The 115,343-nt window shown below is 63.9% G+C and carries 84 protein-coding genes, 4 tRNA genes and 1 pseudogene (1 of these 89 running past the window's edge); 41 read left to right on the top strand and 48 right to left on the bottom strand.

Annotation, left to right across the window (positions count from 1 at the left end):
- Positions 1 to 58: 58 nt before the first annotated feature.
- The 4 genes from QD172_RS15390 to QD172_RS15405 form a co-directional block, all read right to left on the bottom strand.
- Positions 59 to 133: transfer RNA gene (locus tag QD172_RS15390), tRNA-Gly, on the bottom strand.
- Between the two features lie 37 nt (positions 134 to 170).
- Positions 171 to 246: transfer RNA gene (locus QD172_RS15395), tRNA-Glu, on the bottom strand.
- 73 nt (positions 247 to 319) lie between these two features.
- Positions 320 to 394 (bottom strand) — tRNA-Gly (locus QD172_RS15400).
- A 25-nt stretch (positions 395 to 419) separates the two neighbouring features.
- Positions 420 to 495: transfer RNA gene (locus QD172_RS15405), tRNA-Glu, on the bottom strand.
- 264 nt (positions 496 to 759) lie between these two features.
- Here QD172_RS15405 and msrB point away from each other — a divergent pair.
- The 5 genes from msrB (at position 760) to argE (ending at position 6,410) form a co-directional block, all read left to right on the top strand.
- A complete protein-coding gene (gene msrB / locus QD172_RS15410) occupies positions 760 to 1,182 on the top strand; it encodes a peptide-methionine (R)-S-oxide reductase MsrB (protein WP_176493532.1) in 423 nt (140 codons plus the stop codon).
- A 205-nt stretch (positions 1,183 to 1,387) separates the two neighbouring features.
- Positions 1,388 to 2,374 (top strand): ribosome biogenesis GTPase YlqF, encoded by a 987-nt coding sequence (ylqF, locus tag QD172_RS15415; protein WP_077378465.1) that lies wholly within the window; start codon positions 1,388 to 1,390, stop codon positions 2,372 to 2,374.
- 238 nt (positions 2,375 to 2,612) lie between these two features.
- On the top strand, positions 2,613 to 3,851 hold the full coding sequence (locus QD172_RS15420) for a pyridoxal phosphate-dependent aminotransferase (RefSeq protein WP_279856216.1): 1,239 nt from the start codon (positions 2,613 to 2,615) through the stop codon (positions 3,849 to 3,851).
- A 225-nt stretch (positions 3,852 to 4,076) separates the two neighbouring features.
- Positions 4,077 to 4,976, top strand: a complete 900-nt coding sequence (gene htpX, locus QD172_RS15425; protein WP_077378460.1) for a protease HtpX — start codon at positions 4,077 to 4,079, stop codon at positions 4,974 to 4,976.
- A 279-nt stretch (positions 4,977 to 5,255) separates the two neighbouring features.
- A complete protein-coding gene (argE, locus tag QD172_RS15430; protein ID WP_218015060.1) occupies positions 5,256 to 6,410 on the top strand; it encodes an acetylornithine deacetylase in 1,155 nt (384 codons plus the stop codon).
- A gap of 90 nt (positions 6,411 to 6,500) precedes the next feature.
- Here argE and nhaC read toward each other — a convergent pair whose 3' ends face one another.
- A complete protein-coding gene (gene nhaC, locus QD172_RS15435) occupies positions 6,501 to 8,057 on the bottom strand; it encodes a Na+/H+ antiporter NhaC (RefSeq protein ID WP_077378455.1) in 1,557 nt (518 codons plus the stop codon).
- Between the two features lie 372 nt (positions 8,058 to 8,429).
- Positions 8,430 to 9,608, bottom strand: a complete 1,179-nt coding sequence (pdxB, locus tag QD172_RS15440; protein WP_279856217.1) for a 4-phosphoerythronate dehydrogenase PdxB — start codon at positions 9,606 to 9,608, stop codon at positions 8,430 to 8,432.
- Between the two features lie 224 nt (positions 9,609 to 9,832).
- Between pdxB and QD172_RS15445 the strand changes: the two genes are divergently transcribed.
- Positions 9,833 to 10,111, top strand: coding sequence for a WGR domain-containing protein (locus tag QD172_RS15445; protein WP_279856218.1), 279 nt, complete (start codon positions 9,833 to 9,835; stop codon positions 10,109 to 10,111).
- Positions 10,112 to 10,196: 85 nt separating this feature from the next.
- On the opposite strand, the gene QD172_RS15450 is transcribed toward QD172_RS15445, so the two are convergent.
- Positions 10,197 to 10,535: a glutaredoxin family protein gene (locus QD172_RS15450; RefSeq protein WP_176503211.1), complete on the bottom strand. Its 339-nt coding sequence runs from the start codon at positions 10,533 to 10,535 to the stop codon at positions 10,197 to 10,199.
- Positions 10,536 to 10,538: 3 nt separating this feature from the next.
- A complete protein-coding gene (gene rlmKL / locus QD172_RS15455) occupies positions 10,539 to 12,755 on the bottom strand; it encodes a bifunctional 23S rRNA (guanine(2069)-N(7))-methyltransferase RlmK/23S rRNA (guanine(2445)-N(2))-methyltransferase RlmL (RefSeq protein WP_279856219.1) in 2,217 nt (738 codons plus the stop codon).
- Between the two features lie 529 nt (positions 12,756 to 13,284).
- On the opposite strand from rlmKL, the gene rmf reads away from it, so the two are divergent.
- On the top strand, positions 13,285 to 13,494 hold the full coding sequence (rmf, locus tag QD172_RS15460; protein ID WP_043334308.1) for a ribosome modulation factor: 210 nt from the start codon (positions 13,285 to 13,287) through the stop codon (positions 13,492 to 13,494).
- 781 nt (positions 13,495 to 14,275) lie between these two features.
- Here the strand turns inward: rmf and QD172_RS15465 are convergent.
- The 8 genes from QD172_RS15465 to doeA form a co-directional block, all read right to left on the bottom strand.
- Positions 14,276 to 15,319: a quinone-dependent dihydroorotate dehydrogenase gene (locus QD172_RS15465; protein WP_176503213.1), complete on the bottom strand. Its 1,044-nt coding sequence runs from the start codon at positions 15,317 to 15,319 to the stop codon at positions 14,276 to 14,278.
- Positions 15,320 to 15,574: 255 nt separating this feature from the next.
- Positions 15,575 to 16,723 carry a hypothetical protein gene (locus tag QD172_RS15470; RefSeq protein ID WP_176493540.1) on the bottom strand — a complete coding sequence of 383 codons (1,149 nt, stop codon included), beginning with the start codon at positions 16,721 to 16,723 and terminating at the stop codon, positions 15,575 to 15,577.
- A 260-nt stretch (positions 16,724 to 16,983) separates the two neighbouring features.
- Positions 16,984 to 21,822, bottom strand: a complete 4,839-nt coding sequence (locus QD172_RS15475) for an NAD-glutamate dehydrogenase (RefSeq protein WP_176503215.1) — start codon at positions 21,820 to 21,822, stop codon at positions 16,984 to 16,986.
- A gap of 385 nt (positions 21,823 to 22,207) precedes the next feature.
- Positions 22,208 to 23,338, bottom strand: coding sequence for a tRNA (uridine(54)-C5)-methyltransferase TrmA (gene trmA / locus QD172_RS15480; RefSeq protein ID WP_077378432.1), 1,131 nt, complete (start codon positions 23,336 to 23,338; stop codon positions 22,208 to 22,210).
- A 173-nt stretch (positions 23,339 to 23,511) separates the two neighbouring features.
- Positions 23,512 to 24,366: a glutamate racemase gene (gene murI / locus QD172_RS15485; RefSeq protein WP_279856220.1), complete on the bottom strand. Its 855-nt coding sequence runs from the start codon at positions 24,364 to 24,366 to the stop codon at positions 23,512 to 23,514.
- Positions 24,367 to 24,485: 119 nt separating this feature from the next.
- Positions 24,486 to 24,986 carry an Lrp/AsnC family transcriptional regulator gene (locus QD172_RS15490; protein WP_240499656.1) on the bottom strand — a complete coding sequence of 167 codons (501 nt, stop codon included), beginning with the start codon at positions 24,984 to 24,986 and terminating at the stop codon, positions 24,486 to 24,488.
- Complete coding sequence (gene doeB, locus QD172_RS15495; protein ID WP_279856221.1) at positions 24,983 to 26,068, bottom strand: N(2)-acetyl-L-2,4-diaminobutanoate deacetylase DoeB; 1,086 nt, start codon at positions 26,066 to 26,068, stop codon at positions 24,983 to 24,985. The genes QD172_RS15490 and doeB overlap by 4 nt, the downstream gene beginning before the upstream one ends.
- A gap of 76 nt (positions 26,069 to 26,144) precedes the next feature.
- Complete coding sequence (gene doeA, locus QD172_RS15500) at positions 26,145 to 27,371, bottom strand: ectoine hydrolase DoeA (RefSeq protein ID WP_077378504.1); 1,227 nt, start codon at positions 27,369 to 27,371, stop codon at positions 26,145 to 26,147.
- 341 nt (positions 27,372 to 27,712) lie between these two features.
- Here doeA and QD172_RS15505 point away from each other — a divergent pair, with 341 nt between their 5' ends.
- A complete protein-coding gene (locus QD172_RS15505) occupies positions 27,713 to 28,669 on the top strand; it encodes a glyoxylate/hydroxypyruvate reductase A (RefSeq protein ID WP_333781922.1) in 957 nt (318 codons plus the stop codon).
- Positions 28,670 to 28,679: 10 nt separating this feature from the next.
- Here QD172_RS15505 and QD172_RS15510 read toward each other — a convergent pair whose 3' ends face one another.
- Positions 28,680 to 29,147 carry an Lrp/AsnC family transcriptional regulator gene (locus tag QD172_RS15510; RefSeq protein ID WP_077378421.1) on the bottom strand — a complete coding sequence of 156 codons (468 nt, stop codon included), beginning with the start codon at positions 29,145 to 29,147 and terminating at the stop codon, positions 28,680 to 28,682.
- 119 nt (positions 29,148 to 29,266) lie between these two features.
- On the opposite strand from QD172_RS15510, the gene QD172_RS15515 reads away from it, so the two are divergent.
- Entirely contained in the window at positions 29,267 to 30,460 is a 1,194-nt protein-coding gene (locus QD172_RS15515) for a pyridoxal-phosphate dependent enzyme (RefSeq protein WP_279856222.1), read from the top strand.
- Positions 30,461 to 30,581: 121 nt separating this feature from the next.
- Here QD172_RS15515 and QD172_RS15520 read toward each other — a convergent pair whose 3' ends face one another.
- A complete protein-coding gene (locus QD172_RS15520) occupies positions 30,582 to 31,142 on the bottom strand; it encodes a DJ-1/PfpI family protein (RefSeq protein ID WP_077378415.1) in 561 nt (186 codons plus the stop codon).
- 351 nt (positions 31,143 to 31,493) lie between these two features.
- Between QD172_RS15520 and QD172_RS15525 the strand changes: the two genes are divergently transcribed.
- The 3 genes from QD172_RS15525 to QD172_RS15535 all read left to right on the top strand — a co-directional run bounded on the left by QD172_RS15525 (position 31,494) and on the right by QD172_RS15535 (position 34,599).
- On the top strand, positions 31,494 to 32,291 hold the full coding sequence (locus QD172_RS15525; protein ID WP_279856223.1) for a hypothetical protein: 798 nt from the start codon (positions 31,494 to 31,496) through the stop codon (positions 32,289 to 32,291).
- 267 nt (positions 32,292 to 32,558) lie between these two features.
- Positions 32,559 to 33,485, top strand: a complete 927-nt coding sequence (locus QD172_RS15530; RefSeq protein WP_077378410.1) for a lysine exporter LysO family protein — start codon at positions 32,559 to 32,561, stop codon at positions 33,483 to 33,485.
- 73 nt (positions 33,486 to 33,558) lie between these two features.
- Positions 33,559 to 34,599, top strand: coding sequence for a LacI family DNA-binding transcriptional regulator (locus tag QD172_RS15535; RefSeq protein ID WP_176493545.1), 1,041 nt, complete (start codon positions 33,559 to 33,561; stop codon positions 34,597 to 34,599).
- Here the strand turns inward: QD172_RS15535 and QD172_RS15540 are convergent.
- A complete protein-coding gene (locus tag QD172_RS15540) occupies positions 34,562 to 35,212 on the bottom strand; it encodes a gluconokinase (RefSeq protein WP_347882036.1) in 651 nt (216 codons plus the stop codon). The two genes, QD172_RS15535 and QD172_RS15540, sit on opposite strands and share 38 nt — an antisense overlap.
- 400 nt (positions 35,213 to 35,612) lie before the next feature.
- Between QD172_RS15540 and QD172_RS15545 the strand changes: the two genes are divergently transcribed.
- The 8 genes from QD172_RS15545 to betT all read left to right on the top strand — a co-directional run bounded on the left by QD172_RS15545 (position 35,613) and on the right by betT (position 48,822).
- Positions 35,613 to 36,971 carry a gluconate:H+ symporter gene (locus tag QD172_RS15545; RefSeq protein ID WP_279856224.1) on the top strand — a complete coding sequence of 453 codons (1,359 nt, stop codon included), beginning with the start codon at positions 35,613 to 35,615 and terminating at the stop codon, positions 36,969 to 36,971.
- A gap of 260 nt (positions 36,972 to 37,231) precedes the next feature.
- Positions 37,232 to 38,632, top strand: coding sequence for an efflux RND transporter periplasmic adaptor subunit (locus QD172_RS15550; RefSeq protein WP_279856226.1), 1,401 nt, complete (start codon positions 37,232 to 37,234; stop codon positions 38,630 to 38,632).
- The gene (locus QD172_RS15555; RefSeq protein WP_279856227.1) at positions 38,629 to 41,754 is read left to right on the top strand and encodes an efflux RND transporter permease subunit; all 3,126 of its coding nucleotides are present in this window, start codon (positions 38,629 to 38,631) and stop codon (positions 41,752 to 41,754) included. The genes QD172_RS15550 and QD172_RS15555 overlap by 4 nt, the downstream gene beginning before the upstream one ends.
- Positions 41,751 to 43,265, top strand: coding sequence for an ATP-binding protein (locus QD172_RS15560; protein ID WP_279856229.1), 1,515 nt, complete (start codon positions 41,751 to 41,753; stop codon positions 43,263 to 43,265). Before QD172_RS15555 ends, QD172_RS15560 begins: the two co-directional genes overlap by 4 nt.
- 35 nt (positions 43,266 to 43,300) lie before the next feature.
- Positions 43,301 to 44,044 carry a response regulator gene (locus QD172_RS15565; protein WP_084207931.1) on the top strand — a complete coding sequence of 248 codons (744 nt, stop codon included), beginning with the start codon at positions 43,301 to 43,303 and terminating at the stop codon, positions 44,042 to 44,044.
- A gap of 200 nt (positions 44,045 to 44,244) precedes the next feature.
- Positions 44,245 to 44,622 carry a hypothetical protein gene (locus QD172_RS15570; RefSeq protein WP_077378389.1) on the top strand — a complete coding sequence of 126 codons (378 nt, stop codon included), beginning with the start codon at positions 44,245 to 44,247 and terminating at the stop codon, positions 44,620 to 44,622.
- 155 nt (positions 44,623 to 44,777) lie between these two features.
- A complete protein-coding gene (locus QD172_RS15575; protein WP_191237627.1) occupies positions 44,778 to 45,908 on the top strand; it encodes a Spy/CpxP family protein refolding chaperone in 1,131 nt (376 codons plus the stop codon).
- 871 nt (positions 45,909 to 46,779) lie between these two features.
- Positions 46,780 to 48,822 carry a choline BCCT transporter BetT gene (gene betT / locus QD172_RS15580; RefSeq protein ID WP_077378383.1) on the top strand — a complete coding sequence of 681 codons (2,043 nt, stop codon included), beginning with the start codon at positions 46,780 to 46,782 and terminating at the stop codon, positions 48,820 to 48,822.
- A 120-nt stretch (positions 48,823 to 48,942) separates the two neighbouring features.
- Here the strand turns inward: betT and QD172_RS15585 are convergent, their stop codons facing one another.
- From QD172_RS15585 to ptsP, 3 genes are read right to left on the bottom strand one after another with little or no spacing between them, the layout of a single operon-like run.
- The gene (locus QD172_RS15585; RefSeq protein ID WP_279856231.1) at positions 48,943 to 50,724 is read right to left on the bottom strand and encodes a PTS fructose-like transporter subunit IIB; all 1,782 of its coding nucleotides are present in this window, start codon (positions 50,722 to 50,724) and stop codon (positions 48,943 to 48,945) included.
- On the bottom strand, positions 50,721 to 51,773 hold the full coding sequence (locus QD172_RS15590; RefSeq protein WP_077378377.1) for a 1-phosphofructokinase family hexose kinase: 1,053 nt from the start codon (positions 51,771 to 51,773) through the stop codon (positions 50,721 to 50,723). Before QD172_RS15590 ends, QD172_RS15585 begins: the two co-directional genes overlap by 4 nt.
- Positions 51,773 to 54,742 carry a phosphoenolpyruvate--protein phosphotransferase gene (gene ptsP / locus QD172_RS15595; protein ID WP_077378373.1) on the bottom strand — a complete coding sequence of 990 codons (2,970 nt, stop codon included), beginning with the start codon at positions 54,740 to 54,742 and terminating at the stop codon, positions 51,773 to 51,775. The genes QD172_RS15590 and ptsP overlap by 1 nt, the downstream gene beginning before the upstream one ends.
- Positions 54,743 to 55,129: 387 nt before the next feature.
- On the opposite strand from ptsP, the gene cra reads away from it, so the two are divergent.
- Positions 55,130 to 56,122: a catabolite repressor/activator gene (gene cra / locus QD172_RS15600; RefSeq protein WP_077378370.1), complete on the top strand. Its 993-nt coding sequence runs from the start codon at positions 55,130 to 55,132 to the stop codon at positions 56,120 to 56,122.
- Between the two features lie 38 nt (positions 56,123 to 56,160).
- On the opposite strand, the gene QD172_RS15605 is transcribed toward cra, so the two are convergent.
- Both QD172_RS15605 and QD172_RS15610 read right to left on the bottom strand, forming a co-directional pair.
- Positions 56,161 to 58,674 carry an ATP-binding protein gene (locus tag QD172_RS15605; protein ID WP_279856232.1) on the bottom strand — a complete coding sequence of 838 codons (2,514 nt, stop codon included), beginning with the start codon at positions 58,672 to 58,674 and terminating at the stop codon, positions 56,161 to 56,163.
- Positions 58,675 to 58,762: 88 nt separating this feature from the next.
- On the bottom strand, positions 58,763 to 59,434 hold the full coding sequence (locus tag QD172_RS15610; RefSeq protein ID WP_279856234.1) for a molybdopterin-dependent oxidoreductase: 672 nt from the start codon (positions 59,432 to 59,434) through the stop codon (positions 58,763 to 58,765).
- Between the two features lie 321 nt (positions 59,435 to 59,755).
- On the opposite strand from QD172_RS15610, the gene QD172_RS15615 reads away from it, so the two are divergent.
- The gene (locus tag QD172_RS15615; RefSeq protein WP_279856235.1) at positions 59,756 to 61,783 is read left to right on the top strand and encodes an alkaline phosphatase family protein; all 2,028 of its coding nucleotides are present in this window, start codon (positions 59,756 to 59,758) and stop codon (positions 61,781 to 61,783) included.
- A complete protein-coding gene (locus QD172_RS15620; protein ID WP_279856236.1) occupies positions 61,767 to 62,741 on the top strand; it encodes a histone deacetylase in 975 nt (324 codons plus the stop codon). Before QD172_RS15615 ends, QD172_RS15620 begins: the two co-directional genes overlap by 17 nt.
- Before the next feature lie 74 nt (positions 62,742 to 62,815).
- Here QD172_RS15620 and QD172_RS15625 read toward each other — a convergent pair whose 3' ends face one another.
- The 4 genes from QD172_RS15625 to modA all read right to left on the bottom strand — a co-directional run bounded on the left by QD172_RS15625 (position 62,816) and on the right by modA (position 66,684).
- Positions 62,816 to 63,631, bottom strand: coding sequence for an MOSC N-terminal beta barrel domain-containing protein (locus tag QD172_RS15625; RefSeq protein ID WP_240499653.1), 816 nt, complete (start codon positions 63,629 to 63,631; stop codon positions 62,816 to 62,818).
- A 90-nt stretch (positions 63,632 to 63,721) separates the two neighbouring features.
- The gene (gene modC / locus QD172_RS15630; protein ID WP_279856237.1) at positions 63,722 to 64,894 is read right to left on the bottom strand and encodes a molybdenum ABC transporter ATP-binding protein; all 1,173 of its coding nucleotides are present in this window, start codon (positions 64,892 to 64,894) and stop codon (positions 63,722 to 63,724) included.
- Positions 64,887 to 65,579: a molybdate ABC transporter permease subunit gene (modB, locus tag QD172_RS15635; RefSeq protein WP_077378349.1), complete on the bottom strand. Its 693-nt coding sequence runs from the start codon at positions 65,577 to 65,579 to the stop codon at positions 64,887 to 64,889. The genes modC and modB overlap by 8 nt, the downstream gene beginning before the upstream one ends.
- Positions 65,580 to 65,781: 202 nt before the next feature.
- Positions 65,782 to 66,684, bottom strand: a complete 903-nt coding sequence (modA, locus tag QD172_RS15640; protein ID WP_279856239.1) for a molybdate ABC transporter substrate-binding protein — start codon at positions 66,682 to 66,684, stop codon at positions 65,782 to 65,784.
- Positions 66,685 to 67,038: 354 nt separating this feature from the next.
- Here modA and QD172_RS15645 point away from each other — a divergent pair, with 354 nt between their 5' ends.
- Complete coding sequence (locus QD172_RS15645; RefSeq protein ID WP_077378346.1) at positions 67,039 to 67,956, top strand: LysR family transcriptional regulator; 918 nt, start codon at positions 67,039 to 67,041, stop codon at positions 67,954 to 67,956.
- A 28-nt stretch (positions 67,957 to 67,984) separates the two neighbouring features.
- On the opposite strand, the gene QD172_RS15650 is transcribed toward QD172_RS15645, so the two are convergent.
- Entirely contained in the window at positions 67,985 to 68,674 is a 690-nt protein-coding gene (locus QD172_RS15650) for a glutathione S-transferase C-terminal domain-containing protein (protein ID WP_084207923.1), read from the bottom strand.
- 92 nt (positions 68,675 to 68,766) lie between these two features.
- A complete protein-coding gene (locus tag QD172_RS15655; RefSeq protein ID WP_077378486.1) occupies positions 68,767 to 69,486 on the bottom strand; it encodes a glutathione S-transferase N-terminal domain-containing protein in 720 nt (239 codons plus the stop codon).
- Between the two features lie 338 nt (positions 69,487 to 69,824).
- Between QD172_RS15655 and QD172_RS15660 the strand changes: the two genes are divergently transcribed.
- Together QD172_RS15660 and QD172_RS15665 are read left to right on the top strand one after the other, a co-directional pair.
- Positions 69,825 to 71,384 (top strand): bifunctional GNAT family N-acetyltransferase/carbon-nitrogen hydrolase family protein, encoded by a 1,560-nt coding sequence (locus tag QD172_RS15660; RefSeq protein ID WP_077378340.1) that lies wholly within the window; start codon positions 69,825 to 69,827, stop codon positions 71,382 to 71,384.
- Between the two features lie 4 nt (positions 71,385 to 71,388).
- Complete coding sequence (locus QD172_RS15665; protein WP_279856242.1) at positions 71,389 to 72,216, top strand: M90 family metallopeptidase; 828 nt, start codon at positions 71,389 to 71,391, stop codon at positions 72,214 to 72,216.
- A gap of 99 nt (positions 72,217 to 72,315) precedes the next feature.
- Here the strand turns inward: QD172_RS15665 and QD172_RS15670 are convergent, their stop codons facing one another.
- Positions 72,316 to 73,323 carry a LysR family transcriptional regulator gene (locus QD172_RS15670; protein WP_176503230.1) on the bottom strand — a complete coding sequence of 336 codons (1,008 nt, stop codon included), beginning with the start codon at positions 73,321 to 73,323 and terminating at the stop codon, positions 72,316 to 72,318.
- 160 nt (positions 73,324 to 73,483) lie between these two features.
- On the opposite strand from QD172_RS15670, the gene QD172_RS15675 reads away from it, so the two are divergent.
- The 13 genes from QD172_RS15675 (at position 73,484) to QD172_RS15735 (ending at position 89,022) form a co-directional block, all read left to right on the top strand.
- Positions 73,484 to 74,782: a TauD/TfdA family dioxygenase gene (locus tag QD172_RS15675; protein WP_279856243.1), complete on the top strand. Its 1,299-nt coding sequence runs from the start codon at positions 73,484 to 73,486 to the stop codon at positions 74,780 to 74,782.
- Between the two features lie 106 nt (positions 74,783 to 74,888).
- Positions 74,889 to 76,064: a GGDEF domain-containing protein gene (locus tag QD172_RS15680; RefSeq protein ID WP_176493558.1), complete on the top strand. Its 1,176-nt coding sequence runs from the start codon at positions 74,889 to 74,891 to the stop codon at positions 76,062 to 76,064.
- Between the two features lie 139 nt (positions 76,065 to 76,203).
- Positions 76,204 to 76,758, top strand: a complete 555-nt coding sequence (locus tag QD172_RS15685) for a lipocalin family protein (RefSeq protein ID WP_279856244.1) — start codon at positions 76,204 to 76,206, stop codon at positions 76,756 to 76,758.
- A gap of 261 nt (positions 76,759 to 77,019) precedes the next feature.
- Positions 77,020 to 77,868: a DUF1338 domain-containing protein gene (locus QD172_RS15690; RefSeq protein WP_176503231.1), complete on the top strand. Its 849-nt coding sequence runs from the start codon at positions 77,020 to 77,022 to the stop codon at positions 77,866 to 77,868.
- Positions 77,865 to 78,926, top strand: coding sequence for a succinylglutamate desuccinylase (locus tag QD172_RS15695; protein WP_279856245.1), 1,062 nt, complete (start codon positions 77,865 to 77,867; stop codon positions 78,924 to 78,926). Before QD172_RS15690 ends, QD172_RS15695 begins: the two co-directional genes overlap by 4 nt.
- A gap of 454 nt (positions 78,927 to 79,380) precedes the next feature.
- Positions 79,381 to 80,181 (top strand): ATP-binding cassette domain-containing protein, encoded by an 801-nt coding sequence (locus QD172_RS15700; RefSeq protein ID WP_077378316.1) that lies wholly within the window; start codon positions 79,381 to 79,383, stop codon positions 80,179 to 80,181.
- A 164-nt stretch (positions 80,182 to 80,345) separates the two neighbouring features.
- The gene (locus tag QD172_RS15705) at positions 80,346 to 81,164 is read left to right on the top strand and encodes a transporter substrate-binding domain-containing protein (protein WP_136938898.1); all 819 of its coding nucleotides are present in this window, start codon (positions 80,346 to 80,348) and stop codon (positions 81,162 to 81,164) included.
- A 41-nt stretch (positions 81,165 to 81,205) separates the two neighbouring features.
- On the top strand, positions 81,206 to 81,922 hold the full coding sequence (locus QD172_RS15710; RefSeq protein ID WP_084207919.1) for an ABC transporter permease: 717 nt from the start codon (positions 81,206 to 81,208) through the stop codon (positions 81,920 to 81,922).
- A gap of 41 nt (positions 81,923 to 81,963) precedes the next feature.
- Entirely contained in the window at positions 81,964 to 82,716 is a 753-nt protein-coding gene (locus QD172_RS15715) for an ABC transporter permease (protein ID WP_077378483.1), read from the top strand.
- A 251-nt stretch (positions 82,717 to 82,967) separates the two neighbouring features.
- On the top strand, positions 82,968 to 83,732 hold the full coding sequence (locus QD172_RS15720) for a transporter substrate-binding domain-containing protein (RefSeq protein WP_077378307.1): 765 nt from the start codon (positions 82,968 to 82,970) through the stop codon (positions 83,730 to 83,732).
- Between the two features lie 310 nt (positions 83,733 to 84,042).
- The gene (locus tag QD172_RS15725; RefSeq protein WP_271303187.1) at positions 84,043 to 85,329 is read left to right on the top strand and encodes an efflux RND transporter periplasmic adaptor subunit; all 1,287 of its coding nucleotides are present in this window, start codon (positions 84,043 to 84,045) and stop codon (positions 85,327 to 85,329) included.
- Positions 85,326 to 88,463, top strand: coding sequence for a multidrug efflux RND transporter permease subunit (locus QD172_RS15730; RefSeq protein WP_077378301.1), 3,138 nt, complete (start codon positions 85,326 to 85,328; stop codon positions 88,461 to 88,463). Before QD172_RS15725 ends, QD172_RS15730 begins: the two co-directional genes overlap by 4 nt.
- A gap of 148 nt (positions 88,464 to 88,611) precedes the next feature.
- Entirely contained in the window at positions 88,612 to 89,022 is a 411-nt protein-coding gene (locus QD172_RS15735) for a hypothetical protein (protein WP_279856248.1), read from the top strand.
- Between the two features lie 92 nt (positions 89,023 to 89,114).
- On the opposite strand, the gene QD172_RS15740 is transcribed toward QD172_RS15735, so the two are convergent.
- The 4 genes and pseudogenes from QD172_RS15740 to QD172_RS15755 all read right to left on the bottom strand — a co-directional run.
- Positions 89,115 to 89,750, bottom strand: coding sequence for a nucleotidyltransferase family protein (locus QD172_RS15740; RefSeq protein ID WP_279856249.1), 636 nt, complete (start codon positions 89,748 to 89,750; stop codon positions 89,115 to 89,117).
- An 8-nt stretch (positions 89,751 to 89,758) separates the two neighbouring features.
- Positions 89,759 to 90,784 carry an XdhC family protein gene (locus tag QD172_RS15745; RefSeq protein WP_279856250.1) on the bottom strand — a complete coding sequence of 342 codons (1,026 nt, stop codon included), beginning with the start codon at positions 90,782 to 90,784 and terminating at the stop codon, positions 89,759 to 89,761.
- Between the two features lie 103 nt (positions 90,785 to 90,887).
- Positions 90,888 to 93,269 carry a molybdopterin cofactor-binding domain-containing protein gene (locus QD172_RS15750; protein ID WP_279856251.1) on the bottom strand — a complete coding sequence of 794 codons (2,382 nt, stop codon included), beginning with the start codon at positions 93,267 to 93,269 and terminating at the stop codon, positions 90,888 to 90,890.
- Between the two features lie 133 nt (positions 93,270 to 93,402).
- A pseudogene (locus tag QD172_RS15755) lies at positions 93,403 to 93,870 on the bottom strand ((2Fe-2S)-binding protein); the annotation flags it as partial.
- 557 nt (positions 93,871 to 94,427) lie between these two features.
- Between QD172_RS15755 and QD172_RS15760 the strand changes: the two are divergent.
- The gene (locus QD172_RS15760) at positions 94,428 to 95,618 is read left to right on the top strand and encodes an MFS transporter (protein ID WP_279856252.1); all 1,191 of its coding nucleotides are present in this window, start codon (positions 94,428 to 94,430) and stop codon (positions 95,616 to 95,618) included.
- A 124-nt stretch (positions 95,619 to 95,742) separates the two neighbouring features.
- Here QD172_RS15760 and astB read toward each other — a convergent pair whose 3' ends face one another.
- The 7 genes from astB to fabV form a co-directional block, all read right to left on the bottom strand.
- The gene (gene astB / locus QD172_RS15765; protein ID WP_279856253.1) at positions 95,743 to 97,089 is read right to left on the bottom strand and encodes an N-succinylarginine dihydrolase; all 1,347 of its coding nucleotides are present in this window, start codon (positions 97,087 to 97,089) and stop codon (positions 95,743 to 95,745) included.
- A 100-nt stretch (positions 97,090 to 97,189) separates the two neighbouring features.
- Positions 97,190 to 98,689 (bottom strand): succinylglutamate-semialdehyde dehydrogenase, encoded by a 1,500-nt coding sequence (gene astD / locus QD172_RS15770; RefSeq protein ID WP_279856254.1) that lies wholly within the window; start codon positions 98,687 to 98,689, stop codon positions 97,190 to 97,192.
- 151 nt (positions 98,690 to 98,840) lie between these two features.
- Positions 98,841 to 99,872: an arginine N-succinyltransferase gene (astA, locus tag QD172_RS15775; RefSeq protein WP_279856255.1), complete on the bottom strand. Its 1,032-nt coding sequence runs from the start codon at positions 99,870 to 99,872 to the stop codon at positions 98,841 to 98,843.
- A complete protein-coding gene (locus QD172_RS15780) occupies positions 99,872 to 100,933 on the bottom strand; it encodes an arginine N-succinyltransferase (protein WP_141392325.1) in 1,062 nt (353 codons plus the stop codon). The genes astA and QD172_RS15780 overlap by 1 nt, the downstream gene beginning before the upstream one ends.
- 23 nt (positions 100,934 to 100,956) lie before the next feature.
- A complete protein-coding gene (locus tag QD172_RS15785) occupies positions 100,957 to 102,177 on the bottom strand; it encodes an aspartate aminotransferase family protein (protein ID WP_176493570.1) in 1,221 nt (406 codons plus the stop codon).
- A 156-nt stretch (positions 102,178 to 102,333) separates the two neighbouring features.
- Complete coding sequence (locus QD172_RS15790) at positions 102,334 to 103,335, bottom strand: GlxA family transcriptional regulator (protein ID WP_169477227.1); 1,002 nt, start codon at positions 103,333 to 103,335, stop codon at positions 102,334 to 102,336.
- 219 nt (positions 103,336 to 103,554) lie between these two features.
- Positions 103,555 to 104,757 carry an enoyl-ACP reductase FabV gene (gene fabV, locus QD172_RS15795; protein WP_279856256.1) on the bottom strand — a complete coding sequence of 401 codons (1,203 nt, stop codon included), beginning with the start codon at positions 104,755 to 104,757 and terminating at the stop codon, positions 103,555 to 103,557.
- Positions 104,758 to 105,120: 363 nt separating this feature from the next.
- Here fabV and QD172_RS15800 point away from each other — a divergent pair, with 363 nt between their 5' ends.
- Entirely contained in the window at positions 105,121 to 105,534 is a 414-nt protein-coding gene (locus QD172_RS15800) for a hypothetical protein (RefSeq protein ID WP_077378265.1), read from the top strand.
- A 101-nt stretch (positions 105,535 to 105,635) separates the two neighbouring features.
- Here QD172_RS15800 and QD172_RS15805 read toward each other — a convergent pair whose 3' ends face one another.
- From QD172_RS15805 to QD172_RS15830, 6 genes are all read right to left on the bottom strand, one after another.
- The gene (locus tag QD172_RS15805; protein WP_279856257.1) at positions 105,636 to 106,304 is read right to left on the bottom strand and encodes a transglutaminase-like cysteine peptidase; all 669 of its coding nucleotides are present in this window, start codon (positions 106,302 to 106,304) and stop codon (positions 105,636 to 105,638) included.
- A 23-nt stretch (positions 106,305 to 106,327) separates the two neighbouring features.
- On the bottom strand, positions 106,328 to 108,253 hold the full coding sequence (locus QD172_RS15810; RefSeq protein WP_141392320.1) for an EAL domain-containing protein: 1,926 nt from the start codon (positions 108,251 to 108,253) through the stop codon (positions 106,328 to 106,330).
- Between the two features lie 63 nt (positions 108,254 to 108,316).
- A complete protein-coding gene (locus QD172_RS15815; protein WP_176493571.1) occupies positions 108,317 to 109,621 on the bottom strand; it encodes a TolC family outer membrane protein in 1,305 nt (434 codons plus the stop codon).
- Positions 109,622 to 109,654: 33 nt separating this feature from the next.
- Entirely contained in the window at positions 109,655 to 111,037 is a 1,383-nt protein-coding gene (locus tag QD172_RS15820) for an HlyD family type I secretion periplasmic adaptor subunit (protein WP_084207911.1), read from the bottom strand.
- Positions 111,030 to 113,204: a type I secretion system permease/ATPase gene (locus QD172_RS15825; protein ID WP_279856259.1), complete on the bottom strand. Its 2,175-nt coding sequence runs from the start codon at positions 113,202 to 113,204 to the stop codon at positions 111,030 to 111,032. The genes QD172_RS15820 and QD172_RS15825 overlap by 8 nt, the downstream gene beginning before the upstream one ends.
- A gap of 97 nt (positions 113,205 to 113,301) precedes the next feature.
- Positions 113,302 to 115,343, bottom strand: partial view of a VCBS domain-containing protein gene (locus QD172_RS15830; protein WP_279856260.1) — the 3' portion only. 3,235 nt of this gene lie beyond the right edge of the window; the window shows 2,042 of its 5,277 coding nt (coding positions 3,236-5,277); its start codon lies off the right edge, out of view — the gene reads right to left on this strand; it ends in the stop codon at positions 113,302 to 113,304.

A 115,343-nucleotide genomic window follows, 5' to 3' on the forward strand; every position in this document is an offset into this window, starting at 1 on the left:
ACCCCTGTTACCGCCGTGAAAGGGCGGTGTCCTGGACCACTAGACGAATGGGACGTACTGGAGCGGGAAACGAGATTCGAACTCGCGACCCCAACCTTGGCAAGGTTGTGCTCTACCACTGAGCTATTCCCGCAACACAAGCAGATCATGCGACCACACAAGACCGAAGATGGCGTCCCATAGGGGGTTCGAACCCCTGTTACCGCCGTGAAAGGGCGGTGTCCTGGACCACTAGACGAATGGGACACACTGGAGCGGGAAACGAGATTCGATCGGACTGGCGAACCAGCTCGCGACCTTGTCGCATTGCCTTTTCCTTTGGAGCGGGAAACGAGATTCGAACTCGCGACCCCAACCTTGGCAAGGTTGTGCTCTACCACTGAGCTATTCCCGCACTCCGGTCTCTACGCTGCAAGAAGTGGCGTCCCATAGGGGGTTCGAACCCCTGTTACCGCCGTGAAAGGGCGGTGTCCTGGACCACTAGACGAATGGGACGTAACGTTCTTGCCTCGTCGAGGTGGCGCGTATATTACAAAGCCCCCTCCCCTTCGTCAACCCCCTGCTTCAACAGGATTTTTCCGGCGTTGGCCAAGTGCATCCACCACGTGCTTGTGGTCACGCCCTGACGCCCGCATTCTTGGGGTATGTACCGGGTGTCGAGTGAAGACCGGTAGCCATTGTTTCGGATTGCCGCTCACGGGAACTTGCTTGCAGGTTCGCGCGGGCGTCGATTCGAGAAACGCATAGAGAGAAGAGACCATGAGCGAGCTAGACAAGCCGGCCCAGGACAAGTTGATCCGCAGTGAAGAGGAATGGCGCAAGCGCCTGACGCCGGAGCAGTATCGCGTCGCACGTGAAGCCGGTACCGAACGCCCCTTCAGTGGCGATCACGAGGTCAGCCCGACACCGGGCACCTATCACTGCATCGCCTGCGACGCGAAGCTGTTCGACAACGACACCAAGTTCGACGCCGGCTGTGGCTGGCCGAGCTTTGATCGGCCCTATGCGGATGCCGCCGTCGAAGAGCATTTCGACACCAGCCATGGCATGCGACGTGTCGAAGTGCGCTGTCGTCGTTGCGAATCCCATCTGGGACACGTCTTTCCCGACGGCCCTACCGAGACAGGGCAGCGCTATTGCATCAACTCGGTGTCGCTGCGCTTCAAGCCGGTGCGCAGCTGAGACGCCAGAGCGCGAGAAGACGATGCCAGCGTTTCTCCATGGCCGAGCGGCCTCTGGTAGAATGCGCCGCCATACGCGTCCCCTCTTCTTGCTGCCTGTCATCTATCGCCACCTCCATTGGTGAGCGACTCCTGACAGGCGGGCGAGGAGGCAGGACAAGAGGTGACAGGACAACCGTCATACCCCTGACGGCAGGAGAAGCAACATGCTGGGCTGGTACCCGGGACACATGCACAAAGCGCGTCGTCAGATAAAGGACGCGCTGCCCGAGATCGACGTGGTCATCGAAGTCCTCGATGCCCGCCTCCCCTACTCCAGCACCAATCCGGTGCTGTCCGAGCTGACCCGCCACAAGCCGGTCCTCAAGCTGCTGTCACGTGCAGACCTGGCGGACCCGGCACGCACGCGTGAATGGGTCGAGTATTTCGATGCCCTGCCCGATACCCGTGCATTGGCGATCACCACGCTTGAGGCGCGTGACCTCAAGCAGATCCCGCGGCTGTGTCGCGAGATGGCCGGTCACATCCGTGTCGATCGTGATGCGCGCGTGATGGTGATGGGCATCCCCAACGTCGGAAAGTCGACGCTGATCAATGGTCTGGCGGGTCGCAAGATCGCCAAGACCGGCAACGAGCCCGCCGTCACCAAGCGTCAGCAGAAGATTCGCATCGATGGCGGCATCGCCCTGATCGACACCCCCGGGGTGATGTGGCCAAAGATCGAGGATCAGGCCAGCGCCTACCGTCTGGCCGGCAGCGGCGCGATTCGGGATACCGCCATCGACTACACCGATGTGGCGGTGGTCGTGGCGGCGGAGCTGGCCAGGCGCTATCCCGATGAGCTGATCGCTCGCTACAAGCTCAAGTCACTGCCGGCCTACAGTGCCAACCCTGACGCCGAGCGAGTCGAGAGTGATGGCCCGCGCAAGGTCGACCTGATGGCGCTCTCGGGCTTCAACGGGGTCGCGATTCTGGAAGAGATCGCCAGCAAGCGTGGCGGCCTGCGCGCCGGTGGCATCATCGATCTACATCGCGGTGCAGAGGTGCTGCTGCACGAACTGCGCGATGGCAAGCTCGGGCGCCTGACGCTGGAAACGCCGGCGGACATTCCCGCCGAGCCGGTGCCGGAAGCCAGTGGCGAGACGCAAGATGGCGCACGGATAAGCGAACCGCCTGAGTCCGCGAGCGAATAACGCTACCAGAACAGTGAGATAACGACGGTCGAATTCAGATCTCATTCGCGGACCATGCCTGCAGGCCAGTTGAAAATCCTGCCAGATAACCTCTGGCGGGATTTTTTTCTGCCTGAACATTTCAAACCGCAAATTTAACCACGCTATTGGCCCTTGGCCGTGGCGCGGCAGGCAGGCGGCGCGATATGCTGGACACTCGCCCCTACACCTTACGTGACGGAGATCTACGGAAAGCACCATGGATACCGAGCAAAGAAAGCCCCGCGAAATTCGCAAGTCACACAAGCTGGACAACGTCTGCTACGACATTCGCGGGCCGGTTCTCGAACACGCCAAGCGTCTCGAGGACGAAGGTCATCGCATTCTCAAGCTCAATATCGGCAACCCGGCGCCCTTCGGCTTCGAGGCACCGGAAGAGATCCTGCAGGACGTGATGCGCAATCTGCCGACCGCGCAGGGCTACTGTGACTCCAAGGGGCTTTACTCGGCGCGCAAGGCGATCATGCAGGAGTGTCAGCGCAAGGACATCCAGGGTGTCGGCATCGAGGACATCTACATCGGCAACGGTGTCTCGGAGCTGATCGTGCTGGCCATGCAGGCCCTGCTCGACGATGGTGACGAGCTGCTGGTACCGGCACCGGATTATCCCCTGTGGACCGCTGCCGCCAATCTGGCCGGCGGTCGTGCCGTGCACTATCTGTGTGACGAGGCGCAGGACTGGGCCCCCTCCATCGAGGACATCCGCGCCAAGGTGACCAGCCACACCAAGGGCATCGTGCTGATCAACCCGAACAACCCGACCGGCGCGGTCTATCCGCCAGCCATCGTGAAGGACATCCTGCAGGTCGCACGGGAATACGGTCTGGTGGTGTTCTCGGATGAGATCTACGACAAGATCCTCTATGACGATACCGAGCACGTCTCCACCGGTGCGCTGGCCAATGATCTGCTGGTTGTGACCATGAACGGCCTGTCAAAGAGCTATCGCTGCGCGGGCTTCCGCTCCGGCTGGATGATTCTCTCCGGCGACAAGCGCCCGGCGGCCGACTTCATCTCCGGTCTCGACATGCTGGCCAGCATGCGCCTGTGCGCCAACGTCCCGGCGCAGCACGCCATCCAGACGGCGCTCGGCGGCTATCAGTCGATCAATGATCTGGTACTGCCGGGCGGACGCCTGCTGGCCCAGCGTGACGCGGCCTGGAAGAAGCTCAACGAGATTCCCGGCGTCAGCTGCGTGAAGCCCAAGGGCGCGCTCTACATGTTCCCGCGTCTCGACCCGGAGATGTATCCCTTCGAGGACGACCAGCAGATGGTGCTGGAGCTGTTGCTGGAAGAGAAGATGCTGCTGGTGCAGGGCACCGCCTTCAACTGGCCGAATCCGGATCACCTGCGCATCGTCACCCTGCCCTACGCCGACCAGCTGGAAGAGGCCATCGAGCGTCTCGGCCGTTTCCTGGCGCGCCGCCGCAAGGGCTGAGACACCTCTTTCCTGCGGCAGGCTCCCGCAGCACTGAGCCTCGAGACGGCCTGACGCCACGGTGTCGATACCTGCCTCACGAAAGGTCTACGCACACCGGCACGGTGGTGATACCTTCCTGTTACGCGCCGCCTGTCCGCCATGTCGCAGTGATTCATCTCACTGTCAGCATGGCGGGCAGATAATTGCGCCTTACCGATAGATTGGCATTGGAGACCTGACCCCATGATGCGGATAGCCCTCTTTCTGATCACCAACCTGGCGGTGGTGCTGCTGGCCAGTGTCACGCTGCGCCTGCTGGGCTTCGATGGCTACATGGAAGCCAACGGCATCAATTACACCGCCCTGTTGATCTTCTGCTTCATCATCGGCATGGCCGGCTCGGTGATTTCCCTGTTCCTGTCCAAGATGATGGCCAAGTCCTCGACGGGCACCGTGATCATCGAACAGCCACAGAACGATACCGAACGCTGGCTGCTGACGACCGTCGAGGAACTGTCTCGCGACGCCGGCATCAAGATGCCGGAAGTCGGCATCTTCCCGGCGCAGCAATCCAATGCCTTCGCCACCGGCTGGAACCGCAACGATGCGCTGGTCGCCGTCTCGGCCGGCCTGCTCAATCGCATGCGTCCCGAGGAAGTGCGTGCGGTACTGGCGCACGAGATCGGTCACGTGGCCAACGGCGACATGGTGACGCTGACGCTGATCCAGGGCGTGGTGAACACCTTCGTGATGTTCTTCGCGCGCATTGCCGCACATGCCATCGACGCCTTCCTGAAGCGAGATGACAACAGCGGCGGCCTGGGCTTCTTCGGCTACATGGCCGTGGTCTTCGTCCTTGAACTGGTGCTGGGCCTGGTGGCCTCGATGATCGTCGCCTGGTTCTCGCGCTGGCGCGAATATCGTGCGGATGCCGCAGGCGCGAGTCTCGCGGGCAGCGGTTCGATGATCAACGCGCTGGCACGCCTCAAGCAGGAACATGAGCTGCCGGACCAGATGCCCGACACCATGACCGCCTTCGCCATCACCACCGGCAAGAGCCGCAAGCTGATGGAGCAGCTGTTCGCCAGCCACCCGCCGCTGGATGACCGTATCGCCGCGCTCAAGGCCGCTGCCTACAAGTAAGCCTCGAGCAGCACCGCACTCTTGAGCGATGCAGAAGCCCGCCACGTGAGTCACGTGGCGGGCTTCTTGCGTCAGGGCTGACCCCGCAGACTCCCAAGCATGCCTCGCGGCACATCGTGATCAGCCACGAAGTGCCACAGGGGGTTGCGGCCACGATTGACTTGGCATGCAGGCAACTGCATAAAGCAGACTCCTGCGTCCGTTCAGCGCCAATGTGATCCCCTCGGGCTTTCACATCCGGCCCCTCCCCGAACGGCGCCATGCCTGATGAGGCTCGACATGCAACGCACCCTCGACATCATCACTCGCCTGATCGCCTTCGATACCACCTCGGATCGCTCCAATCTGGCATTGATCCACTTCGTTCGCGATCTGCTGGCCGAACATGGCATCCAGGCGAGCGTGCTTTCGAATGCCGAAGGCGACAAGGCCTCGCTGCTCGCCACGATAGGGCCCGCGGTGGCCGGTGGTGTCGTGCTCTCCGGCCATACCGATACCGTGCCCGTAAGCGGCCAGAACTGGTCCCATGACCCTTATCAGGCCACGCTGAAGGAGGGTCGTCTTTACGGTCGTGGCTCGGTGGACATGAAAGGCTTCATCGGCCTGTGCCTGGCGATGGTGCCGGATTTTCTTGATGCTCCCCTCAAGCGACCACTCCACCTTGCCTTCTCCTACGATGAGGAAAGCACCTGTCTGGGCTGTCTGCCACTGATCGACCACATGCGCGACACGCTGCCCGACGTCGCCGCCGTCATCATCGGCGAACCGACGGAGGGACGCGTAGTCTCGGCGCACAAGGGGGTGCATGCCTGGCGCACGGAAGTGACTGGCGTGCCGGCGCATTCGAGCCGACCGGACCTGGGTGTCTCGGCCACGTTCTACGCCGCGCGCATCATCTCGGAGCTGGAACGCACGGCAAACGACCTGCGCACCCAGGCCTCACGGGGCGAACTGTTCGAGCCCCCGTACTCCACGCTGCACGTCAGCACCATCCAGGGCGGCAATGCGACCAACATCATTGCCAAGGATGCTCGCCTGCATTGGGAGCTGCGCAACCTGCCCGGTGATACCCCTGACGCGGTACGCGCGCGAGTCGATGACTTCACCGCCCGACTGGCCCTCGAGATGCAGGAGCACTCACCGGAGTGCGCCATCCAGACACTGGAGGACTACGCCTCGGTACCGGCGCTCACGCCGGAGCCCGACGGCAAGGCAGAGACGCTGGCCTTTGCGCTGACGGGTCAGCGTGAACGCTGCGGTGTCGGCTTCTGCTCGGAAGCGGGCTGGTTCCAGGATCGCGGTTTCTCGACTGTCGTCTGCGGGCCAGGCTCCATCACGCAGGCCCACAAGGCGGATGAGTACATCGACATCGCCGAACTGGAGCGCTATCGCGAGTTCCTGATACGCCTCACACGTCATCAGTGCACTGACTGAACGCTGGACGCCCCCCTCGAGTGCCCATGAAAAAGCCCGCCGCGTTCCCCACGCGGCGGGCTTGCCTGTCTCTGTCACCCAGTACGTCAATCAGCGAGACTCTGCCGTCTCATGAGGGGTATCCAGCACCAGAGATTCGGCCAGCGGAGTCGGCTCTCCGCCATCCGCCTCGTCACCTTCGGCCAGACGCTCCAGCTTGAAACCGACCATGGCATAGGCCACCGCCAGCACCAGATTGACCAGATTGAACAGCGCAAACGGCAGATAACTGAGAGTCGCGACCCCCAGCGTTGCCGCCATGTAGGCGCCGCAGCTGTTCCAGGGAATCAGTGGCGAGGTGATGGTGCCGGAATCTTCCAGTGCCCGCGACAGATTGACCGGCGCCAGGCGACGGCGGCGGAATTCAGCGCGATACATGCGCCCCGGCAGGATGACCGAGATGTATTGATCCCCGGTCACCACATTGGAGGCCAGGCAGGTACCCAGCGTGGTGATGACCAGCGAACCGGCATTGCGCGTCGCGCCCAGCAGGCTCTGCACCAGACGCTCCAGCAGGCCGAGTCGTTCGATCACGCCGCCGAAGGTCATCGCCGAGAGGATCAACCACACGGTGTTGAGCATGCTGCTCATGCCGCCCTTGGAGAGCAGCGAGTCGATCACCTCATCGCCGCTGTGGGAGACATAGCCATCGAACATCGACATCCATACGCCCTTGAGCAGTGCCATGGCGGTGGACATGTCAGGGACATTCGCCAGTCCCGCCACGGCCTGTGGCTGGAAGATGACCGCGAAGACACCCCCGAGCACCGCACCGATGAAGATCGCCGGAAAGGCGGGCATCTGACGCACGGCCATCACCAGCAGCACCAGCAGTGGAATCAGCAGGTGCAGGCCGATGTTGAACTGCTCACCCAGCTGGGCACGCAGGTTGGCGACCTGCTCCGGCGTCTGCAGGCTGGAGACGGAGTCGTGGCCCAGCCACAGAAAGCCTGCCAGCGCGAGCAGGATGCTGGGAACCGTCGTCCACAGCATGTGACGAATGTGCGCGAACAGCGTGGTCCCCGCCGCCGCCGGCGCCAGATTGGTGGTATCCGACAGTGGCGAGAGCTTGTCACCGAAGTAGGCCCCGGAAATCACCGCACCTGCCGTGATCGCCTCGGAAAGTCCCAGTCCATCGGCAATGCCGATCAGGCCAATACCGATGGTGCCGGCCACCGTCCAGGAGCTCCCCACCGACAGCGCCACCAGCGCGCACAGCAGACATGCCGAGGCATAGAAATACTGAGGCGCGATCACATCCAGCCCGTAGTAGATCATCGCCGGCACGGTGCCACCGAGAATCCAGGTACCGATCATCGCGCCTACCGCCAGCAGGATCAGGATCGCGCCCAGCGAGATCTGGATCCCCTTGTTGATCCCCTCTTCGATATCGCTCCAGCGATAACCGTTCTTGAGGCCGATGACCCCCGCGATCATCGCGCCAGACAGCAATGCCACCTGATTCGGCCCCCAGGAAGCATCGGCGCCGAACAGCACGACCGCCAGCACCAGCATGGCGATGACCAGCACGATGGGGATCAGGGCATCCAGCAGGGAGGGAGGGCGAAAGCCACCGCCCTCGGCTGGTCTATCAGGAGATTGTTGCATTCAGGACACCATCTTCAGGAAATGAGGACGCCGACACGCGCCGTCGTGACGGGCATGGCAGAAGGCACGAGAAACGGGGAGTACGCGGGGAGCCAGCGGGCCACACCACCCTCGGACAGGTCGCCCGGGGCGCGCCCTGACATCTGTCGTCAGCGTAATTTTGGGCGACATTATATCGACCAAGGTCGCAGTCCGAAACGTCCGAGAACCGGTTTCATCTACCGGGTCACCCGCCCCACATCCGTACCTGAGACGAGAACGCCCCTGCCAGCGAAGCTGACAGGGGCGTTCTGACTGCCTGACGATCGAGATCCGTCACTCGGCCTCGACACCTCCTGCAGGTGGATATCGCAGGAGAGATGACATGTCACATCATTTGCTGGCCAGCTTCACACGCGAGAAGCCGAAGCCTTCCAGCACTTCACGCAGCTCACGGGCGTTCTTCTTGAGTTCGACGCGCAGCGTGGAGAACTCGCGACGCAACGGATATTCACGCCGATAACGCAGGAAGCCCTCGGCGTTGCCGAAGCGGCGCTGATAGCGACGCAGACCCAAGGCATCGCGGCGCACGTCGTAACAGGCCCGAACGCAGAGACCGAGGGCCTCTTCCGGCGGCGCCCACCCCGTCAGCACCAGCTTGCGAAGCCACGGGTCCGGCTTCAACTGGCCCAGCTTGCGCCGTGCCGGCAGGCCGAAATGCCGGCAGGCCTGCTGATAGATGATCTCGGTTCCCTGCATCTTGCCATCCAGACTGTGTCCGGCGATGTGCGGCGTGGCGATATCCACCAGCGAGGCCAGCTCCGCATCGATGTCCGGCTCGTTCTCCCAGACATCCAGCACGGTCAGCAGATCAGCCTGTTCCAGCAGACGCTGCTTGAGCGCGGCAGTATCCACGCAACCACCGCGTCCTGCGCTCAGCAATACGCTGCCGGGCTTCATGGCACGGATGCGCTCGGCATTGATCAGGTGATGGGTCGGGTACTCACCGCCTGTCACCATCGGGGTATGCACGCAGATGACATCACACTCGGCCACGAGATGATCGATATCGACGAAATTCAGCGCTTCTTCCGCCTCCTCTCCCGACTCCTGCGCCAGCGCGCGCGGAGGATCACAGACCAGCACCTCGGCGCCCAGCGACTCGAGACGCTTGATCAGCCTCGAGCCGACCTGACCTGCACCGACCACGCCGAAACGACGATTGAGCTGCAGATCGAAGCCTTCCTGCTCCGCCAGATGCCACAGCGAGGACAGCACGTAATCCACCACCGAATCGGCATTGCAGCCCGGCGCATTGGTGAAGTGAATCCCTGCCGACTCGAGCCAGTCGAGATCGACATGATCCGTACCGATGATCGGCGAGCCGACGAAGCGCACCCGAGTGCCCTTCAGCAATGCCTCATCCACCCTGAGCGTGGAGCGGCAGATCAGCATGTCGGCTTCCTTGAGGACGGCATTGGTGATCTCGCTGGTCGGCAGACAGATCACTTCCCCGAATTCAGAGAAGAACTCTTCTGCCAGAAGGACGTTATCATCCACGATGATGTGCATCTGTTGCCTTGTTCCTTGCTGTGCCGGTGGGTAGCGTTGCGGTCGTTGCCGCGTGCATGGCGTCTTGCAAAGCTTCTGACTTGCCGCAAGGCATGCGAAGATTACAATGGTATGATTCAGCGTTCGCCGCCGTGCCATCTTAGGCGTACGCAGCATGCGCCACAAGCCTGCAGCGCCTTGCGAGCCATCCACATGCCACCTCTGTTTCACCTCGGGAGTCACGCGTGATCATCCGCTGGGAAAGCCATCATGATTACGTCCTGGTCCATGTACATCAGGACATGTTCGGCGACTGGATCGTCAGTCGCTCCTGGGGCCAGATCGGCACCCAGTTCGGCGGACTGAAGCACGATCTGGCCGAAAGCTACGAGCAGGCCATGACCTGGGTCAGTGACCTCGCTCACATCCAGGCCTCACGTGGCTTCACCAAGGTGCTGGAGGCCACGGCTGACAGCCCCGAGGCCGAAGATGCCATGCGCCAGATGTCACTGCTGGAAAGCTAGGCCGCCGCAGGGACCCGCAGACAAGAAGACCGCCGCTACCTTGAGGTAGCGGCGGTCTTTCGTTCAGGCCCGGACATGATGCGAATCAGCGCAGAAAGCGACGCCCATGGCGCATGACATGCCCCTGCGGCTCGACGCCTGAGTCACGCCTGGCAGGGGGCGTTTGATCGACGCCCTGCTCGACGCCCTGCGCGCGCAACCAGCCCGGCAAGGCCTCTTCGCCATCTGCCAGCGAGTACTCTGCACCCGATGCGCTTGCCAGCACGGGAATGCGTGTCGCGTAACGCTCGCTCAGTTGCGCGTCGAAGGCGATCTCGACCCGCGTGAGCGTGACATCTGCCCCCAGCGCCTGCAGCGTGGCTTCCAGCCGAGCACACAGATGACAGCCCGCCGTGGTGTAGAGCCACAGCGGGACGCTGGCCATCGCTCAGCCCTTCACGTCGCTGGCGCGACGGATGCGGAAGACGTGATGGATATCCGGACGGCGCTTGAAGTCCGGGTCCAGCAGCTTGCGCGACAGGTCTTCCACCACATGATGCTGGCTGACGCTGTCATCCATCACGAAGCGACGATGGTTGTTGGAGAAGATCAGCGTGCCGCCCGGCGCCAGACTGGCCATCGCCAGGTCAATCAGGCGCGCGTGATCACGCTGGATATCCAGGGTGCCTTCCATCTTCTTGGAGTTGGAGAAGGTCGGCGGATCCAGGAAGATCAGGTCGAACTCCTCGCGGGAACGCTCCAGCCACTTCAGGCAGTCGGCACGCACCAGCTGGTGACGCTTCTCGCTGATGCCATTGAGCTTGAAGTTCTCGCGCCCCCAGTCCAGGTAGGTATTGGACATGTCGACGCTGACACTCTCGCTGGCACCGCCCAAAACCGCGTGCACGGTGGCCGTCGCGGTATAGCAGAACAGGTTGAGCACCCGCTTGCCGTCCGCTTCCTTGCCCAGCAGCTTGCGCACCGGGCGGTGATCCAGGAACAGGCCGGTATCCAGGTAGTCCTTGAGATTCACCCACAGTCTGGCGTCGCCTTCCTGCACCTCGATACGCTGACCGGAGCTGTCCTGACGGGTGTACTGCGCCTTGCCCGCCTGACGCGTGCGCTGCTTGATATGGATATCGTTGGGCGAGCAGCCCAGTACCTGCGGAATCGCCGCCAGCGCATCCATCAGACGACGCTGCGCCTGACTGGCATCCACGGACTTGGGCGGCGTGTATTCCTGCACGTGCACATGACGCCCGTAGATATCGATGGCCAGCGCGTATTCCGGCATGTCGGCATCATAGAGGCGATAACAGGTGGTGCCGCTCTGCTTGAGCCAGCGAGACAGCGTCTTCTGGTTCTTCTTCAGGCGATTGGCGAACATCTGGCCGCCCTCGCTGAGTGCCGGCTGACTGCGGGCATCTTCCGCCACGCTGTCCTCGTCGACCGCTCGCTCACGCGCTGCCACGTCGATCATCAGCAGCTTGCAATCCAGCTGACCGTTGCGGAAGGCGTACTGACGATGCGCACGCAGGCCCAGACGGTGACCGAGGTCCGGGTTGCCGGTGAACATGCCCAGCGTCCAGCCGCCGAAGTGACGCTTCATGCGCTCACCGAGGCTTGCATAGAGCGGCACCAATGCCGGCAGCTCACCCAGACGCTCGCCGTAGGGCGGGTTGGTCATCACAAGGCCGGTGGTGGCGCCCTCGGGACAGGTCAGCTCGGCGACGGAGGCGCCTTCCAGCTCGATCAGCGCCGGAATCCCGGCACGCATGGCGTTGGAGCGCGCGGCAGAGATCGCCTGCGGGCTATGATCACGCCCGAACAGACGCGCGGTGACCTTGCGGCGACCGGCGATGGCACGCTGCTCCATCTCCTCGCGCAGACCTTTCCAGATACGCTCGTCATGACGCCCCCAGTGGCGGCAGGCGAAGTCTTCATTCAGCGACTGCGGGGCGATATCCGCCGCCATCAAGGCCGCCTCGATCAGCAGCGTGCCGGAACCGCACATCGGGTCGACCAGGCTCTCACCCCGCGCCGCACGTGCCGGCCAATCGGCACGCATCAGCAGTGCCGCGGCCAGATTCTCCTTGAGTGGCGCATGGGCGAGGTCGGGGCGGTAGCCGCGCTGATGCAAGCTGCGGCCGACGAGGTCGATCCCGAGAGTCACATAGCCATTATGCAGATGCGCATAGATGCGCAGATCGGCATTCTTGCCATCGACGGTCGGCTTGTGGCGACCTTCCTCGAACATCGCCTCGACGATGCCATCCTTGACGGTCTGAGCGCCGAAGAAGGTATGCCGAATATCCTTCCATGTTCCATGGAAATCAACGGCGATGGAGGCACGATCCGGCAATTCCATTGCCCAGTCGACGCCGGCGCTCGCCTTGCGCAGCTGCTCGCCGGTGTCGACGCCGCCCACGCGGGTCAGCAGGCGAATGATGCGATTGGCCAGGCGTGACCACAGGATGGTGCGGTAAGCCGTCTCCTGACTTCCATTGAAGTGGACGCCGGCCACGGTAGTGCCGGTCACCTCGGCACCCAGCGACGTCAGCTCGTCAGCCAGCAAGGTCTCGAGGCCACGCGGACAGGTCGCAAACCAGGTGGAGAGCGGGTTGCTGGGGGCGCGCGGCGAAGTCGCAGAAGTCGTGTCAGTCATGAATCTCTCACCGGCAAAGGCCGGACTTATTCCTGTGAGTTGGCTTCTGGCACTAGCGATATTCCTATACGGCTGTCGACAAGCCAGAGGCAGTGTTCTAAAAACTATAGGTGTAGCTGCAATTCGGAAAGGTGACACGCCAAGCGAAAAGGAGGTTCACGGAGCGAAACCCTCATTCAGGCAGCATGCCCGACTGCATCTCGGTGACCATTGCCACCGATGAAACAGGATTCTGATGACACAACCTTCAGAGCAGAGATCCGGGCCTGCAGTGACCTATCCACCATCACGCTCGAGCATGTACTGGCAAGACCCTCCATCATCTCACATCCACGGCCTTTCCCGACACGGCTGGTCAGTGGCCACTGAGGTGATGAAGCACGAGGCCGGCAGTGACCTTCGGGTCATCGGCCTACTCTCTCACTCGGCAAGCCATGCTGTATCGAGTCGCTGCCACCGGACGATGTCTCCTCGAGAGACACCACGACAGTGACTCCAATGCCGATGGGTTCTCACATAGAGGTCATCCATGAAGAGACAGAAACGTGATCGCTTTCAGCGTGCCTATGTTCACGGCTACAAGGCCGGCGTTACCGGTCGTTCCCGTGATGATTGTCCCAGTATCGATGTCAATCTACGTGAATTCTGGATGAGTGGCTGGCGCGAAGGACGTGGCGACCAATGGTCTGGCATGACCGGCGTGTCCGGCATCCACAAGAACCCCATGGTGCTGTCCTGAGCCCCAGCGGGCTCCGGCAATGGACAAACCAGGATACTCCCACCGGGATGTTGATTCCCGTCCCGATGACTTTCAGGATGCATGACGTCAAGGAGTGACACCTGAAGATGGCGCCTGGCGCCTTTCACCCCGCCCACGCAGCCTGATGCGCTGCGCAAGCGGATTCTCCGGCATCAGTCTACCGGATCGCCTGATCAATGGCGCCGGAAGGCACGTACAGAGAGGACTCGAGGTGTTCACGGTGACTCAGTCGATACTGATGTCACCCGGAAAATCCCAAGGACGTCGCTTAGCGACATGACAAGCCACCAGGGAGGTAACGCCTTATTTCTATCTTGAAGACGCACGGCACTGTCAGGCGCGTGAAGCAGTAGGCAATGGGGCCGACTCGCTTCTCCGCTTGAAAGGCCGAGATGTTGGCGCTCGTGTCGATTCCCTCGCGACATGGCTCCAGAGAATGCGCGGCAGGCGACGGCCTGCATGAACGACGGTTCAGCGCGGAGCACGACACGGGCAAACGTTCACCTTGACTGCATCAGCAGGCTTCTTGCAGGCCTGCTATCACCATCCACGGACCCGATGAGCTCGATGGGCCAATACCCGACCGCCGTCCCTGACGGCAAAAGCGCTTCGCATCGTGCACGCTGGCTGGACATGGCAGCCAACACGGCAATGTCAGTTCACGAGACATATCGCTGACACTGCCACATCATCATTCACGCCGGTACCGAGGCCGCCTTCTGATGTCAGGAGGCGGCTCTTTCGTTGTCTGGCTGTCTGATCACAGCTTGATGAGCGTATCCGCCTTCTCCAATGCACGCGCGCACTCTCCGATCAGCGCCGGGCCGCGATAGATCAGTCCGGAGTACAGCTGAACCAGGTCCGCGCCCGCCGCGACCTTCTCGCGCGCACTCTCACCATCCGTGATACCACCGACACCGATGATCGGCATGTTCGGCAGGGCTTCGCGCAGCCCGCGAATCACGCGGGTGGAGGATTCACGCACCGGCGCACCGGACAGGCCACCGGCCTCTTCTGCGTGCGAACTCCCCGCGACCGCGGAGCGCTCGATGGTGGTATTGGTCGCGATGACACCATCGATGCCATTGTCAGCCAGCGCACGCGCCACGAACAGAATCTCTTCACTGTCCATGTCAGGGGCGATCTTGATCACCAGCGGGACCTTCTTGCCACGCTCGGCATCGAGTTGATCACAGCGCTCGCGCAGCCCCGCCAGCAACTGATTGAGGTGATCCCCGAACTGCAGATTGCGCAATCCCGGCGTGTTGGGCGACGAGATGTTGGCGGTGATGTAGTCGGCGTGAGCATGCACGGCCTCGAGGCAGACCAGATAGTCGCTCAGCGCATCATCCACCGCCGTGGTCAGGTTCTTGCCGATGTTGATCCCCAACACGACTCCGGAGGCACCACGCGCCTGACTCGCCTTGACCTTCGCGACCAGATGCTCAACCCCGGCATTGTTGAAGCCCATGCGGTTGATGATCGCCTGGTGCTCCGGCAGGCGGAACAGGCGCGGCTTCGGATTGCCAGCCTGCCCTTTCGGCGTCACCGTGCCGACCTCGACGAAACCGAATCCCAGGGCGGCGAGCGCATCGAGGTGATCGGCATTCTTGTCGAGACCGGCAGCCAGCCCGACACGGTTGGGGAATTCGAGCCCCATCAGCGTCACCGGGTCACGTGGTGCCTCACCGCCCAATCCACGCGCCATGCCAAGCCGATGGGCCATGTCCAGGGCGTTGAGCGTCACACCATGAGCCGTTTCCGGATCGAGCTTGAACAGAAGCGAGCGAGCAAACGAGTACATGGTGATCTCCAGGCAGCAGCGACAGGGGGCATGACGACAGCGGAACTGGGCGCGAAGTATACCCGAAGCCCGTCGCGACAGACACTCCGCCGGACGCGATTGCCTCAGGCGAGAATGACGAGGGAGAACGAAGAGAAGTGACAAAGAGAAGTGACGAAGATGAGGCACAGAGGAAGGCGACAAGGAAGCGACACACGAAAGAAGGCGGCCCCGAGGGCCGCCTTCCTTGTCACTGTCAGGGTCTGAGCGCTGGGCTTATTTGACGTCCAGCTGACGCACTCGCACGGTGTAGTTGTTGACCCCTTCCATGGCAGTGCCGAACTTCTGACCGCTGACCCACACGGTGTAGCGCCCCGGTTCCAGCACGGTCTCGAGGTGGAAGTCGCCCTCGAAACCTTCGCCCTTGTCGCTGGCCACGGTATTGCCGTTCTCATCCAGCAGGCGCATCTGCAGCTTGTAGGTACCTTCGCTGCCCGGGAATGTCTCGCTGTCGATGGTCACGGTGCCGCGATCTGAGACATCGAAGGTCATGACCTCGCCCTTCTCGCGAATGCGCACATCGGTGACGATCTCATCGAAACGACGGTCCGGCTCCGCTTCACTCTCGGTGACAGCAGCGCTGCCGGTCGCCGCCGCCGTAGTGGCAGACGCCGTAGTGGCAGACGCAGAAGAGGCAGCTTCGGCCGTGCCAGTCGCCGTGCTGGCGACGGCTTCACCGGCAGTAGCGCTACCTTCCGCGGCAGCGTTGCCGGTCTCGGCGGCCTTCTGCTCGCGCGCCGCCTGCTCAGCCGCGGCCACGGTGGCCGGCTTGATGGTCGCCACTTCATCGTCTGCATCGACGAAGGCAGTGCGGCGGCCATCACCATCGGTGTCCAGGAACACCAGACCGTCACCGGTCTCGATGCCGCTTTCCTCGGCGGAGAGCTTCTCACCGCTCTCGCTGAGGCCCGCCACGTTCACTTCATAGGTATTGCCACCCGACTTGCCGGCGCCCAGCTTGTCGGCGCGTACGCGAAGCTTGTAGACCCCGGGCTCCAGCTCGACATTCATGTTCAGGCCATCCGATGCCCTGTCACCCGTGCCCGTGGCGATGATCGCACCCTGCTCGTCTTCCAGGCTGGCATCCAGGGTGTAGGGATCACTCACATCGAAGTTGGCGTTGCCGTCGATCTCATAGCGTCCGGCTTCCTTGATGGTGAACTGATGGACACTGGTACCACCGAACTGGAAGTTCTGGCTGTGGGCATCGCTGCGCGGCTTGAGAAACTTGGAGATATCCAGCTTGCCCGCAGCGGCTTCGGCACGCTGCTGTGCAGGGCTGCCATCAGCCAGCACGGCCTGGGATGCGAGACTGGAGAGGCCGAGCGCAATGGCGCAGGCAAGGGGTAACGCACGTTGTGACATGGTGTCTCTGCCTTGTTGTACTGAAGTTCTTGATAACGTAAGCCGACCGCTGCCATCGCGGCAACCATGCGGCTCAGGAAACAGGGGTTGCACTCGCTGCCCTCAGCATACCAGACCCTCGACGACAGTTACCTTACCCCAGCCTTGGCAATCGCGATTTTCTTGATTGCACAAAAAAACCCCCGCCATTGGCGGGGGTTTCGTTCAGCGATGACGCTTACAGATGTGCGTATCGCGGGTCAGCAGAGTTCCTGCCCGGCTCACGCCTCGCGACGGGACTCGGCCAGATCGACCAGTTCACGCAGTGCGACGGCGAACAGCGGGAAGCTCAACTGGGCACCACTCTTCATCTCGCCCAGCAGTGAGCACCAGCGGCTGACCAGTCCTTCATGGCTTGCCATCCAGTTGTCGACACGCTCATCGATCTCGCGCGGGGCATTGTCCTGCTTGAGCACGCTGACGGTCAGGGCCAGCTGCTGACGATCCAGGTCATCACGGAAGCTCTCGCGCGCCTGGGCCTGCCAGCTGTCCTGCACCTCGAGGCCGTTGATCTTGTCGCCGACCCACGGCAGCTCGAGACGATGGCCGATGCCGTAGAAGGCTTCCGCGACACGGTTGATCTTCTCGCCGGTCACCTTGGCGGCCTCGATGATGCCGAGACCGGCATACAGGCTTGAGGTCGCCGCGATGGTGCTGGCCAGCGCTTCCGGAACGCCTGCCTCGACGTAGTGGTCGCGACGAGCCTCCCAGTGCTCGCGGGCTTCGCCCTTGAGGCGCTCGCCGATGCTCTCGGACAGCTGAGCCAGACGCGGCGCGAAGTGCGAGATGCTCTCCTTGACGCCCATGCTGCTGCGCTGACGCAGGAACCAGCGGGTGGCGCGACGCATCAGGCGCATCAGATCGCTCATCATGCGGTACTGCATGTCGGCCGGCACCTGGTGATCCAGCGCCTCGATCTGGGTCCACAGCGCTTCCAGGTTGAAGCTGTCACGCGCCACGATGTAGGCACGCGCAATCTCGGCCTTGCCGGCACCGGTGGTGTCTTCCAGGCGACGCACGAAGGCGATGCCCATGTGATCCACCAGGTCATTGGCGATCTGGGTGGCAGCGATCTCACGCTTCAGACGGTGCTGATACATTTCCTCCGGGAAGCGCTCCATCAGCACGCGCGGGAAGGCGCGCTCCAGATGCTGCTGCACGTAGCTGTCATCCGGCACGTCAGAGGCGATCAGGCTGGTCTTGAGATCGCTCTTGGCGTAGGACACCAGCACGGACAGTTCCGGCAGGGTCAGGGCTTCACCGGCATTGGAACGCTCGATCAGCGCCTCATCGGAAGGCAGGAACTCGAGCTCGCGATCCAGGGTACCGGCCGCTTCGAGTTCATTGATGAAGCGACGGAAGACACCCATGCCTTCCTTGGACTGCAGCTCGGAGAGCGACAGTGCCTGGGTCTGGCGATAGTTGTCCTTGATCACCAGCTCGCCGACCTCGTCGGTCATCTCGGCCAGCTGCTGGTTGCGCTGCTTGTCGGTCAGGTCACCGCGGGCGACGATGTCGTCCAGCAGGATCTTGATGTTGACCTCGTGATCCGAGCAGTTCACGCCACCGGCGTTGTCGATAAAGTCGGTGTTGACGCGCACGCCACGCTTGGCTGCGGCTTCCATGCGGCCACGCTGGGTCAGCCCCAGGTTGCCGCCCTCTCCGACCACCTTGCAGCGCAGCTCGTTGCCGTTGATGCGCAGACCGTCGTTGGCCTTGTCACCGACATCGGCGTGAGTCTCGGTGGAGGCCTTGACGTAGGTGCCGATACCGCCGTTCCAGATCAGATCGACCTGCGCCTTGAGCATCGCGTTGATCAGCTCGTTGGGCGCCAGTCGGTCTTCGCGGATGTCGAAGACTTCCTTCATCTGCGGCGTGATGGTGATGGTCTTGGCATCACGCGAGAACAGACCGCCACCTTCGCTGATCAGACTCTTGTCGTAGTCGTCCCAGCTGGAACGCGGCAGACGGAACAGACGCTCGCGCTCGGCGAAGCTCTTCGCGGTGTCCGGGTTCGGGTCGACGAAGATGTTGCGGTGGTTGAAGGCACCGACCAGACGGATCTTCTCGGACAGCAGCATGCCGTTGCCGAAGACGTCACCGGCCATGTCACCGATACCGACTACGCTGAACTCGTCTTCCTGGATGTTGATGCCCATCTCGCGGAAGTGACGCTGCACACTGACCCAAGCGCCCTTGGCGGTGATGCCCATACCCTTGTGGTCATAGCCGTTGGCGCCACCGGAGGCGAAGGCATCGCCCAGCCAGAAGCCGTACTCGTTGGAGATGGCATTGGCGATGTCGGAGAAGGTCGCGGTGCCCTTGTCCGCCGCGACCACCATGTAGGGGTCGTCTTCGTCATAGCGCACGACGGCGTTCGGCGGTACCACGTCACCACCGGACAGGTTGTCGGTGATGTCGAGCAGTGCGCGGATGAAGATCTGGTAGCAGGCGATACCTTCTTTCTGGATCACGTCACGGTCGTTGCTTTCCGGCATGCGCTTGCAGACGAAGCCGCCCTTGGCACCCACCGGCACGATGACCGCGTTCTTGACCTGCTGCGCCTTGACCAGCCCCAGCACTTCGGTGCGGAAGTCCTCGTGACGGTCGGACCAGCGCAGACCACCGCGCGCGACCTTGCCACCGCGCAGGTGCACGCCCTCGACGCGCGGCGAGTAGACGAAGATCTCGAACATCGGACGCGGCTTGGGCACGTCCGGAATCTGACGGGTATCGAGCTTGAAGCTGATGTAGTCCTTGGCCTGACCATCTTCCGCCGGCTGGAAGAAGTTGGTGCGCAGCGTGGCCATCATCAGATCCACGTAGCGACGCAGCAGACGGTCGTCGTTGAGGCTGGAGACCTGATCGAGCAGACCGTTGATGCGCTCGCGGCAGGCGCTGACGTCATCCTCATCGCCCTGACCCTGCGGGTCGAAGCGCAGGTTGAACAGCTGCACCAGCTCGCGGGTGATATCCGGATGGCTGCCCAGGGCATTGGCGATGTAGGCCTGGGAGAGGCCGAAGCGGATCTGCTTCAGGTAACGCGCGTAGGCACGCAGCATCGCCACTTCACGCCAATCAAGGCCGGAGCCGATGATCAGGCGGTTGAAGGCGTCGGATTCGGCTTCGCCGGACCAGATCTTCTTGAAGGCTTCGATGAAGCTCTCGCGCACTTCGGACAGCTCGACTGCGCCCTTGCCGTGATGCTCCAGATCGAAATCGTGGATCCAGCAGGTGGCATCGCTGCGCTCGATCTCGTAAGGACGCTCGCCGATGACGCGCAGCCCCAGGTTCTCGAGAACCGGCAGCACGTCGGACAGCGGAATCGGCTGATGCTTGTGGAACAGCTTCAGGTTGACACCCGAGTTGTCATCCTCGACCAGACGATAGGTGCTCAAGGCCACGACATCGCCTTCATCCAGCGCACGCAGATGGCCCACGTCGTAGACGGCGGTGCGCGGCGAGAAGTCATCACGGTAGCTGCCCGGGAAGGCATCGCGATAACGGCTCATCAGTTCATTGGCCTGCTCTTCACCGAAGCCTTCCACCATCGCGGCATGCAGCTCGTCACGCCAGCTGCGTGCCAGCTGGGCGATCTTGTTCTCCAGCGCGCGCATGTCGTACTGGCCAGGCTCGTCGCCCTTGAAGCGCAGGATGAACTGGATGCGTGTCAGCACGGATTCGGACAGATACGGCGTGAAATCACCGAAGGTGGCATCCAGCTCTTCGCAGAGCAGATTCTGGATGCGCACGCGCAGGTCGGTGGAGTAGACATCGCGCGGCACGAACACCAGCACGGAGAAGAACTTGCCGAAGCGGTCTTCACGCACGATCAGACGCACGCGACGACGCTCACGGATATTGAGGATGCTGGTGGCGGTGCGGGTCAGCTCATCCGTGGAGATCTGGAAGAGGTCATCACGCGGATAGACTTCCAGAATCTGCAGCAGGTGCTTGCCGTTGTGGCCCTTCGGGTTGACCCCGGCGGCCTCCATGACGTCCTGCACCTTGCGACGCAGAATCGGCACGTTGCGCGGACTCTGGTTGTAGACCGTGGAGGTGTAGAGCCCCAGGAAACGACGCTCGCCGATCACGCGGCCTTCGGCATCGAAGCGCTCGACAGTGATGTAGTCCGGATAGGCCGGACGGTGCACGCGGGCGTGGAAGGCGCTCTTGGCGAAGGACAGCAGCTCCGGGATCAGCACGTACTGATCGCTGTTGACGCTCTGCTGATGGCGGGACTGCTCGTGATAGCGCTCGAGGTCCAGCTTCAGGACGCCAAGCTCGGAACCCTCGACCTTGCTCAGCACGCGAGTACCGTCTTCCTGCTCTTCGACGGTGTATTCGTCATAGCCGAGGAAGGTGAAGTGATCGTTGCCCATCCACTCCATGAACTCGCAGGCTTCCTGGTGATCCGCCTCGGACACGGTGGCAGGACGGTTGTCACGCAGCTCTCTGAGCGCCTGAGCCCCCTGGGAGCGCATGGCCTCGAAATCCGCCACGGCGACCCGCACTTCAGCCAGCACTTCACTCAGGCTGTTTTCCAGATCTTCGAGCATCTCGCCATCGTTGTGACGATCGATCTCGATGTAGATCAGTGACTCGCGCGTCTCGGGAGCGTTCTCGGCGCGCGGCGCGGTCACGCGCTCCAGCTGACCGGAGGCGTCGCGCGCCACGGCCAGCACGGCATTGTGGATGGCATGCACGGTGATACCGCGACGATTGAGCTCGATGCGCACCGAGTCCACCAGGAAGGGCATGTCCGGGTGCAGCACTTCGATGATGGTATGGGTGGACTGCCAACCATGCTTCTCGAAGTCAGGGTTGTAGGCGCGCACCTTGGGGGCAGCGTGACTCTGCAGGAAGTGCCATACGGCCAGAGTGGAGCCGTAGAGGTCATCCAGCTTGCGCTCGGCCATGTCCTCGAAGGAAGCCGTCGCATGATAATCGCGCGCAAAGGCCGCGATTTCCTGCACCTTGTCCTTGGGAAGTCGCTTGTCCAGCTGCTCTTGGAGCTGCGCAAGGAATTCCTGCTTGCCGTCCGTCGCCACGTGTAGCATCAATCACCTCGACTGACCTGATGGAAGTATCAGGAAGAATAGTCATAGAGAGCCCGCGCTCGCACCCGTGACAGGATGCCAAGGCGCAGGCTCATGCAGTGCATCACAGACTAGCGCAGTCTGTGCCTCGGCCCCATGCCTGTTCCATATTGGTCATGCTGCATGACATCTGTGCATCGGGTATTGACTTGCGCCTCGCGTCATGAAACGAAAGTCTAACAAGGCGTTCATCGAGACAGACACGACGAGGCCCCGCCGCCACTATCACTCCCGATGGCTCATGGAGCCGGATCTGGAGTCTAGTTGGCAACGGGGCCTCGGCTTTTCAAGCGTCGACGCGGAAAACGCTCCGCCGTCTCTCACTTGCTGACACGCCTGCTTTCACTCACTTCCTGACGAGATAGACCCCACACTCCAGGTGGTCGGTATAGGGGAACTGGTCGAACAGCGCGAAACGCTCGATGCGATGCGTACGGCACAGCACCTCGAGATTCTCGCTCAGCGTCTGCGGGTTGCAGGAGATATAGACGATGCGTTCGTAGCGCGCGGTCTGCTCGCAGCTGTCGGCATCGAGACCGGCGCGCGGCGGGTCCACCAGCACGGTGCGGAAGTCATGATTCTCGAGGTCCATCTCCGCCACGCGCCGCCCCTCCTTCTCGCCGGCCAGTGCCAGCGAGAAGTCCTCGGCGGACATGCGCGCCACCTGGGCATTGTCGATGCCATTGGCCGCCAGATTGACCTGCGCCGAAGCCACCGACGTCCGCGAGATCTCGGTGGCCAGCACGCGACGGAAGTTCTCGGCCAGCGCGATGGTGAAATTGCCGTTGCCACAATAGAGCTCGACCAGATCGCCCTGCTCCCGGCCTTCCGCTCGCGCCTTGTCCGGATGGGTCACGTCGCGCGCCCAGCTGAGCATGGAGCGGCAGATCTCGGCGTTGGGCTGGGTGAAGCTGTTCTCGACCTGCTGATAGACATATTCACGTCCATCGACCTCGAGACGCTCGAAGACGTGATCGCGCGTCAGCACGAGGTGCTGCTTGCGTGAACGCCCGATGATCATGATGTCGAGTTCCTGCTCCAGCGCGCGCGCCTCGGCTTCCCAGTCCTCTTCCAGCTTGCGGTGATAGATCAGCGTGACCAGTGCCTCGCCACTCAGGGTGGTGAGGAATTCACACTGGAACAGACGCTCACGCAGCACCGGACTGGCCTTGAGTCGCTCACGCAGCAGCGGCATCAGCGTATTGATGCGCTGGCTGGCCACCGGGAAGTCGTCCATGCGCACCACCGTCTTCTTCTTGTTGCCCTCGTCGTCGAATTCCACCTCGAACATCGCATAGTAGAGGTCGTCATCCTCATGCCAGATACGAAATTCGCAGCGCATGCGGTAATGACTGGGCGGCGAGGGAAACACCTCGAGCTCCGGCGCATCGAAGGCGGCGAAACGGGCGCGGGTCTGCTCGGCCTTCTCGGCAAGCTGCTGTTCATACTGACTGGGATCGACGACGGCGATGGCCACACTGACTCCTGCCTGCGGGCATACCGCAGCACTGAAACGATGAGCAAAGGGACGCGGATGAGGTCATGGAGAGCCATGCCGATCACGTCCATTCAAAGGTTGGGCGCGCTAGCCTACCACCGGCAGCGCGAAGCTCAAGCACGGGTTGGTGACTCATGCAGCGACAGGGGCCGTCAGGGGCCGAGCGCGAGTCCTCGAGGGGCGGCAAACCCCTGGCTTTCAAGTGCAGTGGCAAGGCCGGGCTGACAGGCGTCCGTCGCCAGGGCGATGCCTGCGTCAGACACCTCGTCTTGCGCCAGCGTGGGCTGCGCCGTGCGGGCCGGCAACTCCAGCACATGGGCCACGCGCCGTGCGATCGCCGCGCCGGAATCCACCAGCGCCAGCGGTGGTTCACCCGGAGCATTCCTGCCCAAGGCGCTGGCGATATCCGCGCTGAGCAGCGGGAAGTGGGTACAGCCGAGAATCACCACCTCCAGCCCCGGTACCGCCGCGAGATCCGCCAGACTCGCCGCGACCACCTCGGGGCGAGCCGCCTCGCCACGCAGACGGCGCTCGGCCTCGGCGACCAGCGGGTCCGCCGCGACGCGAATCACCTGGCAGTCCGCCGCGAAATCATGGATCAACTGCTCGGTATAGGCACGCCTCACCGTGGCGGAGGTGGCCAGCAAGCCGAACACTGGCGGCTCGCCCTGTGCGCGGCGCACCGCGCTCTGACGGCTGCGCGCCAGCAGCGCGGCAGGCTTGATCGCCGGTACGGTACCGATCACCGGAATCGACAACGTCTCGCGCAATGCCTGCAGCGCCAGCGTGCTGGCGGTATTGCACGCCACCACCAGGGCACGCGCTCCACTTGCCTCGACCGCCGCCGCACACACTTGCGCGATGCGCGTCACCAGCCAGTCATCGGCCTTGGTGCCGTAGGGGAGCGCGGCGTTGTCACACACATAGGCCAGCGGCAACGTCGGCCATTGGCGGCGAATCTCCGCCGCCACCGAGAGTCCTCCGACCCCCGAATCGAAGATCAGCACCGGCGCGTCAGATAGGAGGACATGGGACTGGCTGACAACGGAGCCTGAAGGGGCGGTGGAAGGCGCCATGGTGATGATATCTCGCGCTGCGAAAGAGGAAGGTCGGCTGCAATGGCGCGCTATTTTACCTGCTTGGTAACGATGTAGGTGAAGTAACGATCGATCCCCAGCTCGGAGACCAGCCAGCGGTCGATCAATCGCTGGTAGGCATCGATGCTCGCCGTCTCGAGACGCAGCAGATAATCCACGCCGCCGCCGACCGCCACACACTCGATCACCTCGTCCGCCTCGCGCATGGCGCGCTCGAAGCGCTGGAAGCTCTCGGCATCGTGATGCTTGAGGTGTATCTCCACCCATACCGGCGTGCGCGGGGCTGCCACCACGGCACCGCCGCGCTGCGCCTCGAGCAGCGCCTGATTGATGCGCGCCGAATAGCCCTCGATGATACCGGCCTGCTCAAGGCGCTTGACCCGCTCCCAGCACGGGCTGACCGACAGATTGATCTCCTCGGCCAGCCGCGACTTGGTGATGCGACCATCGCGCTCGAGGATCGCCAGAATCTTCAGATCGAAGGCATCAAGCCTGGGCGCGGGCATCGCGCGCGCAGCGCCTGAACTCATGAGGCATCTCGCGCCAGATCGTCCACCACCTCGGCGATCACCGCCAGCGTATCGCCGAGACTGACCTGCGCCGGGAAGCGCCGTGCCACCAGCACGCCGTCGCGCTCAGCACGATATTCCACCGCCGGTTGACCGGCCCGCCCCAGCGGGTAGACCCGAGCCACGCACTGCCCCGCGCTGACCTGCTCACCCAGCGCCACGCACAGTTCCAGCAGGCCTTCATGCTCACTCTGCACGTAGCAGCTGGCATCCGGCATGTCGATCAGCAGCGGCCTGGCCGCCTGGTCGGCATGGCGTCGCTCGACATCGCCCTCCAGGTCGGCACGACTGCGTTCGCGCAGCACGCCACTGAAGGCGAGGAAGTTGTCGACGCCACGGTCGGCGATCGCCTGGCGCTCAGGCGTGGTGGAACCGCCGCCCCCCAGCTCCGTGGTGACGAAGACCTTGCCCTGGCGTTCCACGGCAGTGTCGTAGAGCGCCTCGGCATCCAGCTCGAACATCATCATCGCCGAAGGCGCACCGAAGGCCAGCGCGCCGGCCAGACTCTCGGCTTCCTGATGACGGCACTGCTCCACGCCCAGCGACGCCTCGAGATAGTCCAGGCGGTGCGCGGCCGCGAACGGCAGGATATCCAGGGTGCGGCCACCGGAATGCAGGTCCAGCGCGTAGTCACACTGCGGTACCAGCACCCGGGTGAAATAGTCGGCGATCTGCTCGGTAGGTCCCCCCTCGGGATCGCCGGGGAAGCTGCGATTGAGATTGCCGCCATCAAGTGGCGAGCAGCGCCGGCCGGCCTTGGCCGCCAGCGCATTCATGGTCGGCACGATGATGACACGCCCCTGCACGTCCTCGGGCGTGAGGCGGGCCGCCAGCTTGTAGAGCGCGGTGATGCCCTCGTACTCGTCACCGTGATTGCCGCCGGTGAGCAGCACCGTGGGGCCTTCACCGTTGGCGATCACGCTGACCGGGGTCATCACGGCACCCCAGGCAGACTCATCGGTGGAAATCGGCAACTTGAAGAAGCCGTGCTGAAGGCCATCGGCGTTCAGGTCAATGGTCAGGCTGACGGGAGATTCACGCATGACAGGCCTCCTTGGCCGGACGAACTCACAACAACAAAGGCGTATGGCATCGCATCACTGACGAACGGCCAGCCCGTCACTTGACGAACAGCTGGCGGGGCACGTCACACAATGGCTCGGCACCATTCTCGGTGATCAGGATCGACTCGGTGATCTCGAGCCCCCAGTCATCCATCCACATGCCGGGCATGAAGTGGAAGGTCATGCCCGGTTCCAGCACCGTCTCGTCACTGGGGCGCAGACTCATGGTGCGCTCGCCCCAATCCGGCGGATAGCTGATGCCGATGGGATAGCCGCAACGTGCGCCCCCCCGGTCGAAGCCGTACTTGTCCATCGCCGCGCCCAGCGCCAGCGCGATGTCGCAGCAGCGATTGCCCGGCCTGGCGATGGCCAGGCCACTTTCGATGCCTTCCAGCAGGGCGGACTCGCCGCGCACGAAATCGCGCGGCGGCCGACCGAGAAACACGGTGCGCGAGAGCGGCGCGTGATAGCGCTTGTAGCAGCCGGCGATCTCGAAGAAGGTGCCCTCGCCCTCGCGAAACGGCGTGTCATCCCAGGTCAGGTGAGGGGCAGCGGCATCACTGCCGGTCGGCAGCAATGGCACGATGGCCGGATAGTCGCCGCCGAGAATCTCGCCATTCGGCCCGACCACACCCTCGACCCCGACACGATAGATCTCGGCGACCAGTGCGCTCTTGGGCAGGCCCGGCTCGATCATCTCGAGGATGCGCGAGTGCATGCGCTCGACGATGCGCCCCGCCACGCGCATGTAGGCGATCTCCTGCTCGGACTTGATCGCCCGACACCAGTTGACCAGCGAGTTGGCGTCCACCAGTCGCGCGTGGGGCAACTCCTTGACCAGCGCCAGATGGGCACGCGCCGAGTAGTAGTAGTTGTCGAGTTCGACCCCCACCACGCCGTCGTGCCAGCCGCGCTGCGGCAGGATCGACTGGGCGAGAAACTCCATCGGATGCATGTCCGGATTCTGCACGTAGTAATCCGGATACCACAGGATGTTGTCCTCGCCCATCCAGCAGGTACGCAGCGCGCCGTTGCCGTCCTGACGGCGTCCGTACCAGACTGGCTCACCGCTCAGACCCAGCAGTACACATTGGTGCACATAGAAGGACCAGCCGTCATAACCGGTCAACCAGGCCATGTTGGAGGGGTCGGAAATCACCATCACATCGATGCCGGCACGCGCCATCGCTTCCCGGACACGCTGGATACGGGCGTGATATTCCCCGATGGTGAAGGCCTGGCGTCCGGCCGACAGTGGCCGCGGTACCCAGTTGTCGGGCATCGCCTGCGCTTCGCCATTCGGCAAGTTGTTGAGCCCCGCGAATGGAGGCTGGGCAATAGGCGGATGCGACGGGAATTGGCTCATGCAGCGCTCCTGTTCAATCAGGCCTTGAGGCAAGCAGCACGTCGGGGCGGAGCCTTACGCGCGCCTCTGGTGCCCAGAGCCGTCAACGTATATGCGAACATCCGAATTCCCCTCTTGATTCGAGTCTGTCACTCTGCCGACAGCGGGTCAAAGGCGACTCTGGCACTGTCGCCCTTCCCTTCGGCCCTTGCAAGGGCCGCGCCATCATCACGACATCACCGGGAAATACTCCAGGGCCTTTCAGGAGACTCTTTCAGATGAGCCACATGCGAATTCTGGTACATCACGAGCGGGCAGAACGCTGGTGCGAGGCACTACGTGAGCGTCTGGACAGCAGCGACATCGAGATCCTTGCCGATGACGGCGAGACTCTGGGCGACATCCTGGTGGTGTGGGCACCCCCGGCGGCACTGTTCGAGCGGCATCGCGATCACGACGTGAAGGCGATTCTCAATCTGGGTGCCGGCGTGGACAGCCTGCTGGCCAATCCCGCCCTGCCTCGAGAGGTGCCGGTGCTCAAGCTGCGCGATGCCGGCATGGCCAGCCACATGCTCGATTACGTGCGCTACGGCCTGCTGCACTTCCGACGTGACTTCGATCGCTACGCTGTCCAGCAGTCAGAGCGTCACTGGGCGCCACATCGCGTGGTGCGCGCCAGGCATTATCCGGTCGCGGTGCTCGGCCTGGGTGCCATCGGCCGGCAGATCGCCGAGGCGCTGGCGGCAGACGGCTACCCCGTGCATGGCTTCAGCCGCAGCGCCCACACCCTGGAGGGCGTGACCTGCCACCATGAACAGGGGGAAGGCGGTCGCTCGCTCAAGGCAGTGCTGGGAGATGAAACGCTTGGCCTCAAGGCGGTGATCAACCTGCTGCCCAACACCACCGCCACTCGCGACGTGCTGAATGCAGAGGTCTTCGCGGCCCTGCCCGATGACGCCGTGCTGATCAATCCCGGCCGCGGCAGCAGCGTGGTCGAGGAGGATCTGCTCGCGGCGCTGGAGAAGGATCAGTTGCGCGGCGCGCTGCTGGATGTCTTCCAGCATGAGCCGCTCGCCGGCGACAGCCCGCTGTGGCAGCACCCGAAGGTGATCATCACCCCGCACGCCGCCGCCCCGACCCCGGTCTCCGAGGCCGCCGACCAGCTGGCGGAGAACATCCGCCGCGTGCAGCGCGGTGAGTCCCTGACGGGCATCAGTCTGGAACACGGCTACTGAGGCGTGCGTTTCACACCGGAAGCGCAGTGGTCGACTTGAGACACTCCATCGCGAAGCGTGCCGAGACATCGGTGAGGTCATCGAGGGTATTGACCAGCTGCTTGTAGACACGGTCGTAGGCATTCATGTCCGCGACCTGAACCTTGAGCAGGTAGTCATAGTCGCCCGCCATGCGATAGAACTCGGTGACTTCCTCGATCTCCTCGATCACCGCCACGAACCGTTCGAACCAGGCCCGCGAATGATCGCGGGTCTTGAGTTGCACGAAGGCGGTCAGCCCCAGCCCGACCCGCTCGGCATCCAGCAGCGCCACCCGCGCGGTGATCACCCCGCATTCCTCCAGCCGCTTGAGGCGCTTCCAGCAGGGTGAGGTGGTCAGATGCACCGACTCCGCCAGTGCCGCCAATGACAGGCTGGCATCACGCTGCAACAGCCGCAGCAGCGCGCGGTCCGTGGCATCGAGCACAATTTTCTCCATACTCCCTCCTCACGACAAAATCTTGCTATAGAACATGGCCTACGCCATGACAACTGGCAAGTTTTGCCTGACAGCCGGTCGTACCATGAAGGCTCCTCCCCGCCACAGGAACCGCTGCCATGCCGACCACTGCCTTTCCCCCTCGCTCGCCGTGTGCGCCCTCTTCACTCGCCACTCCCTCGGAGGGCTTGCTGCACAGGGCGCCTCTGGAAGCATGGCGACAGGAGTGCCTGGCACAGCTGACCGCCTTGAAGGCAGCCACGCCCGTCACTCCGCTCAGGGAGCTTGCGCTTTGCGGGCTTGGCGAGGCGCGCGTGCTGATCAAGGACGAGCGCGCCCACGCCAGTGGTTCACTCAAGCATCGACTGGCCATGGCGTTGTTCGAGCAGGCCTTGAAGCAAGGCTGGCTCAGTCCCGGACGCCCGGTCATCGACGCCTCGTCAGGCTCCACGGCGGTCTCTGAAGCGTGGCTGGCACGCCGCCTGGGACTGGAATTCATCGCCGTGGTGCCCAAGGGCACCGCATGTGACAAGTTGAAGGCGATTCGTGACGAGGGCGGGCGTGTCGTGGAGATCGAGAATGCCGCCCACCTCTGCCAGTCCGCCCAGGCGCTGGCCGAGGACAGCGGCGGCCACTTCCTCAATCAGTTCCAGCATGCCGCCACGGCCAGCGACTGGCAGAGCGAGACAAGCCTGCCGGGCGAGTGTCTGGCACAGATCGCCGAACGCGAGCTGCCGGAGCTTGAGGCGGTCTTTCTCGGCGCTGGCACCGGCGGCAGCGCCGCCACCTTCGCGCGCCATCTGCGTCACAAGGGTCTTCTTCGCCACTCGGGGCCTCTTCACCACAGCGGCCATGGCGCTCGCGTGATCGGAGTGGACCCCGAACACTCCGTCTATCACGCCTGTTGGCAGCACCATCACACCCATGGCACCCGCATGACCTCACTGCCCGCGCCTCAGGCACCCAACCCCATCGAGGGCATTGGCCGCCCCTGTGTACTGGAAGCGTTCGACCCCGTGCACTTCGATGATTATCGACGCATCGCGGATGCCCGCAGCCAGGCGGCGGCACTATGGCTGGCAGAGCATGCCGGGCTTGCCGTCGGGCCCTCCACCGGCACCGCCTTCGCGGGCCTGCTGGAAACCCTCGAGCTCAAGCACGCCCGCGGCGAGGCGCTGACGGGTAGCTGGCTGCTGCTGGCCTGTGATCATGCCAGCCGCTACGCCAGCACCCTGGGCGACCCCGTCTGGCGGGCGGAACACCAGTCACGCCTCGCCCCGCATCGCGCCTGGATCGAAAGACTCACCGCCTGAAACGACGACACCCCGCCAAGGCGGGGTGTCGTCGTCGAGCATCACGAGGCGCGATGGCAGCTCGTGCCACGGCTCATGTCAGTCGCAATGCATGTCAGCCGCAATGGAGGTCAGTCACGCCTCATGCCAGCAGGGCATTGAACTGACGCAGCCACTCCGGGTGGGCCGGCCAGGCCGGCGCGGTCACCAGCTTGCCGGAGGTCACGGCATCGGTGACTTCCAGTGACACGAATTCGCCACCTGCCAGCTTGACCTCCGGCGCGCAGGCCGGATAGGCGCTGACGCGATGGCCTTCCAGCGACATGGCAGCCGCCAGCAGCTGCGGGCCATGACAGACGGCGGCGATGGGCTTGTCGGCCTCGACGAAGTGACGCACCAGGTTCAGCACGCGCTCGTCCAGACGCAGGTACTCGGGAGCGCGGCCACCGGGGATCAGCAGCGCATCGTAGTCTTCCGCCTTGAGGTCGGCGAAGCTCGCGTTGAGCGCGAAGTTGTGACCCGGCTTCTCGGTATAGGTCTGATCGCCTTCGAAGTCGTGGATCGCCGTCTTGACGATATCGCCTTCACGCTTGTCCGGGCATACCACATCGACCCGATGACCCATCGCCTGCAGCGCCTGGAACGGCACCATCAGCTCATAGTCTTCCACAAAATCTCCGGCAATGATGACAATGCTGGCCATGATGATCTCCTGATTGAACAAACGGGGTTGGCATCACTGCATCGCGCTCGCCTGACATCACCTCTGCCTGACATGTCGGGAAGCCTGCAGCTCACGCACAAGGCGTTCCCAGAGTACCTGTCCGGCGCGCATGAGCAAGCGCTGAAATAACGTCCTGTGCCTGATGCGCCTGTCATCGGGGCCATCGCCAGCAGGTCCTCATGCATCATCCACGACTGGCAGGAGAGGTGCGCCAGCGCGAGGGAACCTTGCATGCGGCCACGCTGCCCAATCATCATGCTCTCGCCCCGAACGACACCACTCCCCAAGGGCGGCCCCATTTGCGGACAGAAAGCTTCGACAGGAGTCACCATGCTTGCCCTTGTACCACGACGAATCCACTGGACACGCCTGCGACGGATACCCTCGCCTTGCCGCCTGAACGGCTGGCTTGGCGCGATGCTGCTGGGATCAGCCCTGTTGAGCACGGCGCAACAGGCGAGCGCTGACGTGAGCAGCGCGGAGTCTCCCGTGCCCTTCACCGCTCAATACACCCTGGTGCTGGACGGCTGGCCGGATGTGCCCATCACGCAGCGCATCAGCCAGAGCGGGGAGCTTTACATCGCCAGCATGGAGGCCTCCATCAAGGTGGCCAGTGGCTACGAGCAGGGACGCTTCCTCCTCAAGGAGGGCCAGCTGCAGCCGGCCGGGTATCGTTCCGGTTATCGTCTGGCGGGTATCGGCAAGGACTACAGCCGCGAGGCACCCGAGCCTGACGAGACGCTCCTCCCCGACCGCCAGACCCTGCTGGTACTGCTGAGCCAGCAGGCCGATGCCCAGTGGGCCGCGGGAAGTTGCCTGACGGGAGCCCCCTGTGCGCTGGAATATCTGGATCACAAGGGGCGCACCCGGACACTGATGTATGAGATCCAGGCCCAGGAATCCCGCGTGGCCGCCGGTCAGACCTTCCGCACCCTGCGGCTGGACACCTGGCGCAAGCATCGTGATCAGAAGCACTACCGCCTGTGGCTGGCCCCCCGCTGGCCGGGCCTGATGGTGGCTCTCGACTACCTCGACTACGAGGACAGCCCCGCAGGTGAAGTCCCCGAGCGCTCCGCACATCTGACCCTCGACCGGCTCAGCAGCTCGCGGCGCCAGGCCAGTCCGTGACCCGTCGTGAGGCTCGGTATCCGGTGCTCGGTGTCCAGAACTCTGTGTCCGGTGCTCTGAGTCCAGAACTCTGAGTTCAGAACTCGGTGTCCAGGCCGCGGCATAAGCCGCGCTGATCCCCCATCAGCAGTTATCGCGCAGGATCCACTCCCGGGGATACCCTCTGTCCCCGGCAATCGTTACAGTAACCCTTCCCAGTGATACTCACTGACAATCAATCGCTTACGTCGCTCTGGTCCTGTCGACGGCCAATGACAAGGAAGGGTCATGCTCTCGGGTCTCATCTTCATCCTGCTGCCGCTGATTCTCGGCTATCTGGTGCGTATCGAGCAGCCCGCACGCCTGGCGGTCGTCAATCAGCTGGTGAATGCCTCGATCTACGTCATCCTGTTCCTGATGGGCATGGGGCTTGCCGGGCTGGAGCAACTCGGCGCCGGCATGGCCGCCATGAGCGGGCAGGCGGTGATTCTGTTCGCCATCATCACGCCATTGAATCTGCTGGCACTGTGGGCGCTGTCACGTCGCAGTGCACTGCGTGCGGATGCCTCACGCGTGGTGGAAGGAGCGCCGATGACCCGCTGGGAAGCGCTGTCCGGCTCCCTGACACTGGCGGCGGCGGTCGCGCTGGGCGTCGCGGCGGGCGTCGTGCTGGGGCTGATGGAGATCTCGCTCGACACCGACACCCTGGCCGAGTGGGCACTCTATGCCCTGCTGGCGTTGATCGGCTGCCAGCTGAGAAGCTCCGGCATGAGCCTGCGCCAGATCCTGCTCAACCGCCATGGCCTGTTCATCGCGCTGACGGTGATGGCGAGCTCGCTGCTGGGCGGACTGCTGGCGGCACCGCTTCTGGCACTCGACTGGAATCAGGGCATGGCGATGTCGGCCGGTTTCGGCTGGTATTCGCTGTCAGGCATCCTGATCGGTGATCAGCTCGGGCCGATTCTGGGTGGCGCAGCCTTCTTCAATGACCTGAGCCGTGAACTGCTCGCCTTCCTGTTGATCCCTCTGACCATCCAACGCTTCACGCCGCTGGCCATCGGCTTCGGCGGCGCGACCTCGATGGACTTCACTTTGCCGGTCATCCAGCAGACCGGCGGCGTTGCCTGCGTGCCCGTGGCCGTCGTATCCGGCTTTCTGCTCTCGCTGGCCTCGCCGCCGATGATCCTGTTCCTGCTCTCGCTCAGCCACGTCTGACGTCGTGGTCCTTGCCGATGACACCCCGGAACGGTGACACTCGGCCTCTCTCTTTCCAGCGCCTGACATTGCCATGCCGCCTCTGCATCACACTCCACCGCGCCCCAGACGCGTGACGCTCGCCGACATCGCCGCTCGCCTGGGCGTGACCAAGGTCACGGTCTCGCGCGCGCTCAACCAGCCCGAAAAGGTCTCCGCCGCCATGCGCGAGCGGGTACGGGAGTGCGCCCGCGAACTGGGTTACATGCCCAACCGTCAGGCCGGCAGCCTCGCCAGTGGTCGCTCCCGGCTGATCGCGCTGCTGATCCCGTCACTGTCCAATGCCGTGTTCTCGGAACTGCATCGAGGGCTTGAGGCACCGCTGGCCGCCGCCGGCTATCAGCTGCTGATCGGCCATACCGGCTATTCGATGGAAGAAGAGGAGCGCCTGATCGAGACCTGGCTCTCGTTCGGCGTGGACGGTCTGGTGCTGTGCGGCAGCCGCCACAGCGAACGCGTCACCGAGATGATCGCGCGCTCCGGCTGTGCCGTGGTGGAGTGCATGGAAAAGCGTGAGGCGCCACTGGACATGGCGGTGGGGCTGGATCAGCACGCCGCCGGCCGCGCCATGGCGGAGGCGATGATCGAGAGTGGCCGCCGGCACATCGGCTTTCTGGCCGCGCGCATGGACCGCCGCGTCGAGCAGCGTCTGGCGGGCTGGCGCGCCGCCGTCGAGGCCGCCGGCCTGTCACAGGAGTACCTGATGACCACTCCGGCACCCTCAAGCGTCAAGCTGGGCGGCGAATTGCTGGACGAGATGCTGACTCGGTGGCCGAATCTCGACGCCGTCTTCTGCTGCAACGACGACCTGGCCGCCGGTGCACTGTTCGAGTGTCAGCGTCGCGGCCTGGAAGTGCCGGCACGGCTGGCGCTGGCCGGCTTCAATGGTCTGGAGATGACCCGTGGCACCTGGCCTGCGCTTGCCAGCGTGGTCACGCCGCGCCGAGAGATCGGCGAACGCACCGCCGCCCTGCTGCTGGCACGCCTGAGCGGCGACCACGCCTCCACGCCGCGTGGCCTGTGGGAAGACCTGGGCTTCAGCCTGCAGAGAGGCGGGAGTCTGCCCCGGGCGTGAGCGCTTTCGAGGATGCGTGCTGCGCCGTCAGCTGCTGACATACCTGTTCGACCAACGCCTGCGGTGTGGCACTGATGTCGAGGGTATAGACGCGCTCCGTCTCACGCTCAGGCACCTCCAGGGTCGCCAGCTGGTCATCGAGCATGGCGGCGCCCTTGAAGAAGTGATCGGTGCGCGCCTCCAGACGCTCCAGCAACAGCTCGCGCGTGCCTTCCAGGAACACGAAGCCCAGCGCCGCATCCCCGCCACGCAGCTGATCGCGATAGCGTCGCTTCAGCGAGGAGCAGGCCAGCACCAGACTGCGTCCCTCGCGGCGCGCCTCATCGATCAGCTCGACCAGGCGGGCCAGCCAGCCATGGCGGTCTTCATCATTGAGCGGGATGCCGCGCGCCATCTTGGCCACGTTGGCCTCGCCATGATAGTCATCACCGTCGATGAACTGCGCCCCCAGACATGCCGCCAACGCCTGGCCGACATGCGACTTCCCGCACCCGGACACGCCCATCACCACCAGTCGCACCCCACCCTCGGGCAAGGTGACGCTCTCGTCGTCCAGCGCGACGCTGCCCTGAGCGGACGCCGTGGATGACCCCCCTTCTGCCTGCTGCTGCATGACACCCCTTCCCCTTGAAGAATATCCGTGTTGTCTGTCGTCCCACCTTGCCACCCGGGCCGGCCACGGCGAACCCTGCGTGGCGAGCCCATGAGCGGCGGCGCTGCGCAGGATACCCCGCGCAGGCATCATCCATGTCGTGGCGACCCGGCGACATGCACCTTTCGGATCATTGCACAGACGCTTATGTTACCGGTAACTTTCATCCTGCACGAAGCAACAGGTCTTGCACAACAGGTCTTGCACAACAGGTCTGCACAACAGGTCTGCACAACAGGTCTGCACAACAGGTCTGGCAAAACCGGCCCTGCACCACAGGCCTCACACGACACGCCTCACACCATACGCCCAAGGCCGTGGCAGATCGTACCGCCACCGCCAGCCGCAAGAGTTCGCCATCATGTCCCCAGATAGCACCCTCGTCCTTGCCGCCCTCGGCGGTATCCTGCTGCTGCTGTACCTCGTCATGCGACTGCGCCTGCACGCCTTCGTCGCCCTGCTGGTGGTGAGTCTGGGGGTCGGGCTGGCCACCGGCATGCAGCCCGACGCCATCATCGATTCCGTCACCAACGGCATGGGCAACACCCTGGGCTTCGTGGCCACCGTGGTCGGGCTCGGCGCGATGTTCGGCAAGATGCTGGAAGTGTCCGGCGGCGTCGACCGCATGGCCAATACCCTGCTGGGGCGCTTCGGTACCTCACGCTCCCAGTGGGCGCTGGCGCTGACCGGCTTCCTGGTCGCGATTCCGGTATTCCTGGATGTGGCCTTCATCATCCTGGTGCCGCTGGTCTATGCACTGGCACGCCGCAGCGGCCGCTCGCTGCTCTATTACGGCATTCCGCTGCTGGCCGGTCTGGCCGTCACCCACTCCTTCATTCCGCCGACGCCGGGGCCGATCGCGGTCGCCAAGCTGATCGGTGCCGACCTCGGCTACGTGATCCTGTTCGGGGCGCTGTGCGGTCTGCCGGCGATGATCGTCGCGGGGCCGATCTTCGGTCGCTTCATCGCCAAGCGTATCGATGCCAGGATCCCGGAGTACATGGAAAATGCCGGCAGCGTGATGAGCGATGAAGAGGTCAATCAGCGCGCCCCGGGCTTCGGGTTGATCCTGTCCATCGTGCTGCTGCCGCTGGCGCTGATCGTGCTCAACACCGTCTCCGGCTTCCTGTTCGGTGACGACAGTCCGCTGGTCGGCTGGCTGGGCTTTCTCGGCCATCCCTTCGTGGCGCTGAGTCTGGCCACGCTGATGGCCTTCACACTGCTGGGCACGCGTCGCGGCATGACGCGTGAACAGGTGATGGAAGTCGCCACCAAGGCACTCGAGCCGGCCGGCATCATCATTCTGGTCACCGGGGCTGGCGGTGTCTTCAAGCAGATGCTGATCGACTCCGGCGTCGGTGACGTGCTCGGCATCCTGATGGCCGACAGCAATCTGCCACCGATCCTGCTCGCCTTCCTGATCGCCACCGCGGTGCGTGTCATCCAGGGCTCGGCTACCGTGGCGATGATCACCGCCGCCGGTCTGATGGCGCCGGTGATCGATACGCTGGCGCTGTCCGGCCCGGTGCTGGGGCTGGTGGTGATCGCCATCGCCAGTGGCGCCACCGTGCTCAGCCACGTCAATGACTCCGGCTTCTGGCTGGTCAGCCGCTACTTCGGCCTGACCGAGAAGGACACCCTGAAAAGCTGGACGGTGATGGAGACGTTGATCGGCGTGATCGGCGTCAGCATGGCGCTGCTGATCGGGCTGTTCCTCTAGACACCCGCGACCCGGAGCGCTGACGAAAAGCTGCCACGTCATGTGGCAGCTTTTTTTGTGCCTGGCAAATGCCAGAATTCCCTATCGCGCCGTCTTGCACGCTATTTCCCACTTTTGCATTGCGCCTGCATGACATCATGCGATCATCCACCCTTTCGTCCGCCATTCTGGCCCATGATCCTTCGTCTCTGCTCGGCGCTCTCGCGACTGGTCAGAGGCCGTTGTGCATCAGGGCCTGACATCTTTCGTCCGGAGTCCGCATGGACAACAGCCCTGAGTCGCCAACCCCGGCATCGCCACCCTCCGCCACTGGCAGCAAGCCACCCTCCTCCCGCCGTCTGATCTGGATGCGCCTGCTGGCGCTGATCATTCTCGCGCTGGCGATAGCGCTGGCGGCCTGGTGGATGACCCACCGCCCCGGCGCCCCCAAGCGCGCGCCCAGTGACGCCCCGGTTCCCAGTGTGGAAGTGGTGACGGTCAGCCATACGGCCAGTGCACCGACACTGGAAGGCTACGGCCGCGTGATCGCCGATCGTCAGACGACCGTATCCACCCGGGTCAGCGGTCAACTGGCCCCCTTCCCCGAGGGCATCGAGGCGGGCCGTGAAGTCCGCGCGAACCAGCTGCTGGCGAGTCTCGACCAGCTGGATTACCAGCTGGCGCTGCGTCAGGCCGAGGCGGATCTCGCCACGGCAGAAGCCAGCCTCGCCTCGGAAAAGGGCGAGCAGATCCGCGCGGCCTCGGAATACAAGACCTTCGGTCGCAACCTGCCGGCGGCGCAGAAAGCGCTGGTGCTGCGCGAGCCTCAGCTCAAGTCGGCTCAGGCCGCGGTGGACAGTGCCCGCGCCAGCCGCGACCAGGCCAGACTCAATCTGGAACGTACCGAGATCCGCGCGCCCTATGACGGCCTGATCAGCGAGCGGCTGGTCGGCGAAGGCAGTGACCTCAACGCCTTCACCGACCTGCTGACGCTGGTGGCCACCGACCGCTTCTGGGTGCGTCTCAATCTCCCGCAGGCCGACATGGAATGGCTCTCGACCCATGCCCGTGACGGTCAGGGCACGCCGGTCCTGCTGTCCAGCAAGGCATGGCCGGAGGGCCAGCATCGGCGCGGCGAAGTGTGGAGCGTCCTGCCGTCCCTGGAGGACAACGGCCTGCTGACCCAGGTGATGGTGGCAGTGGAAGACCCATTGGCGCTCGACGTCTCCGAGGAGGCGCGCGCCAGCACGCCGGCCCTGCGCCTGGGCGATGTGGTGGAAGCGACTCTGACACCTCAGCGCACCGCATCGCTGATCGAGCTGCCGGTCAGCGCCCTGCGCAGTGGCCAGCAGGTCTGGGTGCTGACGGAGGATGGCTATCTGGAGAAACGTGCGGTGGGCGTGCGCCATCTGGGCAACGACACCCTGCTGATCGCCGGGGGGCTGAGCGATGGCGAGCGGGTCATCGTGAGTGCCTTGAGCAATGTCGAGGCCGGCATGGCGCTGCGTGCCCGCGGTGATGCGCCGACGCCGACCACCAGGACCCCTGATACCAAGGCGGCTGACGACAAGACGACGGCTGGCGACAAGAGCACCGCGACAGTTGAGCAGGACACCGCGACTGGTGACAAGAACGCCACGGTTGCCGACAAGCGCGCCACGACCACCGGAAGTGACTCATGACGGCACCGTCGCGCCTCAAGGGCCCCATCCGCTGGATGCATGATCATGGTGTCGCCGCCAACCTGCTGATGCTGTGTCTGATTCTCGGCGGTCTGCTGATGTCCAGCCAGATCAAGAAGGAGGTCTTCCCCTCCTTCGAGCTCGAGATCATCAACGTCAGCGTCAGCTATTCCGGCGCGACCCCCGATGAAGTGTCCGAGAGCCTGTTGCAGGCCATGGAATCCGCGGTGCAGGACGTGGAGGGGATCGAGGAGATCACCGCCACGGCCGAGGAAGGCCTCGGCTCACTGTCCATCGAGCTTCAGGATGGCGTCGAGACCATGCGCGCCTACCAGGACATCCAGCAGGCCATCGACAGCATCACCACCCTGCCCGATGAGTCCGATCCGCCCGTCTACTCGCTGGCAGGTCGCTCGCGCAGCGTGATGGAACTCAAGCTGCACGGCCAGACGGATGACCAGACCCTGCGCAACGTCGCCGAGCGTCTGCGCCTGAGCCTGCTGGACAGCAACGACATCACCAAGGTGGAGCTGACCGGCATCCGTGACCGGGAAGTGCACGTGTCACTGGAGGAAGGGGCGCTGCGCCGTTACGGCCTCTCGCATCAGGATGTGGCCAGCCTGATCGGCAATCAGGCGCTCAACCTGGCCGGCGGCAGTCTGGACACCCAGCAGGGCGAGTACCTGGTGCGCTACGAGGCGCGACGCGACGGTGCCGCCGAGTTCGCGCAGCTGCCGGTGATCTCCAGTCAGGAAGGCAATGTCATCCGCCTGGGCGATATCGCCACCGTCACCGACGGCTTCGCCGACAGTGACAAGGAAGTGCTCTATGACGGTGAACCGGCGATCGGCCTGGACATCTATCAGGTCGGCTCCCAGACACCCAACGAGCTGTCCGCCGCGACCATGGCGATGCTGCCGGAGCTGTCCGCCAGCCTGCCGCGCGGCCTGACGCTGAGTGTCGAGGACGATGATTCGCTGGTCTATCAGGACCGTCTGGAACTGTTGCTCAAGAACGCCTGGATGGGGCTGGTGCTGGTACTGGTGCTGCTGGGCCTGTTCCTGGAGGCGCGCCTCGCCTTCTGGGTCACCCTGGGCATCCCCACGGCCTTCCTGGGCGCGATGCTGTTCCTGCCGCTGGTCGGCGTGTCCATCAACATGATCTCGATGTTCGCCTTCATCATCGCGCTGGGCATCGTGGTGGATGACGCCATCATCGTCGGCGAGAACATCCACTCGCATCGCGAGCGCGGCGCCAGCATGCGCGAAGCCGCCATCCTCGGCGCGCGCGAGATCGCGGTGCCACTGGCGTTCTCGATCCTGTCCAACATCGTGGCCTTCATTCCGCTGCTGTTCCTGCCCGGCTTCCTCGGGCTGGTATTCGGCATCATCCCGCTGGTGGTGATCAGCATCTTCGCGCTGAGCTGGATCGAGGCGATCTTCATCCTGCCCGCGCACCTGGGACACACCAGCGAAAAGCCGATTCGCTGGCTGGCACCGCTGGACCGCGTGCGTCACGGCGTCCAGCACGGACTGGAGCGCTTCACACGTCAGCGCTTCCAGCCCTTCCTCGAGGGGTGTCTGAACTACCGTGGTCTGACCGCCATCTGTGGCCTGGCGCTGCTGGTGCTGGCGATGGCCTGGATGGCCAGTGGCCGTCTCGGCTTCTCGCTGATGCCACGCGTGGAATCCAACCGCGCCGGCGTCACCGCCAATCTGCCGGTAGGCAGCCCGATCAGCCAGGACCGCGAAGTGCGCACCCTGCTGCTGACGGCGCTGGACCGCGTGCGCGAGCGCGAAGCCGACCTGGCGGTCTTTTCCACCAGTGCCGAGATAGAAGGCAACTCGCTGAGCATCATCGCCAATCTGGACACCACGGTGGAGAACAACTGGTCGCCCTCACAGCTGATCAAGGCCTGGCGCGAGGAAGCGGGCACCATCGCCAATACCGAATCGCTGCTGTTCGAATCCGATATCGGCGGGCCGGGACGCGGCGCGGGCCTCACCATTCGACTGTCATCCTCCGACAGTGCCGCGCTGATGGCGGCCGCCGCGACCCTGGCGACCTCGCTTGAGGATTACAGCTCGCTGTCGGATATCGACAGCGGTCTGGATGACGGCAAGCGCGAGCTCTATCTGCAGCTCAATGCCTATGGACGCTCGCTGGGACTGGACGGCGCGACGCTGGCCAACCAGCTGCGCGGACCGCTGTCCGGCGCCACGGCACTCAAGCAGCAGCAGGGTCGCAATGAGGTCGAGGTCAAGGTGCTGTTGCCCGAAGCCCAGCGCGCGAGTCTGGCCCAGCTGGAGAATTTCGGCGTGCAGACGGCCGACGGCGTCAGCGTGCCGCTGGGACTGGTGGCCGACATCCAGCAGGGGCGCGCCGCCTCCAGCATCCTGCGCATCGATGGTCGCCGCGTGATCGAGGTCACCGCCAACGTCACGCCGTCCGATGCGGTCAGCCAGGTGATCACCAGTCTGGAAAGCGATGTCTATCCCGAGCTGAAGAGTCAGTACCCAACTCTGAGCATCGGCTATGGCGGACGTCAGGAGGAGACCGCCGACAATCTGGGGTCCCTGCAGGTCTCGTTGCTGCTGACCCTGGCGGCGCTCTATCTGCTGCTGGCCCTGCCTTTCAGAAGCTATCTGCAGCCGCTGCTGGTGATGACGGCGATCCCCTTCGGCCTGATCGGCGCGGTGATCGGCCATCAGCTGATGGGCTACGGGCTGTCGGTGATCAGCCTGATGGGCATGCTGGCGCTGTCGGGTATCGTCATCAACGATGCGCTGGTCCTCATCGACTATGCCAACCGCCAGCGGCTGGCCGGAGCCAGTGCGCGTGAGGCGATCATCATGGCGGCCACGCGACGTCTGCGACCGATCCTGTTGACCACGCTGACCACCTTCTTCGGTCTCGCGCCGATGATCTTCGAGACCTCGCGCCAGGCTCGCTTCATGATCCCGATGGCCGTTTCCATCGGCTTCGGCATCCTGTTCGCGACGGTCATCCTGCTGATCCTGGTGCCGTCGCTCTATCTGCTGCTGGAAGACCTGCAGCACAGCCTGCGTCGCCTGCTGGGACTGCCGCCCCGCACCCCGCCTCAGGAGGAACGTGCGTCATGATCCAACCCGTGACCGCCCTGCGTTCGAGACTTTCGGTCCGCCTGTTCGTGATCCTGCTGCTGACCAATGTCGTGATCGGCGGCAGCATCTACCTGTTCATTTCCAAGAGCATGGACAAGGGCTTCGCCGAGTACCTGCAGCAGACCCAGCAGGAGCGCGTCGAGATGATCTCGACGGACCTGATCAGCGCCTATGCCGCCGAGGGCAGTTGGCAATGGCTCAAGAGTCGGCGCAACTGGGGGCGTATCGTGCACTCCCGCCCGCCGAGCGAAGAGGACGGCATGATGCCCGGGCCCGGCATGTCACCGCCGCCAGGCCGGGAGGACAGCATGATGCCCGGCCCCGGCATGTCGCGCCCGCCGGTCGGAGAGCAGGCCATGCTGCTGGGGCCCAACATGACGCGCCCACAGGATTACATGCTGCGTGATGCCGATGGCCAGCGTCTCAATGGGGCACCGCGCCCCATTCCCGGCATGCAGTTCAAGGACCTGATGCTTGATGGCAGCAAGATCGGAGAACTCGGCTATCTGCCGGTGAGCGAGATGCTGAAGCGCGGCAAGGACCAGTATCTGGAACGTCAGTCGCGCGATCTGGCCATCATCATGCTCTCATCCGCCTTCGCCTCGCTGCTGGCGGCCGCCGGGATCGCCTGGTGGCTGGGGCACCGCGTCCGTGACCTGGCCTCTGGTGCCAATCGCCTGTCGAGTGGCGACTATGCCACCCGTCTGCCGGTCCGCGGGCAGGATGAGCTGTCGCGGCTGGCCGAGGACTTCAATGCCCTGGCGGCGACACTGGAGAGCAATCGCGATTCCCGCCAGCGCTGGGTCAGCGACATCTCCCACGAGCTGCGGACTCCCCTGGCGGTGCTCAAGGGCGAGATTGAAGCCATGCAGGATGGCTTCCGCCCGATGAGCCATTCAAGCCTCGGCTCGCTGGCCCAGGAGGTGGACGCCCTCAATCGCCTGGTGGCGGACCTGCGCCTGCTGGCACAGAGCGATGCCGGTACGCTGGAAGCCTGGCGCGAGCCGCTGGCGCTGGATACCCAGCTCCGTGACAGCCTGGACGACCTGCGCGGCTGGCTGGCGGATGCCGGGATCGCACTGGAGACCGACATCCCGCTGCCGCTGCGGGTGCTGGGCGACACGCAACGCCTGCATCAGCTGTGGAGCAACCTGGCCAGCAACACCCGTGCCTATACCGATGCACCGGGCAGACTCAAGGTCAGTCTGCTGCACGAAGCCGCAAGCCCCGCCCAGGGAGCCGGCCACCCCGGCTGGGCGATCGTGCGCTGGGAGGATTCCAGCCCCGGCGTGCCGGACGCCGAGCTTGCCCACCTCACCGAGCGACTGTATCGCGTCGAGAACTCGCGCAATCGCTCAAGCGGTGGCAGCGGGCTGGGACTGGCCGTCGCCAGCGCGCTGGTGAGTGCTCATGAAGGCGAGCTGGTGCCGGGGCACTCCACACTGGGCGGGCTGCGATGGGACATTCGCCTGCCGCTGTTGTCTACTTGAGACTGACTCTTTTTCATCCGCAAGGACTCTTGACCATGAGCGACATTCACGCCGACCACTCCGATGACCAGGCACAATCTCGCAAGCCATTGATTCTGGTGGTCGAGGATGAGCCCAAGATCGCCAGCCTGCTGTGCGATTATCTGAATGGCAGCGGTTATCGCACCCGCCACGTGGATGATGGCAATGCCGTCATCGCCGCGGTCAATGACGAGAGACCGGCACTGGTCCTGCTCGACCTGATGCTGCCGGGTACCGATGGCCTCACCCTGTGCCGTCAGCTGCGCGCTGAAGACGCCCTGCTGCCCATCGTGATGCTGACCGCGCGCGTCGAGGAAGTGGATCGCCTGCTGGGGCTGGAGCTGGGCGCCGATGACTACATCTGCAAACCCTTCAGCCCGCGCGAGGTGGTCGCCCGCATCAAGGCCGTGCTGCGTCGCAGCCAGGCACTCGACCAGACGCTCTCGCAAAGCTCCGCCAAGGGCCAGCTGACGCTCAACGAAGAAGGCTGGCAGGCCCTGGCGGATGGCCATGACCTGGGGCTGACCGCCGTCGAGTTCCAGCTGCTCAAGGTGATGATGCAATCACCGGGGCGCATCTTCTCCCGTGATCAGCTGATGGACCACATGTACCGGGATCACCGCATCGTCTCGGAGCGCACCGTGGATTCCCACGTCAAGAAGCTGCGCCGCAAGATCGCCAGTGCCTGGCCGGAGCGCGACGTGATTCGCTCCATCTACGGCGTCGGCTACAAGTTCGAGCCTGACGTGCTGGACTGACTCCCCGCCTCTCCCCGGGCCCGCGAACCTTTCAGCAACATGACAACCGCCGTCTGTGACCACAGACGGCGGTTGCGTTTTTGTTGCACCCGCGGTGCTAACTTGCTGTCCAACTGCGACGGATACTGTCATCACTGCCTGAGTACGCGACATCGACTGCCGCATGAGCTCGGGCTCACGCCACAAGTGAGGTATTCGCCATGTCCCACCGTCCTGCCAAGCGTGCGCGTCCTCGCACTCGTCTGATCAGTGCCGGCATGCTGAGCGTCATGCTGATGGTGTCACCGCTGACCGTGAGCAGCGCCAGCGCCGCCGATGTCTCCCTGAGCGTATTGCTGGATGGCATCAGCCTGAACGTCAGTCAGCGCGACACCCTCGACACGCAATATCGTCACTACCGCCAACAGCGTCAGGCGGCCGAGAGCCACCACGATGCAAAGGCGCTGGCCAAGGCCCGTCAGGACTATCTGGCCAAGGTCGACAGAATCCTGAACGCCGAGCAGACAAGCCGTTTTCATCAGCACTTCGATCGCCACTACCCCGACAAGGCCAGCACGGGCAAGCAAGCCCGGCACTGACGGCCTCGTGGCAGGCTGCCGCGACAGCGTTGCAGATCCTGACATGACACATTGCACACTTACCCGCGAGTACTTGCACAATCCCGGCACATTCGCCGCCGATACTCGCTATATCGCATGAACGCAGTTCTTTATCTCGACATACGGAGTACGCCATGAACCGCATTTCTCGCAAGCTCATCGTTTCCGGTCTGCTGACCGCCCTGGCACTGCCGATGACCGCCATGGCCGCCAGCGGCGTCAAGCAACAGGAACAGCACGACGGTGCCGCCGGCCGCCAGGCAGGCCTGGACAAGATTCTCGCCAGCTGGCACCTCAGCGATGCTCAGAAACAGAAGCTTCAAACGCTGAAGCAGCAGCAGATGGAAAGCCGCAAGCAGCTCAAGGAACAGACCTTCGACTCTCGCGAAGCACGTCGTGATGCCATCAAGGCCCAGCGTGACCAGCACAAGGCCGCCCTCGCCGAGATTCTCGACGACAACCAGGTCAAGGTGCTTGAAGCCTACTGGGCCGCAGGCAAGCCGATGCACGGCAAGCATGATGCCAAGCGCCCTGATGGGGCCGACAAGCATGGCGACAAGCCGATGGCCATGAAGGACAAGCCGGCCGGCGGCAAGCACATGGGACGCGATGGCGATCAGCGCATGGCACTGATGGGCGCCCTGTTCGACAGCTGGAACCTGGATGAGGACCAGCGTGCGTCCCTCAAGGATTCCTTCGATGCCATGCGCGGCGACATGAAGTCGCTCAAGGAAACCGACTTCGACTCGCGTGAAGCGCGCAAGGCCGCCTTCAAGGAACTGCGCGAGACGCAGCACGAGCGCCTCGCCAAGGTGCTCAACGATGACCAGATCAAGGTGCTGGACATGATGCACCAGCGCGACAAGCGCGGCCCGAAGATGGCGGAGCGTCAGCAGCGCGAAGGCATGAAGGCCCTGCTGGCAAGCTGGAATCTGAGCGATGATCAGATGCAGGCGCTCAAGGAAGTCCGCAAGGAAATGCGTGACGAGATGCATGACAGCATGAAAGAGATGCACGACGACATGCGGGATGCCATGAAGGATGCCGACACCAGACAGGAGCGTGTCGCGGCCCGTCAGGAAATGCGCAAGGAGATGAAGGAGCAGCGCCTGGAACTGCGTCAGGAAGGCCGCGAGAAACTGGCTGATGTCCTGTCCGCCGAACAGCTGGACGCGCTGGAGGCCTTCATGGCCAATGGCATGCGTCATGGCGGCCCGCACGGTGGTCCGCAGGAGGGACCGGGCGAGCCGGCTCCGCAGGCCTGATGCGCGGCACCTGAGAGGCGACTCCCCTTTTCAGGTGCCAGCCAGACACGCCCCATGAAGTGACCCTGATCGGTCTTGTGGGAAAGAAAACGCGAAAACGATGCCGCCCCGGCCGCCTTCTGGTGGTCGGGGCGGTGTCGTTTTCGTCCATTGGCGACAGAAATGTCTCTCTCCGCGACATTCCTGACGGGAGGCTCTGGCATGAGGGCTCGCGCCCGACGGATCGCGACAGGTTCATAAGAGAAAGCGACAGTCCCCCTGTCTTTTTGGGTAATGGGGGTTATATTTTTATTGAACAATCAATTAAAATAATTTTGCGAGGCCTTGAGCATTACATGGCGTGATGATGAGAGTCGTGCTTTCCTGACTGCTGAGCTCCCCCGTCCGAGGGTTCTCTCGAACGACAGGGCATTGAGCAACGGTGTCCATGACAGAAGCCACCGCAGGGGGATGCCTGCAACCGTCAGCGGAAAGCGGACCCGGCACTGGCCGCGAAGGAATTCGCGCCGCGCAGATGTCGGAGTCAGAGATCTTGGCAAGACAGTCTCTGACGTCCAGCAGCGCCCTGTGAACGTTCACCATGATGAAGGTCGCGAGACAGTCGCCAGGCATGCCGTTGCCGAGGCGCCCGCCGACCGACCTTCGTGAATCGCCTTGAGGCCGTTCTCGCCTGCTGCCTGCGGATGGACCTGCCATTCCTCCGCCTGCCAGTCGACACTGCCACCGCTTCAGCGCTGCCCATGACGGGAGCTGAGCGAGGCCCGTGCCGTTCGTGTCCGTCTTTGCTGACACCCTGCCGTTGCCCCCACAGCCGCAGGCTGTCAGCAAAGCACTACGCACGAGTGAAACTTCCCCATGACAGGAGTTCCTCATGCAGAAACCCGCTTCCTCCGAGAGCGCTGCGCCGACCTCGAGTCGCATCAATCCGACGGTCTTCTACGGATCGATCATCGGTATCGTGGCGTTCCTCGCCTTCGCGATGCTGTTCACCGAACTGGCTGACCAGTGGATCGGCAACGCCCTGAGCTGGACCATCGATACCTTCGGCTGGTTCTACATGCTGGCCATCGTGGCCTATCTGGTCTTCGGTGTGCTGATCGCCTGCTCACGCTTCGGGCGCATCCGCCTGGGACCGGACGACTCGCGTCCTGAATTCTCGCTGATGTCCTGGGCCGCGATGCTGTTCGCCGCCGGTATCGGCATCGACATCCTGTTCTACTGCATCGCCGAGCCGCTGTCCCACTATGTGGCACCGGTCACGGGGGACCCCGAGACCCAGGCGGCGATCCGCAACGCCATGGTGGAAACCTTCTTCCACTGGGGGCTCTCCGGCTGGGGCATCTATGTGCTCGCCGGCATGTCGCTTGCGTACTTCAGCTATCGCCACCGCCTGCCGCTGGCCATCCGCTCGGCCTTCTATCCGCTGCTGGGCAACCGCATCAATGGCCCGATCGGCAACGCCGTGGATATCTTCGCCATCATCTCCACCGTGTTCGGGATCGCCACCTCACTGGGCATCGGCGTCATCCAGCTGAACTACGGTCTCAAGTTCATGCTGGGCGTGCCCGAGAACCTCGCCGTGCAAGCGGCACTGATCATCGGCGTGATGATTCTGGCGACGATTTCCGTCATCACCGGTGTCGAGAAGGGCATCCGCCTGCTGTCCGAATTCAACATGCTGCTGGCCACCGCCCTGCTGATCTTCGTGCTGGCCGTCAGCGACACCTCCCAGCTGCTCAACGCGCTGGTGCTCAACATCGGTGACTACCTGACCCAGTTCACCGCCAAGAGCTTCGATACCTATGCCTACACGCCGGGTACCGATGAATGGATGAGCGGCTGGACCCTGTTCTTCTGGGGCTGGTGGATCGCCTGGACCCCGTTCGTGGGCCTGTTCCTGGCGCGCATCTCACGTGGCCGCACCATCCGTCAGTTCGTGTTCGGTGCGCTGCTGATCCCGTTGAGCTTCATGATGGTATGGATGAGCGTCTTCGGTAACTCGGCCATCGACATGGTCGCCAACCAGGGCGTCAGCGCACTGGCCACCGAAGCCCTGAACGCACCACAGAACACCATCTATACCTTCCTGGAGCAGCTGCCGTACTCCACCATCACCACCGCCGTGGTGGCGATTCTGGGGATCGTGTTCTTCGTGACCTCCGCCGACTCCGGCGCGCTGGTACTGGCCAACTTCACGTCCATCCTCAAGGACGTCAACCACGATGCACCGATCTGGCTGCGCATCTTCTGGTCCGCCATCATCGGCCTGCTGACGCTGGCTCTGCTGATGGTCGGGGGGCTGAGCGCGCTGCAGAGCGCCGTGGTGATCACCGCCGTGCCCTTCTCCATCGTGCTGATCTTCATGATGATCGGCATGTACAAGGCGCTGATGATCGAGGATCGCAAGGAGAACGTGCGTCAGGACAACAGCTGCGTCTATGAAGGGGTCGACTGGCACGAGCGTCTGGATCACGTGCTCGACTTCGCCAAGAGCGGCAGTGCCGAGGCAACGCTGAAGCGCTCCATTCGTCCGGCGCTCAACCAGCTGGCCGAAGAGCTCAACCGTCGCGGCCAGGTCTCCTCCGTCAGTGAAGAGACGGCAGAGGGCGAGCCGCTGCCGCGCGTGACACTGGAAGTCGAGTTCGAGGATGCCTCCAACTTCGTCTACCAGGTGCGTTCGGTGCGTCACCAGACGCCGAGCTTCATCGATGCCAACGATGACTACTACCTGCGTCTGGCCGTCCACCTCTCCGAGGGTGGCAGCGGTCAGGAGCTCAACGGCCTGTCGCGTGCTCAGGTGCTCGATGAAGTGGTCACCGCCTATCAGCAGCATCTGGCCTTCGTGCGCAACGATACGGTCAATGAAGCCCCGGTGATGCCAGGCGTGATCGGCAAGCAGACCGACATCGACTGAGTCGTCATCCGGTGCCGAGCCTACGCTCGGCCTGCAACGCAAAAGCCCCCGCCGGTCTCCCGGCGGGGGCTTTTCCATGTTTGCGCCATCACGTCACGGGTACCCGAGGCACCGGACATCTCAGGTCGCGGCAACGGTCTCGACCTGCTGTGCGCCCTTCTTGATCATCGCATAGCTGATTGCGGTCACCAGGGTGCCGGCGACGATGGCGCCCAGATACATCAGCGGCACGTTGATGGCATTGGGGATCAGCAGCACGAACAGACCACCGTGCGGCGCCAGCAGCTTGGCACCCACCAGCATCGACAGGGCACCGGTCACGGCGCCACCGACCATGCAGGTGGGAATCACGCGCAGCGGGTCCTTGGCGGCAAAGGGAATCGCCCCCTCGGAGATGAAGCACAGCCCGAGAATGAAGCTGGCCTTGCCGGCCTCACGCTCCGGTTCGGCGAACTTGGAACGTGCGATGAAGCTTGCCAGCCCCATGCCCAGCGCCGGCACCATGCCCGCGGCCATGATGGCGGCCATCGGCGCGTAGGTCTCGCTGGCCAGCAGGCCGACCCCGAAGGCATAGGCGGCCTTGTTGACCGGCCCACCCAGGTCAAAGCACATCATCGCACCGAGCAGAATGCCCAGCAGGACCGCGTTGGCCGAGCCCATGGACTCGAGGAACTCGGTCAGCGCCGTCATCAGCCCCGCCACCGGCGTGCCGACCACATAGATCATCACCAGCCCGGTGACCATGCTCGCCACCAGCGGGATGATCAGGATCGGCTTGAGCGACTCGATGGACTGCGGCAACTTCACGTAGCGGCTGAGCCCCGAGGCCGTGTACCCCGCGAGGAAGCCGGCGATGATGCCACCCAGGAACCCGGCATCCAGTGTCGCGGCCAGCCAGCCCCCGATCATGCCTGGCGTGATCCCCGGACGGTCCGCGATCGAGTAGGCGATGTAGCCCGCCAGTACCGGAATCATCAGCTTGAAGGCCGAGCCACCACCGATCTGCATCAGCGCCGCCGCCAGCGTGCCCTCCTCCTCGAAAGCCTTGATGCCGAACACGAAGGACAGCGCGATCATCAGGCCGCCCGCCACCACCATCGGCAACATGAAGGACACCCCGGTCAGCAGGTGCTTGTAGGGGCCGCGCTTCTCGCCCTTCTGCTGGCCACCCTGACCGCCAGAGGCCGTGACGGATTCCACCTCGGCACCTTCCAGCGCCTGCTCGATGGTGTCGCGCGGCTTCTTGAGCGCGGTACCGGTGGAGGTGCGCCAGACGCGCTTGCCGGCGAAGCGGGTCGGGTCGACCTCGATGTCACAGGCCAGAATCACCACCTCGGCCTCGGCGATCTCCTGTTCGGTCAGCGCATCCTGGGCACCGACCGAGCCCTGGGTCTCGACACGGGTCGGATAGCCCAGCGTCCGCCCGGCCTCGCTCAGTGCCTCGGCGGCCATGAAGGTATGCGCCACACCGGTGGGACAGGCCGTGACCGCCACGATGGACGGCCCCCGGGACGACGTGACGGGTGTCCCACCGGCAGCAGACGCGGGTGCGGCCGAGTCCGTGAGGGCCGCGATGTCCTTGCGCTCCAGCACCCGGGCACGCGAGTCGGCCAGCTCCAGAAAGGCCTGCGGGTCCGGCAGCGCATCCTCGATGGGGGCCAGATGCACCCGCTTGCCGAGAAAGTCGTCCAGCGCCACGCTGGCCAGCGGCGATGCGGCGATCAGCACCAGCTCCGCCTCCGCCAGCTGCGCCTCGCTGAGGGTGATCTCGGGTTCGATGCGCGAGCGCATGTCGATGATCGGATTCCAGCCACGACGACGCGCGGCCTGCTCCAGGCGGCGCGCCGCCAGGAAGGTGGTCGCCATGCCACTCGGGCAGGCGGTGACGATGATGACGTTCATTGGCGTGGCTCTCCGGCTGTCTCGACATCGGCAGACGCCAATGTCTCGATGCTGGTGTGTTGTTGGAGGGTCTTGAGTGTGGTGGCAAGCGGATTGCCGGGACCGGGATGGGTCACGGCCTCGGCGGAGAGTGCGGTGGCATGGCGCAGAATCCGCTTGCGGTCTTCGGGTGAGGCATCGGGCTGACAGAGCACGCCATGCAGCATGGCGGCCAGCAGGGTATCGCCGGCGCAGACGGTACTGACGACCTGCATGCGCGGCGGCCGAGCGCGCAGCATGGCGGCGCCGGGGCTGGCCCACAGCACGCCTTCCGGCCCGGCGGAGATCAGCGCCTGCTCGATGCCGTGATCGATCAGACGCCTGAGCGCACGCTCGCGGGCCGCATCACTGTCCAGCGGCTCCCCGGCCCACAGCGCCAGCTCCTGTTCATTGGGCTTCACCGCCGTGGGCGGCACCGCCAGCCCCGCTTCCAGCGCGGCGCCGCTGGTATCGAGCCAGCAGGCGACATGGCGTTCGCGCACGCGACTGACCAGTGCTGCCAGCTGGGCATGGCTGATCCCCGGCGGCAGACTGCCGGCGATCACCACCGCACAACGTGGCAGATTGCCCTCGGCCTGCTGGCGGTCGATCCAGTCATCGATGCGCGCTTCCAGGCGTGCCAGGGCGTCCTCGTCCACCCGCATGCCGGTACCGTTCACGTCGGTGACCCGGCCACTGGCCTCGCCAAGCTTGACGTTGATGCGCGTCGCACCGGCCACGCGCTCGAAGGCGTCCACCAGCCCCCAGTCGGCAAAGGCCACGGTGAAATCGGCCTGATTGTCGGCCCCCAGAAAGCCGCTCAAGGTCACCGGGTGGCCCAGCGTCGCCAGCACGCGCGCCACGTTGATGCCCTTGCCCGCGGCTTCCAGATGATGACTGCGTGCACGGTTGACCGTTCCCAGCGTCAGACTGTCCAGCCCGATGCTCAGATCCAGCGCAGGATTGAGCGTCACGCACAGCACGGGACAGTCAGCGGCCGGGTGTGATGGCGAGTGATGGGAAGCTGTCATCACACCTGCTCCTCCTGCCGGGGATGGGGTTGGGCGTTCTGTTCGATCAGGCTGTCCAGCGCACTGCGCACGTCTTCCGACGTCGGCTGCGCCAGGGCGACGCGTGCCTGTTCGCGCGCCATGGTCAGATCCAGCTCACGCACCCGCGCCTTGACCAGCGGAATCTGGCGACTGGAGACGGACAGTTCATCCACCCCCAGGCCGACCAGCACACCCACGGCCTGATCATCACTGGCCAGCTCACCGCAGACGCCGACCCAGGCACCATGGGCATGCGCGGCCGCCACCGTCATCTCGATCAGACGCAGTACTGCCGGATGCAGCCCATCGGCCTGTGCGGAGAGCGTGGCATGGCCGCGGTCGATGGCCAGGGTGTACTGGGTAAGATCGTTGGTACCCACCGAGAAGAAATCGACTTCGGGAGCGATGCTGGCGGCCGTCAGCGCCGCCGAGGGAATCTCGATCATCACGCCGACCTGCACGTCACGCACCAGCGGCTGGCCGTGCTCGGCTTCATGGGCGGCGTCCAGCTCGCTGCGTACGCGCTCGACGATGGCACGTGCAGCGCGCAGTTCGGCAAGGTCCTTGACCATCGGGAACATCAGGCGGATCGGGCGGGAGCCCGCCGCCATCAGCAGTGCCCTGACCTGGGTCTCGAGCACTTCCGGACGCGTCAGCGCCAGACGGATGCCACGCAGCCCGAGGAAGGGATTGTCCTCTCGCGGCAGCGGCCAGTACGGCAGCGGCTTGTCACCGCCGACATCCAGGGTGCGTGCCACCAGCGGGCGGCCATCCAGCGCATCGAGTGCCTCACCGTACTGGGCGGTCTGGGTGGCGAGATCCGGTGCCTGCGGATGGGCCATGAACACGAATTCGGTCCGCAGCAGGCCGACCCCTTCGGCACCGCGCTCGACGGCGTCGCCGGCATGCGCGGTATTGCCCAGGTTGGCCACCACCTCGACCTGATGGCCATCCCGGGTGATGGCTGGCGCCATGCGGGTTTCCCAGGCCGCGGCCTGACGCTGTTCATGGCCGGCGATCGCCTCTTCGGCCCGGGCGCGGCGACTGGCGGAAGGCATCACGCTGACACGCCCGCGCTCACCATCGACGATCAACTCGCTGCCATCGGCGATCGCCAGCACGCTCGGGCCAGCCCCGACCACCGCCGGAATGCCCAGTGAACGCGCCAGAATCGCGCTGTGCGAGGTGGCCCCGCCCAGGGCCGTGACCAGTCCACGCACCCGGGAGGTATCCAGACGCGCCACATCCGACGGGCCGATATCCTCGGTCACCAGCACATGCGGCGTCTCGGGGGCGCTGGGCAGCGGCGTGTCGGTGAGCACGCCGAGCACACGGCGCCCGACGTCGCGCAGGTCAGCGGCGCGCTCGGCCAGCAGACGGTCCGCGAGGTTTTCCTGGGCTCGCGCGGCGCTATCGATGGCGGACCACCAGGCAGCCTCGGCGCTGTGGCCTTCCTCGAGACTCTCGCGCGCCGCGGCAAACAGCTCCGGGTCGCCGAGCATCTCTTCGTGCATGGAGAGAATCTCGGCCATCTCGGCGCCTTCGGCCCGATTGACCAGCTCCTGCAGCTGCTCACGCGCCGTCTGGATGCCGCTCGCCAGCCGCTGGGCCTCGTGCTCGGCGCCCGCATCGCTGCGCGCCTCATAGAGAAAGCGCGGCTGATACATCACCCAGCAGGGCGCGATGGCCATGCCCGGCGAGGCCGCCACCGCCGGCACGACACTGTCAGCCTCGGGGGCTGCCACCTTGTCGGAAGCCGGCTGGGCATCCGGCGCACTGGCCTCGGGACGCTGGTCCATCAGCGGCTCCACGGACTCGCCAAGTCCTGCCTTGACCGCCGCGACCATGGCATCCAGCGCGGCCTGATTGGCCCGGGCATCCTCGCCGTTGGCACTGAAGACCAGCGTCTGGCCACGACGTGCTCCCAGCCCCAGCACCTTGGTGAGGCTGGCGGCACTGACGATACCGCCTTCCCCCTGCTCGAGGCGCAGCGAGGGAATGATGCCGAAACTCTCGCCGGCGTCCCGCGCGGCCTGTACCAGCTGCTTGGCGGGACGGGCATGCAGGCCATGTGCATTGAGCAGCGTCACGCTCGCCAGCTGTGCCGTGGAGGACTCTCCCAGCAGCCGCGCCAGCAGAGCGGAGGTGGACAGCCCCGGCAGGCGCTCGCCCGCACCATCTTCCAGCAGCGTCAGCAGACGCTCCAGCAACACGCGGTGCTGCCCGCCATCAGCGTCCAGTGCCAGACAGGCCACGGCGTTGATGCGCCCGTGACGGGTATCCAGCGCCTTCTCGGGCGTGACCACGGACAGCGCCGGCTGGCTCACGTCCTGTCGGGACTGCACCAGCCAGATGCCCTGGCCCAGAGCGTTCGGCTCGGTCTGGAGCATCGCGGTGAGAAAGCCGTCCCCGACGCAACCGGCCTGACGCAATCGCGCCGCGCCTGCCAGCACCAGCTCATCGCGGTCGCGTGCCGGGAAGCCACACAGCACGGTATCGGCATCCAGACGTGGCGGAATCACCTCGCGGCCAAGCTCGGCGAGAATCTGCTCCGCGGTCGTCGCGGATGCCAGGCGCTCACTGACGCCTTCGCGGTCCAGCACGCGCGTCAGGGAACGCAGGATATCGAGGTGCTCATCGGACTGCGCCGCGATGGTCACCACCAGAAAGACACGGTTGCCATCGTGCCACTCCACCCCCTGCGGGAATTGCAGGACACGCACGCCGGTGGCCAGCACGGCCTCACGACTGTCGGGTGTCCCGTGGGGAATCGCGATGCCCTGCCCCAGGTAGGTGGAAGACTGCGCTTCGCGAGCCAGCAGACCTTCACGATAGGCCGGCGTGGCGCGCCCACCGGCAACCAGGGCATCAGCGGCCTGATTCAGGGCATCGCGCCAGTCATTGGCGTGGGCGGCGAGGAGGACATCCTCATGAGCAAGGCTGAGCATGGCGGGCTCCTTGAGGCCCCTCTCTGGCAAGAGGCCTGGATATGTGACGTGCGGCGCGGGCGTGACATCTGACGCACCGGCACTTCATCGGGCGAGTACCACAAGGGTAGCGGCGGCGTGGCGTGATGACGAATGCTGCTGAATCGTGTCACCTCAATGGATTCATGCTGGCCGTTTTCTTGCGCGTGATCAAGTGAATGCCATGCAGATGAGCGATTTTCCTGACTAGACATTGGGCGTAGAGCCGCCTGTGGTGCGGGGTTGCGAGGGGTCGGTCGAGGGATACCGTCATCAGTGAGGATTTGCACCTCAGGCCACAAGTGAGCATCATTCCTCGCACATGGAGCTCGCAGGTCCCGTTCTCCCTCTTCCAGCAAGGACAGTGGCATGACCCTGGCAGAAATCGCGCGTCTTGCAGGCGTTTCACGTACCACCGCCAGTTATGTGGTCAATGGGCAGGCACAGGCACGACGTATCAGCCCACAGACGGTCGAGCGCGTGATGGCGGTGGTGCAACGCCATCACTACCGGATCGATGCCCAGGCAGCCGCCCTGCGCCGCGGGGAAAGCCGGACACTGGGGTTCATGCTGCCCGATCTGGAGAATGCCAGTTACGCACGCCTCGCCAAGCTGCTGGAACGCGGTGCCCGCGAGCGCGACTATCAGCTGTTCATCGTCTGCTCCGACGACATCCCCGACACGGAGCGCGAACTGGCCCGCATGCTCAAGGCTCGCAGGGTCGATGCCTTGATCACCGCCAGCTGTCTGGCACCGGATGATCCCTTCTACCGCGAACTGACGCTGGATGGCTTCCCGGTGATCGGGGTGGACCGCGCACTGGACACGCGCCACTTCGCCAGCGTGGTCAGCAACAATGCCGATGCCGCCAGCCAGCTGACCCGTGCGGTGCTTGAGCATTCACCACGAGACCTGCTGTGGCTGGATGCCTTGCCGGAACTCGAGATATCGCGGGAACGTGCCCAGGGCATGCGCTCGGCGCTCGAGACCCATCAGAGCCAGACGCCGCTTGAGGCGACGACACTGCACGCCGCCCGCTATGAGCGCGCCGCCGGTGCCGAGGCACTGCGCGGATACCTCGCGCACTCGCCCATGCCGGAGGCGATCGTGACCGCCTCCTACACCTTGATGGATGGCGTGCTGGACGTGCTGTTCTCGAAGGGCCCGCCTGTCAACGCCCCCAGGGCGATGGCCAGCTTCGGCGATGATCGCCTGCTCGACTTCCTGCCGTTGCCGATCCACTCGCTGCCCCAGTGCCACCAGCGCATCGCGGATACCACCCTCACCCTGGCGCTCGCCGCCATCCAGAGCGATATCACGCCGGGCCTGACCCTGGTGGAACGCGAGTTGCGTCGCCGCTAGACGCCTCACGCGCCGTCGGGCCCGGCCCCGCGACCGGTTCAGCTATCCTGCCCGCCCGCCGTGGCACGATGCTCACGTATTTCCGCCAGCAGCGCATCCACGGCGGCCTCGATACGTCCCTGGGGTGCCTGCCGGGCGAGGTGCTGTTCAAGCAGCTCCGCGGCGTCGCTCAGAAGGTCATGCTCCAGCGCTGCGGCACTGCCCTTGAGCAGATGCGCCTCATGGGTGAGCTGCGCCAGATCCCCTTGCGCCAGCGCACGGGTCAGACGTTGATGCTGCTCCGTCAGCTGAGCATCGAAGGCCTTCTCGAGCTCGGCGATGCTGGCGATGTCCAGCTCATCGCGCAAGCTGGAGGGCGATGGGCTCGCCAGATGACGGGCTTGTGGTGCCGGCCCTGGGCGGCTTGGCGTCTCGGCGCATGCTCCCGGCGATGCTTTCCCTTGAGCATCACGCTGAGCCTCACCCCCGGCGTCGCCGCGAAGGCCAGGCCCCGGCTCGCCCCCCCAGTCCGGTTCCGCCTCACTCTGATGCCAGCCAGCCAGGCCTCCGTCCCGCAGCTGCCAGCGCGCCAGCATGGTGGCGACCTGGTGACGGCGCATCGGCTTGGAGAGGAAGTCATTCATGCCGGCCGCGAGACAGCGCGCCCGTTCACCGGCCTCCACATTGGCGGTCATCGCCACGATCAAGCTGGCGGTGCGTCCGTCGCGCCGCTCCAATGCCCTCACGCCTCGCGCCACGGCGAAGCCATCCATCCGCGGCATGCGCAGATCCAGCAACACCAGCACGATATCGTCGTTTTCCGTACACCAGTCCAGCGCCGCCTGACCGCTCTCGACCACCGTCACCGCATAGCCGAGACTGCACAGCATGGCGCGCGCCACTTCACGATTGATGTGGTTGTCATCCACCACCAGCACCTTCTCTCCACGGCTGAGCGGCAGAGGCGCGTGGGAGTCGGTCTGCGGCTGGCTCATGGGGGCAAGCGGCAGCGGCAACTCGCACCAGAAACAGGCGCCTTCACCCTCGCGGGAGTTCATGCCCAGACGCCCCCCCATCAGCTCCACCAGGCGGCGCGCGATGGCCAGTCCCAGTCCGGTGCCGCCGAAGCGCCGCGCGATCGAGGCATCCCCCTGGGTGAAGGGCTCGAACAGACGCTTGGCCTGCATCTCGCTGATGCCGATACCGGTGTCATTGACCTCGAAACGGACTCGCCCCGCCGGCAGCGGATGCACCATCAGGGTGATCCTGCCGTGCCGGGTGAACTTGAAGGCGTTCGACAACAGGTTGAGCAGCACCTGACGCAGGCGAACGGAGTCTCCCATGACCCAGCGTGGCAGCTGGGCCGAGCGATGATCGACGAAGGCCACACGGGTACTGTCCAGTTGCGGCAGCAACAGATCGATGACGCCATCGACGGCCTGCTGGAGATCAAAGGGTCGCCGCTCGACGGTCAACTTGCCGGCCTCGATCTTCGAGAAGTCCAGCACGTCATCCACCAGCCCCATCAACACCTCCCCGCTGTCACGCAGGCTGGTGGCATACCGGTGTGCGCTGTTGTCCAGCGGCTCGGCCAGCAGCAGCTCGCTCATGCCGATGACACCGTTGAGCGGCGTGCGAATCTCATGACTCATGGTGGCGAGGAATTCGGACTTGGCACGGCTGGCCTGCTCGGCGCGTTCGGCTTCATGCTTGAGGGCCGTGGACAGGCTCAGCAGCTGCTGGCGGGCCTGCTCCCGCGCACGGGCCTGCAGCCAGACCTGGCGACTGACCAGCAGGGTCGTCAGTACCATCAGCCCGAGCAGCAACAGCATCCAATGCACGAGTCGATCGCGCTGCTGGCGTTCCTGGGTGGACTCCTCGGCAAGCTGGGCTCTCACCCGCAGCAGTAGCGTCTGGGTGACATCACTGATCTCGTCGCTCAGCGTCTGCAGCCTCGCGACAGAGGCGGCGTCCGGCAACTCTCTGCCCTCACGCCACTTTGCCGCCTTCCGCCACTCCCCCTCTTCCCGCCATACGCCCAATCGGATGTCGAGGTAGTCGATCTGGCTCATCACCTCATCGGCCAGCATGGGCACCGAGGCCAGGCTCATCAGATGATGACGGAAGTCGCCGCGCCGGAAGATGAAGGTCCGGCTGTAGAGCAGCTCGAAATCCTCCAGCACCTCCTGCCAGGCCGCACCACGCTTCACGCCCTGCGCCTGGGCATAGCGCGCGAGGGAGTTGGTGAGGGTGATGGCCTCGCGATCCAGCTGATAGACCGTCCAGACGGCATCATCGCGAGTGCGGTTCTCGAGCTTTACCTGGTTGTGGAGAATGACACCGCCCACTCCCACGGCCGCCAGCAGCAAGGCGATGATGATGGCCATACCGACCCACAGCGGCCAGCGTGTCCGTGGCGCCTGGGCCAGAGCATGCATGGCGTGCGAGTCTGCCTCGCCGCCCGGCACCTCATCCCGTGATGCAGGGGAGCCCGCCACCGACGAGGGGGAAGACGGCTCACCATCATGTGGGTTGCCGGGCGTGGACGAGGGAGACGAGAAGATCCGATTCAAGCGCGAGCCAGAGGGTACCTGAGGAAGGGGGTGCCCAGGACGACGGCGCCCGGAGGCGACTTGACGACATCCGTCATCGCAGCCTTGGTCATCGCAGCACCAGCCCGTTGACCTGCCAGACGCTACGGAAGCGAATCTCTTCCGTCATCAGTTCCGGATGGGCATCGAAGGGATAGAGGATGAACAAGGGACCGAAATCCCGTACCGGCATCGGCTCGCCATCGCGGCGCGTCGCCAGCAACACCTCGTATCGCGTGATATCCGACATCGGGATATCGGCGGAAAAGTCATTGATGGCCTTCACGCTCACCGTCGAGACATCCTGCCCCACCCGCTGGATCAGCTCGCGCAGCAAGGGCCCGCTGAAGCGGACGACTCCCTGGGTCCATGGCGTGTGGGTGGCATTCACGCGCGAGGGCAGCGCCTCCAGCATCGGCATGTCAAAGCGAGCCAATGGCGACGCCTCACTGCCGGCATTGCCACACGTCACCACGCCGCTGATGGTCAGCACGACCTTGCCCTTGGGCGCCGGCAGGCATTCGTTGGCCTTGAGCGGGTGAGACTCCCTTGCAGGGGGCACTGACGCGTGCGCCGCCAAGGCAGACGGAGCAAGGCCTGCCGCCAACAGAGCAAGGCACAGCGAGGAGACCCGCCGCGCCCCACGCCATGCGCGAATCGCCACGGCTGTCTTCCCGGTCTTGTCAGGCGCCACCAGAGTGCTTTCTGCCTCTGTCCAGATGGCCTTGAAGCGGCCTGCCATGCACTCTTTCATCCTGCTGTCCCATGCTATCCTGCCAACGCCACGTCCGCAGAGAGCCACAACTCTACGTCAGCCACCCTGTGCTTTGCGAGCCTGCGACAAGGCGTGCCTGACGACTCGGCTGCCTTTGAAGGCCTGCATCCGGCCCCGCTCTGAACGCTCGGCGTCGCGTCGTGTCGCCTGACCGGGGACCCACACCATGCTGCCGGCCGCGATCTGCAGCGCTGCCCATTTTCACCCGTCGAGTCCGTTTCGTTCATGACTGATTGCCCAGCGTCCCCCGAGCCTTCCCTTCTCCTGCCACGCGTTCTCGCGGGTCCGATGCTCAGGCGCGTCACGCCAGACAGCATCGTACTGTGGCTGGTGACCTCGCGCCCTCAACAGGCCCGCGTGTGGCTACTGCCGGAAGACGAGAGCCGCCCACCGCTTGCGGGGCTCCCAGACACACCACCTGCCCGACTGACGGAGCATCTGGCCATCCCTCTGGGCACCCATGCCTGGCTGATGCTGCTGGAGGCCCATGCCGAGTCTCCCCTGCCCGCCGATTGCGCCATCGCCTACGAGCTGGCACTGAACGAGCGTGAGGACACCGCTGACAGTAGCGCCGCGCCGCTGGCCGGCGACTGGCATGGCATCGCCGAGTGGGGCCCAGAGATCTGCTACCCCGGCGAGCCTCTGCCACGTTTCCGTCTGCCGGCGAAGCTGACCCGCATCGCGCATGGCAGCTGTCGCAAGCCGCATCACGGCCTGAGTGACAAGGAGGCCGAACGCGTCTGTGCCAACGCCAGTGACAGTGCTCCTGAAGGCCCGGCCGGCGATGGTCTGGTCGCACTGGATCACTGGCTGAGTGAGCGGCGCACCACACCGCTGGAATGGCCGGAAGTGATGCTGTTCACGGGCGATCAGATCTACGCCGATGACGTCGCCGGCCCCATGCTGGGGGCCATCGACCAGGTGATCGAGCGCCTGGGGCTGCCGGAAGAGACCTTGCTGGGTGCCGAGGTCTCCGACAGCCGCGAACTGCGCCAGCACCCGTCGCACCTCTATCATCGCCCGCAGCTGCTGCCGGACATGCCAGCCAATGAGGGACTGGCCGCCAGTTTCTTCGGCGCCAAGCGCAAGCCCATCTTCACCTCCACCGGGGCTGACAATCACCTGATCGGCCTGTCGGAAGTCGTCGCGATGTACCTGCTGGTGTGGTCCGACGTGCCGTGGGCGGCCCTCGGGGTCGAACTGGAAGACCCGTCAGCGCTCGAAGGCCACGACGAGGCCACCCGCGAGCGCCATGCTCGCGAGGCACGCCATCTGGCACGTTTCCGCGCTGGGCTCGGTCAGGTGCGCCGCCTGCTGGCCAACGTCTCCAGCCTAATGATCTTCGATGACCACGACGTCACCGATGACTGGAATCTGAGTGCCGCCTGGGAAAAAGCCGCCTACGGCAATCCCTTCTCGCGGCGCATCATCGGCAATGCGCTGATCGGCTACCTGCTGTGTCAGGGCGCGGGCAACGCACCTCGGGCGCTCGGTGAGCTGCTGGAGCAGGCCAGCGAGCTGTTCACCGATGCGCATGCCGACACCGAGACCGCGCCGGAGGGCCATTTCGACGTCGAGCGTCAGGAGGCGTTGATCGCCCGGCTCGAGCGCTGCGAGCGCTGGGACTATCAGCTCGAGACCACGCCGGCCCTGATCGTGGCGGACACCCGCACTCGCCGCTGGCGCAGTGAGCGCAAGCTGTCGCACCCTTCGGGTCTGATGGACTGGGAGGCGCTGTGTGAACTCCAGCAACGTCTGGTGGAGCAGCGCGCGGTGGTACTGGTGTCTCCGGCTCCCGTGTTCGGGGTCAAGCTGATCGAGACGATCCAGAAGCTGTTCACCTTCGCCGGCAAGCCGCTGATGGTGGACGCCGAGAACTGGATGGCCCACCAGGGCGCCGCCAGCGTGATGCTCAACATCTTCCGCCATTCGCGCACGCCGCAGCATTTCGTGATTCTGTCCGGCGATGTGCACTACTCCTTCGCCTACGATGTGCGCCTCAGGCACCGCCGTTCCAGCCCGCACATCTGGCAGATCACCAGCAGCGGCATCCGCAACCGCTTCCCGGTGGGATTGCTTGACGTGCTGGATCGCCTCAATCGCTGGCTGTACGCCCCACGCTCACCGCTCAACCTGCTGACACGGCGTCGCAACATGCGCATCACGCCACGTCGTCACGATGCCGCAAGTCACGGCGAACGCCTGCTGAATGCTTGCGGCATAGGACTGGTGGATCTCGATGCAAAGGGCCGCCCCATCGCCATTCGTCAGCTGACCACCGAGGGCCGGGAGGTGCACTTTGTCCCACGTCGCTGAGGCTGCCTGCCCGCCACTGGCGCTGATCCATCACCCCGGCTATCGCATCGCGCTGCCCGAGAAGCATCCGTTCCCGATGGACAAGTTCAGCGTGCTCAAACGGCTGCTGGACCACCAGTTGGTCGACTGCGCCCGGGCCGTCGAGTGGGTGATGCCCCAGCCCGCCGAGGAGGAAGACCTGCTCAGCGTGCACACCCGCCGCTACGTGCATGAATTTCTCAGTGGCACCTTGAGTCATCAGGCCCAGCGTCGCAGCGGTTTCGTGTGGAGCGAGGCCCTGCGCGAGCGCAGCGTGCTGGCGGTGGGCGGCACGCTGACCACCGTGCGCGAAGCCCTCACGCGCGGCCTGGCCTGCAATACCGCCGGGGGTACCCATCACGCCCATCCCGAAGCGGCCAGCGGATATTGTCTGCTCAACGACATCGGCGTGGCGGCGCATCAGGCACTGGAAGATGGCGTGACGCGGGTGCTGATCGTCGATCTCGACGTCCATCAGGGCGATGGCACCGCGTTGATCTTCGCTGACGAGCCACGGGTCTTCACGCTCTCGCTGCATGCCGAAAGCAACTTCCCGGCCCGCAAGCAGAAGAGTGATCTGGATGTACCCCTGCCGAAAGGCATGGGCGATGAGGACTATCTGGCGGTGCTGGAGCGCACGCTGGAGGCGGTGCTGACGCGGGTGCAGCCGGAACTCGTGATCTTCGATGCCGGGGTCGACCCGCACGCCGCCGACAGGCTCGGCCATCTCGAACTGAGCGACCGCGGCCTCTACCGGCGCGAGCGCCACGTGATCGAGCGCTGTCGCGCGGCGGGCGCGGCCGTGGCCTGCGTGATCGGCGGCGGCTATGACCGTGATATCGAGGCGCTGGCGTGGCGCCATAGCCAGCTGCACCGGGCAGCGCTGGATGTCTGGCGTGAGGCACATGGTCTGCCTGCCCTGTTCGGGCCGCCGGACTGAGCCTTGCCAACCGCCCCCTGAACGCAGACGCCCGCCACCTTCGATGGCGGGCGTCTGCGTTCAGCCGCGATGCGTCACTTGAAGGCCGTGACCTCGACAGGATCACCGACCCGCAGCGGCGGCTGGCGCGTCGGATCCACCGCCACCAGGTTGTAGCCGAAGTGCACCTGGCCATCCTCGAAACGACGCACCCGCGCCAGTGTCGTCAGCGGCTCCCTGTCACCACGCTTCTCGCCGGTGGCCGGGTCGACATTGACCATCGCGCAGCGCGTGCAGGATGACACCAAGCGGAAACGTACCTCGCCGATCATCACCTCCTGCCAACCATCCTCGGCCCAGGCCTCGGCACCGCTGATCACGAGATTCGGCCGGAACTGGTTCATGCCGTGATCCGCCGTCGGCGTCTCGCGATTGAGCGCTTCCAGCGAGGCCTCGTTGGCCAGCAGCAGCGGGAAGCCGTCCGCGGCACTCACGCGCTGTCGGATGATCTCGCGATAGCGCTCGGAGCGCTCGCCCAGCCAGCACAGCCGCACCGGCATGCCGAGCTGCTCGCTCAACCAGGCATCCGCCTCGTCACTGACGCTCAGAGCGCTGAACTGGTCTGCCCACACCTGGATGTCGAGACGCTCGGCCTCATCACGGGTCGCGAAGCTCACCTCACCGCAGGCCGGGCGGTCCAGCTGCCATAGCCGCCAGTGGCCCGGCGACTGCTCGCGCAGTGCCAGACGCTGCATCTGCGGATGCGTGCGTGCGGTGACGAACTTGCCGCGTGCCGCGACCACCACGAAACGGCGGTCCTGCGTCAGGCCTTCCTCGCCGACAGTCGTGCTCTCAAGTGCCTCGGCGGCGCCTGACTTCAAGGGGTAGCGCCACAGGTGGGTCAGCTGCATCAGGGTCTTCCTTGTCGATGGATACCGAGCGAGGCACATTACCAGAATGCCAGGCCCGAGGGGGCTCAGGGGAGCGGGATCGCGGGAGACTCAGGGAGACATCGTCTCGCTGGTGCCGGCCGCCTCATCCTGCTGCGCGACCTCGTCTCCGACATCGAGACTGATCACGTCCGGGCCGGAGAGCGCGACGCTCGAGATCAATGCCTTGACGCCGAGGCCGACCTTGAGCCCCAGCTCCTCGCAGGCCAGCCGGTCCACGCGCGCTCTGAGCCGCTGGCCGGCGATGCCCAGCACCAGTTCCGCACTGGCGTGGCCGCGCTCGCTCTCGATCTCGTGAATCACGGCGGGCAACGTATTGCGCAGGCTGGTATTCAGCGGGGTTTCCAGCGCGATGCTGACATCACGGGCACGCAGTCGCAGGCGTACCCGACGCCCGACCGGCATCGCCAGACGCGCCAGCTTGAGACTCAATCCCGCCCCGAGCCCCAGACGGGTCAGCTGATGCGTTTCATCGTGCGAGAGCACCTCGGCACTGAGCAGTGAGCCGGCTTCGAAACGCCCGGTCTGCGGGGCCAGATCAAGACGTGACAGCATATCGCCGATCTCGCCGCTGGCGGTGATGCGCCCGTTGTCGACCAGCGCGAGGCGGTCCGCGACGGCGAACAGCTCCCGGGTATCGTGACTGACGAACAGGATCGGAATCTCGATCTCGCGAGCCAGACGGCTGATGTAGTGCAGGAGTTCCTGCTTGCGGGCGCCATCAAGGCCGGTCAACGGCTCATCCAGCAACAACATGCGTGGGCGTGACAGCAGGGCGCGCCCGATGGCGACACGCCGCGCCTCGCCACCCGACAGCTGACCCGGCATGCGCGTCAGTAGGTCCTCGATGCCCAGCAGCGCGACGATCTCGTGCAGGTGGTCACGGTTGCGCTGGCGTTGAGCACGCGTCAGTGCCAGCGGCATGCCGTAGCAGAGATTGCCGCGCACGCTGTAGTGCGGAAACAGACGAGGCTCCTGGAAGACCACGCCCAGATTGCGCCGATGGGCAGGCACCCAGTGATCATGCTCGCCGCCGATCAGACACTCGCCCGTGAGACGCAGATGGCCATGATCCGGGCGGTCGAGCCCTGCGATCATGCGCAGGATGCTGGTCTTGCCGCTGCCGGAACGTCCGAACAGCGCCGTGACCCCGCGTGCCGGCACCTTGAGTTCGGCATCGAGATGGAAGGCGCCCAGCGTGCGGCAAAGGTGGAAATCAAGCATCACGCCCCTCCATCCGGAGTCGGGCCCGGCGCGCCAGCCATTCGGAAGACAACAGCGAGAGCATCGCGATCACCACCGCGATCAGACACAGACGCGCGGCCGCGCCCTCCTCGCCCGGCGTCTGGATCAGGGTATAGAGCGCCAGGGGCAAGGTACGGGTCTCGCCGGGGATGTTGGCCGCAAAGGTGATGGTCGCGCCGAATTCCGACAGCGCGCGCGCGAAGGCCAGCATGCCGCCGGTCAGAATGCCGGGCAGCGCCAGCGGCATCGTCACCGTGAACAGCACCCGCAGCGGGTTGGCCCCCAGGGTACGAGCCGCGGCCTCCAGCCCCGGGTCAATGGCCTCCAGCGACAGGCGCATGGCACGCACCATCAGCGGGAAGGCCATGACCGCTGCCGCGACGGCGGCGCCCTGCCAGGTGAAGGGCAGCACGATATCGATCTTCGCCAGCCACTGACCGATGACGCCGTTGCGTCCGAAGGTGACCAGCAGCAGATAGCCGACCACCACCGGTGGCAGCACCAGCGGCAGATGCAACAGGCCATCCACCAGCGCCTTGCCACGAAACTCGCGTCGTGCCAGCCACCAGGCCGCGGCGAAGCCGGGAATCAGACTGAAGCCGACAGCCACGCAGGCGACCTTGAGACTCAGACTCAGGGCTTCCCATTCCAGTGCGCTCAGCATGCACTCTCCTCGAACAAGATCAGGTGGCGCAGGGCAGCGCGATCACGAGACGACTCGCGCCCATGGCATCGCCATGGCCCGCTCGATGATTCGCTCTGCCAGCCACGTCATTGCCGCAATGATGCCACGGAAAACCTCCAGTGTAGCGGCCCGCGTGCCTCCGGGACATGCCGGCCGGCGCGCCAGCCCAGCCGGGGCGCTCTCACTGGCTGTCAGCGGTGGCGGGTGCGGTCTGGGTCCCAAGGGTGGCGAACCCGAAGCGATGGAAGATGGCCCCTGCCTCATTGCTGGACAGCCAGTGGGCAAAGGTTTCCGCTGCCTCGTCGGGCGCATCCCCGCCCCGCGTGATCAAGGCGGCAGGATAGTGGATGGGGTCGTGGCTGCTCTCGGGCAGCAGGCCGATCTGATGGACGCGATGACTGACGGAGGCATCCGTCGAGTAGACGATGCCCAGTGGGGCTTCACCGTGCTCGACCAGCGCCAGCGCCGCACGCACATCCTCGGCACTGGCCAGATGCGAGCGCAGTGCCTGCCACTGACCCAGCGATTCCAGCGATTGACGTGCATAGATGCCCGCCGGCACGTGATCCGGGTCCCCCACCGCCAGCCGGGAGGCGTCGCCCGTCGCGGCCAGTCGCTTGGCCACGTCCGTCACGTCCCGGGCATTGCTGACGCCGGCATCCAGAGAACTTGCCCCGGCGGCTACCAGTGCCAGACGATTGCCCAGCAGATCATGACGCCCTGTCACCACCACGCCGGGCTGCTGCTCGAGCCAGTCCATCCAGCGCTCGTTGGCCGACAGATACAGCTGGGCTGGAGCACCATTGGCCAGCTGACGCGCCAGGGTCGAGGACGAGGCGTAGACCGGCAGGATATCCACGTTGGCGAGGCGCTCGTAGCGGGCCTCGATGGCATCCATCGCATCATGCAGCGAGGCGGCGGCCATGACGCGAATCCGGGTGGGTTCGTCGGCCTGCACCGGTGCCGCCAGCAGCGCCACCAGCGTCATCAGCAGTGTTGAGCGGGCCGTCAGAGAGGTGCGTCTCAGGCAGGCGGATTCCTGGCATGAGCGAAAGTGAGCGCGCAAGCGCGTGGCGAGTGACATCACGAGGTCCTTTGTCAGGCCGCGAAAGGGCCTTGGAAGAGTGAAACGCAGCGACAGCGCGTGCCACTGCTGCATGCCATGATGCCGCGCCCACCCGCCACATGCATCCCGCTCGGGCGCGGATGGGCGTCAACGAGCTGGAATCGTGAGCCCCATTATCTGAACGCGCCCGCCAGCAGAGAACGCGAATCACTTTCATGCATGCCACTCCCCCCGCCAAATCGGCTACAATGCTGGCCAAATCGGCAACTCGCCACTGGCCCTTGCGCCAGATCCGCGGCGCACTCTGCCTCCACGCTCTCTTTCATGCCATCGGCTGCCCGAGTGGCAGACAGTCTCAGGTGCCACCAATCCATGCCTCCCGTACTTGACGAATTTCAGGGCCTCAGTGCCTTCGATGCCATCATGCGCCATGGCAACCTGGGCGCCGGCGCCGAACACCTCGGTATCTCCAAGTCCACGCTCAGCCGTCGGATCAGTCACCTCGAGTATCAGCTCGGTCAGCCGCTGCTGCATCGCCAGGCCAACCGCCTGATTCCCACCGAGGCCGGCACGCTGTTCCATCAGTATTGCCAGCAGATGCTGTCGCTGGGCGAGCGCTCGCAGATGGCACTGGACGAACTCCGCGAGGAGGTGAGCGGTGATCTCAGCATCAGCGTCCACCCGCATTTCCTGCGTGGCTGGTTCAATCGTCTGCTCACCGAGTTCATCGAGGAGTATCCGGGCATTCGCCTGACGCTGACTTCAAACCTGCAGCCTCCGACACGTGAGGATGATCAGGTCATGCTGTGGCTGTGGGAAGGTCCGACCCGTGACAGCGGCCTGCGTGACGAGGTGCTGGGCCACCAGCGTCAGCATCTGTATGCCCACCCGGACTATCTGCGCCAGCATGGCCATCCGCAGCATCCCGGCGAGCTTGCCTCCCACGACTGGGTCAACCTGATCGACCGCCATCATCCCGATCTGGTGCTCCACCATCCGGAACAGGGCGAGTACCGAGTGAGCCTGCCGCCCTCGCGCTTCACGGTCGACAATGTCGTGGTACATGCCGACCACATCGCGCATGGCGCCGGTATCGGCCTGCTGCCGGACCACCACGTGCGCACCCGCTCCGTGGCACATCCCGGCCAGTTCGAGGCCTGTCTGCCCGAGTGGCAAGGACCCTCGATTCCGGTCAGCCTGCACTATCCCTTCGGGCACCCGCCGCGCAAGCTGGGCGCGCTGCTGGATCGTATCCGGCGCCATGTGCCCAAGGACTGGGGGCAGCCCTAGCCCCGCAGGCCTCACGTACCAGCGCGACTCAGCGGCCCTGGCCAAACAGGTGGCGACGCGCCTCTTCATCCATCGCCACATTGGCCGCCGGATTGATGTCGTCGATGCGCGCCATCGCCCGCCTGACACCATCACGCTCGGCCATGCGAGTGCGGTAGGCAGCCACCGCCGGGAAGCGGGCCAGATCGATCTCCTGCTTCTCGGCCTTCAGCCACGGCCAGATGGCCATGTCGGCGATGCTCAACTCGTCACCGGCCACGAAGTCACGCCCCGCAAGCTGGCGCTCCAGAACGCCGTAGAGGCGCTCGCCTTCCTTGTGATAGCGCTCGATGGCGTACTCCACCGGTTCTGGCGCGTAGTGCGTGAAGTGGTGCACCTGACCGAGCATCGGCCCCAGGCCGCCCATCTGCCAATGCAGCCACTGCAGCACATCATTGCGTGGGCGCGTCTCGCGCGGCAGGAACTGGCCGGTCTTGTCGGCCAGATATTCCAGAATCGCGCCGGATTCGAACACGGAAATCGGCTCGCCACCATCGGCCGGCGCATGATCGACGATCGCCGGCATGCGATTGTTGGGCGAGATGGCCAGAAACGCTGGCGCGAACTGCTCGCCCTTGCTGATGTTGACCGGAATGAGTCGGTACTCGAGGCCGGCCTCTTCCAGAAAGATCGTGATCTTGTGGCCGTTGGGCGTGGTCCAGTAATACAGGTCAATCATCGTGAGCACCTTTTCGAGGGCAAGACGACATGGCCCGAACGCCTGGAAGCGTTCGAGCCATCAGGAAGCGCATCGCTGACGCGATTGAGGGCTTACTGCGGGATCTCGCTGGCACGCGGCGACTTGCGTGCCATGCCGTCATGGAGATCCATCATGCGCTCGCGCCACTGCACCAGCGGATCAGCGGGGTCTTCCGTCTCGCCGAAGGGCGAGGTGTCGGAGACGATGTGGGCCCAGATGAAGAAGCCGAAGATCAGGTAATCCGCCGCCGCCGGTGACTCGCCATCCATGAAGGGCTGATTGCCCAACAGGCCACGCAACGGCTTGAAGGCGCTGTCGAGAATGCCACGGGCGATCTCGACATCGTGGAACTCCTCGAACGACATGCCGAAGCGGGCTTCTCGGGCGCTCTGGAAGTATTCACGGTCATCCGGGTGAATGGCCTGCACCAGATCCAGTGCCACCAGGCGGAAGAAACCGACGGCCATGACCTGCTCGGCATAGACCTTGACGAAATTCAGGCGCGCCCTTGCCAGTGCATCGCCGATCAGCGGGCCATGGCCTGCATCCGGATAATGCTCGTCCAGGTGCTGGAAGATGTCGTAGCTGTCCATCGACACGCCGAAATCATCCTTGAGTACCGGCACCGTGGTGGAATCGCAGAAGTCGATCGGACTCTTGTCGGTGAACAGCATGGGAACGAGTTCCGCCTCGATGCCCTTGTGGGCCAGGGCCAGCCGCGCGCGCCAGCAGAACGGCGAGAAACGCAGACGGTCATCACGGCCTCGCAATTCATAGAGTACTGGGGTCATGCAGGTATCCTCCGGTGTCATTCAAGCTCAAGATGTTCGGCATGACGTCGCCGTGGGCGTCTTGCCCATGGCAATGTTTTGGACGTTGTGCCGCGCAAATGCAAGCAAAATGAGCATTCGTTCAATATCCCGCTGATACGCCGCTCGCCGTGCTTCCACCCGCTCACCCTTGCAGTGGCGCGAGGTTGGACCCATTGAGGAGGGATTCGCGACACGCGCCGGTCATTGACCAAAGGATATTGATGACACTCGGCCTCGACAGCGCGAATAATGGATCCACGCTGTCGCACCCGCCGCGTCTCGCCCTGCTCTCATCACTCATTTCCCAAGGAGTCTCGATGTCCGTCGAAGACCTGCACCTTAACCTGCGCAACCTGCAGGAATCCGACTACCCCCAGCTGAAACGCCTGATGGACGGCATCTACGACGACATCGGCGGCGCCTGGCCGGAACACACCATCAATCGCCTGGTCGCGGAATTCCCCGATGGTCAGATCGTGATCGAGGACGGCGAGATGCTGGTCGGGGTCGCGCTGACGGCGCTGGTGGATTACGACGCCTTCTCGAACCCGCACAAGTACGATGATTTGATCGGCCAGCGCGAAGTCATCCTCAACAACCCCGAGGGAGATGCGCTCTATGGCCTGGATGTCCTGATCGACCCCAACTACCGGGGCTATCGTCTCGGCCGCCGCCTGTATGAAGCGCGCAAGGAACTGTGTCGCTCCATGAATCTGCGCTCGATTCTGGCCGGTGGGCGCATTCCCCAGTATCACGAGTATGCCGCGGAGCTGTCCGCGACCGACTACATCGACAAGGTCGAGCGACGCGAGATCTACGACCCCATCCTGTCCTTCCAGCTGGCCAATGGATTTCTGGTCAAGCGCCTGATGCGCCAGTATCTGCCGGAAGACGAGAGCTCACAGGGCTATGCCACCTTGCTCGAGTGGAACAACATCCTCTTCGAGCCGGTCGAGCGTGTGCTGGAAAGCCGCAAGACGATGATTCGCGTCGGCGCCGTCCAGTGGCAGATGCGCAAGTTCGATTGTGTCGAATCCGTGCTGCAGCAGGTGGAATATTACGTCGATGCTCTCTCGGACTATCAGAGCGACTTCGCCGTCTTCCCGGAGCTGTTCAATACACCGCTGATCGGCCTGCTGGAAGACCAGAGTGACCCGGTGCGCTGCATCCGCTTCCTTGCCGGCTTCACCGAGCGCTTCAAGCAGGAAATCTCGCGCATGGCGGTGGCCTACAACATCAACATCGTGGCCGGGTCCATGGTGGAGGTCGGTGATGACAACGAGCTCTACAACGTCACCTATCTCTGTCACCGCGATGGCGAGATCGACCGTCAGGCCAAGCTGCACATCACGCCCCAGGAGCGCCGTGACTGGATCATCAAGGGCGGCGACGAGCTGGCCGTATTCGAGACCGACGCCGGCCGCATCGGCATGCTGATCTGCTACGACGTGGAATTCCCGGAGCTGTCACGTCTGCTGGCCGACCAGGACATGGACATCCTGATGGTGCCGTTCTGGACCGACACCAAGAACAGCTACCTGCGCGTCCGCCACTGCGCCCAGGCGCGCGCCATCGAGAACGAGTGCTATGTGGTGGTCTGCGGCAGTGTCGGCAATCTGCCGTCCATCGAGAGTCTGGACATCCAGTACGCCCAGTCAGCGGTATTCTCGCCCTCTGACTTCTCCTTCCCGCATGATGCGGTGATGGCCGAGACGACCCCGAACACCGAGATGATCATGTTCTCGGATCTCGATCTGGAACGTCTCAAGGTCGTGCGCAGCGAAGGCTCGGTGACCAACCTCAAGGACCGTCGCAAGGACCTCTTCGACCTGCGCCTGCGCGACTGGTCCTGGAAGTCCGGCAGTCGTCAGGACTGACTCGATGCCCCCCTGGTGGCAACGGCTGTGGCAGCGATCCGAGCGCCACGGCCATGATGCCGACGCCTCAGCCCCCTTCTCTTCCCAGACCCAGGAGGGGGACACCCTGTGGCAATCCGTCCGCGAGCGTCTGCCGATCCTCGAGGAACTCGACGCCGAGGCGCTCACGCGTCTTGAGCGCCGCGCCCGCCGGCAACTGCATGACTGGAAGCTGACCAGCGCCGAGCCTCTCGAGGAGGTCGAGGCGCTGGCATTGGCGGCTCAGGCGATGCTGTTGCTCAATGGTTGGGCGCATGCCGAGCGCTGGCAGGATGCCGGCGCTCGCGTCCATGAGATCATGCTGCCGCTCGAGGCCATCCGCCGTGAAGTGGAAGAGATGGATGAGGCAGGCGTGGTGCATGTCTTCCAGGACACCCGGGCCGGTGAGACCTGGTACCAGGGGCCGGTGGTGGTCACGCAGCAGGACCTGGCCGCCAGCGGTGACTGGAGCGGCTTCAATGTGGTCATCCACGAATTCGCCCACAAGCTCGACATGGCCAACGCCACCGATGCCGATGGCTTTCCGCCTCTGCCTGGCCACATCAGCGCTCAGGAATGGCACGCCACCTTCACTGCCGTCTGGGATGACCTGAGCGAGCGCCTGGCACACGGCATTCCCACGCCGATCGATGACTACGCCGCCAGTCACCCCGCCGAATGCTTCGCCGTGTGCTGCGAGTATTTCTTTACCGCACCGGACACCCTCGAAGCCGCCTATCCCGAGCTGTATGCCCTGCTGGAACGCTTCTTCCATCAATCGCCATTGCCACGCTGCCCGACGGCTCACGACTGATCGCCTGACAGCCAGGCAGGCAGACGGGCAGACAAGAAGATCCGGACAATGAATAGCGACCGCTCACCCCCTCAACCACCGGCTCAAGCTAACGGTATATCAATCAGGGTGTGCCGCGGCGGGCCCGCCGTTGCGATTCCCCGATGCATCAAGAGCAGTACCTGAGTCGGTCACTGCTGACTTTTCCACCAGGTAATCCCAGACACGCTGGGCCGTGGGTCGCATGGGACGTTGGGAGGAACGTACCAGCCAGAAATGCTGCTCGGCAGGAATCGCCAGCGGGAAGGCCTGCTCCAGTCCGCCATTGCCGGAGGCCATCCATTGCTGAAAATGGCCTTCATGCACCAGCGCCACGCCCATGCCGAGACGCGCCATTTCCAGTGTCATGACCTGGGTGTCACAACTGATGGTGGACGTCGTCTTCTCCAGTCCCAGCTGACCAGCCGCGACCAGCCAGCGACGCCAGCCCACCGCGAATCCCGCCGCATGCAGCAGCGTCATTCCGGTCAGATCCGCCGCCGTGCTCAACCGGGCGCTCAGTGCCGAGCTTGCCACGACGATCATCCGCTCCTGCTCCGCTCCCACCTTGATCGCCTCGACCTGCGGCCAGTCCCCCTGGCCATAGCGCAGTTCGATATCCACTTCCTCGCCATCGAAATCACGCGCCCAGAAGGCACTCACCAGCCGCAGGGCGATCTCGGGTTGATCTCGATGAAAGCTGGCCAGACGCGGCAACAACCAGGCCTGCTGGCTCATCGGCGTCGCACGCAGACTCACCGGCGCGGCGCGCGAGGGTCCGAAGACTTCCAGCGTGCCCTCCTGCAGACGCTGGAAGCCATCCTGCAGCGCCGGCAGCCAGGCCTGCCCGGCCGGTGTCAGATTCAGACTGCGAGCATGGCGCACGAACAGCGGCTGGCCGAGCCGATCCTCCAGCTGGCGGATACGCTGACTGATGGCGGACTGGGTGACGCTCAGCTCCTCGGCCGCCCGCGTGAAACTCATCAGGCGTGCCGCCGCCTCGAAGGCCTGCAGCCAGGCCAGGGGTGGCAACGGGCTGGACAAGGAAACAGGCAAGACACTCGGCGGCGAGGAAGGTGAGTCGTGCATGGCAATCTCGTGGCGGACAATGGAGGAGCATGACCACACATTAGCTCAGCTAAGCCATGGGCGTCATATTTCGCGTTGGTCAGCCTTCATGACACGCAAGACAATAGACTCACTCTCAGCACAAGACTCACCGACACCGACAGAGACAAGGAAGGCGCCCATGGAGACTCTCACAGCATCTGATTCCGACACTTTCGGTACCAGCGACACTGATGGTATTGGCGACACTAGCGTGACGAACGACACTATCGATACGAACGACACTATCGACACTACCGACACGGCAGCGACGGATGCCGGCACGCGTCATCAGTGGGACATGAAGGAATATCAGCCCCATCATCGCGGCACTCCCCTGATTCAGGCGACCCATGACGAGGCACTGGCGACTCTGAGCTGGGCCGATGGGGATCAGGCACGCTTTCCGCTGATCTGGCTGCGTGATCACTGCGCCTGCGACGCCTGCCGTCATCCGCAGACCTTCGAGCGCACCTTCATGCTCATGGATGATGCGGCCCTGACGGTGCATCAGTTGCGTGTCGAGCAAGGCAATCTCGTCGTCATCTGGCAGGACGGCCACACCAGTCGTTTCGATGCCGGTTGGTTGCTGCAACGTCGCCCGAGTGATGCGCCGCCAGCCACGCCGGTCCCCTCGAGCCGCGCCTGGCAGCAGGGCCATCAGCCTCACGCTACCGCCTTTGCCGACTACATGGCCGGTGGGCAGGCACGACTTGGCTGGCTGGAAGCGCTGTGCCGCGACGGCTTCGCGATTCTGGACGGCGGCACCTGTGAAGGCGGTGAGATCGATGCCATCGCGGCCACCATCGGCCCCATCCGTGCCACCAACTTCGGCGGGCGCTTCGAGGTCTTCTCCAAGCAGGCGCCCAACAATGCCGCCTACACGCCCATCGCGCTGGAACTGCACACGGATCTGCCCAACTGGCGCCAACCGCCGGACATCCAGATGCTCTATTGCCTGGTCAATGACGCCGAGGGCGGTGAGTCGATCTTCGGTGACGGCATGGCCGTCGCCGAGGAACTACGCCGGCGTGACCCTGCCGCCTTCCGCCTGCTGGCCGAGACGCCGGTGGACTTTCGCTTCGCGGATGAGCAGACCGACCTCGTGGTGCGTGAACCGGTCATCCACCTGGATGCCAGCGGCAAGGTCATCGAGGTGCGTTTCAACAACTGGATCCGCGATAGCCTGCGCCTGCCGCTGGAACGGATGCAGGCCTGGTACGCCGCCTACCGCCACTACTGGAGCATCCTGCGCGAACCGGACTTCCGCCTGCACCTCAAGCTCGAGGCCGGTCAGATGGTGGCCTTCGACAACCGCCGCGTGATGCACGGGCGCCGGTCCTTCGACCCGACCACCGGGCGCCGGCACCTGCAAGGCTGCTACGTCGATTACGACATGGTGGAATCGGCATTGCGCGTCACAGCGCGCCAGCTGGACTGACGACGGCCCGCGAGCGTTGAAGCTCAGTGATTCAATTCGTCCAGTCCCAGCAGCAGACCACGCAAGGCGATGGCATCCTGAGACTCTGGCTACTCAGGTACCGCCCATGAATCCCATGACGCTCTGCTTTGCGGATGACACCCTGGAACGACGCTATCGTCGACAACAGATCGAGACCTCACACAAGCTCAGCCGGTTCACCATCCCGCTGAGCTGTGTGATGTTCGCGTCCTATGCGCTGATCGAGATAAGTCTTACCCACCATTTCGAGAGCCTGCTGCTGCTGCGCGCCGGCATTCTCGCCAGTGTCCTGAGCCTGTTCCTGCTGTCACGCCATGCGCGATACAGACACCGGGTCAATGGCCTGCTGTGCCTGGCCTCCCTGAGCGCGGCGCTGGGCACGCTGGCCATGTTCCATCTCGGCAATGACCACGCAGTGGATCACCATGAGATGCATGAGGGTGAATTCCCGGCCTATTTCGTCAGTCTGCTATTGCTGGTGTTCTGGACCTACACCCTGCTGGGGCTGCAGTTCATCTATGCACTGGCCTGCGGATTGCTGATCTGGATGGGCTGCACCGCCAGCTGCGCGATCCTGCACAGTGGTACCGGCGTGCTGGTGGAAGCCAACGAAGCCTTCTTCATGATGTCCGCCAACCTGCTGGCCGGCATGAGCGCCTACTCGCGAGAGCGACAGAGCCGCCTGCTGTTCCTGCGCGAATGTCACGTCACCGACGAGCGAGACAATCTGCGTGACCACGCGACACGCGACTCGCTCACCGGACTGCTCAATCGACGCGCCCTGATGGAGCATCTCGATCAGGTGCTCGACATCCAGGCACCCGGCGTCATACAGGCTGCGCTGTTTATCGACCTGGATGGCTTCAAGCCCATCAATGACCGCCATGGTCACCATATCGGCGACCAGGTCCTGAGCATCATCGGCGAACGACTCGGAGACACCCTGCGTGGCAACGATATCGTCGGCCGCCTGGGAGGCGATGAATTTCTCGTGCTGATCAGTCGTGAAGGCGATAGCCGCCAGGGCCCGGAAACACTGGCCAATCGTCTGGTGGACGCGATCAGCAGGCCCATCCACCTCGAGGTCGACGGCGAGCCGCTGATCATCGGTGTCAGCGCCAGCGTGGGCGTCTGTCTGTTCCCCTTCTCCGGTGCCACGCCGGAAACCATCATCGCGCGTGCGGACGGTGCCATGTATGAAGCCAAGCAACGTGGCCGCGGGCGAGTGGTCGCGGCCAACCCGCTGCGCCTGGTGCTGTGATCCCACCACGAATGATGCCCCCTCCCTCTTGAGACAACCGCAGACGCCCCAATGAGAGAAGGATGCCTGTGCATCCTTTCATCACGTAACGACGCCCCGCGACGATTCGCCGGGGCGTCCTGTCTCATGGAGCCCGCCAATGACACGCCTGCCGCATCTCGCCCTCTCGCTCGCTGGCCTCAGCCTCCTTGGCGGCTGTGCCGGTGTCCCGTCCGGCACCCAGCCCGTCGGGGACTTCCAGCTCGAACGCTACTACGGGCAATGGCACGAGATCGCCCGCCTGCCCAACAGCTTCGAGGAGGGACTGAGCTGCGTCACCGCCGATTACTCGCCCCGCGAGGACGGCGGCGTGCGCGTCATCAATCGCGGCCTTGATGCCGACAAGGGCGAATGGAGTCAGGCCGAAGGGCGGGCCTACTTCACTCAGGGCAGCGAGACCGCGGCCCTCAAGGTCAGCTTCTTCGGCCCCTTCTATGGTGGCTACAACGTGCTGGCACTGGATGATGAGTATCAGTGGTCGCTGGTGGCCGGTGCCGATCGCGACTACCTGTGGATACTGGCGCGCGAGCCGCAGCTGGATGACGGCACCTATCAGGCGCTGGTCGATCAGGCCGCCGAGCTCGGCTTCGCCACCGATTCACTGATCAAGGTCGAGCAGGGTGAGACATGTCCCGTCGCTGACGGCGAGAGCTGATGACGCAGGCGCTTGCTCACGGCGCAGGCTCCACCCAAGGTCTAAACCGACACGTGACGTTTACATGGTGCGGACAGCCGCTTTCATCCAACCGACCTTGCCTCTTGCCACGCGCCAGCGGCTCGCCAATGGTGAGCTGACAATCTGCCGAGGCAGCGTCTCGCCGAGTGCGCTGCCCTGCTGCCAACCGCCAAATGCCGTCGCCCAGTGTCAGTGACACCTCGCTGCACTGGGCAACTCAGTTCAGAGGGAGCTCGTGCCATGGATATCCAGCAGTTCTTCAGCGCCCTGTGGGATGATTACGTCGCCATGACGCCCCAGGCCCAACAGATCCAGGATGCCTTCGTGGCCGACGGCGAGACCATCGTCAACGACCACGTGGCCTTCCGGACCTTCGACCGCGGGCCGATCACCCTGAGCGCGCTGGAACCTCATCTGCTGGCGCTCGGCTACACCCGCTTCGCCCCCTATGACTTCCGCGAGAAGAAGCTGCGCGCCTTCGGCTATCTGCCGCCGTCTCCCGACATGCCGCGCGTCTTCCTCTCCGAGCTGAAATGTCATGAGCTTTCCGAGCGCGCCCAGTCGATCATCGATGGTCTGGTCAGCCAGATCTCGCCGGATGCCGCCACCCAGCCCTCCGTGCTGTGGTCAGGTCGCCTGTGGGACGCGCCGACCTTCGAGCAGTATCAGCGTCTGATGGAGGAGAGCGAATACGCGGCCTGGCTGTCGATCATCGGCCTGCGCGCCAATCACTTCACCATCAGCGTCAATGCACTTACCCGTCATGACACGCTCGACAAGGTGCTGACGCGCGTGGAAGCGCTTGGCCTGGGCATCAATCCGGCCGGCGGACGCATCAAGGGCTCACCCGAGGTCCTGCTGGAGCAGGCCTCCACCCTCGCCGACCGCCAGACCTTCACCTTCGCCGGCGGCGAGCAGCACGAGATCGCGACCTGCTACTACGAGTTCGCCCGTCGCTATCCGGATGCCGACGGCAAGCTGTATCAGGGTTTCGTGGCCGCCAGTGCCGACAAGATCTTCGAATCCACCCACCTGACCGAATCCTCCGATACCGGCCAGGACAGCCCAAGGGAGCACTCCACCCCGTGATTGCCGACTGGCTTGACCTGACACTCGAAGGCCACGCCAGCGCGCGTGGCATGGGACGCATCCCCGGTGGGCGCTATGAGATCGTCGCCCCCGGCGTGCTGGAGATCTGTCCGGACACCCAAGGGCCTGCGGCTCGCCCCTGCGTGCTCTCGGCGGGAATTCACGGCAACGAGACGGCGCCCATCGAACTGCTGGGTGAGCTGATCGCCGGTCTCGAGAGCGGCCACCTGATCGCCGGTGCCCCGCTGCTGCTGATTCTGGGCAACCTGCCCGCCATCCGCACCGGTGAGCGCTTCCATGCGACCAACCTCAATCGGCTGTTCCGACGTACCGAGACGGCGACCGCCATCTCGGTGGACGCCGGCAACGCGGCTGCCGGCAAGGCCAATGACTGTCCTGCCGATGATGAGCCGGCACGCGCCCGCCAGCTGATGGCGGCAGTGGATGACTTCTACGCCCGCTTCCCGCCGGCCGATGGCACGCGACGCCTGCACTACGACATGCATACCGCGATCCGCGACAGCCACTACCCGCGCTTTGCCGTGGTGCCCTTCAGCGAGGGAGAGGCCATCAGTCCCTCACAGTGGCCGATATTGAGCGCTGCCGGCCTCCAGGCCGTGCTGCATCAACATCAGCACAGCTGGACCTTCTCGCACTACTCGCGCCACTACCATGATGCCGATGCCTTCACGCTGGAGCTGGGCCAGGTGCGTCCGTTCGGCGCCAATGACATGGCGGCACTGGCGCCGATGTCCCGCCTGCTCGCGGCTCTGGCCACCGGAACGCCGCCGGATGAGTCTGATCCCGGTGCCATGGATTACTTCAAGGTGGAAGTGGAGCTGATGCGCCACTCCGCAGACTTCGCGCTGTGCTTCAGCGAGGACGTCGCCAACTTCACCCGCTTCGCCCCCGGCACGCTGATCGCCCGGGATGCGCAGGCGGGCCCCTGCATCATCGGGGACACGCCGCTGAGCGTGGTATTCCCCAATGCCAGTGTCGAGATCGGCGCCCGCGCCGCCTTGCTGCTGGCCAGCTGTGCTCCCCCCGAGACAGTCTGATCATGAAATGCGCCCCACCCACCAGCCACCGCCGTACTGCCCCACGCAGCACGGCGCATCGGCAGGGTGGGCGCCCCCAATAATGACAACAAGGTCCCCACTCATGACGCATTCCTGCCGTTCTGTCCCTCCTGTCGCCAGCCAGCGACTCTTGCCGACACGCGCTCAACCAAAGTCGTATCCGGCGACGCTCCAAGGAAGCAGTTAACCCAGCGTTGAGCTGGTAGAATCTGCCCCCTTTCACGATCACGACCGTGATACCACTCGAGCGGCTGCGACGACATGGCCAGCTGCCAGCGAGATTCAGTCTCGCCTGGCGACGTCATGCACCCTGTGCCGCCGTGTCGACAACGCACAAGTTCCCACGGGTCCGTGCCGCCCTGCGGCAGACTCAGGACGCGCCCGCGCCGCCTGGCAAGGCAGCGATGCGCTGCGTCTGGATCGGAGTAACGGCATGACCAAGACATCCCCCGGGATCGAGACCCCGAACCGCGAGGTGCTGCCCCTCGAGGTTCGCGACATCACCAAGTCCTTCGGCAGCAATCAGGTGCTCAAGGGCCTGTCGCTCAAGGCACGCAAGGGCGACGTCATCACGCTGATCGGTGCCTCTGGCTCCGGCAAGAGTACCTTTCTGCGCTGCATGAACCTGCTGGAACAGCCGGACGGTGGCGACATCTTCGTCCACGGCGAGCAGATCGGCTTCAAGGACACCCGCCGCGGTCGCGAGCCGATGGACTGGCGTCAGGTCGAGCGCATGCGCGCACGCCTGTCGATGGTCTTCCAGGGCTTCAACCTGTGGTCACACATGACCCTGCTGGAAAACGTCATCGAGGCGCCGATCCACGTGCTCGGCAAGCCGAAGAAAGAAGCCATCGCGCACGCGCGCAGCCTGCTGGATCGCGTCGGCCTGCTCGAGCGCGCCGACTACTACCCGGCCCAGATGTCGGGGGGCCAGCAGCAGCGTGGTGCCATCGCGCGCGCCCTGGCGATGGAGCCGGAAGTGATGCTGTTCGACGAGCCGACCTCGGCTCTCGACCCGGAACTGGTCGGTGACGTGCTCAAGGTGATGCGCGACTTGGCCGAGGAAGGCCGCACCATGGTGGTGGTGACCCACGAGATGAGCTTCGCGCGCGACGTCTCGAGTCAGGTGGTCTACCTGCATCAGGGTCTGGTCGAGGAAGCCGGCGATCCGGCTGAGGTACTGGGCAATCCCCAGTCAGAGCGACTCAAGCAGTTCCTGGCGCCCAAGTACTGACAGGCAGGACTGATGAACAGGACTGACGGACGGCTCTGATCAACCGCTCGCTCCGCCGGCGCTTCCCCCGGCACGGTGATCCCGTGTCCGGCACATGATTCAGCACCGCGAGCGCCATGCCATCGGCAGGCCTCGAGGCGCAAGAGATTTCAGGAATGAAAGTGATGAAACAGTTCGCGACACGCGCCCTGATGGGCGTCACCCTCGGTCTCTCCACTCTCGCCATCTCGGCAGGCGCCGTGCAGGCCGCCGATGTGCCGGACCCGCTGCGCCTCGGCATCGACGTGCCCTACGCGCCCTTCGGCTACAAGCTGCCGAGCGGTGAGCTGACCGGCTTCGAGATCGAGCTGGGCAATGCCATCTGCGAGCAGCTCGCCACTCGCTGCGAGTGGGTCGAGCAGGACTTCGACGGCATCATCCCGGGCCTGATGGCACGCAAGTACGACGTCATCATGTCCGCGCTGACCATCAACCCGGAGCGTGAACGTCAGGTGCTGTTCTCCGCGCCCTACTTCACGCCGCCGTCCGGCTGGTTCGTCAAGGCGGACAGCCCGCTGGCCGGCGCGGACAGCCTCGATGCCGAGGCTCTCAAGGGCAAGGTGATCGGTGTCCAGCGCGGCAACCTGCAGGATCACTACGTCACCGACCTCTACGCCAGCGTGGCCGAGGTGCGTCGCTATACCAAGCTGGATGATCTGGTGCTGGACATGGACAGCGGTCGCGTCGATGTCGCCTTCCTTGATCTGCCGGTCGGTCAGGACACCCTGGTCGAGGCCAATGATGGCAATTTCGTCAATACCGGCAGCGCCATCAGCGAACCGAAGAAGTACTTCGGTGACGGCTTCGGCATCGCCATGAAGCAGCGCGACCGTGATCTCAAGAAATCCATCGACGAGGCACTGGACACGCTGAAGGCCGACGGCACGCTCGAGCGTCTCAACGCCAAGTACTTCGCCAGCGCCGCGACCGCCAACAGCCAGTAAACCGCTGAGCGGTTTGCACGGCGCTTCACGGGAGGATTCCCATGATCGACCTACAAGGCTACGGGCCAAGTCTGCTGGAGGGTGCCTGGGTCACGGTGCAGCTGGCCGTGCTGGCCCAGCTGCTGGCCATCGCCCTCGGGCTGATGACAGCGACCGCCAAGATGTCGCGTTCCACGCCACTGCGCTGGATCGCGACGCTCTACACCACCATCATCCGTGGCGTACCGGACATCGTGTTGATGCTGCTGCTGTTCTTCGGTGGTCAGATCGGCATCAACATGGTCACCGACTGGCTGTATGACCGCTATGACATCGATGTCTTCGTCAACGTCGACGAATTCACCGCGGGCGTCATCACCATCGGCTTCATCTTCGGCGCCTACATGGGTGAGACCTTCCGCGGTGCCTTCATGGCAGTGGATGCCGGCCAGATCGAGGCCGGACGTGCCTATGGCATGAGCAACTGGAAGGTCTTCAAGCGCATTCGCTTCCCGCTGATGATGCGTCACGCCCTGCCGGGGCTGGGCAACAACTGGATGGTACTGCTCAAGACCACCGCCCTGGTGTCGGTGATCGGGCTGGTCGACATGGTGCGTGTCGCCAGCGAGGCCGCCAAGGCGACCCATGAGCCCTTCACCTTCCTGTTGCCGGTCGCGGCGGGCTATCTGCTGATCGCCACCGTGTCCGAATGGGGGCTTTCGCGCCTCAAGAAGCGCTACAACACCGGATTCGGGGAGGCCAGCGCATGGAACAACTGAACGATGCGGGCCCGACAGGCATCATCGCCCAGCTTGGCCAGATGCTCGATGATGTGCTGAGCGACAACTACATCTTCACCGCCACCACTCTCTGGCACTACTGGGAGGGGCTGGTCACCACGGTGCAGCTGGTGTTCCTGTCGCTGATCATCGGGCTGGTGCTGGCCGTGCCATTGGCGATCCTGCGCGGCTCGCGCCGCCGCTGGATCAAGATGCCGGTCTACCTGTACACCTATGTCTTCCGTGGTACCCCTCTGCTGATCCAGCTTTACCTGATCTACTACGGGGTGGTGTTCTTCGATGGCTTCGACATCTCGTTGGGAATCACCAGCGTGCATGTCCCCAGCATTCAGGACACCTGGCTGTGGGAGTACTTCCGTGACCCCTTCGTCCCGGCGCTGCTGGCCTTCGTGCTCAATACCGCGGCCTATACCACCGAGATCTTCCATGGTGCCATCCAGTCCACGCCCAAGGGCGAGATGGAAGCTGCACGCGCCTATGGCATGTCACGCGGCAAGATGATGCGTCGCATCATTCTGCCCAGTGCCTTCCGTCGGGCACTGCCGGCCTACGGCAATGAAGTCATCTTCATGCTGCATGCCAGTGCCATCTGCAGTGTGGTGACGCTGCTGGACCTCACCGGGGCGGCGCGTGACATCTATGCACGCTTCTATGCCCCCTTCGAGGCCTTCCTGTTCGTCGCCGCCATCTATCTGTGTCTGACCTTCACCATCATTGCCATCTTCAGGCAGCTGGAGAAACGTCTGCTGGCACACTTGAAACCATTGAATTGAACTGAAAGAAGCGCCTCTTGCCGGGCGCTTCTTTCGTTTTTCACTCCTGATCCAGCAATGCATCTCGTTTAACGAACGTTTGAATCCGACCATTTTCCCCCTTCACCACAGCGCAGGACTGGGCTAGTGTGGAGAACAATGGCTGACGACAGTCCTGTCTTCATCGGCGCAGACGCCTGATACCTTTTCAGGGAGCGTCTGGTGTCGCTGACACGTCAGCTCGACCAACAACAACGAGGAACGGGAACGACATGAAGAAGCTTCTGGGAATTTCCCTGCTGGGTGCAGCACTGATGGCCGGTGGCGCACAGGCCGCCGAGACACTGCGCATCGGCGTCGATGTGCCTTATGAGCCGATGGAATACAAGACACCGGACGGCGAGCTGACCGGCTTCGACATCGAGCTGGGCAATGCCATCTGCGCGAAGATCAACCGCGACTGCGAGTGGGTCATCCAGGCATGGGACGGCATCATCCCCGGCCTGATGGCACGCAAGTACGACGCCATCATGTCCTCGATGACCATCAACGAAGAACGCCGTGAGAAGGTGCTGTTCTCCGACACCTACATCACGCCGCCGTCTGCCTGGTTCGCGCCGTCCGACAGCGCGTTGAGCGCCACCTCCACCGAGGCCCTGGCGGGCAAGGCCATCGGCGTGCAGCGCGGCACCCTGCAGGACAACTACGTCACGGATCTCTACGCCAAGAATGCCGAGGTCAAGCGCTACACCACCGCCGATGACCTGGTGCTGGACATGGATGCGGGTCGCCTCGACATCGCCTTCCTCGACTTCCCGGTCGGCAAGTCCACCCTCATCGATGGCGGCAACGGCAACTACAAGGCCGTGGGGGAAGTGGTCACCGAGCCCAAGAAATACTTCGGCGACGGCTTCGGTATCGCCATGCGCAAGCGTGACAAGGACCTGGCCGAGCAGATCAACGGCGCACTGGCGGAACTGAAGGCCGATGGTACCTACGACACCATCCACACCAAGTACTTCGGCGAGAAGAAGTAAGATCGCCTCCCATGTCATGACGCGCGCGAGCTGACAGGCGCAAGTGACACGCAAGACAACACGTCCCGCTGGCATCTGCCGCGGGACTTTTGCGTTGAGACAGGGTCATTCCCGACCCAGCCCCTTCATCAGCGCCGCCGGGGAATGAGAGCAAGCCCCCGCCACGCCTGAGCCAGATGCCAAGTCATCGCGTCCCCTTGCACAATTGGTGCAAATTGAGAACCAAAGCAGTGTGGCTGAGAGGGCTTATCCCGTCTGCCCGGCCTCTCTAGGATGCCCAGCATCCCACTCCTGCAACGGTAGCTCCCCCATGTCGAGACATCCTTCACGTCCGGCGCGCCTTTCTCGTATCGCCTCTTCCCTGCTGTTGACCCTTGGCGGTCTCCTTGCGCTCAGCGCCTGCAGTGAAGGCGATGACGAGGCTTCCGCTGGCGCCCAGCCGACACCTCCCACGATGGAAGTCGTCGCGGCCAAGGCTCAGCCGGTCGCGGCCTGGCACACTTACACCACCCGCCTGGAATCTCCGCAGAGCGTACAGCTGCGCCCGCGCGTGAGCGGTGAAATCGAAGAGGTCCTGTTCACCGAAGGCAGTCAGGTGAGCGCCGGCACCCCGCTGGTCCGCCTCGATCAGCGCCCCTTCAAGGCCGAGGTTGATCGTCTGGAAGCCGAGGTGGCTCGCGTCAAGGCAGAACTGGCCAACGCCCGCAGTGAATCCGGACGCGCGGCCAGCCTGGTCAAGCGCAACCTGATCTCCCGCGAGGAAGCCGATTCACGCAGCACCAGCGTCTCCGGTCTCAACGCCCAGCTCAAGGCCGCCATCGCCCAGCTCGAGCGCGCCCGTCTGGATCTCGACTACGCCACGGTGCGTGCCCCGATCGATGGCCGACTGTCCAATGCCCGCATCACGCGCGGCAATACCGTTCAAGCCGGTCAGAGCGTGTTGACCACCCTGGTGGAAACTCGCCAGCTGGACGCCTATATCGACATCAGCGAGCTGACCTGGAATCAGGACTTTGCCGACGTCTCCGCCGAGGATCATCTGCCGGTGGAACTGCAGCTGGCAGGCCAGCAGGACTTCCCGTTCCAGGGCGAGCTCGACTTCATCGACAACAGCGTCGACATCGATACCGGTACCCTGCGCATTGGCGCCACCTTCACCGCAGAGGACCCTGCCCTGCGGCCGGGCGCCTTCGCGCGCCTGCGCATCGCCTCCCCCGAGATTCGCGACGCCGTGCTGATCCCGGAGCGTGCCATCGGCACCGATCTGGATCGTCAGTTCGTGCTGGTGATCGGCGAAGATGACACCCTCGCCTACCGTGGCATCACCACTGGCCCGCGCTTTGGCCCGCTGCGTGCCGTCACCGATGGCCTGGCCGCCGGTGATCGCGTGCTGGCCGCCGGCCCCGCCAAGGCAGGCCCGGGCATGCCGATCACGCCCAAGCTGGTTGAGATGTCCGACGATGGTGCCCTCAAGGCCCTCGCCGAGCGTGTCGCTCGCCTGACGCAACACCAGAAGGATCAGCCGTCGCACGACAATGATCAGGATGCCGCGGCGCTGGCCGAGGCCGACCGCCAGGCAGCAGGAGGCCGTACGTGAACGTCTCCAGCTTCTTCATCAAGCGCCCGGTCTTCGCCGCGGTGCTGTCGATCCTGATCGTCATCTCGGGGCTGCTGTCACTGTTCCAGCTGCCCATCTCCGAGTATCCAGAAGTCGTGCCACCTACCGTGGTGGTGCGCGCCAACTACCCAGGTGCCAACCCGGAAGTCATCGGTTCGACCGTCGCCACGCCGCTGGAGCAGGAGATCACCGGCGTCGAAGGCATGCTGTACATGGACTCCCAGGCGACCTCCGACGGCAACCTGACCCTGACGGCAACCTTCGCGCTGGGCACGGATCTGGACAAGGCCCAGGTGCAGGTGCAGAACCGTGTGGCACGTGCCACGCCACGCCTGCCGCAGGAGGTGCAGCAGCTCGGCATCACCACCGAGAAGGCCTCGCCCAACCTGACGATGGTGGTCCATCTGACCTCTCCGGATGGCCGCTATGACCAGCTGTGGCTGTCCAACTACGCGCGCCTGAATCTCAAGGACAACCTCGCCCGTCTCGACGGGGTCGGTGACGTGCGCCTGTTCGGTGCTGGCGAGTATTCCATGCGTGTATGGCTGGACCCGGACGCCGTGGCGGCGCGTGGACTGTCTGCCGGTGACGTGATCAGTGCGCTGCGCGCCCAGAACCAGCAGGTCGCCGCCGGTTCCGTCGGTGCCCAACCCGCCCCGGATGACAACCAGTTCCAGCGCCTGCTCAATGTGCGCGGACGTCTCGAGAGCACGCAGGAATTCGAGAACATCGTCATCCGTGTCGATGAGGATGGCCGCCTGACGCGCCTGAAGGATGTCGCCCGTGTCGAACTGGGTGCCGACAGCTACTCGCTGCGCGCGCAACTCGACGGCAAGGATGCGGTGGCGATGCCGATCTTCCAGCGCCCCGGCTCGAATGCCATCGCGCTGTCGGATGCGGTCCGCGAGCGCATGAGCGAGATGTCCGATGCCTTCCCCGATGGTGTCAGCTACGACATCGTCTACGACCCCACCGTCTTCGTGCGCGGCTCCATCGAGGCGGTCATCGATACCCTGTTCGAGGCCATCCTGCTGGTCGTGATCGTGGTGATCCTGTTCCTGCAGACCTGGCGCGCCTCGATCATCCCGCTGATCGCGGTGCCGGTCTCGCTGATCGGCACCTTCGCGGTCATGCAGCTGATGGGTGTCTCGATCAATACGCTGTCGCTGTTCGGACTGGTACTGGCCATCGGTATCGTGGTCGATGACGCCATCGTGGTGGTGGAGAATGTCGAGCGAAACATCGAGCTGGGCCACTCTCCCATCGAGGCGACCCAGATCGCCATGCGCGAGGTGACCGGCCCGATCATCGCCATCGCGCTGGTGCTGACGGCGGTCTTCGTGCCCACCGCCTTCATCAGCGGCCTGAGCGGCCAGTTCTACAAGCAGTTCGCGCTGACCATCACCATCTCGACGCTGATCTCGGCCTTCAACTCACTGACCCTGTCGCCGGCGCTCTCGGCCCTGCTGCTCAAGCCGCACGGTGCCAAGCCGGACTGGCTGACACGCCTCATCGATGGCCTGTTCGGACGCTGGCTGTTCGCGCCGTTCAACCGGGCCTTCAATGCGATGTCCAACGGCTACACCGGCCTGATCAAGAAGCTGCTGCGCTTCGGTGTCATCGTCGGCGTGATCTATCTGGCCCTGCTCGGCGCCACCGGCAAGCTGTTCGACAGCGTGCCCGGCGGCTTCATCCCGGGACAGGACAAGCAGTATCTGGTCGCGATGGCTCAGCTGCCGGACGCGGCAAGCCTTGATCGCACCACCGAGGTCATCAACGAGATGCAGAAGCTGGCACTCGAGACACCAGGGGTCGCCCATACCGTGGCCTTCCCGGGGCTGTCGGTGAACGGCTTCGTCAATGCCTCCAATTCCGGCATCCTGTTCACGCCGCTGGATGACTTCGAGGATCGCCAGTCGCCCCAGCTCTCCGGCCAGGCGATCGCCGCCGAGCTCAACCGCAAGTTTGCCGGCATCGACGAGGCCTTCGTCGCCGTCTTCCCGCCGCCGCCGATTCTGGGTCTGGGGACCACGGGCGGCTTCAAGTTGCAGCTGCAGGACCGCGGCAACCAGGGCTTCGATCAGCTGTTCGCCGCCGTGCAGACCATCACCGCCAAGGGCAATGCCGACCCGCGCCTGAGCAGCGTCTATTCCAGCTTCCGCATCCAGGTGCCGCAGTACGACATCGATGTGGACCGCGAACAGGCGATGATCATGGGCGTCCCGGTGGAACGCGCCTTCGAGACCCTGCAGATCTACATGGGCTCGCTGTACGTCAATGACTTCAACCGCTTCGGGCGGACCTATCAGGTACGCGCCCAGGCCGAGCAGTCGGCGCGTCTCGACCCGGATGACATCCGCAATCTCAAGGTACGCAGCGACAACGGGCGCATGATTCCGCTGGGCAGTTTCGTCAAGGTGACGCCGACCACCGGTCCGGACCGCGTGATGCACTACAACACCTATGTCAGCGCCGACATCAACGGCTCGCCGGCACCGGGTGTCTCCAGCGATCAGGCCAAGGCCGCCATCGAGGAAGTGCTGGCAGCCAATCTGCCCCAGGGCATCGGCTACGAGTGGACGGAGGTGACCTACCAGCAGGTGCTGGCCGGCAACACCATGATCTATATCTTCCCGCTGGTGGTGCTGCTGGTGTTCCTGGTGCTGGCTGCCCAGTACGAGAGCTGGTCGCTGCCGCTGGCGATCATCCTGATCGTGCCGATGACGCTGCTGTCGGCACTGGCTGGCGTGTGGCTGACGGGAGGCGACAACAACATCTTCACGCGGATCGGGTTGATCGTGCTGGTGGCGCTGGCCTGCAAGAACGCCATTCTGCTGGTCGAGTTCGCCCGTGAGCAGCAGCATGAAGGTCAGAGTCGCCTGGATGCCGTGCTGACGGCCTGTCGTCTGCGGCTGCGCCCCATCCTGATGACCTCGGTGGCCTTCACCGCCGGCGTGGTGCCGCTGGTACTGGCCACCGGTGCCGGCAGCGAGATGCGCCAGGCGATGGGCGTGGCGGTGTTCTCCGGCATGATCGGCGTCACCGTGTTCGGCCTGTTGCTGACGCCACTGTTCTATGTCGGCATCCGCAGGATGGTCGAGAAGCGTACCTAGAGAAGCCGGGGCTTCACGGACCACACCGCCAGTGCGGCGACGCGAGATGACTCGCCGCACTGGCTTGCCTCGTCGCACTGGCTTGCCTCGTCGCATCATCTCGGCACACCGCCGAACCTACATTGTTCAATACTCGGGAGCGGGTAGCATGTACGCCGATACCTTCAATGATCTGGCCCTTGAGGCTGAACTCGAGAACTTCGCGCATCGCTGGTTCTCTCTGCTCAACCGCCTGGCGCCGTCCATCGAGCTGGCCGAGCTGCTGGGAGACGATGCCGTGATCCAGCTGCTGGATGAGACGCTCACTGGCAGCGAATTCCTGACCAATTGGGAACAGCGCCGTGATGATCTGCTGATCAACAGTCATGCACTGGGCTGGGTACGTGCCCGACGCGAGAGTCTCGACACGGCCACCCTGCGCATGGGCGGCGAGCACCGCGCCGCGCATCACGACGGCAGCGTGCTGCACACGCATTTCGATGCCGAGTGGGTGCTGGATCTGAGCTGGGGTGAGCCACGCATCCAGCGCATCAAGCTGCTGGACGTGCGCACGCTGTAGAATGCGGATGAGCAGACACAAGGACGCCCCGTCACCTGAAGGTGACGGGGCGTCCTTGTGTCTGGCGCGATGGCTTGCCACCCAACGCTTGCTCAGGCATTTGGGGGTGGGAGACTTCGCCGCCTTTCCGCCAGCATCGCCGGTGTATCGATATCGTCGAGAATGCCGACATCGCTGACGACCACCTCACGCAAGGCATCACGATGTCGAAGGATCACTTCCCGCGCACCCTCACCGCCCTCAAGCGCTGCCAGCTCACGCCATAGCATCCGCCCGAACAGCACCGGATGCCCGGGGCTGCCCTTCTCGCCTGTCAGCACCGGCCGCACCACATGCTCCGCACTCGCCTCACGGTGCAAGGCGTGGAAGGTCTGCGGCGTGATCTGCGCCATGTCCGCCAGCCATACCGCCGCCACCTGCACATGCGCCAGGGTGGCGTCCTCACTCAGCTGACGGAAGGCGTCTCCGAGACTGGCACCGAGGCCGTTGCCCGCCTGCGGCGCACGCCAGATTCGCCGGGCATGCTCACGCGCGAAGTCATCTCCCAGCAGTGCGGCGGGATCATCGTCCTCACGCAGCAGCAGACGCCAGTCCACCTCACAGGACATGACCTGCCAAAGCGTCGCCATCAACAGTGTCTGGCCATCCGCCAGACAAGCCTGACGCTTGTCACTGCCAAAACGGCGACTCTGACCGGCCGCCATCACCAGGATGATCGTCTCACTCATGTCGGGTCTCACAGACTTTCCCGAGCGCGCCCACGCCGGATGCGCACGATATCGGCCATCACCGCCAGCGCGATCTCGGCCGGTGTCTTGCTGCCCAGATTCAGCCCGATCGGCATCACGATGCGCGCAATCTCCTCGGCGCTGAGCCCGCCGCTGCGTGCCAGCCGCTCGGCGCGCGCCTGAGAGGTACGCTGCGAGCCCATCACGCCAATGTAGAAGGCGGGCTGGCGCACCGCCTCGATCATCGCGAGATCATCGATGCGTGGATCATGGGTCAACGCCACCACGGCGGTGGCGGCATGGCAGCCCTCCGCCGCGATGAAGCGCGAGGGCAGCTCACGACGCAGGGTGACACCGGCGAGCGGCGTCTTGCGGGCATCCCAGTCCGCCAGCACTTCCTCGCGTGGCTCGCAGATGATCACCTCGAAGCCGAGGCTGACGGCGAAGGCCGCGCAGGCTTCCGCCACCGGCGAGAGTCCCGCCAAGAGCAGACGCGCCACCGGCCCGACCCTGAGCTGATAGCCGCTCGTCTGGTCATCGTGGCCCTTGAGTGGCTCGACCCGCTCCCCCAGCCCGCTGTCCTGCTGAAGCGCACGCGCGCCATCCCCCGCCAGCATGACCTGACGCAGACGCGGCGTCTGACCCTCGAGTGCCTCGCGCAGTGCCTTGAGATGCGCGATGTCCGCCTCGCTGGCCGTGAAGCGCTCGACCAGCACGTCCAGCAAGCCACCGCACGGCAAGGCGATCCCCGCACCCTGATGGCCGCCCTCGCCATAGCGGATCACCTGGGCGCTCGCGGTGAATTCGCCTCCCGCCAGGCGCGCCAGGAAGTCCTCCTCGACACAGCCACCGGACAACGAGCCACGATGCTGGCCATCGGCACGCGCCACCAGCCAGGCGCCCGGCTCACGCGGTGAGGAGCCGAAGGTGGACAGCACCGTACACAGCCAGATCGGGCTGTCAGGCCGCGTGCCATCTGACGGCGCCAGCCAGTCGATCGCCTGACAGATCACTTCAAGATCAAGATGTTGCATCAAAATTCTCTCATATCGGAAGCCGGCTCCCAACCAGAAGACACGAAACCCGCCACCCGGACATGCCGGAGTGGCGGGTATCAGACGCATTCACCGGTGAGGATCAGGCCTCGCTGAGCGCGGCCTTGAGCGCCGCCGGGCGCATCGGCAGATCACGCAGGCGAACGCCTACGGCGTGATGGATGGCATTGGCCACCGCCGGTGCGACCACCGTGGTACCCGGCTCGCCAAGACCGACCGGCATCTCGGTACTGTCAACGAACTCGAGATCCATCTGCGGCACCTGATGCATGCGCAGCGGCTGGTAGGCGCCCAGATTCTGCGCCACCGGGCCACCCTCGCGGTATTCGGTACCTTCGTGCAGCGCCATCGAGACGCCCCACAAGAGCGAGCCCTCCAGCTGCGCCATGGCGCCATCCGGGTGTGCGAGGGTACCGGCATCGACGACACTGGTCAGCTTCTCGATCTTGACCTCGCCAGTGGCGCGATCGACCTTGACCCGTGCCACGCAGGCCACCCAGGTCGGCATGCTGCGTTCCTGACCGAAGCTCAGCGCCACGCCCATGCCGGTATCTTCCGGCAGGCTGTCACGCTCGCTCCAACCGGACTTCTCCATCACGCGCGTGAGCACGTTGCGCAGACGTTCCGCCCCGCCCGTGCTGACCGGCGCCTTGCCGGCATTGCGGCCTTCGGCGTCCAGCAGCGAGAGGCGGAATTCGGCCGGATCCTGCTCGGCTGCCTGCGCCAGCTCATCGATGTGCTGCTCGACCGCCCATAGCGTCCAGCCCGGTGCGACGGAGCGCAGATACCCCGGCACGAAGGCCTCATGAGCGACCTTGTTCTGCTGCGCCCAGACACGCTGGGTGCCCACGTTGTACCAGTGGTCCGCGCCACTGATGGAAAAGGAATCCAGCTTGCCACCGCCTTCCACGGCTTCGGCGAGGAAGCTCGGCATCAGCGCGGCAGTCGGCCAGCCTGCCGCGGCGGCGTGCTCGGAGGCCACGACACGGCCATCGGCATCCAGACCGGAACGCACACGCTGCACCGAGGGCGAGCGCACGCAATCGAAACGGCTATCGTCCGGGCGCGTGAAGATCATCTTGACCGGACGTCCCACGGCCTTGGCCGCCAGTGCCGCCGGCACGGCGTAGTCACCGTGGAGACGACGCCCGAAGCCACCGCCCAGATACAGCTGGTGGTGAGTGATCTTGCCATCCTCGACGTCCAGCGCCTTGGCGACGAGGGGAATCAGCAATGACTGCTGCTGGTTGCCACAGTGGACATGCCAATGCCCCTCCTCCTCATAGGCCAGTGCATTGGCCGGCTCCAGAGTGAAGTGCAGCACGCTTGAGGTGGTGAAGGTGGACTCCACCGTGGTCGCCGCACCTTCGATCAGCGCGGAAGGGTCACCCTGATCCACCATCAGCGAGCCATTGTCACGACTCGGGGCGCTGACCAGTCGCTGGCCTTCTGCCTGGATCGCCGCCTCATCGACGTGATAGCTGTCGCCCTTGCTCCATTCCACCTTGAGCAGGTCGGTGGCACGCATGGCCGCCGAGAAGTTGTCGGCGATGACCGCCAACCACCCCTGACACATGCCGGACGGATCCTTGAGCTCGATGGTCTGGCGATAGCCGATGACCTTCTGGGCTTCGCTGTCATCCACGGCCGTGACCTTGCAGCCGAAGCGACTCGGCGGCAGCACCGGGCGCGCATGCAGCGTCTTGCCGACACGGGCTTCCACCTCTACAGGCAGGGTGTAATCGATGCCGTAGACCGCCTGACCGTTGGTCTTGGCCGGCACGTCCAGCGCATTGCCCTTGGTGCCGAGCACGCGGCGCTCGGAGGCCGGCTTGAGCTCGATGGCCGCCAGCTCATCTTCCGTGAAGCTGCGCTCAAGGCCCGCGGCGACGATCTCGCTATAGCCCAATGACTGATCGCCACTGATGACACGGCCCTTGCGCGCCTTGCAGCTCTCGACGGACACGCCCATCTGTCTGGCGCCCGCTTCGATCAACGCGATACGCCCGGCAGCCCCCGCCTGCGACAGCGGCTGGTAGCTGTGATTCACCGACCAGCTGCCGCCGGTGATCATGTAGCCCCACTTGGGATCGCTGTCGACGTAGACGATCTCGACGGAGGCCAGATCGGCCTCGAGCTCCTCGATGACCAGACGCGCCAGGCTGGTGGCGACGTGCTGTCCCATCTCGGCCTTGGTGATATGGATGGTGATGGTGCCGTCAGTGCCGATGGCATACCACATGGTCGGCTCGAAGGCGCCGGCGGACAGCGTCTCGCTGGCAGAGCGGCCGTCATCGGCGCCGCTGGCCAGGGCCGCGCCGGAGACCCCGAACGCCAGCATCGCGGAACCCGCGACACTGCCGATCAAAAAACCACGCCGCGTGATGCCGTGCTGGCTCGAGGGGTGACGAGTGGCTGCCTGAGCGCGCTGATGCCGGCCCAGCGTATCTTCAAACCTTGCCATGAGATGTCTCCTCGGCAGCAGAATGGCTCACGGCATCTGCCGTGGCACGCGGATCGAATGTGCCGACACCGGCAGTCGCGGCGGTGGCCTCGGTCTGCTGGCCCATCACCTGCGCCGTGTCGCGCTCACTGGCGATCGCGGCGGCACGCTTCACCGCACGATGGATACGCACGTACGCCATGCAACGACACAGGTTGCCCGCCATGGCGGCAGTGACCTGCTCATCGGTGGGGTTGGGCGTGTGCTTGAGGAAGTCGGCGGCCTGCATGATCTGGCCGGACTGGCAGTAACCGCACTGCGGCACCTGCTCCTCGACCCAGGCTTGCTGCAGCGGGTGGTCATCGTTCTCGGCCAGCCCCTCGATGGTGACGATGTCGCCACCCTCGGCGGCCAGTACCGGCAGGACACAGGTGCGCGCCGCGGTGCCGTTCAGGTGCACGGTGCAGGCGCCGCACTGGGCGATTCCGCAACCGAACTTGGTGCCGGTCAGGCCCAGGTGTTCACGCAGCACCCAAAGCAACGGGGTTTGCGGATCGACCTCGAGACTGACGGCCTTGCCGTTCAGAGTGAAGTTGGCCAAGGGGCTTCTCCTCAGGAGCATGAAGCAGGGGGACAGGGTTCGGACAACGCGTGCAGGGTGTCGCGGCCAGCCATGGCGTGATCTGACTGACGTGGCGTGGGTTCGGCGTCAGGGACCGACCCCAGGCTTTGAGGCCTGGCACGATTCGAATCGGTGAATTCTACAGGTCACGATTCGGCACCACGGTGCCAAAAAGGAAACAGTGTGATGTCACTGGGCTCATCATGGCCATGCAGATGCTGTCTCGCATGCCACACAGTATAGCGTTTCACGCCTTGTCATCGGCAGATGTTTGCATGACATCGGTCCGCCTCGGGACTGGGCCGGTAGCGGTCGAGAATGATGGCGGCGCACCGGAGCGAGGACTCCCGCGAAGCCATGTGACTGCCTGGTATGGACGAGAGTGTCGCAGACGCGTCTGACAGTGGCGTATCCGGCATCTGTACTTTTATGAGAATAAAGTGAAATGTAGCGAGAGTCCTCATGGAGGATGTTCCGCCCATGGCCAGCACCGGGTGCAGGGACTGCAAGAACTGCAAGAACAACGACAATAACGATTCCCGGCATGAGGATCTGACATGCAACTCAACTGGAAGGCGGCGATCGCGCTGGCAGCGCTGATACTCGCCATCAATACCGGCGCGCGCCAGGCGATGGGCTTCATGCTGCCACCGATGGCCAGCGAGCTTGCCTGGGGCATGGGCAGCCTGTCATTTGCCCTCGCCATCCAGAATCTGGTCTTCGGGCTGGCCGCGCCCATCGCCAGCAAGCTGTCGGATCGCTTCGGCACGCTCAGCGTCTTCCTGGTCGGCAGCCTGTGCTATGCGGTCGGCATGGGCGTCACCGCCCTCTGGCCGACTCCGACGGTGTGGATGCTGGGTGCGGGCGTGCTGGCCGGCATCGGCATCGGGGCGACCACCTTCCCGCTGGTGCTGGCCGCCGTCACGCGCGTGGTCCCCCTCCAGCATCGTGGCATCGGGCTGGGCATCGCCTCGGCCGGCGGCTCCTTCGGGCAGCTTGTCTACTCGGTCGCGACCCCGATGCTGGTGCTGATCGACTGGAAGATCGCCATGCTGGCGCTCGGCGCCAGCTGTCTGCTGCTGATTCCCATGGCCCTGCCCTTGCTGCGTCGCCCGCCGGCCGGCAGTGAAACACAGGCAGAGGATGTCCCGAGCCAGGGCCCGCTGCTGCAGGACCGGCGCTTTCTGGCGCTGGCCGGCGGCTTCTTCGTCTGCGGCGTGCACGTCGCCTTCATCGCCACCCACCTGCCCAATTTCGTGGTCGCCTGCGGCCTGCCCCTGAACGTGGCCGGCAACACGCTGGCGATCATCGGCGCGCTCAACATCGCCGGCACCATTCTGTTCGGTGCCTGGGGCGGCCGCCGTCACCCGCCGCAGCTGTTGATGCTGATCTATCTGTGCCGCGCCGCACTGGTGATGGCGATGGTGGTCATCCCGCCCAGCAGCATGCTGCTCTACGCCTTCGGTGCGATCATGGGCATTCTGTGGCTGTCGACGGTGCCGCTGACCAGCCAGGCCGTCGCGCTCTACTTCGGCCAGAAGCGTCAGGCCTTCGTGTTCGGCATGGTGCTGGCCGCGCATCAGGTCGGCGCCTTCCTGGGGGCCTGGGGCGGTGGTGTGGTCTATCAGCTGACCGGCAGCTACGACCTGCTGTGGATCGCCAGCGGCATCTTCGGCCTGCTGGCCGCGCTCGTGCACTGGCCGGTGCGCCGCGAGCCCAAGCGCATGGTGCAGCCACAACTGGCCTGAGTCGCGCCACGGCATCTGATTCTCAAATGTCAGACCATACCTCCACAACGACACAGCCCCCATCGGCGAACCCGATGGGGGCTGTGTCGTATGGGGCTGTGTCGTATGGGCTCGGGCCAGGCGATCAACGCTGGAAGGCGTAGACATTGCCGACCTTCAACAGCCGCGTCAGCTCATCTAGCGCCGCCAGTGTCTCTTCGGCCAGCTGCGGGTCGGCGAGATCCGCCGGCGTCAGGCTGTCACGATAGTGACGCTTGACCCAGTCACCCAGCTCGCCGTGCAGCTGATCCGTCATCATCACGCGCCCGGACAGCGCGGCGCGCTCGGCGTCACTCAGTACCACGCGCAGACGCAGGCAGGCCGGGCCGCCGCCATTGCGCATGCTCTGCTTGACGTCCTTGACCAGCACTTCCCCGATCGGGTTCGGGCCGGCCAGAATCGCATTCTGCAGCGCATTCCATACCGCCTCGTTCTCCTGACACTCGCCCGGCACCACCAGCGTCATGCTGCCATCGTCATTGGAGAGCAGCTGCGAGTTGAAGAGGTAGGAGGAGACGGCATCCTCGAGGCTGACGGCCTCCAGCGGCACGCGGATCGGGATCAGCGGTGTGGACAGTTTCGCGCGAATCTCGTCGAGCACCGCCTCTTCATCGCGGAAGGCCAGCTCGTGGTAGAACAGCACCGGGCCATTGCCCACCGCAATCACATCGTTGTGGAAGACGCCGGCATCGATGGCCTCCGGGTGCTGCTGGGCGAACACCACCTGAGACTCGCTCAAACCATGCTGACGTGCGACGGCCTGACTGGCTTCCAGTGTCTGACGCGCCGGATAGCGACGCGGTTCGACGCCGTCACCGCCGAAGGCCTGACGGCCATAGACGTAGAGATGCACGCCCGGCCCGCCGTGGCCATCGCACAGCCGCGTGTGGTTGGCCGCACCTTCATCGGAGAAGGCCGGCGTCGCGGGCAGCGCAGGATGATGCGCGAAATGGGCATCGTCGGCGAAGATGGCGCCCAGGATGCGCCCGGTGGTCGCGGGCTCCAGGTAGCGGTGGAAGCTGGATTGCAGGTTGGCCGGCGTGAAGTGCACGCGGCCATCACCGCTGTCGCGCGAGGGCGTGACGGTGGCGGCGTTCGCCGTCCACATGCTGGAGGCGGAACACACCGCGCGCAAGAGTTGCGGTGCCTGCTCGCTGGCCGCCTTCAACACCTGGGCATTGCTGCCGGTGAAGCCGAGATCGCGCAGTGCGCCAAGGTCCGGGCGCTGCTGCGGCAGCAGAATCCCCTGTGCATAACCCAGATTCGCCAGCGACTTCATCTTGTCGAGGCCCTGCAACGCGGCTTCGCGCGGGTTGGAGGCCAGGCCGCCGTGGCGCATCGAGGCCACGTTGCCATGTGCCAGACCGGCGTAGTTGTGGGTCGGGCCTACCAGGCCATCGAAATTGATCTCTTGATACGGGGTGTCGGACATGAAGGTCTCCTGCCACGACGCCTTGGCACCTCAGGGAGCAGGCACGGCGAGCGTCGTGGTCAACAATGGGTAAGCGGCAGCGGTGCCCGAACGGACGGCCTTACAGACGGATACCGGCCGGCAGGGTCGCGGGCAGCGCCAGTGCCTCGGCTTCCATCGAGGCGACCGGATAGCTGACATAGTCGGCCGCGTAATAGGCACTGGGACGGTGGTTGCCGCTGTCGCCGATGCCACCGAAGGGCGCGTCGCCGGAGGCGCCGGTGGTCTGGCGGTTCCAGTTGACGATGCCGGCGCGAATGCGCAGCAGGAAGTCGTCCCAGTCAGCACGCTCACCGCCGATCAGCCCGGCCGAGAGACCGTAGCGGGTGTCATTGGCCAGCGCGATGGCCTCGTCCCAGTCGGTGTAGCGATGGATCTTGAGCAGCGGACCGAAGAATTCCTCGTCCTCGAGCGCAAGGCCGGTGACATCGATCAGCGCCGGGCTGAGCAGACTGGTGCCCTCTTCAAGCTGCTGCATGCGCACGAGGACATTGCCGCCCAGCGCTTCGAGATCATCCTGCGCCTTGAGCAGGCCCTCGGCCGCCGCGACACTGGCCAGGCCGCCATAGAAGGGCGCGTCCTGCTCGAACTGCCCCGCCACGCGCAACTCGCGCAGCGCCGTGGCCAGCGCCTCGATCAGACGATCACCGACCTCGCCCTGCGGCACCATCAGGCGGCGCGCACAGGTGCAGCGCTGACCGCCCGAGGCGAAGGCCGACTGGATGATCGCCAGCACCGCGGCGGTTTCATCCTGCACATCACGCACCACCAGCGGATTGTTGCCGCCCAGTTCCAGCGCCAGCAGCTTGCCGACCTGACCGGCGAACTGACGGTGCAGCAGCTTGCCGACCTTGGCACTGCCGGTGAACAGCAGCCCATCGATACCCTCGGACTGGGACAGGGCCTGACCGACGTCCGCCGCGCCCTGCACCAGATTGATCACGCCGGCCGGCAGGCCCGCGGCCTCCCAGCATTGCAGGGTGAGATCGGCGGTGGCCGGGGTCAGCTCGGAGGGCTTGAACACACAGGCATTGCCCGCCAGCAGCGCCGGTACCATGTGGCCGTTGGGCAGGTGCCCCGGGAAGTTGTAGGGGCCGAAGACGGCCATCACGCCATGCGGGCGGTGGCGCAGGACCGCCTGGGTGCCCGCGACATCCTTGGCGCGCTCGCCGGTACGCTCGTGATAGGCCTTCACCGAGATCGCGATCTTGCCGATCATCGCGCCGACCTCGGTACGCGCTTCCCACAGCGGCTTGCCGGTTTCACTGGCGATGCTGATCGCCAGCGCTTCACGATGCTGCTCCAGCTGATCGCGGAAACGCTCCACCACCGCCAGACGTGCCTCGAAACCCAGGCGCGCCCAGGTCGGGAATGCCTGACGCGCTGCCGCGACGGCCTGCTCGACCTGCTCGGCAGTGGCCGAGGCACCCTGCCACAGGCGTGCCTGGGAGACGGGGTCGGTCTTGGTGAAGGATTCGGCCTCCCCCGCTTGCCACGCGCCGTCGATGAAGAGCTGTTGACGCACGTTGAGTGTGGCGGGAGTCGGAGTCGTAGTGGTCATGGCATGCCTCATCGAAAGGGCGCGCCGCGTAAGCGACGCTGAACAAGGAGATAACGGGGCAGTTGGCGATCTGCCCCGCTGATGGCAAAAGGACGCAAGGCGACATGGCCTGCGAGATGGCGCAAAGAAGCGGATGCCTGGGGCGAACGCTTCAGCTGGCCAGCACGCGCAACGTGTCGCCGCCGGTGACGCCGAGGCGTTCGGCCTCATCACGGTGCAGGCGCACATGGCAGGCACCCGCGTCGTCCCGCGTGACAGCATGGCTGATCCAGCTGGCGCGGAAGTCCGCCATGCCGGTGGTGGCGGCCATGACGGAGGGACGCTCACAGGCCGGGGCATCAGACGCGATCACCTCGACACATGCCAGCTGGCTGTCACGGACGCCGCGCACGTCATCGATATAGGCCTCGACCGTCGGGCCGCCATCGAAGATGTCGACATAGCCTTCCCAGCGCAGCCCTTCCTTCTTGAGCATCGCCACCGCCGGGCGGGTGTGCTCATGCACCTGACCGATGGCAGCCCGCGCGGACTCGGAGAGAAACGGCGTATAGATCGGGAACTTGGGCATCAGCTCGCCGATGAAACTCTTCTGGCCCATGCCGGTGAGGCGGTCGGCCTCATTGAAGTCCATCGGGAAGAAGTGGCTGCCCAGACACTCCCAGAACGGGCTGCGCCCCTCGGGCGTGAAGACACCGCGCATCTCGGCCAGCACCTTGTCGGGGAAGGCCTCGCGGAACTGGGCCATGAACAGCCAGCGCACCTTGGAGAGCAGCGCACCATTGCGGTCCTTGCGCCAGCCCTCACGCAGGAACAGCGAGCAGACCTCGGCATCGCCGGTGTGATCGGAGCACAGCGTCAGCGTATCCAGGGTGCGATGCAGGTCGAGCTGCACCGAGGAGTGCGCCAGCGAGCCGAGGCGGTAGTGATAGAACGGCGCATCGGTGCCCACACAGGCCTCGATGGCACAGCAGCCCGCGATGCTGCCGTCGCGCTCATCCTCGAGCACGAAGAAGTACAGGCGATCATCACCGGGTTCCCGGCCTTCGAAAGCGGCCAGGGTGCGCTCGATCTTGGCGCTGAGAAATTCATGATTGTCCGGCAGCGAGGTGAAGCCGACGCCGGTTTCCCGCGCCAGTACCTTGAGGCCTTCGATATCGTGACGAGCGATAGGACGAATACGCATTACAGCTCTCCCTCATCGACCGCCGGCAAGGGCATCGGCACGGCAAGCACCGCACGCCCCTCTTCCACCCCCAGCACCTCGGCCTGCTGCGGCGTCAGCATCAGCTGGCCGGTCGGCGTCAGTGCATAGCGCGCCAGCACGCAGCGGAAATCGCCGAGCCGCTGGTTGGCGACCATCGCCGGCACCGCGTCCGGCAGGCTTTCCTGCGGGCGGATACGCACCGGGTGCCAGCCGCACTGCTTGAAGGTGTGCAGACGTTCGCACTCCGCCAGCAGCAAGGGGCCCGCATCGAAGATGTCGACGTGGCGCGAGCGCGAGAAGCCTTCGGCGAGCATCTCCTGCATGGCGTACTCGTGGCGCGGATTCTCGCGCCCGATGGCGGCACGCGCCTGGGGCGTGAGAAGCGGCAGATAGAGCGGGAACGGCGGCATCACCTCGGCGATGAAGCTCTTGGAGCGCACCCCCGCCATCTGGTTGATGTCATTGAAGTCGCGATCAAAGAAGTGCTGGCCGACGCTGTCCCAGAACGGGCTGACCTGACGCTCGTCACGTGTTTCCAGATAGCCCGGGAAGGCCACCGCCAGTTCATTGGCGAAGCGTTCCGGGTACTGGGCGATGAACATCAGGCGTGCACGACGCAGCAGACTGTCCGCATCCGTCTCGCGGTAGCGGGCATCCAGCGACAGCGCGCACAGCAGCGTGGCATCCGACACCTCATGCGACAGCGACAGCGTCTGCACTTCATGGCGCACGTTGAGCTGCTGCGAGGCGTGGATCAGCGTTTCCTGACGATAGGTGTAGTAGGCCTCCCGCGCGCCAGCCTCGGCGCGCAGCGAGGCGGTACCGACCACTTCCCCGCTGTCGAGATCCTCCAGCACGAAGCAGTAGATCTCGTCACCGGGAAAATCGATCTCGGCACGCAGGCTGCGCTGGGAGCGCGTGATGCGCTCCTCGAGGCGGTCACGATGTGCCGGCAGATTGGTCAGGCGTGGCGTGGCCGAGGCCGCGAGCCGCTCGAGAGCGAGCAGATCGCGGCTTTCGGCAGGCCGCACCACCAGCATCGGGGCACTGCTCATGGCGCTGCTCATGCAGATGCAGAGGCGGCGACGAAGCTCGCCACGGCACGGTCGAGCTTGTCGAGACCGCTCTGGAGCTCGGTTTCACTGATCACCAGCGACGGCGCCAGACGCAGCACGTCAGGTCCGGCGACCAGCACCATCAGACCTTCTTCCATCGCCAGATTGAGAATGTCCTTGGCACGCCCCGCATAGTCCGGCGCCATCTGGGCACCGATCAACAGACCCATGCCACGCACTTCCTTGAAGACACCGTGACGCTTGGCGATGCCTTCCAGGCCATTGCGCAGCAGTTGGTGGCGATGCGCGACGCCCTCGAGCACTTCCGGCGTGTCGATGGTCTCGAGCGCCGCCAGACCCACCGCACATGCCAGCGGGTTGCCGCCGTAGGTGGAACCGTGAGTACCGATGGCCATGGCCGGCGCGATGCGGTCCGTGGTCAGCATGGCGCCCAGCGGGAAGCCGCCACCGATGCCCTTGGCGGTGGTCAGGATGTCCGGCACCACGCCGAAGTGCTGGTAGGCGTAGAGGTGGCCGGTACGTCCGGCACCGCTCTGGACTTCATCGAAGATCAAGAGCGCATCGTGCTGGTCGCACAGCTCACGCAGCCCCTCGAGGAAGGCCTGCTCCCCCGGAATGATGCCGCCCTCGCCCTGCAGCGGCTCGACGATGATCGCGCAGGTGTCATCGCCCATCAGCTCGCGCACGGAGTCGAGGTTGTTGAATTCGGCGTGCTGGATCCCGCCCGGAATCGGCCCGAAGCCCTGGGAATACTTGGGCTGACCACCGACGCTGACGGTGAAGAAGGTGCGGCCATGGAAGGACTGACGGAAGGAGATGATCTTGTCCTTCTTCTCGCCATGGGTGTCGTGGGCGAAACGACGTGCCAGCTTGAGCGCGGCTTCGTTGGCCTCACCACCGGAGGAGCAGAAGTAGACCTTGTCGGCGAAGGTGCGCTCGGTCAGCGCCTTGGCCAGCGCCAGGGCCGGCTCGTTGGTGTAGACGTTGGACAGGTGCCAGACCTTGTCGGCCTGATCCTTGAGCGCCTTGACCAGTGCCGGGTGGCAGTGACCCAGCGAGGTGACGGCGATGCCGCCGGCGAAGTCGATGTACTCACGACCTTCCTGATCCCACAGACGGCTGCCCTCGCCGCGTACCGGAATGGCAGCCTGGGGTGCGTAGTTGGGCACCATGGCATGGTCGAAATCGGCACGGGTCAGCTGGGTCATCGTCTCTTCCTCATCGCGGGGGCGTTGCGTGGCAGGCCGATGATCGGCGAGCCACGGGTCATGACTCCCGAGTATAGGGAGGCGAGATGACAAAGACTTTCAGCGAAAGGACGACGACTTATGTCAGGAGGCGACTTTTGTCACCGATGCGACATTTCAGGCCTGCAGCATGAGACGTTCGTCGCGGGGGCTGCGCCCGAAATGGTTGCGGAACGCCGTGGAGAAGTGAGCGGCGCTGGAAAAGCCGGTGGCCAGCGCGATCTCGCCGATGGGCTGATCACTCTCGCGCAAGAGCTGACGTGAGCGTGCCAGGCGCAGATCCAGATAGTAGCGGCTGGGCACCGCCTGCAGATGCTTCTTGAACAGCCGCTCCAGCTGACGCCGCGAGATGCCGAGATGCTCGCCGATCTCGTGGGTGGACAGCGGCTCCTCGATATTGGCTTCCATCAGGGTCACGGCCTCCACCAGCGGCTGGGGCGCATGGGCGAAACGGTTCTTGAGCGGCACGTGCTGTGGCTCGTCCGCCAGCCGGATACGCTCGCAGACGAAATGCTCGGAGACCTTCTCGGCCAGCGCACGACCATGCTGCTGGGCGATCAATGTCATCATCATGTCCATCGCCGCGGTACCCCCGCCGCAGGTGACACGATCACGGTCCAGCTCATACAGCTGATGGGAGACGTTGACCTGCGGGAAGTCGCGACGGAACGACTCGGCACGCTGCCAGTGGATCGTCGCACGATAGCCATCAAGCAGCCCGGCGCGAGCCAGCTCACGGGTGCCGGTGGAGATACCGCCCAGCATCACGCCACGCTCGGCCAGACGCTTGAGCCAGGCCAGCAGCGCGGGATTCGAGGCCACCTCCTGCAGGCCCGCCTCGCCCGCCGGCTGAGCACCGCACACGAACAGGGCGTCCAGATGGCGCGAATCACTGGCGACCAGGCTGTCCGGCGACAGGTTCAAGCCCGCTGCGGACGCCACACCGCGCCCGTCCAGCGCAAAGGTGACGGCCCGATAGAGTGTCTGCCCCGCGAGCTGATTGGCCACCTGCAGGGGCTCCAGCGCACAGGCCTGGGACAATAACGAGAAGCCGGGCAACAGCACGAAGCCTATCTGGCGTTGCTGGGCCTGGGGGGAAACCAGTGAATCCACGGGCATGGGTGTGAGTCGAGGTCCATCGCGTGAGGGTGGGGACAACCTGCCGCCATATTGTGCCATGCCTCTGGCACTTGTGCCTGGCCCGGACTGGCATGACGCTCAAGATGAGGCCGCCACATACGACGACGCCACCCCGAAGGGTGGCGTCGTCATCGCTCAGCGGGCAGCGGTCAGCTGGCAGCGCTCGCTACCCTGACCTCTGCGCTTGCTGAAGCGCTCTTACATCTGCACGACATCGAATTCGACGTCGGTGGCGACGTCGGCATCGTAATCGACATCATCACGCGTGAAGCCGAACAGCTTGAGGAATTCCTGCTTGTAGCTGGCGTAGTCGGTGATATCGAACAGGTTGTCGCTGGTGACCTGCGGCCACAGTTCCTGACAGGCCTGCTGGACGTCGTCCTTGAGCTCCCAGTCGTCGAGACGCAGACGGCCGGACTCGTCGGTGGCGATCTCGCCTTCACCATAGAAGCGCTCGGCGTAGAAGCGGTTGAGCTGCTCGATGGTGCCTTCGTGCAGGCCCTTCTCCTTCATGATCTTGTAGACCATGGAGATGTAGAGCGGCATGACCGGAATCGCGGCGCTGGCCTGGGTGACCACGGACTTGAGCACGGCCACGTGGGCACGACCGCCCTTGGCGGACAGCTTCTCGTGGATGCTGCCGGCGGCGCGGTCCAAATCTTCCTTGGCGCGACCCAGCGCACCGTGCCAGTAGATCGGCCAGGTGATCTCGGTACCGATGTAGCTGAAGGCCACGGAGCGGGCGCCATCCGCCAGCACGCCGGCGTCGTCCAGCGCCTGCATCCACAGCTCCCAATCCTGACCACCCATCACGGTGACGGTATCTTCGATTTCCTGCTCGGTGGCCGGCTCGACCTCCGCTTCGATGATGGTGTCCTTGTTGGTGTCGATGGCGGTCGCCCGGTAGGTCTCGCCGATCGGCTTGAGCACGGAGCGCTTCACTTCACCGCTGTCCGGCAGCTTGCGCACCGGAGAGGCCAGCGAGTAGACCACGAGATCGACTTCGCCCATGTTGGCCTTGATCAGCTCGATGGCCTTGGCGCGCGTCTCGTGCGAGAAGGCGTCGCCATTGATGGCCTGGCTGTAGAGCCCTTCCTGCTTGGCTAACTTGTCGAAAGCGGCAGAGTTGTACCAGCCTGCGGTACCGGCCTTCTTCTCGGTGCCCGGCTTCTCGAAGAAGACGCCCAGGGTGTCCGCGCCGTAACCGAAGGCTGCCGTGATACGCGCCGCGAGGCCATAGCCGCTGGAAGCACCGATCACCAGCACCTTCTTCGGGCCACCGTCGCGCTTGTCACCGACCGTCTTGCGGGTGATGGCGATCTGCTCGGCAACATTCTGCTCGCAGCCCTTGGGATGAGTCGTGGTGCAGATGAAGCCGCGAACCTTGGGTTTGATGATCACGTAAGAACCTCGTTTGCTGTTGGCCCGGCGTGTACCCGCCGATGCTGATGCCCGATTCCAGTATGCAACGACCACGGCGCACGCTGCGCGACCGGTGCCTTGCTCTGAAAACGTCTGGTGAGTCTGGCTGTCGAATCAGGGCATGCAGGCGTGTGTGCCTGCTGCTGGCCGCTATTCTAGCGGCTGTCGGCGACGCTGTCCGCCCCGGCGGGCCAACCCGCGCTGATGTCACGTCACTGGAGCCCTCCATGGCGACTGCCGTATCATGTGACGCATTCAGCGCACCGCCATCACACCGCTGTCCTACTTCGCGCCATCCGTTGATAGTGTGTCTGTCTGACAGCCTTCGCTCGGGATCTCTCCATGAACGACCAGAACGCTCACCTCGCCCCCGATGTGGCCGCCCTGCTCGAACGCCGCCAGGAGGTCTGGCTGGCGCTGGCGCCTCTCTGGGAGGAGCGTGACCCCCGCGAGGCGGAGTATCAGCACATGGCCGAAGTGGTCGAGGCACACGGCCTGAGCTTCCGGGAACTCGAAACGCTGTATCGACTCGAAATGGCCCCGGTGCTGGTGCGTGAGCAGGTCAGCATGGCCCCGAGCTACAAGGAGCGCGACGAGAACCGTCTGCTGTCGCGCCTGCTGCAGCATACGCATCAGCTCACTCGCGGGAAGCGCCTCTTCTGGCTGCTGTTCTCCGGCCTGGCGACCATGCCCAGCCGTCACCGTTACGGCAACCTGCTCGAAGTGCTCCATCTGCGCGGCAACACGCCGGAATGAAGCGATCCGACACCGCATGAAGCAGAACGCCCCGTGGCGGTCCGGCCACGGGGCGTTCTGCTCGATACCTGTCGCGATTTGACGCTGAACTGCCCCTCGCCTCAGGGGCGCTTGCGCAGGGGAGCTTTCAGGACGCTGTCCTTGTAGCGTCGTTGCCAGTCCGTAAGACTCGACAGCCCTCGGCTGTCGCTGATGCGCTCTCCCCCCTCCAGCCGCTTGCTCATCCACAACGCGTTGCCATTGAAGCTGTAGATCGGCAGGAGATCGGTGCGCTCACTGGCCGGCAGGATGGAGCTGTTGAGGTTGTCCAGCACATCAGGCATCGACATGCCCGCGCCCTGATAGGTGACGACCATGTGGAACTGGTTGAGCCTCAATGCCTTGACATAGTGCAGCCGCAAGGAACTCTCCGGCACGCCCAGCTGACGCAATGTCAGATACTTGGCCATGGCGAAATCATCACAGTCCCCTGCGCCGGCCCCCAGGAACTCAAGCGGGGTCGCCCAGTAATCCTCCTTCCCCCAGACGCGCATGTCATCGGTGAAATGCATCCGGTTGAAGAAATCATTGACCTCACTGAGCTGACGCCTGGCCGGCTGCCCGTCGAGATCCACGAGCAGCTGCTCCCATTGCTGGACTCTCGCCCACCCCGGTTGACCATAGACCTCGATGAAACGTTGTGCCTGCGTATCGCGGGCCAGTACGGAACCGACCGTGAACAGCATCAATACCCAGGCGATCAGCCAGGTGAAGCAGCATCTCTGCCACATGGCGACCAGCCCCTGGCTGTCTATCAGGGCTTCCTCGCCATGACATCGACGGCCGGTGCCACATAGCCCTGATAGCCGTCGGCGCCAAGGGACATCACGCGCGCCTGGTCCTGTTCGGATTCGACCCGTGTCACGATCACCAGAGACTCGACCTGATGCGCCGTCATGCACAGGCTTTGCAACAGCTCGGTGTCCACATCGTCACGCTTGAAGAACGCCTGATCGATCTTGACGTAGTCCGGACGCAGCGCCTCCAGATAACTGAGCTCCTTCAGCTCACGTGCAAAACGGTCAATGCCTCCACGCGCGCCCAGCCGGCGTGCACGCCGGAACAGCAGCTTGACGCGCTCCAGATGGCGAAGCGCGATGCTTTCCGACACTTCTATATCCAGACGCTTGCAGAGACGCGGATGGACTCCCAACCAGCTGATGAGTCCCGAGAAGCTCGCCTCATCATCCAGCGTCTCCTCGGTGAGGTTGAGCGCCAGACGTGGGGCCTCGATGCCATCGACATGGGCAGCCAGCCACTCCAGCGCATGCAGGTCGAAGCGTGCTCCCAGACGGAAATGGCGCACGACCGGCAGGAAATCGCCGGCTCGGTGCAGCTGGTCCCCTTCACGCAGACGCGCGAACAGCTCCCGGTGCAGCTCACTGCCATCATTGAACAGCACGGGCTGCGCCACGAAATCGAGCCCATCAGGGCGCTCCAACGACTGCTCGATGACGTCTCGCCATTCGCCGCGTGGACGCGCCTGATCCCCTTCCTCGGCAAGCGCGACGCTGCTGCCATGCTCGATGGCCTGCAGCAAGGTCGTGTCCGCCACCGTGAACAACTGGGTGCGGGTCATGCCCGGCTCTCGCCTTGCCGCCCCGATGACACAACCGATCGGGCGGCTGTTCGCCATGGGATTGGCATCCAGCAGTCGATCGATATCTTCGGTGATGCCCTTCAAGAAGGCCTGCAGCGCGGACTCATCGGCTTCTGGCAACAGCAAGCCGAAGTCATGATTGGCCAATCGCCCTGCCACGATGGGCTCCCCGGCCAGCTCACGCTGCTCAAGCCGCTGGGCGATGGCGCGCAGCAGTGCATCGCGTCCCTTGTAGCCCTGCTCCTGATAGACGACTTCAAGCTGCGCGACCCGCAACAGTGCGAAGCTGCCTCCCAGAGGCTCACTCAGCCATTCATCCACTGCACGATTGAGGTAACCACGGTTGCCAAGCCCCGAGACAGCGTCCTGTTCTGCCTGGCGCTGCAGGCGCGCCAACTGCGCCGCCTGAGCCTCGAACTGGGTATGCAGACGCTGCCCGAGTCGATTGACCGCCGACGTGATGCCACGCAGCTCCTTGACACTGGTTTCCTCCAGAGGCGCGTCGAAACGCTGTGTCTCCATCTCGTTGAGACGTGCGGAGAGGCGGTCCAGAGGGCGCAGCAGGCGACGCATGACCAGCGAGGCCACCAGCAGGGTCAACAAGCCCCCCAACAGCAACCAGAGTCCGAGCCGTTTGGCGAGCTTCCAGAGGTCATCGTGACCCTGGGCCGGCTCTCCCGTCAGCGAGATCGTCCCCAGAGAGGCCCACCCACCCGGCAATTCACGGCTGACTGTTTCTACCGGCATGGGAATCATCTGCTGAAACCACTCGGGTGCCTGACTTTCTCGTGTAATGTCAAACGCGATGGGGGCCGGGAGCGCGACGCTTTCCAGCTGGATATCCCGGACATATCCACCATCCAGGGTGGCGCGAATCAGGGTTTCCGCGCTGGCAGCATCACCAAGCTCGACATGCGGCACCAGTGCAAGACTCAGGCTCTGGGCGAGATTCGAGAGCTCGACACGCTGTCGTTCGGCCAGTGAATCACGGGTATTGTTGACCTGAATGAAGAAGATACCGAAGGAAAACACCAACAGCACCAACAACATCAAGGTAAACAGGCGGCGCGAAAGACTCATCTGATTTCCTCATCAGCCGTCAGTATGACCACGGCACCACTTCCTGGTGGTGCCGTGAGCGACTCAACCCTGTCGGGTCGGTACGGCAACGTTCATTGAATCCAGCAATGCACCTGTCGCGGACAACAAGCGATAGTTGGCCGTTTCCAGGTCAAAACGTGCACGAATCAGATTCTGCTGCGAAGTGAACAGCTCACTTTCGCTGTCCAGCAGATCCAGCAGCGTCCTGCGGCCGATATCGAACTGCTTGCGATAACTTTCGCGCGTATCCGTCGCGGCACGCACATAGCTTTCCAGATAATCGATCTGACGCTTGAGGTTCTCGCGTGCATTCCAGGCCAGTCGGATCTCGTCACGCACATCGCGCATCACGCGATCATTGTCATGCTCGACGGTTTCCAGCGCCGCCTGGCGTCCGCGAATCTCGGCCTGATCCCGCCCACCGCGATACAGGTTGTAGCGCATGACCAGTTCGACGCTCCAGTCATCGGAACTGCTCTCGTCCTGATCATAATCGTCCGTCAGCGTGCGATTGCCTTCGATGCTGAATTCCGGGTAGTTGTCACCCTTCTCAGCGTTCACCTCATGACGAGCCGCATCAATGGACACCCGTGCCGCTGCCAGCAGGGGGTTGCGCTGATTGGCCTGGACATAGGCACTCTCTACATCGGCACTGATCAGGTCGGTATCGAGGCTGGGGAGGTTCAGATCCGTGGGCAGCTCACCGACCAGACGCAGATACGCCGAGCGGGAATCCTCGAGGTTGTTCCGGGCGGACAGCACGCTGGCCTCGGCATTGGCCAGGCGGCCATCCACCTGACGCACGTCACTGCGTGCGCCGAGACCGGACTCTGCACGACGCCCGATATCACTGGAAATACGACGGTGCGCATCGAGATTGGCCTGCGCATATTTGAGAATCAGCTCATCACGCATGACATCCAGATAGGCCCCGGCCGTATCCAACGCGACATCATTGGCTTCGGCGGCCGTCTGCAGGCGCTGATAGTCAGCTTCGGTCTCTGCCTGACGGATGCGCTCGATCGTGGTGTCACCGTCCCAGAGCAGCTGGCGAATGGTGAGATCCAACCGACGATAATCGTGCCAGTCATCCTCGTCATTGACCCCATCATCCTCGGAGTCGAACTTGCCATAGCCCAGTCGTCCGGTCAGATCGACCGTCGGGCGATAGGCCCCACGCTGGACTTCCGCTTCTTCCAGACGCTGGATATGACGGGTCACCTGCAAGCGGGTACGCGGATTTTCCATCACTGCCTTGGAAACGGCTTCTTCCAATGACTGCGCAGAGGCGGAGAGACTGGAACTCATCCCCGCCATCACGCTCAATGCCAAGAGTGTCTTTTTCATTATGGGTTGCCCTTGAATACTTCATGTCCATGATCAACGTTCACGCAAGGCACCTTGCCTGGCGCGCAGAATCGGCTTCATCAGGTACTGCAGGATGGTCTGCTCACCGGTGATGACATCCACGCTGGCCTGCATGCCCGGGATGATCGTGAGCGGGTCTGAGTCACTTCCAAGGTGGTTCTGCTCCGTGAGCACCTTGATTTCATAAAAGCTGTTGCCTTCTTCATCCTGAACGGTATCGGCACTGATCTGCTCCACCTCGCCTTCGAGCCCTCCATAGATGGTGAAGTCGTAGGCGGACAGCTTGACCACGGCAGGCTGGCCAATACGCAGGAAGCCGATGTCCTTGGGTGCCACCCGGGCCTGGACCAGCAGCTGATCTTCGATGGGAACGATCTCCATCAGATCTTCGCCAGGCTCGATGACCCCGCCTATGGTATTGATATTCAAGGTCTTGATGGCCCCCTGAACGGGAGACGTCACCAAAGTACGGTCAAGACGGTCCTGAAGACTGGTACGCCCCTCACGCAATCGCCCGAGATCCGCCTGAGTCTTGGCCAGCTCATCTGCTGCACGCGAACGAAATTCCTGGGCAACACCGACACGATTCGAGATGGCCTCATCCAGCTCCGACTGCTTGCCGGGCACTGCCAGTCGCGCCGACTCCAGATCCCCCCGCAGATCATTCACCTCACGCTGGATCTTGAGCAGATCGACTTGCGATACCACGCCTTCACGTACCAGCGGTGCTGTCATGTTGAGCTCACGACGTGACAGCTGGTAGCTGCGCTCCAAGCTATTGATGCGTGACTTCAGCTCTCTCAGCTCCTGCTCCTTCTGCAGAATCTGCTCACGAGAGCCATTCAAGCCACTGTTCAACTGGTTGAGGTGGGTGCGATAGGCAGTCATCGCACGCGCGACAAGTGCAGGACTGCGAGTCTTGAACTCCTCATCGAATGGCAGGGGGACGCGGGTCATGACGACCTGGTCCTTCCAGTCATCAGCAGAGGCGTCCACCGCGATGGAATCCAGCTCGGTGTCGTACAGGATGATGGTGGCCTGCAGGCCATCCAGGGTCGAGACACGCTCGCGCAGGTCGGAACCGGCGCTGGTGTCATCAATGCGCAGCAAGGGCTCTCCGGGCGACACGATCTGCCCTTCCTTGATGTAGATCTCGCGCACGATCCCCCCTTCCAGATTCTGCACGACCTGGAGGTGGGTGGAGGGCACCACCTTGCCGGAACCTCGCGTCACGACCTCCAGGCTCGCCTGGCTGGCCCAGATGACGAACACCACGATGAAGGCCAGCACCATCCAGATCAGGATGCGTGACTTCCAGGGGGTCGCCAGCAGAACGGCTGAGCTGACGTCATCCAGGTGGTGAAGATCGCGCTGTTCAATCGGTGCCTTAGCCACGTTGAGCCTCCTGCTTGCGCCCGGACACACGCCCTTCATTCAAGGCATTCAATACCTTGTCCTTGGGACCGTCAGCGACGATACGCCCACCTTCCATCACGATGACGCGGTCTACCACTTCCAGCATGCTGCTCTTGTGCGTCACCAGCACCATGGTCTGGGTACGCGGCAATGACTTGAGCATACGCCTCAGGCGCAGCTCGGCACGATTGTCCATGTGCGAACCGGGCTCATCGAGCAACAGCAGCGGCGGTCGCATCAGAAGCGCCCGAGCCATCAGGACCGTCTGACGTTGGCCACTGGACAGCATCCGTCCCCCTTCCCCGACCTGGCGATCAAGTCCCTCCGGGTGATGGCGAGTGAACTCGGTCACGCCGGCAGCATCGGCCGCAAGCTCAATCTGGGTATCACTGGCATGCGGCTGCCCCAGGGTGATGTTGTCGCGGATAGAGCCGAAGAACAGCGCACTGTCCTGACCGGCATGCCCGATATGACGCCGGACATCGGCGGGATGGATCTGGTTGAGGTCAAGACCATCGACTCGCACGCTGCCGGCGGTAGCGCGATAGAGTCCACATATCAGGCGCTGCAGGGTGCTCTTGCCGGCACCGATACGGCCGATGATGGCCACTCGCTCGCCTGGCTCGATGGTCAACGAGATATCGGTCACCGCCGGCGGCGTGTTGGCCGCATAGGCGAAGCCGACACGATCGAACTCGATCCGCATCTGCAGTGTCTCGCGATGCACGTACCGACGATCTTCTGCCTCTTCAGGCAACGCCATGATCTGCTCAAGCGCACTCATGGCACTGCGCGTCTGCCCGATACGGGTAATCAGCAGCGCCAGTTGCCCCAGGGGCTGAAGCGCGCGCCCGGAAAGCATGACCGCGGCAATCAACCCACCCACCGAGAGTCGTGCATCCGCGATCAGATAGACCCCGAACACGACCAGTGCCACCGTGGTGGCCTGCGTCAATGACATGCTCAGCGAGCTGACGGATGTCGTCAGATTGCGGCTCTTCACTCCCCAATGAGCGATCTGACCCACCGCACGCTCATAGCGGCGCTGGGTCTCTCCCTGAGCATTGGCCAGCTTGAGGCTCTCGAGCCCCGAGACCGCTTCCACGAGACGTGCATTGCGCTCGGTCGCCAGCCGCGAGCCCTTCTCGATGCTGTTGCGCAGCGGTCTCTGTATCGCCAGGCTGTAGATCAGCAGGATGACAAGAGCTATCAGGGGGACAAGTACCAGGGGCCCGGCGACGATCCAGATGATGGCGAGAAACAGCAGCGCAAACGGCAGGTCGACGAGCGTGGTCAACGTCGCTGACGTGAAGAACTCGCGAATGGAATCGAATTCCTGGAGATGCTTCACATAGCCGCCCACGGAGCCGGGGCGCGACTCCATGCGCAGATTCATGGTCTTGGCAAACAGCTTGGAAGTCAGCAGCACCTCGGACTTCTTGCCGGCGGTATCCATGAAATAGGCACGCGTCTGCCGCATCACGAAATCGAATACCATGATGATCGCCATGCCCGTCGCCATGACCCACAAGGTGTTGAACGCCAGATTGGGCACCACCTTGTCATAGGCATTCATCACGAACAGTGGCGATGCCACGGCAAACAGATTGATCAGGACAGAGGCCAGAATCACGTCACGATAGATAGGCGTCGAGAGCTTCAGCGTCGACCAGAACCAGTGGCCATCGCTCTGTTCCAGCGTTTCCGGGGCGCGCTCATCGAAACGGTGTTCCTGCTTCAGGTAGACCACTCGTCCATCATGGCGTGCCGTCAGCGTTTCCAGTTCGATCCATGCATCGCCTTCCGCTTCCGGTTGATGGATTCGCGCCTTTTCTGTCTTGGCATCCACTTCCAGCAGCACGACAGCGCGCCCTTCATTCAACATCAGAATGCAGGGCATCAACAGATCGCTGATCGCGGTGATCTGTTGATTGACCAGTTTGGCGCTCAGATTGGCACGCGCGGCTGCACGGCTGACAAGCGCCAGAGGCAAACGCCCGTCCTCCATCGGCAGTCCGTCCGTCAGCACGGCGGCTGACCGGGGATTGCCGTGGTAACGCGCCATGAACACCAGCGCATTCAGCAGAGGGTCGCCCTCTCTTTCGCCGACCGGCTCTGATCTCAATGGCGTGGGTTGATCGCTCAACCTGTCCTCCTTAGTGGGGCACTTCGCAGACATTCATTCGGTGAAGTCTAATGCAATAAAAGGGAGATGGCCTAAGCCATCTCCCTTATCTTTTGCATCAACCGTCAACGTTGGTCTTGAGGCTATTGCTATCCAGCAGCGACTGGATGATCTGGGCATCGGAATCACCGCCCGATGTCAGATCCACATCCTGCAGAGTGATCTCCTGGGTGACATTGCTGCCCGCAGAGCCGTCCACACTGATCTCGATGGTGGTACCGCCGTCCCCATCTGACTCGAAGTGCAGGAAGCTGGAAAGGCTGTTTGCATCTTCGTCTTCCCTCAATAAGTCAGAAAGATCTAGAACATCCCCCTGACTCACGCTGAAGTCAGTGATGGTATCCACAGCTTTTCCACTTGACCCGATCACATCATCGCCCTGCATCCAGGCAAAGACATCAGCTCCCTTACCCCCAGCCAGCAAGTCATCACCCTGTCCCCCGACAAGCACGTCTGCACCATCTCCTGTGATCTGGTCACGACTTTCACTGCCTGTAGGTGACACACGTTCATCCGTATTAGTGTCTCCATCATCACCAATCAAACTGTCATTACCAGAACCACCGATGATAATGGAATCATTGACGCCAGATGGGCTGAAGAAGAGAGAAAATTCCGAGGAATCCTCTGAAATAGTCCCATTTTCCTCAGCTGTAGCGGTTACAGTGAGATTCACGAAACCACGGAAGTCATTTGCCGTAGAAAGCGTAGCCCCTTCGAAATCCGAGGCATCAAAGGAAACTCCACCATTGATTGGCGTCAGCGCCACACCGTCTGACAACGTCACTAACGCTCCATCTGGCATTCCTTCCAGTGAAAGGGTTTGAGATTCACTACCATCATAATCCGGAAATTCGTAACTGATAAAATCGCTCAGCAAGAGACTATTCCCTGCCAAGGCACCATCGTATTCATCCAAGGTAATATCATCGATGAATGCCCCTCGGCCATTAGAATCAAGGCCAGACCCTGTCGCCTCAATTACCAGGCTTGAGGTGTCATCAATACCCTGGAAGGTAAATTGTACAGTTCTCCAATCGAAATCAGCGATTATTTGTCCACCATCATCTCTGTATAGACCTGGAGACGAATCTTCGTATGACCCGATTTCAGCACCATCATAGTACACAGTAATCTTGGTAACCGACACGTCATACGTCGGACGTGGCGAGTAGTCCAAAGACAGCACGTATATCTTATCAGAATCTGTCTGTACATCTCGCCCAACAGCCTGCGCAGGAAGGAACGTGTTGTCTCCTACCCTATTAAGCTCAATGAACTGCCGACCATTTCCTTCAGCCACCTCAATTGGAACAGTAACATTTACTCCATTACCGTAGTTCCATCGAGTCCCCATAGAATCACCTTCATTCCAAATTTCTATGGCATTGGCACCAGATGCGGGCTGCCATCCATCCGCCTCAAGGTAGAAGTCTGATGGGTTGTTCAAAGATAGAGCGCTCAATATCTGTTCACCCTCAAAGCCTGAAGAGAATATCCTCTCTGAAGTACTTGAAGAAGTAACCGTAGGCTGATCTGCATCTCCCAACCCTTGGACAGTGATGTTCACAACAGTTTCGCTACCATCATTCAGCTGGACAATAAATGTCTGTACCAGCGTCTCACCATCATCTAGAGCCTGAACAACGCTATTATCGTTATCCAATGTAAAGGTCCACTCTCCACTCTCGGATACGACCAACTGCCCATAGTCCTCAGTCAGTGTGGCAGCCTCAAAGGCCAAAGCAGGATTATCCACATCAACTGCCGTGAGCTGACCTGACGAGGTAAGCGTGACATCCTCCTGGACAGCACCACTCCCAGAAGAGATCACCGATGCATCATCAGTTCCCACGATGGTGACGACGATACCCTGGGTATTGGTAGCGCCTTCCGTATCCGTGACAGTGACGGTGTAGGTCAGGACCAGTGACTCGCCTGCAGACAGGTAGTCGAAGCTTTCCCCGGCAGCGCTGCTGTCGAAGGTCCAGTTGAGCGTCCCTTCAGTGTTCTCGTCATCGATGATGGCGCCGGTGTCCACCCCCAGCAGCGCAAGCAGATCATCGTTGTCCAGCGCGCCAGTATCACCATTGCTGGAGA

It is taken from the genome of Cobetia sp. 10Alg 146 (assembly GCF_029846385.1).
GTDB lineage: Bacteria > Pseudomonadota > Gammaproteobacteria > Pseudomonadales > Halomonadaceae > Cobetia > Cobetia marina.

What these genes read in the sequence shown, in the direction of transcription:
- msrB (WP_176493532.1), top strand. Translation starts at nt 760, where the DNA reads ATGAGCGAGCTAGACAAGCCGGCCCAGGACAAGTTGATCCGCAGTGAA.
- ylqF (WP_077378465.1), top strand. Translation starts at nt 1,388, where the DNA reads ATGCTGGGCTGGTACCCGGGACACATGCACAAAGCGCGTCGTCAGATA.
- QD172_RS15420 (WP_279856216.1), top strand. Translation starts at nt 2,613, where the DNA reads ATGGATACCGAGCAAAGAAAGCCCCGCGAAATTCGCAAGTCACACAAG.
- htpX (WP_077378460.1), top strand. Translation starts at nt 4,077, where the DNA reads ATGATGCGGATAGCCCTCTTTCTGATCACCAACCTGGCGGTGGTGCTG.
- argE (WP_218015060.1), top strand. Translation starts at nt 5,256, where the DNA reads ATGCAACGCACCCTCGACATCATCACTCGCCTGATCGCCTTCGATACC.
- nhaC (WP_077378455.1), bottom strand. Translation starts at nt 8,057, where the DNA reads ATGCAACAATCTCCTGATAGACCAGCCGAGGGCGGTGGCTTTCGCCCT.
- pdxB (WP_279856217.1), bottom strand. Translation starts at nt 9,608, where the DNA reads ATGCACATCATCGTGGATGATAACGTCCTTCTGGCAGAAGAGTTCTTC.
- QD172_RS15450 (WP_176503211.1), bottom strand. Translation starts at nt 10,535, where the DNA reads ATGGCCAGCGTCCCGCTGTGGCTCTACACCACGGCGGGCTGTCATCTG.
- rlmKL (WP_279856219.1), bottom strand. Translation starts at nt 12,755, where the DNA reads ATGACTGACACGACTTCTGCGACTTCGCCGCGCGCCCCCAGCAACCCG.
- rmf (WP_043334308.1), top strand. Translation starts at nt 13,285, where the DNA reads ATGAAGAGACAGAAACGTGATCGCTTTCAGCGTGCCTATGTTCACGGC.
- QD172_RS15465 (WP_176503213.1), bottom strand. Translation starts at nt 15,319, where the DNA reads ATGTACTCGTTTGCTCGCTCGCTTCTGTTCAAGCTCGATCCGGAAACG.
- QD172_RS15470 (WP_176493540.1), bottom strand. Translation starts at nt 16,723, where the DNA reads ATGTCACAACGTGCGTTACCCCTTGCCTGCGCCATTGCGCTCGGCCTC.
- QD172_RS15475 (WP_176503215.1), bottom strand. Translation starts at nt 21,822, where the DNA reads ATGCTACACGTGGCGACGGACGGCAAGCAGGAATTCCTTGCGCAGCTC.
- QD172_RS15490 (WP_240499656.1), bottom strand. Translation starts at nt 24,986, where the DNA reads ATGAGTTCAGGCGCTGCGCGCGCGATGCCCGCGCCCAGGCTTGATGCC.
- doeB (WP_279856221.1), bottom strand. Translation starts at nt 26,068, where the DNA reads ATGCGTGAATCTCCCGTCAGCCTGACCATTGACCTGAACGCCGATGGC.
- doeA (WP_077378504.1), bottom strand. Translation starts at nt 27,371, where the DNA reads ATGCCCGACAACTGGGTACCGCGGCCACTGTCGGCCGGACGCCAGGCC.
- QD172_RS15505 (WP_333781922.1), top strand. Translation starts at nt 27,713, where the DNA reads ATGAGCCACATGCGAATTCTGGTACATCACGAGCGGGCAGAACGCTGG.
- QD172_RS15510 (WP_077378421.1), bottom strand. Translation starts at nt 29,147, where the DNA reads ATGGAGAAAATTGTGCTCGATGCCACGGACCGCGCGCTGCTGCGGCTG.
- QD172_RS15515 (WP_279856222.1), top strand. Translation starts at nt 29,267, where the DNA reads ATGCCGACCACTGCCTTTCCCCCTCGCTCGCCGTGTGCGCCCTCTTCA.
- QD172_RS15520 (WP_077378415.1), bottom strand. Translation starts at nt 31,142, where the DNA reads ATGGCCAGCATTGTCATCATTGCCGGAGATTTTGTGGAAGACTATGAG.
- QD172_RS15525 (WP_279856223.1), top strand. Translation starts at nt 31,494, where the DNA reads ATGCTTGCCCTTGTACCACGACGAATCCACTGGACACGCCTGCGACGG.
- QD172_RS15530 (WP_077378410.1), top strand. Translation starts at nt 32,559, where the DNA reads ATGCTCTCGGGTCTCATCTTCATCCTGCTGCCGCTGATTCTCGGCTAT.
- QD172_RS15535 (WP_176493545.1), top strand. Translation starts at nt 33,559, where the DNA reads ATGCCGCCTCTGCATCACACTCCACCGCGCCCCAGACGCGTGACGCTC.
- QD172_RS15540 (WP_347882036.1), bottom strand. Translation starts at nt 35,212, where the DNA reads ATGCAGCAGCAGGCAGAAGGGGGGTCATCCACGGCGTCCGCTCAGGGC.
- QD172_RS15545 (WP_279856224.1), top strand. Translation starts at nt 35,613, where the DNA reads ATGTCCCCAGATAGCACCCTCGTCCTTGCCGCCCTCGGCGGTATCCTG.
- QD172_RS15550 (WP_279856226.1), top strand. Translation starts at nt 37,232, where the DNA reads ATGGACAACAGCCCTGAGTCGCCAACCCCGGCATCGCCACCCTCCGCC.
- QD172_RS15555 (WP_279856227.1), top strand. Translation starts at nt 38,629, where the DNA reads ATGACGGCACCGTCGCGCCTCAAGGGCCCCATCCGCTGGATGCATGAT.
- QD172_RS15560 (WP_279856229.1), top strand. Translation starts at nt 41,751, where the DNA reads ATGATCCAACCCGTGACCGCCCTGCGTTCGAGACTTTCGGTCCGCCTG.
- QD172_RS15565 (WP_084207931.1), top strand. Translation starts at nt 43,301, where the DNA reads ATGAGCGACATTCACGCCGACCACTCCGATGACCAGGCACAATCTCGC.
- QD172_RS15570 (WP_077378389.1), top strand. Translation starts at nt 44,245, where the DNA reads ATGTCCCACCGTCCTGCCAAGCGTGCGCGTCCTCGCACTCGTCTGATC.
- QD172_RS15575 (WP_191237627.1), top strand. Translation starts at nt 44,778, where the DNA reads ATGAACCGCATTTCTCGCAAGCTCATCGTTTCCGGTCTGCTGACCGCC.
- betT (WP_077378383.1), top strand. Translation starts at nt 46,780, where the DNA reads ATGCAGAAACCCGCTTCCTCCGAGAGCGCTGCGCCGACCTCGAGTCGC.
- QD172_RS15585 (WP_279856231.1), bottom strand. Translation starts at nt 50,724, where the DNA reads ATGAACGTCATCATCGTCACCGCCTGCCCGAGTGGCATGGCGACCACC.
- QD172_RS15590 (WP_077378377.1), bottom strand. Translation starts at nt 51,773, where the DNA reads ATGACAGCTTCCCATCACTCGCCATCACACCCGGCCGCTGACTGTCCC.
- ptsP (WP_077378373.1), bottom strand. Translation starts at nt 54,742, where the DNA reads ATGCTCAGCCTTGCTCATGAGGATGTCCTCCTCGCCGCCCACGCCAAT.
- cra (WP_077378370.1), top strand. Translation starts at nt 55,130, where the DNA reads ATGACCCTGGCAGAAATCGCGCGTCTTGCAGGCGTTTCACGTACCACC.
- QD172_RS15610 (WP_279856234.1), bottom strand. Translation starts at nt 59,434, where the DNA reads ATGGCAGGCCGCTTCAAGGCCATCTGGACAGAGGCAGAAAGCACTCTG.
- QD172_RS15615 (WP_279856235.1), top strand. Translation starts at nt 59,756, where the DNA reads ATGCTCAGGCGCGTCACGCCAGACAGCATCGTACTGTGGCTGGTGACC.
- QD172_RS15625 (WP_240499653.1), bottom strand. Translation starts at nt 63,631, where the DNA reads ATGCAGCTGACCCACCTGTGGCGCTACCCCTTGAAGTCAGGCGCCGCC.
- modC (WP_279856237.1), bottom strand. Translation starts at nt 64,894, where the DNA reads ATGCTTGATTTCCACCTTTGCCGCACGCTGGGCGCCTTCCATCTCGAT.
- modB (WP_077378349.1), bottom strand. Translation starts at nt 65,579, where the DNA reads ATGCTGAGCGCACTGGAATGGGAAGCCCTGAGTCTGAGTCTCAAGGTC.
- modA (WP_279856239.1), bottom strand. Translation starts at nt 66,684, where the DNA reads ATGTCACTCGCCACGCGCTTGCGCGCTCACTTTCGCTCATGCCAGGAA.
- QD172_RS15645 (WP_077378346.1), top strand. Translation starts at nt 67,039, where the DNA reads ATGCCTCCCGTACTTGACGAATTTCAGGGCCTCAGTGCCTTCGATGCC.
- QD172_RS15650 (WP_084207923.1), bottom strand. Translation starts at nt 68,674, where the DNA reads ATGATTGACCTGTATTACTGGACCACGCCCAACGGCCACAAGATCACG.
- QD172_RS15655 (WP_077378486.1), bottom strand. Translation starts at nt 69,486, where the DNA reads ATGACCCCAGTACTCTATGAATTGCGAGGCCGTGATGACCGTCTGCGT.
- QD172_RS15660 (WP_077378340.1), top strand. Translation starts at nt 69,825, where the DNA reads ATGTCCGTCGAAGACCTGCACCTTAACCTGCGCAACCTGCAGGAATCC.
- QD172_RS15665 (WP_279856242.1), top strand. Translation starts at nt 71,389, where the DNA reads ATGCCCCCCTGGTGGCAACGGCTGTGGCAGCGATCCGAGCGCCACGGC.
- QD172_RS15670 (WP_176503230.1), bottom strand. Translation starts at nt 73,323, where the DNA reads ATGCACGACTCACCTTCCTCGCCGCCGAGTGTCTTGCCTGTTTCCTTG.
- QD172_RS15675 (WP_279856243.1), top strand. Translation starts at nt 73,484, where the DNA reads ATGGAGACTCTCACAGCATCTGATTCCGACACTTTCGGTACCAGCGAC.
- QD172_RS15680 (WP_176493558.1), top strand. Translation starts at nt 74,889, where the DNA reads ATGAATCCCATGACGCTCTGCTTTGCGGATGACACCCTGGAACGACGC.
- QD172_RS15685 (WP_279856244.1), top strand. Translation starts at nt 76,204, where the DNA reads ATGACACGCCTGCCGCATCTCGCCCTCTCGCTCGCTGGCCTCAGCCTC.
- QD172_RS15690 (WP_176503231.1), top strand. Translation starts at nt 77,020, where the DNA reads ATGGATATCCAGCAGTTCTTCAGCGCCCTGTGGGATGATTACGTCGCC.
- QD172_RS15700 (WP_077378316.1), top strand. Translation starts at nt 79,381, where the DNA reads ATGACCAAGACATCCCCCGGGATCGAGACCCCGAACCGCGAGGTGCTG.
- QD172_RS15705 (WP_136938898.1), top strand. Translation starts at nt 80,346, where the DNA reads ATGAAACAGTTCGCGACACGCGCCCTGATGGGCGTCACCCTCGGTCTC.
- QD172_RS15710 (WP_084207919.1), top strand. Translation starts at nt 81,206, where the DNA reads ATGATCGACCTACAAGGCTACGGGCCAAGTCTGCTGGAGGGTGCCTGG.
- QD172_RS15715 (WP_077378483.1), top strand. Translation starts at nt 81,964, where the DNA reads ATGCTCGATGATGTGCTGAGCGACAACTACATCTTCACCGCCACCACT.
- QD172_RS15720 (WP_077378307.1), top strand. Translation starts at nt 82,968, where the DNA reads ATGAAGAAGCTTCTGGGAATTTCCCTGCTGGGTGCAGCACTGATGGCC.
- QD172_RS15725 (WP_271303187.1), top strand. Translation starts at nt 84,043, where the DNA reads ATGTCGAGACATCCTTCACGTCCGGCGCGCCTTTCTCGTATCGCCTCT.
- QD172_RS15735 (WP_279856248.1), top strand. Translation starts at nt 88,612, where the DNA reads ATGTACGCCGATACCTTCAATGATCTGGCCCTTGAGGCTGAACTCGAG.
- QD172_RS15740 (WP_279856249.1), bottom strand. Translation starts at nt 89,750, where the DNA reads ATGAGTGAGACGATCATCCTGGTGATGGCGGCCGGTCAGAGTCGCCGT.
- QD172_RS15745 (WP_279856250.1), bottom strand. Translation starts at nt 90,784, where the DNA reads ATGCAACATCTTGATCTTGAAGTGATCTGTCAGGCGATCGACTGGCTG.
- QD172_RS15750 (WP_279856251.1), bottom strand. Translation starts at nt 93,269, where the DNA reads ATGGCAAGGTTTGAAGATACGCTGGGCCGGCATCAGCGCGCTCAGGCA.
- QD172_RS15760 (WP_279856252.1), top strand. Translation starts at nt 94,428, where the DNA reads ATGCAACTCAACTGGAAGGCGGCGATCGCGCTGGCAGCGCTGATACTC.
- astB (WP_279856253.1), bottom strand. Translation starts at nt 97,089, where the DNA reads ATGTCCGACACCCCGTATCAAGAGATCAATTTCGATGGCCTGGTAGGC.
- astD (WP_279856254.1), bottom strand. Translation starts at nt 98,689, where the DNA reads ATGACCACTACGACTCCGACTCCCGCCACACTCAACGTGCGTCAACAG.
- astA (WP_279856255.1), bottom strand. Translation starts at nt 99,872, where the DNA reads ATGCGTATTCGTCCTATCGCTCGTCACGATATCGAAGGCCTCAAGGTA.
- QD172_RS15780 (WP_141392325.1), bottom strand. Translation starts at nt 100,933, where the DNA reads ATGCTGGTGGTGCGGCCTGCCGAAAGCCGCGATCTGCTCGCTCTCGAG.
- QD172_RS15785 (WP_176493570.1), bottom strand. Translation starts at nt 102,177, where the DNA reads ATGACCCAGCTGACCCGTGCCGATTTCGACCATGCCATGGTGCCCAAC.
- QD172_RS15790 (WP_169477227.1), bottom strand. Translation starts at nt 103,335, where the DNA reads ATGCCCGTGGATTCACTGGTTTCCCCCCAGGCCCAGCAACGCCAGATA.
- QD172_RS15800 (WP_077378265.1), top strand. Translation starts at nt 105,121, where the DNA reads ATGAACGACCAGAACGCTCACCTCGCCCCCGATGTGGCCGCCCTGCTC.
- QD172_RS15805 (WP_279856257.1), bottom strand. Translation starts at nt 106,304, where the DNA reads ATGTGGCAGAGATGCTGCTTCACCTGGCTGATCGCCTGGGTATTGATG.
- QD172_RS15810 (WP_141392320.1), bottom strand. Translation starts at nt 108,253, where the DNA reads ATGAGTCTTTCGCGCCGCCTGTTTACCTTGATGTTGTTGGTGCTGTTG.
- QD172_RS15815 (WP_176493571.1), bottom strand. Translation starts at nt 109,621, where the DNA reads ATGAAAAAGACACTCTTGGCATTGAGCGTGATGGCGGGGATGAGTTCC.